The organism is Lactobacillus helsingborgensis (assembly GCF_000970855.1).
Lineage (GTDB): Bacteria > Bacillota > Bacilli > Lactobacillales > Lactobacillaceae > Lactobacillus > Lactobacillus helsingborgensis.
In genome coordinates this window covers 454308-565819 of sequence record NZ_KQ034047.1, presented here as the reverse complement: position 1 = coordinate 565819, position 111512 = coordinate 454308, and the positions used below count along the sequence as shown (strand labels likewise).

Annotated in this window: 101 protein-coding genes, 2 pseudogenes and 2 riboswitches (1 of these 105 only partly in view); of the genes and pseudogenes, 56 read left to right on the top strand and 47 right to left on the bottom strand. The window is 36.9% G+C overall.

Annotated features, from left to right (window positions below; all coding sequences use genetic code 11):
• Positions 1-39 precede the first annotated feature (39 nt).
• Positions 40-276, bottom strand: a complete 237-nt coding sequence (locus tag JF73_RS08440; RefSeq protein ID WP_046327815.1) for a hypothetical protein — start codon at positions 274-276, stop codon at positions 40-42.
• Between the two features lie 150 nt (positions 277-426).
• On the opposite strand from JF73_RS08440, the gene JF73_RS08435 reads away from it, so the two are divergent.
• From JF73_RS08435 to rsgA, 6 genes are all read left to right on the top strand, one after another.
• Positions 427-1722: a PTS sugar transporter subunit IIC gene (locus JF73_RS08435; protein ID WP_046327814.1), complete on the top strand. Its 1296-nt coding sequence runs from the start codon at positions 427-429 to the stop codon at positions 1720-1722.
• Positions 1723-1727: 5 nt separating this feature from the next.
• Positions 1728-2594, top strand: coding sequence for an alpha/beta hydrolase (locus tag JF73_RS08430; RefSeq protein WP_046327813.1), 867 nt, complete (start codon positions 1728-1730; stop codon positions 2592-2594).
• Positions 2594-5119: an AAA family ATPase gene (locus tag JF73_RS08425; protein WP_046327812.1), complete on the top strand. Its 2526-nt coding sequence runs from the start codon at positions 2594-2596 to the stop codon at positions 5117-5119. Before JF73_RS08430 ends, JF73_RS08425 begins: the two co-directional genes overlap by 1 nt.
• Positions 5120-5327: 208 nt before the next feature.
• Positions 5328-7430 (top strand): ATP-dependent Clp protease ATP-binding subunit, encoded by a 2103-nt coding sequence (locus JF73_RS08420; protein WP_046327811.1) that lies wholly within the window; start codon positions 5328-5330, stop codon positions 7428-7430.
• Between the two features lie 232 nt (positions 7431-7662).
• A complete protein-coding gene (locus JF73_RS08415; RefSeq protein ID WP_046327810.1) occupies positions 7663-8685 on the top strand; it encodes a branched-chain amino acid aminotransferase in 1023 nt (340 codons plus the stop codon).
• A 138-nt stretch (positions 8686-8823) separates the two neighbouring features.
• Positions 8824-9852: a ribosome small subunit-dependent GTPase A gene (gene rsgA, locus JF73_RS08410; protein ID WP_052727795.1), complete on the top strand. Its 1029-nt coding sequence runs from the start codon at positions 8824-8826 to the stop codon at positions 9850-9852.
• A 99-nt stretch (positions 9853-9951) separates the two neighbouring features.
• On the opposite strand, the gene tkt is transcribed toward rsgA, so the two are convergent.
• The 4 genes from tkt to JF73_RS08390 are packed head-to-tail and all read right to left on the bottom strand — an operon-like array spanning position 9952 to position 15492.
• Positions 9952-11934, bottom strand: coding sequence for a transketolase (gene tkt, locus JF73_RS08405; RefSeq protein WP_046327809.1), 1983 nt, complete (start codon positions 11932-11934; stop codon positions 9952-9954).
• 23 nt (positions 11935-11957) lie between these two features.
• Positions 11958-13232, bottom strand: a complete 1275-nt coding sequence (ulaA, locus tag JF73_RS08400; protein WP_143435123.1) for a PTS ascorbate transporter subunit IIC — start codon at positions 13230-13232, stop codon at positions 11958-11960.
• 18 nt (positions 13233-13250) lie between these two features.
• The gene (locus tag JF73_RS08395) at positions 13251-13547 is read right to left on the bottom strand and encodes a PTS sugar transporter subunit IIB (RefSeq protein ID WP_046327807.1); all 297 of its coding nucleotides are present in this window, start codon (positions 13545-13547) and stop codon (positions 13251-13253) included.
• Positions 13540-15492 (bottom strand): BglG family transcription antiterminator, encoded by a 1953-nt coding sequence (locus tag JF73_RS08390; RefSeq protein ID WP_046327806.1) that lies wholly within the window; start codon positions 15490-15492, stop codon positions 13540-13542. Before JF73_RS08390 ends, JF73_RS08395 begins: the two co-directional genes overlap by 8 nt.
• 434 nt (positions 15493-15926) lie before the next feature.
• Here JF73_RS08390 and JF73_RS08385 point away from each other — a divergent pair, with 434 nt between their 5' ends.
• The 4 genes and pseudogenes from JF73_RS08385 to JF73_RS08370 form a co-directional block, all read left to right on the top strand.
• Positions 15927-16817 (top strand): DUF3737 family protein, encoded by an 891-nt coding sequence (locus JF73_RS08385; RefSeq protein ID WP_046327805.1) that lies wholly within the window; start codon positions 15927-15929, stop codon positions 16815-16817.
• A gap of 5 nt (positions 16818-16822) precedes the next feature.
• On the top strand, positions 16823-17989 hold the full coding sequence (locus JF73_RS08380) for a MalY/PatB family protein (protein WP_046327804.1): 1167 nt from the start codon (positions 16823-16825) through the stop codon (positions 17987-17989).
• Positions 17990-19170: 1181 nt separating this feature from the next.
• Complete coding sequence (locus tag JF73_RS08375; protein ID WP_052727794.1) at positions 19171-19446, top strand: hypothetical protein; 276 nt, start codon at positions 19171-19173, stop codon at positions 19444-19446.
• A 99-nt stretch (positions 19447-19545) separates the two neighbouring features.
• Positions 19546-19749, top strand: a pseudogene (locus tag JF73_RS08370) (IS3 family transposase); the annotation flags it as partial.
• A gap of 27 nt (positions 19750-19776) precedes the next feature.
• On the opposite strand, the gene JF73_RS08365 reads toward JF73_RS08370, so the two are convergent.
• The 4 genes from JF73_RS08365 to JF73_RS08350 form a co-directional block, all read right to left on the bottom strand.
• Positions 19777-20262, bottom strand: coding sequence for a hypothetical protein (locus JF73_RS08365; RefSeq protein WP_038524699.1), 486 nt, complete (start codon positions 20260-20262; stop codon positions 19777-19779).
• On the bottom strand, positions 20255-21073 hold the full coding sequence (locus tag JF73_RS08360; protein WP_046327802.1) for a DUF3100 domain-containing protein: 819 nt from the start codon (positions 21071-21073) through the stop codon (positions 20255-20257). Before JF73_RS08360 ends, JF73_RS08365 begins: the two co-directional genes overlap by 8 nt.
• 1 nt (position 21074) lies before the next feature.
• Complete coding sequence (locus tag JF73_RS08355; protein WP_046327801.1) at positions 21075-22340, bottom strand: M20/M25/M40 family metallo-hydrolase; 1266 nt, start codon at positions 22338-22340, stop codon at positions 21075-21077.
• A 1497-nt stretch (positions 22341-23837) separates the two neighbouring features.
• A complete protein-coding gene (locus tag JF73_RS08350) occupies positions 23838-24203 on the bottom strand; it encodes a DUF805 domain-containing protein (RefSeq protein ID WP_046327800.1) in 366 nt (121 codons plus the stop codon).
• 159 nt (positions 24204-24362) lie between these two features.
• On the opposite strand from JF73_RS08350, the gene JF73_RS08345 reads away from it, so the two are divergent.
• From JF73_RS08345 to JF73_RS08325, 5 genes are all read left to right on the top strand, one after another.
• The gene (locus tag JF73_RS08345) at positions 24363-25250 is read left to right on the top strand and encodes an SDR family oxidoreductase (RefSeq protein WP_046327799.1); all 888 of its coding nucleotides are present in this window, start codon (positions 24363-24365) and stop codon (positions 25248-25250) included.
• A 147-nt stretch (positions 25251-25397) separates the two neighbouring features.
• Positions 25398-25883, top strand: a complete 486-nt coding sequence (locus JF73_RS08340; protein WP_046327798.1) for a GNAT family N-acetyltransferase — start codon at positions 25398-25400, stop codon at positions 25881-25883.
• Positions 25884-25924: 41 nt separating this feature from the next.
• Positions 25925-26317, top strand: coding sequence for a cytidine deaminase family protein (locus JF73_RS08335; protein ID WP_046327797.1), 393 nt, complete (start codon positions 25925-25927; stop codon positions 26315-26317).
• Positions 26317-26760 (top strand): ASCH domain-containing protein, encoded by a 444-nt coding sequence (locus JF73_RS08330; protein WP_046327796.1) that lies wholly within the window; start codon positions 26317-26319, stop codon positions 26758-26760. Before JF73_RS08335 ends, JF73_RS08330 begins: the two co-directional genes overlap by 1 nt.
• 275 nt (positions 26761-27035) lie before the next feature.
• Positions 27036-28601: an ATP-binding cassette domain-containing protein gene (locus JF73_RS08325; RefSeq protein WP_046327795.1), complete on the top strand. Its 1566-nt coding sequence runs from the start codon at positions 27036-27038 to the stop codon at positions 28599-28601.
• Here JF73_RS08325 and JF73_RS08320 read toward each other — a convergent pair.
• Positions 28588-28923, bottom strand: coding sequence for a hypothetical protein (locus JF73_RS08320; RefSeq protein ID WP_046327794.1), 336 nt, complete (start codon positions 28921-28923; stop codon positions 28588-28590). The genes JF73_RS08325 and JF73_RS08320 overlap by 14 nt on opposite strands.
• Positions 28913-29713: an SLC13 family permease gene (locus tag JF73_RS08315; RefSeq protein ID WP_046327793.1), complete on the bottom strand. Its 801-nt coding sequence runs from the start codon at positions 29711-29713 to the stop codon at positions 28913-28915. The genes JF73_RS08320 and JF73_RS08315 overlap by 11 nt, the downstream gene beginning before the upstream one ends.
• A 231-nt stretch (positions 29714-29944) precedes the next feature.
• Here JF73_RS08315 and JF73_RS08310 point away from each other — a divergent pair, with 231 nt between their 5' ends.
• Positions 29945-30673 (top strand): gamma-glutamyl-gamma-aminobutyrate hydrolase family protein, encoded by a 729-nt coding sequence (locus JF73_RS08310; RefSeq protein WP_046327792.1) that lies wholly within the window; start codon positions 29945-29947, stop codon positions 30671-30673.
• A 9-nt stretch (positions 30674-30682) separates the two neighbouring features.
• The gene (locus tag JF73_RS08305; RefSeq protein WP_046327791.1) at positions 30683-32086 is read left to right on the top strand and encodes an APC family permease; all 1404 of its coding nucleotides are present in this window, start codon (positions 30683-30685) and stop codon (positions 32084-32086) included.
• A 79-nt stretch (positions 32087-32165) separates the two neighbouring features.
• On the opposite strand, the gene JF73_RS08300 is transcribed toward JF73_RS08305, so the two are convergent.
• The 5 genes from JF73_RS08300 to JF73_RS08280 form a co-directional block, all read right to left on the bottom strand.
• Positions 32166-33344 (bottom strand): MFS transporter, encoded by a 1179-nt coding sequence (locus JF73_RS08300; RefSeq protein WP_046327790.1) that lies wholly within the window; start codon positions 33342-33344, stop codon positions 32166-32168.
• A gap of 74 nt (positions 33345-33418) precedes the next feature.
• The gene (locus JF73_RS08295) at positions 33419-34297 is read right to left on the bottom strand and encodes an AraC family transcriptional regulator (protein ID WP_046327789.1); all 879 of its coding nucleotides are present in this window, start codon (positions 34295-34297) and stop codon (positions 33419-33421) included.
• A gap of 72 nt (positions 34298-34369) precedes the next feature.
• On the bottom strand, positions 34370-35266 hold the full coding sequence (locus tag JF73_RS08290) for an alpha/beta hydrolase (RefSeq protein ID WP_046327788.1): 897 nt from the start codon (positions 35264-35266) through the stop codon (positions 34370-34372).
• 149 nt (positions 35267-35415) lie between these two features.
• A complete protein-coding gene (gene dapF / locus JF73_RS08285) occupies positions 35416-36402 on the bottom strand; it encodes a diaminopimelate epimerase (protein ID WP_046327787.1) in 987 nt (328 codons plus the stop codon).
• A gap of 20 nt (positions 36403-36422) precedes the next feature.
• Positions 36423-37775, bottom strand: a complete 1353-nt coding sequence (locus tag JF73_RS08280) for an aspartate kinase (protein ID WP_046327871.1) — start codon at positions 37773-37775, stop codon at positions 36423-36425.
• A gap of 281 nt (positions 37776-38056) precedes the next feature.
• A riboswitch (Lysine riboswitch) is annotated at positions 38057-38235 on the top strand.
• Positions 38236-38321: 86 nt separating this feature from the next.
• Here JF73_RS08280 and lysA point away from each other — a divergent pair.
• Genes lysA through JF73_RS08245 form a run of 7 tightly spaced genes read left to right on the top strand, consistent with a single transcriptional unit; the run spans position 38322 to position 45459 of the window.
• A complete protein-coding gene (lysA, locus tag JF73_RS08275) occupies positions 38322-39635 on the top strand; it encodes a diaminopimelate decarboxylase (RefSeq protein WP_046327786.1) in 1314 nt (437 codons plus the stop codon).
• A gap of 8 nt (positions 39636-39643) precedes the next feature.
• A complete protein-coding gene (gene dapD / locus JF73_RS08270; protein ID WP_046327785.1) occupies positions 39644-40354 on the top strand; it encodes a 2,3,4,5-tetrahydropyridine-2,6-dicarboxylate N-acetyltransferase in 711 nt (236 codons plus the stop codon).
• Between the two features lie 4 nt (positions 40355-40358).
• Entirely contained in the window at positions 40359-41498 is a 1140-nt protein-coding gene (locus JF73_RS08265; protein WP_046327784.1) for an N-acetyldiaminopimelate deacetylase, read from the top strand.
• 18 nt (positions 41499-41516) lie between these two features.
• Positions 41517-42440, top strand: coding sequence for a 4-hydroxy-tetrahydrodipicolinate synthase (gene dapA / locus JF73_RS08260; protein ID WP_046327783.1), 924 nt, complete (start codon positions 41517-41519; stop codon positions 42438-42440).
• Positions 42440-43198 carry a 4-hydroxy-tetrahydrodipicolinate reductase gene (dapB, locus tag JF73_RS08255; RefSeq protein ID WP_046327782.1) on the top strand — a complete coding sequence of 253 codons (759 nt, stop codon included), beginning with the start codon at positions 42440-42442 and terminating at the stop codon, positions 43196-43198. Before dapA ends, dapB begins: the two co-directional genes overlap by 1 nt.
• 12 nt (positions 43199-43210) lie before the next feature.
• Complete coding sequence (locus JF73_RS08250) at positions 43211-44401, top strand: aminotransferase class I/II-fold pyridoxal phosphate-dependent enzyme (protein WP_046327781.1); 1191 nt, start codon at positions 43211-43213, stop codon at positions 44399-44401.
• The gene (locus JF73_RS08245; RefSeq protein WP_046327780.1) at positions 44398-45459 is read left to right on the top strand and encodes an aspartate-semialdehyde dehydrogenase; all 1062 of its coding nucleotides are present in this window, start codon (positions 44398-44400) and stop codon (positions 45457-45459) included. Before JF73_RS08250 ends, JF73_RS08245 begins: the two co-directional genes overlap by 4 nt.
• A 159-nt stretch (positions 45460-45618) precedes the next feature.
• On the opposite strand, the gene JF73_RS08240 is transcribed toward JF73_RS08245, so the two are convergent.
• Positions 45619-46608: a LacI family DNA-binding transcriptional regulator gene (locus JF73_RS08240; protein ID WP_046327779.1), complete on the bottom strand. Its 990-nt coding sequence runs from the start codon at positions 46606-46608 to the stop codon at positions 45619-45621.
• A 132-nt stretch (positions 46609-46740) separates the two neighbouring features.
• Here JF73_RS08240 and JF73_RS08235 point away from each other — a divergent pair, with 132 nt between their 5' ends.
• From JF73_RS08235 to JF73_RS08190, 10 genes and pseudogenes are all read left to right on the top strand, one after another.
• The gene (locus tag JF73_RS08235; protein WP_046327870.1) at positions 46741-47391 is read left to right on the top strand and encodes a bifunctional 4-hydroxy-2-oxoglutarate aldolase/2-dehydro-3-deoxy-phosphogluconate aldolase; all 651 of its coding nucleotides are present in this window, start codon (positions 46741-46743) and stop codon (positions 47389-47391) included.
• A 5-nt stretch (positions 47392-47396) separates the two neighbouring features.
• The gene (locus tag JF73_RS08230; protein WP_046327869.1) at positions 47397-48422 is read left to right on the top strand and encodes a sugar kinase; all 1026 of its coding nucleotides are present in this window, start codon (positions 47397-47399) and stop codon (positions 48420-48422) included.
• A gap of 123 nt (positions 48423-48545) precedes the next feature.
• Positions 48546-49269, top strand: a pseudogene (locus JF73_RS09870) (IS30 family transposase); the annotation flags it as partial.
• 70 nt (positions 49270-49339) lie between these two features.
• Complete coding sequence (locus JF73_RS09770) at positions 49340-49486, top strand: hypothetical protein (protein WP_218838187.1); 147 nt, start codon at positions 49340-49342, stop codon at positions 49484-49486.
• Between the two features lie 269 nt (positions 49487-49755).
• Entirely contained in the window at positions 49756-50574 is an 819-nt protein-coding gene (locus JF73_RS08215; RefSeq protein ID WP_046327777.1) for a PTS mannose/fructose/sorbose/N-acetylgalactosamine transporter subunit IIC, read from the top strand.
• Positions 50571-51407 (top strand): PTS system mannose/fructose/sorbose family transporter subunit IID, encoded by an 837-nt coding sequence (locus tag JF73_RS08210; protein WP_046325673.1) that lies wholly within the window; start codon positions 50571-50573, stop codon positions 51405-51407. Before JF73_RS08215 ends, JF73_RS08210 begins: the two co-directional genes overlap by 4 nt.
• Positions 51408-51425: 18 nt before the next feature.
• Complete coding sequence (locus JF73_RS08205) at positions 51426-51869, top strand: PTS sugar transporter subunit IIA (RefSeq protein ID WP_046327776.1); 444 nt, start codon at positions 51426-51428, stop codon at positions 51867-51869.
• Complete coding sequence (locus JF73_RS08200; protein ID WP_046327775.1) at positions 51844-52335, top strand: PTS sugar transporter subunit IIB; 492 nt, start codon at positions 51844-51846, stop codon at positions 52333-52335. Before JF73_RS08205 ends, JF73_RS08200 begins: the two co-directional genes overlap by 26 nt.
• Entirely contained in the window at positions 52335-53393 is a 1059-nt protein-coding gene (locus tag JF73_RS08195; protein ID WP_046327774.1) for a tyrosine-protein phosphatase, read from the top strand. The genes JF73_RS08200 and JF73_RS08195 overlap by 1 nt, the downstream gene beginning before the upstream one ends.
• A gap of 54 nt (positions 53394-53447) precedes the next feature.
• On the top strand, positions 53448-55349 hold the full coding sequence (locus tag JF73_RS08190) for a helix-turn-helix domain-containing protein (RefSeq protein ID WP_046327773.1): 1902 nt from the start codon (positions 53448-53450) through the stop codon (positions 55347-55349).
• Positions 55350-55611: 262 nt separating this feature from the next.
• Here the strand turns inward: JF73_RS08190 and JF73_RS08185 are convergent, their stop codons facing one another.
• Positions 55612-56604 carry a GMP reductase gene (locus JF73_RS08185; protein ID WP_046327772.1) on the bottom strand — a complete coding sequence of 331 codons (993 nt, stop codon included), beginning with the start codon at positions 56602-56604 and terminating at the stop codon, positions 55612-55614.
• A gap of 195 nt (positions 56605-56799) precedes the next feature.
• Here JF73_RS08185 and JF73_RS08180 point away from each other — a divergent pair, with 195 nt between their 5' ends.
• Both JF73_RS08180 and purB read left to right on the top strand, forming a co-directional pair.
• Positions 56800-58089 (top strand): adenylosuccinate synthase, encoded by a 1290-nt coding sequence (locus JF73_RS08180; protein ID WP_046327771.1) that lies wholly within the window; start codon positions 56800-56802, stop codon positions 58087-58089.
• 3 nt (positions 58090-58092) lie between these two features.
• A complete protein-coding gene (gene purB, locus JF73_RS08175; protein ID WP_046327770.1) occupies positions 58093-59388 on the top strand; it encodes an adenylosuccinate lyase in 1296 nt (431 codons plus the stop codon).
• Between the two features lie 265 nt (positions 59389-59653).
• On the opposite strand, the gene JF73_RS08170 is transcribed toward purB, so the two are convergent.
• Complete coding sequence (locus JF73_RS08170; RefSeq protein WP_038524623.1) at positions 59654-59971, bottom strand: type II toxin-antitoxin system PemK/MazF family toxin; 318 nt, start codon at positions 59969-59971, stop codon at positions 59654-59656.
• A gap of 12 nt (positions 59972-59983) precedes the next feature.
• Positions 59984-60256 carry a type II toxin-antitoxin system RelB/DinJ family antitoxin gene (locus JF73_RS08165; protein ID WP_038524621.1) on the bottom strand — a complete coding sequence of 91 codons (273 nt, stop codon included), beginning with the start codon at positions 60254-60256 and terminating at the stop codon, positions 59984-59986.
• A 268-nt stretch (positions 60257-60524) separates the two neighbouring features.
• Between JF73_RS08165 and JF73_RS08160 the strand changes: the two genes are divergently transcribed.
• From JF73_RS08160 to JF73_RS08145, 4 genes are read left to right on the top strand one after another with little or no spacing between them, the layout of a single operon-like run.
• Entirely contained in the window at positions 60525-60986 is a 462-nt protein-coding gene (locus tag JF73_RS08160) for a LytTR family DNA-binding domain-containing protein (RefSeq protein WP_038524618.1), read from the top strand.
• Positions 60986-61747, top strand: coding sequence for a LiaF transmembrane domain-containing protein (locus JF73_RS08155; RefSeq protein ID WP_046327769.1), 762 nt, complete (start codon positions 60986-60988; stop codon positions 61745-61747). Before JF73_RS08160 ends, JF73_RS08155 begins: the two co-directional genes overlap by 1 nt.
• The gene (locus JF73_RS08150; RefSeq protein ID WP_052727791.1) at positions 61740-62159 is read left to right on the top strand and encodes a hypothetical protein; all 420 of its coding nucleotides are present in this window, start codon (positions 61740-61742) and stop codon (positions 62157-62159) included. Before JF73_RS08155 ends, JF73_RS08150 begins: the two co-directional genes overlap by 8 nt.
• Complete coding sequence (locus JF73_RS08145) at positions 62122-62961, top strand: hypothetical protein (RefSeq protein WP_046327768.1); 840 nt, start codon at positions 62122-62124, stop codon at positions 62959-62961. Before JF73_RS08150 ends, JF73_RS08145 begins: the two co-directional genes overlap by 38 nt.
• Before the next feature lie 46 nt (positions 62962-63007).
• Here JF73_RS08145 and JF73_RS08140 read toward each other — a convergent pair whose 3' ends face one another.
• A complete protein-coding gene (locus tag JF73_RS08140) occupies positions 63008-63739 on the bottom strand; it encodes a LysR family transcriptional regulator (protein ID WP_046327767.1) in 732 nt (243 codons plus the stop codon).
• A gap of 104 nt (positions 63740-63843) precedes the next feature.
• On the opposite strand from JF73_RS08140, the gene gap reads away from it, so the two are divergent.
• Positions 63844-64863, top strand: coding sequence for a type I glyceraldehyde-3-phosphate dehydrogenase (gap, locus tag JF73_RS08135; protein ID WP_046327766.1), 1020 nt, complete (start codon positions 63844-63846; stop codon positions 64861-64863).
• Between the two features lie 102 nt (positions 64864-64965).
• On the opposite strand, the gene thiE is transcribed toward gap, so the two are convergent.
• The 3 genes from thiE to thiM are packed head-to-tail and all read right to left on the bottom strand — an operon-like array spanning position 64966 to position 67245.
• Positions 64966-65631, bottom strand: coding sequence for a thiamine phosphate synthase (thiE, locus tag JF73_RS08130; protein ID WP_371212574.1), 666 nt, complete (start codon positions 65629-65631; stop codon positions 64966-64968).
• A gap of 10 nt (positions 65632-65641) precedes the next feature.
• The gene (gene thiD, locus JF73_RS08125) at positions 65642-66445 is read right to left on the bottom strand and encodes a bifunctional hydroxymethylpyrimidine kinase/phosphomethylpyrimidine kinase (RefSeq protein ID WP_046327764.1); all 804 of its coding nucleotides are present in this window, start codon (positions 66443-66445) and stop codon (positions 65642-65644) included.
• 11 nt (positions 66446-66456) lie between these two features.
• Entirely contained in the window at positions 66457-67245 is a 789-nt protein-coding gene (gene thiM / locus JF73_RS08120) for a hydroxyethylthiazole kinase (RefSeq protein WP_046327763.1), read from the bottom strand.
• A gap of 73 nt (positions 67246-67318) precedes the next feature.
• Positions 67319-67418: riboswitch (TPP riboswitch) on the bottom strand.
• 254 nt (positions 67419-67672) lie between these two features.
• Between thiM and JF73_RS08115 the strand changes: the two genes are divergently transcribed.
• Positions 67673-67930, top strand: a complete 258-nt coding sequence (locus JF73_RS08115) for a hypothetical protein (protein ID WP_046327762.1) — start codon at positions 67673-67675, stop codon at positions 67928-67930.
• Positions 67931-68303: 373 nt separating this feature from the next.
• On the opposite strand, the gene JF73_RS08110 is transcribed toward JF73_RS08115, so the two are convergent.
• From JF73_RS08110 to thiD (JF73_RS08075), 8 genes are all read right to left on the bottom strand, one after another.
• Complete coding sequence (locus tag JF73_RS08110; protein ID WP_046327761.1) at positions 68304-69530, bottom strand: alpha-L-fucosidase; 1227 nt, start codon at positions 69528-69530, stop codon at positions 68304-68306.
• A gap of 45 nt (positions 69531-69575) precedes the next feature.
• Positions 69576-69914, bottom strand: a complete 339-nt coding sequence (locus JF73_RS08105) for a PTS sugar transporter subunit IIA (RefSeq protein WP_046327760.1) — start codon at positions 69912-69914, stop codon at positions 69576-69578.
• Between the two features lie 10 nt (positions 69915-69924).
• A complete protein-coding gene (locus tag JF73_RS08100; protein WP_046327759.1) occupies positions 69925-71019 on the bottom strand; it encodes a DUF871 domain-containing protein in 1095 nt (364 codons plus the stop codon).
• On the bottom strand, positions 70985-72277 hold the full coding sequence (locus JF73_RS08095; protein WP_046327758.1) for a PTS sugar transporter subunit IIC: 1293 nt from the start codon (positions 72275-72277) through the stop codon (positions 70985-70987). Before JF73_RS08095 ends, JF73_RS08100 begins: the two co-directional genes overlap by 35 nt.
• Positions 72274-72585: a PTS sugar transporter subunit IIB gene (locus JF73_RS08090; RefSeq protein WP_046327757.1), complete on the bottom strand. Its 312-nt coding sequence runs from the start codon at positions 72583-72585 to the stop codon at positions 72274-72276. The genes JF73_RS08095 and JF73_RS08090 overlap by 4 nt, the downstream gene beginning before the upstream one ends.
• Positions 72586-72728: 143 nt before the next feature.
• The gene (locus tag JF73_RS08085; RefSeq protein ID WP_046327756.1) at positions 72729-73703 is read right to left on the bottom strand and encodes a LacI family DNA-binding transcriptional regulator; all 975 of its coding nucleotides are present in this window, start codon (positions 73701-73703) and stop codon (positions 72729-72731) included.
• Between the two features lie 186 nt (positions 73704-73889).
• Positions 73890-74561: a type 1 glutamine amidotransferase gene (locus JF73_RS08080; protein ID WP_046327867.1), complete on the bottom strand. Its 672-nt coding sequence runs from the start codon at positions 74559-74561 to the stop codon at positions 73890-73892.
• 65 nt (positions 74562-74626) lie between these two features.
• A complete protein-coding gene (thiD, locus tag JF73_RS08075) occupies positions 74627-75439 on the bottom strand; it encodes a bifunctional hydroxymethylpyrimidine kinase/phosphomethylpyrimidine kinase (protein ID WP_370530323.1) in 813 nt (270 codons plus the stop codon).
• 139 nt (positions 75440-75578) lie between these two features.
• Here thiD (JF73_RS08075) and glpK point away from each other — a divergent pair, with 139 nt between their 5' ends.
• Together glpK and JF73_RS08065 are read left to right on the top strand one after the other, a co-directional pair.
• Positions 75579-77081: a glycerol kinase GlpK gene (gene glpK / locus JF73_RS08070; protein WP_046327754.1), complete on the top strand. Its 1503-nt coding sequence runs from the start codon at positions 75579-75581 to the stop codon at positions 77079-77081.
• Positions 77082-77102: 21 nt separating this feature from the next.
• A complete protein-coding gene (locus JF73_RS08065) occupies positions 77103-77873 on the top strand; it encodes a tyrosine-protein phosphatase (RefSeq protein WP_038524568.1) in 771 nt (256 codons plus the stop codon).
• A gap of 91 nt (positions 77874-77964) precedes the next feature.
• On the opposite strand, the gene JF73_RS08060 is transcribed toward JF73_RS08065, so the two are convergent.
• From JF73_RS08060 to JF73_RS08035, 6 genes are all read right to left on the bottom strand, one after another.
• On the bottom strand, positions 77965-79305 hold the full coding sequence (locus JF73_RS08060; RefSeq protein WP_046327753.1) for an MATE family efflux transporter: 1341 nt from the start codon (positions 79303-79305) through the stop codon (positions 77965-77967).
• A 1-nt stretch (position 79306) separates the two neighbouring features.
• The gene (locus tag JF73_RS08055; RefSeq protein ID WP_052727790.1) at positions 79307-80941 is read right to left on the bottom strand and encodes an amidohydrolase; all 1635 of its coding nucleotides are present in this window, start codon (positions 80939-80941) and stop codon (positions 79307-79309) included.
• Between the two features lie 230 nt (positions 80942-81171).
• On the bottom strand, positions 81172-82167 hold the full coding sequence (locus tag JF73_RS08050; RefSeq protein ID WP_046327751.1) for a response regulator transcription factor: 996 nt from the start codon (positions 82165-82167) through the stop codon (positions 81172-81174).
• Between the two features lie 176 nt (positions 82168-82343).
• Positions 82344-83813: an FGGY-family carbohydrate kinase gene (locus JF73_RS08045; protein WP_046327750.1), complete on the bottom strand. Its 1470-nt coding sequence runs from the start codon at positions 83811-83813 to the stop codon at positions 82344-82346.
• 13 nt (positions 83814-83826) lie between these two features.
• A complete protein-coding gene (locus JF73_RS08040) occupies positions 83827-84771 on the bottom strand; it encodes a transketolase family protein (protein ID WP_046327749.1) in 945 nt (314 codons plus the stop codon).
• Positions 84764-85597 carry a transketolase gene (locus JF73_RS08035; protein ID WP_046327748.1) on the bottom strand — a complete coding sequence of 278 codons (834 nt, stop codon included), beginning with the start codon at positions 85595-85597 and terminating at the stop codon, positions 84764-84766. Before JF73_RS08035 ends, JF73_RS08040 begins: the two co-directional genes overlap by 8 nt.
• Before the next feature lie 136 nt (positions 85598-85733).
• On the opposite strand from JF73_RS08035, the gene JF73_RS08030 reads away from it, so the two are divergent.
• From JF73_RS08030 to JF73_RS08000, 7 genes are all read left to right on the top strand, one after another.
• Positions 85734-86750 carry a LacI family DNA-binding transcriptional regulator gene (locus tag JF73_RS08030; protein ID WP_038524550.1) on the top strand — a complete coding sequence of 339 codons (1017 nt, stop codon included), beginning with the start codon at positions 85734-85736 and terminating at the stop codon, positions 86748-86750.
• A gap of 111 nt (positions 86751-86861) precedes the next feature.
• Positions 86862-88310: an L-fucose/L-arabinose isomerase family protein gene (locus JF73_RS08025; protein WP_046327747.1), complete on the top strand. Its 1449-nt coding sequence runs from the start codon at positions 86862-86864 to the stop codon at positions 88308-88310.
• A 226-nt stretch (positions 88311-88536) separates the two neighbouring features.
• Positions 88537-89463 carry a ribokinase gene (gene rbsK, locus JF73_RS08020; protein ID WP_046327746.1) on the top strand — a complete coding sequence of 309 codons (927 nt, stop codon included), beginning with the start codon at positions 88537-88539 and terminating at the stop codon, positions 89461-89463.
• Between the two features lies 1 nt (position 89464).
• Positions 89465-89860, top strand: coding sequence for a D-ribose pyranase (gene rbsD / locus JF73_RS08015; protein WP_046327745.1), 396 nt, complete (start codon positions 89465-89467; stop codon positions 89858-89860).
• 15 nt (positions 89861-89875) lie between these two features.
• A complete protein-coding gene (locus JF73_RS08010; protein ID WP_046327744.1) occupies positions 89876-91354 on the top strand; it encodes a sugar ABC transporter ATP-binding protein in 1479 nt (492 codons plus the stop codon).
• A 1-nt stretch (position 91355) separates the two neighbouring features.
• Entirely contained in the window at positions 91356-92321 is a 966-nt protein-coding gene (locus JF73_RS08005) for an ABC transporter permease (RefSeq protein ID WP_038524535.1), read from the top strand.
• A 31-nt stretch (positions 92322-92352) separates the two neighbouring features.
• On the top strand, positions 92353-93345 hold the full coding sequence (locus JF73_RS08000) for an ABC transporter substrate binding protein (protein ID WP_370448321.1): 993 nt from the start codon (positions 92353-92355) through the stop codon (positions 93343-93345).
• A gap of 74 nt (positions 93346-93419) precedes the next feature.
• Here JF73_RS08000 and JF73_RS07995 read toward each other — a convergent pair whose 3' ends face one another.
• A complete protein-coding gene (locus tag JF73_RS07995; protein WP_046327743.1) occupies positions 93420-94379 on the bottom strand; it encodes a LacI family DNA-binding transcriptional regulator in 960 nt (319 codons plus the stop codon).
• 174 nt (positions 94380-94553) lie between these two features.
• Here JF73_RS07995 and JF73_RS07990 point away from each other — a divergent pair, with 174 nt between their 5' ends.
• The 3 genes from JF73_RS07990 (at position 94554) to JF73_RS07980 (ending at position 97953) form a co-directional block, all read left to right on the top strand.
• Positions 94554-95783 carry an MFS transporter gene (locus tag JF73_RS07990; RefSeq protein ID WP_046327742.1) on the top strand — a complete coding sequence of 410 codons (1230 nt, stop codon included), beginning with the start codon at positions 94554-94556 and terminating at the stop codon, positions 95781-95783.
• 23 nt (positions 95784-95806) lie between these two features.
• Positions 95807-97342, top strand: coding sequence for a DUF5060 domain-containing protein (locus tag JF73_RS07985; RefSeq protein WP_046327741.1), 1536 nt, complete (start codon positions 95807-95809; stop codon positions 97340-97342).
• A gap of 104 nt (positions 97343-97446) precedes the next feature.
• On the top strand, positions 97447-97953 hold the full coding sequence (locus JF73_RS07980) for an O-acetyl-ADP-ribose deacetylase (RefSeq protein WP_046327740.1): 507 nt from the start codon (positions 97447-97449) through the stop codon (positions 97951-97953).
• Positions 97954-98050: 97 nt separating this feature from the next.
• On the opposite strand, the gene JF73_RS07975 is transcribed toward JF73_RS07980, so the two are convergent.
• The 4 genes from JF73_RS07975 to JF73_RS07960 are packed head-to-tail and all read right to left on the bottom strand — an operon-like array spanning position 98051 to position 101374.
• Positions 98051-98536, bottom strand: coding sequence for a PTS sugar transporter subunit IIB (locus JF73_RS07975; RefSeq protein ID WP_038524517.1), 486 nt, complete (start codon positions 98534-98536; stop codon positions 98051-98053).
• A complete protein-coding gene (locus JF73_RS07970; RefSeq protein ID WP_046327739.1) occupies positions 98514-98933 on the bottom strand; it encodes a PTS sugar transporter subunit IIA in 420 nt (139 codons plus the stop codon). The genes JF73_RS07975 and JF73_RS07970 overlap by 23 nt, the downstream gene beginning before the upstream one ends.
• 12 nt (positions 98934-98945) lie before the next feature.
• The gene (locus JF73_RS07965) at positions 98946-100625 is read right to left on the bottom strand and encodes a PTS system mannose/fructose/sorbose family transporter subunit IID (protein ID WP_046327738.1); all 1680 of its coding nucleotides are present in this window, start codon (positions 100623-100625) and stop codon (positions 98946-98948) included.
• A gap of 32 nt (positions 100626-100657) precedes the next feature.
• Positions 100658-101374 (bottom strand): transaldolase, encoded by a 717-nt coding sequence (locus tag JF73_RS07960; protein ID WP_046327737.1) that lies wholly within the window; start codon positions 101372-101374, stop codon positions 100658-100660.
• 202 nt (positions 101375-101576) lie between these two features.
• Between JF73_RS07960 and JF73_RS07955 the strand changes: the two genes are divergently transcribed.
• Positions 101577-102569, top strand: a complete 993-nt coding sequence (locus tag JF73_RS07955) for a LacI family DNA-binding transcriptional regulator (protein WP_046327736.1) — start codon at positions 101577-101579, stop codon at positions 102567-102569.
• Positions 102570-102952: 383 nt separating this feature from the next.
• The gene (locus tag JF73_RS07950) at positions 102953-104557 is read left to right on the top strand and encodes an ABC transporter ATP-binding protein (protein ID WP_046327735.1); all 1605 of its coding nucleotides are present in this window, start codon (positions 102953-102955) and stop codon (positions 104555-104557) included.
• A 145-nt stretch (positions 104558-104702) separates the two neighbouring features.
• Here JF73_RS07950 and JF73_RS07945 read toward each other — a convergent pair whose 3' ends face one another.
• The 4 genes from JF73_RS07945 to JF73_RS09370 all read right to left on the bottom strand — a co-directional run.
• A complete protein-coding gene (locus JF73_RS07945; protein WP_046327734.1) occupies positions 104703-105776 on the bottom strand; it encodes a P1 family peptidase in 1074 nt (357 codons plus the stop codon).
• A gap of 113 nt (positions 105777-105889) precedes the next feature.
• The gene (locus tag JF73_RS07940; RefSeq protein ID WP_046327733.1) at positions 105890-107854 is read right to left on the bottom strand and encodes a MucBP domain-containing protein; all 1965 of its coding nucleotides are present in this window, start codon (positions 107852-107854) and stop codon (positions 105890-105892) included.
• A gap of 334 nt (positions 107855-108188) precedes the next feature.
• Positions 108189-109835, bottom strand: coding sequence for an SLAP domain-containing protein (locus JF73_RS09375; protein WP_052727789.1), 1647 nt, complete (start codon positions 109833-109835; stop codon positions 108189-108191).
• 643 nt (positions 109836-110478) lie between these two features.
• Positions 110479-111512, bottom strand: partial view of a BspA family leucine-rich repeat surface protein gene (locus tag JF73_RS09370; protein ID WP_052727788.1) — the final stretch only. Its footprint extends 2380 nt past the window's final position; 1034 of the gene's 3414 nt are visible here — the last part of the coding sequence; its start codon lies off the right edge, out of view — the gene reads right to left on this strand; it ends in the stop codon at positions 110479-110481.

The following is a 111512-nucleotide window of genomic DNA, read 5'->3' as shown; positions in this document are numbered from 1 at the left end:
GCCAAAAAAATCCCACTCTTTTTATTTGCATAGTAATATTTATTCAAAGCGATTTAAGTCGTCAATACGCTCTCTAAATAATCTGCCGGTATATTCAGAACTTGTATCATCAGACTTTTTAAGTGCATCTTTAATCTGACTGGAATTCAAGCGATCAAAAAGATACATTTTAAGTGCCTCGTTAATCAGATCATTAAAATCAGTATCGGTGACTTCCATATACTTTGCCGTCAATTTTGCTACTTTTTCATTTAGTTCGATTTTTTTTCTGCTCATTTTATCGCCTTCTAGAACTCAATTTAATTATAACATTTTTACAACATTAAATATTTAAAAACGAAAAAGGACAGTATAAAAATAGCTAGTACTAAAAAATTAGAGTATTATTTTCTTTTAAATAAAATAATCAGGATAAGGTTCTGCAAAATGAAAGAATTTACTTTTAATATCTTAGTGCGCATACAAGAATACTCTTTTTTTCGTGCGGCACGACACACGATGGCGATGCTAATGCCAATTGCTGTGGTTGGTTCATACTTTAAAGTCCTCAATGATCTAGTCTTTACACCTAATGGGTTAATTTATAACATTTTTAGCTTAGATAAAATATTGTCAGACCATATATGGTATGCTGGTTCTTTTGTTTGTCGGGGCATGGTTGAGATTACCTTTGGTGTTTTTGGCGTTTACGCCAGCTATTTTATGGCACGATATACCGCCCGCCTTTATCATAAAGACTCTACAATGGCGGGTTTAACTGCCGTATCAATTATGCTTTTTTGTTCCTATGCATCTAGTAGCGGTCGTGATGCCCGCATGCCGTTTACAGCAAGTTTATTACAAGTTAATGCGCTATTTATTGCATTAATTGTGGGTTACTGTGTGGGGCAAGTTTTTCATTTGTTAGGCAAAAATTATTCTTATGTAAAAGATGAGGGCACAAAAGTTTTACAAAAAAGGGCGGGGGCTGCAGCTCTACCGAGTTTTGTTTCACTTTTGGCGGGCATTTTATTAGGTATTATTATTTATGAATTACAATTGAAATTACTTAATTCTGCCAGCTTTAACGAAATAGTCAGCCGCATACAAACTACTAATAATTTTGCTGAAGTTTTAGTCCTTTCGGTTGTAATCACGTTCTTAGATTGGTTGGGTATAGGCTTCCCGCTGCATTCTTTGTCAGGAACAGTTAATAATGCTTATACTGCTGAAAACCTGACTTACACGTTAAGGCATGGGAATTCTTGGAATGTTCCTTACAAATTTTTGGGCAGTTCTCTTATTAATACATACGGCACTATGGGTGGAGCCAGCGTAGTTTTAGCCATCATAGTACTAATGCTGCTAATAAGGAGTAATAGAGAAAATGAGATCAATGCCAAAATTAATTTGTTGCCTGCAACTTTTGGTTCTACTTTAGGCTTTAATATTGGTTTACCGCTGATTTTAAATCCTGTGTTCCTGATTCCTAGCATAGTGATTCCGCTTATTAACATGACGCTAGCTGCAGCAGCAATTAGCTTACATGTTATTCCAGTATGCGTTTATCAGATTTTAAAGGGAACACCAGGATTATTAGTTTCATTTTTCGGTACAAACGGCAATTGGGCAGCGCTAATTTTTACAATACTATTATTTTTGCTGGATATAGTTTTATTGTTACCTGTGGTTATTTTTAATGAAAAAATGGTAACAAGGATAAATAACCAAAAGAAAGGATAGGCAAAATGAATAAAAAAGCCAATTATAAATGGCTGGTATTGGTAGTAATCATGTTAACTATATTGTCTATTCCCAGTTTCTTTTGGATGAGAAAAGATAATAATGCAAGAGCAGAACGTAGTAAATCCCTTCTTTCGCCAGTAATCATGGTACCGGGTTCCAGTGCTACTACTGAGCGCTTTAACCAGTTAATTGATGAGCTGAATAAAACCACTTTTAAAAGACACAGCGTAATCAAAATTACAGTTTCACGTGAAGCAAAATTGACATACAGCGGTGCTATTGGTAAAAATGACTTGGAACCATTAATTATTATCGGATTTGACAATAATAAGGATGGTTATACTAATATTAAGAAGCAGGCGAAATGGTTAAATGCAGCATTTAAGTCACTAGTGCAAAATTATAAATTTAACAATTTCAAGGCTTTTGGCCATTCTAATGGCGGATTAATTTGGACATATTGGCTGGAACACTATTATGCTGAATATTCCGGCGATATCAAAATAAAAAAATTAATGACGCTCGGTACGCCGTATAATTTTAATGAAAGTAATATTAATAACCGTACCCAAATGTTGGCAGATTTTATTAGAAACCGGTCTAAATTGCCTACGTATTTGAAAGTTTATTCTCTTTCAGGAGGAAAAAATTACGAATCAGATGGCATTGTCCCTGAAACGAGTGTGGCAGCAGGAAAATTTATTTTTCAAAATCAAGTTAAGAATTATACAGCCATAACAGTAACTGGTGAAAAAGCGGATCACTCAGACCTGCCTCAAAACAAACAAGTTATTCAGGCTATTCGCCAGTATCTATTAAAGAAACCAGAAAGACCTTTAAAACCAAATAAAAGAAAGGAAAATCATTGATGAAGTATCACAAACAGCCCACACATATTGAAGTAATTGGTGGCAGAGTTAATAATCTGAAAAATATTAACGTTGATATTCCCTTACATAAATTTGTAGCTATATCGGGCTTAAGTGGTTCTGGTAAATCAAGCTTAGCGATGGGCATTTTGTATTCTGAAGGAGCAAGACGCTACCTTGATTCTTTAGCAGCATACACTAAGAGACGTATCAGTCAAGTTGGACGTGCACAAGTTGATGAAGTAAAACACATTCCCTCGGCTTTGGCTTTGCGCCAACGCCCGGCCATTCCAGGTATACGTTCAACGGTAGGTACTGTTACCGAGGTCTTTAATATTTTACGTCTAATTTTTTCGCGTTTAGGTTCACCGGTTTGTCCCAACGGCCACAGGATTTCACCGACTATTAAAATTGCTGAGGCAATGGATTTAACCGGAGATGCAATGGGCCGGCTGACTTGCCCAACATGTGGCGTGCAATTTTATGCTTATAGTGCAGAAGATTTCGCCTTTAATTCGGATGGTGCCTGTCAAAAGTGTCAGGGACTGGGAACTGTTGAGCAAATTGACGACAGTAAAATTATTGCTGATGAAAATTTGTCTCTTGAAAAAGGGGCAGTTGCTACTTGGCAAATTCCAGGTCGTAATTGGATGTGGCGTATTGCGCGGGAGTTGGGAGTGCGCACAGATATACCGTATAAAAAATTGAACGCCAAAGAAAAAGAAATTGTGCTGCATGGAAAAGAGCGCAAGGTACCGATTGACCTGCCGACTTCAACGGGTAGGGTCTATCACTTAGATGCACTATACGAAAATGCTTATAATGCTGTAGCTAACTCACGCAAAACCACCAAGTCGGAGCGGGGTTTGCAAAGAATAAACTCTTTTTATAAATTTAGCACTTGTCCACGTTGTCATGGCTATCGTATTGATCCTAGCAGGTGGCAGCAACTGGTTGCCGGTAAAAATATTGTAGCAGCTGAACAATTGACTCTGGATCAATTAGGTCATTATATGAAAGAAATTTTAGCAGCGCTGCCGCAAAATATGTATGATCTAGCTAAAAACTTAATTGACGAGTTAATGCACCAAGTGAAGCCGCTATTAAAATTAGGACTGGACTACTTGAGCTTAGATCGTCAAGCCAGCAGCTTGTCCACAGGTGAACTTCAAAGAATCCAGCTGGGGCGAACTTTGCGCACAGAAACAACAGGTGTGCTGTATGTTTTAGATGAACCATCTGTGGGACTACATCCTGACAATGTGGCGGGACTAATAGAAGTTTTTCACGAATTGGTTAATCAAGGAAATTCTCTGGTTGTGGTTGACCATGAAACTGCCATTATCAATGCAGCTGACTGGGTAATTGAAATTGGTCCAGGGTCTGGAAGTCAAGGTGGAGAAATTATTTCCCAGGGAATACCTCAAGACATTAAGCATAATGATAAATCACTAATTGGTCCATATTTATCAGGAAAAGCAGCCCTACTTGTTCGTCAAAGAGCGGATGCAGATCATATTTTTGATCAGGGTAAAGTAGAATTTACTGTAACGGATCGGTTTAATTTACAAAATATTCATGCTCAGATTCCTATTAACCGCTTAACGTCAGTAACCGGTTTTTCTGGTGCTGGTAAAACAACTTTGATACTTGATTCTCTTATCCCTGCCCTTAAGGCACAAAATAATCATGGACAAGAATGGGTAAAAAATTTAGTAAATCCTGGTATTAAAAATATTGTTAGTGTTGATTCTTCACCTGTGGGCAAAAATCAACGATCAACTGTTGCAACTTATACTGACATTATGGATAATTTGCGCAGACTGTTTGCCAAACAACCATTAGCAAAAAAATTAAGATATACTGCTGCTCATTTTTCCTACAATAATAAAGAAGGTGCATGTCCGGCATGTAATGGTACGGGAGTGATTTCACTTGATATACAATATTTGCCAGATATGGTCGAAACTTGTTCAGTATGCGGAGGGCATCGCTTTAACAAAGATGTTTTAAAAGTAAAATGGCATAATCTTAGTATTGCGGATGTATTGGATTATTCAGTTGATGATGCATTAAAAGAAGGACTTTTTGAAGAAGAACCTAAAATTAACAAAACTATTCGTACCTTGCATGACATGGGTTTGGGCTACCTTCATTTAGGAGAATCAACTCCAGCTTTATCGGGTGGAGAGGCGCAGCGCTTGAAATTAACTAGTCATATTCATCAAAGACAAAAGGGCACTCTGTTTGTTTTTGATGAGCCTACAGTTGGGTTACATCCACAGGATGTCAGAACGCTGTTAAAAGTATTTCAGAAATTACTTGATCAAAAAGGAACGATTATTACTATTACCCACGATTTAGATATTATGGCTAACAGTGATTATATGATTGATATGGGACCAAGAGGTGGACTTCAAGGAGGAAAAATTGTAGCAAGCGGTACTCCTGTGGATATCTCTCAAAAATCTGCCAGTTTAACCGGTAAATATCTAAGAAAACAATTTAAATTATATCAAAAATAATCTTAACCAGAGCCTGATAGTACAAATTAAGTGCTGCTATATCAGGCTTTTTTGCTACTGTGGAAAAATAAGCAATAATTGTGGAAAAAACAAGTAAAAAAGTTGCTTTCTGTGGATAACCTGCTATAATATAATATGTAAGCAGTTAGCAGTCGAACTCATCGAGTGCTAATTACAAATTTATAACCTATCAAAGGGGTGTTTACATATGGCATATTTTGATAACGATTTTGACGATTTATTTAATGAATTAAACAATTCTTTCTTTAACAATACTAATGATAACGGCGGGGCTATTCCTATTCACTATTCTAGTAGCATGAACATTTCTCCCCAGGATTTTCAACAAAATGCACAAGGCGGACAAAAGCAAGGTCAAAAACCAATTGGCGTTGACCTGGTTGAACAGGCTAAAAAGAATAAATACGATCCTGTTATTGGTCGTGACGAACAGATTCAGGAAGTAATTGAAATTTTGAGTCGACGTAAGAAGAACAACCCGGTCTTAGTGGGACCGGCTGGTGTTGGTAAAACTGCTATAGTTGAAGGCTTGGCACAAAAAATTGCTACAGGCGATGTTCCAGATAAAATGAAGGATAAGCATATTATTGCAATCAACATTAATGATATGGTTGCCGGATCTAGTCTCCGTGGTAGTTTTGAGGAACGTCTTAAAAAAGTAATTGATGAAGCTAAGAAGAACCCCAATATTATTTTATTCATTGATGAATTGCACAATATAGTTGGGGCAGGTTCTACGGATTCTGAAAACAATAACGGTGATGCCGCTAATATTTTGAAACCGGCTTTAGCTAGTGGTGACTTGAACTTAATAGGTGCAACGACCACGAGTGAATACCGGAGAATTGAAAATGATGCGGCACTGGCACGTAGATTCCAACCAGTGCAAGTTCCTGAGCCATCTGCTGCAGTGACTGTCAAAATTTTGGAGGGTTTAAAAGATAAATATGAAGCTTTCCATCATGTAAAATACAATGACAGTGCTTTAAAACTGGCGGTTGAATTATCACAGCGTTACATTCAGGGACGTTATTTACCTGATAAAGCCATTGATTTAATGGATGAAGCAGGTGCCAAAAAGGGTCTCGACACTATTCCTGATGATGAAGCAACTTTAAAGAAGCGGATTAAAAAGCTGGAAAGTGAAAAAGAAGCTGCTGCCAAAAAAGAAGATTACAGTAGAGCAAGCGAGCTGAAGAAGCAGATTGAAGACTTACGCGACAAAGCTAATCATGTAGATGAGAAAGCAACGCCGCATGTCACCGATGAGGATATCTACGCTTTGATTGAAGCCAAGACCAAAATTCCAATGAGCGAACTGCACGCAAGTGAAGGACAAAAGAACCTTGATTTGGCTCAGAAATTAAAGAAAGTGGTTATTGATCAGGATAATGCGGTTGATGTCATTACTGACGCAATTGCCCGTAAACAAGTTTTCAAAGACAATGATCGTCCTACTGGCACATTCTTATTAACTGGTCCTACCGGTGTAGGTAAGACAGAATTAGCTAAACAATTGGCCATCCAACTATTTGGTGGTGAAAATCATCTTATTAGACTTGATATGTCTGAATATCAAGATCAGATGGCTGTTAATAAACTGATTGGCTCTGCCCCAGGTTACGTTGGCTATGGTGAGGGCGGTCAATTGACTGAAAAAGTTCGTCACCAACCATACAGCTTAATTTTGTTCGATGAAATTGAAAAAGCCAATCCACAAGTATTTAATGCCTTGCTTCAGATTATGGACGATGGTCGTTTGACTGATGCTCAAGGTAGGACTGTTTCCTTTAAGGATACAATTTTAATCATGACTTCTAATGCTGGTTATTCTGACCAATTATTAAAAGACGGCAAGGTTGATCATGATAAGCTGATTAAAGCTCTGGAAGCATACTTCAGACCTGAATTTTTGAATAGGCTTGATGCGATCGTGCCGTTTAATTCATTAACTAAAGATGATATGAATAAGATCATTGATATTTACTTAAAGAAGATGGCACATGTTTTAGCTAAAAAGAATGTGAAAGTTGAAGTATCTGATGAGGCTAAAGCTTATCTGGCTGAAAAAGGTTATGATAAGAAATTTGGTGCAAGACCTTTACGCAGAGTAGTTGAGCAAGACTTGGAGACACCGATTGCTAAATTATTAATGAAGGAGCCTGACACTAAAGAAGTTAAGTTTACAGCTGATGACAAGCATGTTTACTTAAATGATGCTGCTATTTTGGACATTACTGAAAAACCAGAACCAAAAGCTGAAACTAAAGAAAAAGTAAAACAAGACTAATTTTAAAAAGGGATCATCTCGTAAAGGGATGACCCCTTTTTTTGGTTGATATTATTTCACGTGAAACAGCAGTTAATCAATATAAAAATAGAATAATGGTAATATAAAAAAAGAACGGGTAAAGCTATTGACAGCAGTGAAAATTTGGTTTAAATTAGTTAGCAATTAAATTAATATTAAAAAGCTGAAAGATTTTCAGCTTTGTGTTTTTTGTATATAGGGGACAATTCATATGAAACAACGAGTAGAAGACCTGGATTGGAAGAATCTGGGATTTAAATATCGTGATCTGCCTTATCGCTATGAGGCTAAGTATCAAAATGGTGAATGGCAGGAAGGTAAACTGACTGAAGATTCAACCATGACTTTTTCTGAGGGTGCGGAAGTACTGCACTATGGTCAAGAAATTTTTGAAGGATTAAAAGCGTATCGGCGAAAAGACGGTAAGATTAATCTTTTCAGACCTGATGAAAATGCCCATCGTTTTGCTCTTTCAGCAAAGCGTTTAGCCATGCCGCCATTTCCAGAAGATAGGTTTGTTGACGCAGTGAAACAAGTGGTTTTAGCAAATAAAGAATTTGTGCCGCCTTATGATAGCGGCGCAACTCTGTATGTAAGACCACTTATGGTGGGAACTTCTAAAGTTTTGGGCGTTGAAAAAGCCGATGAATATACTTTCCGCATTTTTGCGGTTCCCGTTGGTGCATATATTAAAGGATTGAACCCTGCAGATTACATTGTTAGTGATTATGATCGTGCCGCTTATGCCGGTACGGGTCGAGCAAAGACATCAGGTAACTACGCCAGCAGCCTGCTTCCAGCTGTTGATGCGCATCAAAATGGTTATGCCGATTGCTTGTACCTTGATCCACGTGAACATAAATATGTTGATGAATTTGGTGGTGCCAATTTTTATGGTATTACCCAAGAAGGTCAATTTGTCACACCGAAGTCAAAATCAATTTTGGTTTCGATTACTAAGCGCTCACTTTTGGAAGTCGCTAAGTGGCAAGGACTAGACCCAGTTGAACGGCAAATTACTTTAGAAGAAGCTTTTAACATGAAAGAAGCTGGTGCGATGGGGACAGCTGCGGTAATTTCCCCTGTGGGCTCAATTACTTATAAAGGTAAAAAGCACGTTATTTACAGTGAAACAGAAACAGGTCCGATTACTACTAAGCTTTATAATGAACTAGTTGATATTCAATATGGTAATAAGAAAGGACCAGATGGCTGGGTCCAAACAATAGAATAAGTTGGAAATTCGGGAACAAAAAACGAGGCTGAGGTCTCGTTTTTTTCTGTTAAAAACCTAATTGCGAGTTAGGTTGAATAGTGAGAAAATGATAAAAAGTTGATTAATAATTTTAACCATTGCTATTAGGAGATAACTATGGAATTAGGATTAAACACGTATAAACAACATGAACAAGTTGATGATAATGCAACTTTGGGACGTATATCGCTGAATTCTGCAGGGATGTATAAAGTTATACATTTAAACGGCGCTGAAATAAATGCTATCCCTAAAAATAGAACCGAACAATTTTTAGTAGGCGACTGGGTAGCCTTAGAACCCCAAGCTGATTTTGACTTAATTAATCAGCGTTTGCCACGATATAGTACATTAGGCAGGTTAACGGGTGAAGGGTATCATGTTCAGGAAAAAGATGCTGCCAGCAATATAGACCAATTGTTTATTTGTATCTCCATGAATAAGAATTTTAAAAGTAGACGTATTAAGCGTTATTTGTATGCTTTTCAAAAAGATGATGAGTATCAAACTTCCCTAGTTTTAACAAAATCAGATCTCAACCCGGAAAGCGCAGAGATAGCTGCACAACTTGCAGATGAGTTTGATATTGCTGTCTTTGCTACTTCGAGTGTGACAACAGAGGGAATCGAAGGATTGAGAGCCAGTATTATACCAGGACAAACAGTTTCTTTTTATGGCAATTCTGGAGTAGGCAAATCAACCCTAGTAAATGCTGTTGCTCAAAAAGAGGTAATGGCAACTAGTCATATTAGTGGCAAAACAGATAAGGGACGTCATACCACATCTAGTTCGCGGCTAATTTTGATTGAACAGGGTGATTTTGTTTTGATTGATACCCCGGGAATAAAAAGTGTTGGTGTGGGCGCTAGTGACTTGGCGCAGGTTTTTCCTGAGATTGTACAATTGGCCCAAAATTGTCATTTTCGTAATTGTAAGCACATTGACGAACCGGGTTGTGCAGTTAAAGCTGCCGTGAAGAATGGTACGCTAGAGCGCAAGTCTTATGATCAATTTCTTCAGCTGCAGGAAGAAAGCCAATCTACACAGGGCTATCTTGATGCTAAAACCGCCAAAAAATTGAGCCGCAAAGCAGAAGGCAAGAGAGAAGCAATGAGTAAGCGTAATTACCGCAAGCCGCCAATGTAGTTTTTACAGGGGAAAATATAAATAAAAAACGCGTTTTTAAACTGGTGTTAAAAACGCGTATTTAGTTGTTATTGCTTTAAATTATCTCTAAATCCTAACCTATTTTGGAAAAGAATTTAAGTATAATTGTGCTGCGTGTTGGGGAGTGAAATCAATCATCTTAATAATGTCAGAAGCTGGAGCAGATTCGCCGAAATGATCGTAACCCATGCGAACGCCGTCCAGACCAACATATTGTTGCCAGCCCATTGTAGCTCCCAATTCAATAGACATCCTATTTTTAATATTAACAGGCAGAATTTTAGTTTGATATTCTGGAGTTTGCTCGCTAAATAGTTCCCATGATGGCATTGAAATAACTCTCACATAAACCCCCTGATCTGCCAAAATAGTTTGGGCCGCAATTGCTAAACTTACTTCTGAACCTGTTGCAATGATAATCCCAGTAGGATTGTTATTAGCAGCTTCGGAAATAATATAGGCACCTTTTTCAGCTTTAATACTGTCACTTCCAGCAAGTTGTGGTACAGGCTGACGGTTTAAAATAATTGCAGTTGGGGTTGTGGCAGACTTTAGGGCTAATTGCCAAGCAGTTTTAACCTCATTATTATCTGCAGGTCGAAAAACTGTAATATTAGGCATGGCTCTTAGTGACATTAATTGTTCAACAGGTTGATGAGTAGGTCCATCTTGCCCTACATAAAGGCTATCATGTGTAAAAACAAAAATTGTAGGTGTATTCATAATTGCTGCTTGCCTGATAGCACTTCTCATATAATCTGAAAATACTAGAAATGTTCCGGTATAGCCACGTAGCCCACCATGCAGTGTTATTCCGTTAGCAATTGCTGCCATAGAAAATTCTCTAATGCCAAAGTAAATGTTTGGACCTTGATAACGATGTTTAGACATAAAAAACTTATTGTTAATTGTGGTTTTATTTGATGTGCCTAAATCACCACTCCCACCTACTAGAATAGGGTATAGCTGATAAATGTCATTAAGAACTTTACCAGAAGCAGCTCTTGTAGCTAATTCTCCTGTGATTTTAATATCAGTAAAATCAGGTAGGGCAAGCTCATTAGTCATAATTTGTTCTAATTGTTGGCCCAGTTGCGGAAACTGCTTTAAATAATTTTGTTTTAAACTAAGCCAATTTTGTTCAGCTTTAGCTCCTCTTTCTTTAACAGCGGAAAACCAATGTTTTACTTCTTCGGGCACATAAAAATCTTCTTTATCAGTAAAGCCAAATTGCTCTTTCATATGTTCTGCTTCTTGCTCTGAAACAGGATCACTGTGGATAGCATTGGTACCTTGAAGGGTCGAACCGTAACCGATGATTGTATTAACTTTGATCAAAGTTGGTTTGTCTGAACAGCGCTTAGCTGTGCTAAGAGCATTATAAATTTCACGGCAATTATTGCCGTCAGCAACTTCCAGTGTATTCCAGCCCATAGCAGCAAATTTTTGTAATTCGTTTTCAGTATTCGAAGCTGTTAAATCGGCGTCCGATGTTACTTTATTAGCATCCCATAAGACTATTAGTTTATTTAAACCTAAATTACCGGCAAGAGATGCTGCCTCTTGGCAAACGCCTTCTTCAAAATCACCATCGCCTGAAATTACATACGTATAGTGATTAATAACAGGGAAATTAGGTTTGTTAAATCTGTCTGCCAAATGAGCTTCCGCAATCGCCATTCCCACTCCCATGGCAAATCCTTGCCCTAGTGGACCTGTGCTGGCATCGACTCCTGCTGTTTTGCCATATTCAGGATGGCCTGGGGTCAGGCTGTGTAATTGACGAAACTGCTTAATATCTGCTATAGAAAGCGGGAAGCCTGCTAAATGTAGTAGTGAATATAGAAGCATTGATCCGTGACCAGCACTCAAGACAAAGTGGTCACGATCAAACCACTCTGTGTTTGCCGGATTAACCTTAAGAAAATACCGCCATAAAGTATAGCCTAAAGGAGCTGCTCCTAAAGGCATTCCTAAATGACCATGATGAGCTTTTTGAACCGCATCAAGAGTTAGATTTCTAATTGTATCAACTGATAATTGGTCTAATTCTGAATTCATTTATATTGACTCCTTTAATATTGCTAAAAAATACTGTGTACTATTTGACCAATAAATTTAATAATTAAGGCAACGACGTTGAAATCTGTTTCCGGAAAAGCAGTTCCTTTTAAGCCAATTGATGATAATACTGGATATACTAGGGATGGACCTACTGCGATTAAAATTCCTACGATAAAAGAACCAATAACGTAGCCTTTCCAGCCGCCCGTGGCATTGCCAAAAACGCCGGCTGTAGCACCAATGAAAAAGTAAGGCACTGCAACGGGAATGATTACGGGCATATGTAGAGCCGCAAATACCAGCATCATCAACAATCCCGCTGCATAAGCAGATACGAAGCCAATAACTGTTGCTGTTGGGGCATAAGGGAAAACAACGGGAACATCTAAAGCTGGTTTTGCATTAGGAATCAGTTTTTCCGAGATACCAACGAAGGCATTAACAATTTCGCCTAAAAGTAATCTCACCCCAGTAATAATTACGTATAAGGCCGCAGCAAATTGTAGTCCTTGTAATAAAGGATAAATTAGCCAATTAACTCCTTTTGATAATTGTTCAACTTGTGCCTTGCCGGCGAATAAAGCAGCAATGTAATAGAAAATGACCATCGTAATTGAAACTCCAATGACATAATCTTTGAAAATACTAAGCCATCCTGGTAACTTCAATTTTTCTGTACTCTCTTTCGGACTGCCCACTTTCCCCCCGATCCAGCTGGAAAGGGCATAACCAATTGATACATAGTGAGCTAATGCAATATCATCACCGCCAGTAACTTTACGCATTCCTGGCTGGGCGATTGCAGGCATTGCTGCGGACATAAAGCCGACTATTATTCCTCCAATTACTACTATATAGGGATTACTCAAACCTACTGATTTAAGCATAATGGTAGATAGAGCTGCCAAATATAAATTGTGTTGTCCGGTAAGGAAGATATATTTCATTGGCGTTAATCTGGCAACAATTAAGTTGACTACAAAGCCTAAAGTCATCACCAATGCAACTACAGTGCCAAAACGCTGTTGAGCTAGAGCGGTAACGGCTTCTGCTAATGGTAAAACCCCTTGAAGGTGAAATCCCTTAGCAAATAGTGCCTGAAAATCGTTTAAAGCAACTGTTGCAGCAGAACTACCAATAGTAAAAACTAGAAAACCAACAATAGTTTTTAAAGTACCGTTGATAATTTTAGTGGGACTTTCTTTTTGTAAAACCAGACCAATAAAAGATATCAGTCCAATCATAATTGAAGCTGTACTTAATAAATCTACCAATAGAGATAGAATGGCATTCATTATTATTCACTCTCCTTTTTAAGATGCAGGATTTTGTTGATCGAGAAAATTTTGCAACTTCGTTTTTATTTCATTCTTGTCCATTATGTCTTTTATCCCAATAATACTTCTGACGTCATCTTTAACATCAGGTACTAAATCCTCCATTGTTACCAATAGGTCAGGATCAAGCCCCTTTGCTGCGTCGATTACGTCATGAGAGACTTCGAAGGGAAATTTATTCTCTCGTACAACCTGATTAATTTTGATTTTGAGCATCATTGAGGATCCCATTCCTGTTCGACAAGCTACCAAAATAGAATATTTTTTACTCATTTTCGCTATACCTCGATTCAAACTTCTTTATTAATGTATAGACATTAGCAGGCCTAGTTTCTTTAACTAGGCTTTTTAAAAAGTTTTGATCACTAATAAAATTTACTAACTCAGACATCGCTTTTAAATGTGACTTATTATCAACTGCGCACAGAGCAAAGATGAACTGAACGGGATCATTGCTTTTATTGCCAAAGTTAATTGGCGTCTTTAAAGTAGTAACCGTTATCCCAATTTTTTTAGCACCTAATTCGGGACGGGCATGTGGTAATGCCACACCTTTACTGATAACGATATATGGTCCTGATTCTTCTGTAGTTTTGATCATACCGTTAACGTAATTCTCAGTCGCATAACCATTTTTTACTAATGGATTCGCACTCTTTCTAATTGCATCTTTCCAATTTACAGCTTCAATATTGAGCCTAATTAACGATTCATTAGTAACTTCACTTAACATCTTTTCACTTCCCTGAAAATGATAATTTCGCTTAATACTGTCTTCTATTCTTTTTTTATCTTGATTGGTTAATAATGCCCCTACGACAACTACTGGAATTTCAAACGTATTATTGAGTGGAATCGTTGAAATAATTAATTCAATGGGAGCGTACTTGTGAATTTGCTGTTGAACATTGCTGCTGGCAGCATCAGCAACAACAATGATATTGTTAAAGTAACTTTGAATTTTAACCTTTATCAGTTGTGCAGTAGCTACGCCAGTTGTACAAACAACAAGAGCTCTAATATATTGACGATTTTGTTCTAAATAACGAGCAAAATAAATCGTAATAAATCCACTTTCGTCTGCAGAAATGGGAGGTAGCCCCAATTCTTTAGTTAATTTATCCGAAGTATGTTCAATCACTTTAAACAATTTTAAATACACACGTTTTATTTCGGGCAGCAGTGCATTATTCAAACTTATTTTGTTATATAAGCGATTTATCATTGGTCGAATATGATTTGCTAGGTCAGCTTTAAAATCATTATTAATTGTTCCTAAATTTAACTTGGCAACCACATTAGAGATATAAAAATTAGTCACTTTTTGGACGAGATTAGACTGAAAAGCAGAATTTTCAATTTTATCCATTACATCTAGACGTGAAGAAATTAAATATTGTAATAAAAAATAAATTTCATTAGGTTCTAAAGCCATGTCCAAGTAATTTTCAATATGCTTAATTACTTCTGCCGCTATGGAGTATAGTTGCTTATTCTCTTTAATAATCATTTGATCATAGCTATTTAATTTGGTTAAGACACTTTTGGCCACTGCATGTGTTTGGTATCTGGTAATCAAAATATAAATGTGAGAAATAATGTTTACGTTGTATGGATAAGTAATTTCACTGTCTAGTTTTTCATTAATAAAATTTAGTTGCTTAATGCAGAACTGCAGCGAATAGAAATTTAAACCGCCTTTTTCGGATAAAGAAGTATTGGAGACATTTTGCTTAATCAATATATCCTGTAACGCATGACGAATATTCGTTTCACTTCCAGTTATTTTTAATTGATGATTTTTTCTTACTAAATTTAGAGAATATGATGCTAATTGGGATCTAATTGATTTCAAGTCTTCATTGATATTGGTTTCACTTAAATAATATTGGCTGAATAATGAAGATAATTTTAGTGATCTGGGTGCAATCATCAATAATTTAGTCAAAGTAGCTTGTTGACGATCTTTTGCTGTAAAGGTGTTGGAATCTTGTTGATAGTTCATTTCCTTTAAATAGTTATCGTAGTTAATTTTGAACCCCCTTCCTTTTTTACTGTTAATCAATTCGCCTGAGGGGGTCAGGGAATTAAGATGTTTAATTGTGCGGTAAACGGTTTTAGTTGACATCAAAAACTGGTTTGCAATTTCTTTAGCTGTCACAAAAGAGTTGCTGTTTAATAAAAAATTGATAATGTTGTCTTCATTGTCTGTTAGCATTTGCTTACTACCCCCTAGAACTGATTATAATTTTGAACTTGAGAAAGCCCTTCCAAGAATATGTCCGTTGTACTAGACATTTTTAAGAATAACCCTACTGGCTTTTTCTGCTTAGAGTTAAAAGGATGCCAATCCCATAAAAGGCATATTTAAAAAGCAAATACATTGAAGTGCAAAAAAAGGGTGTCCGTTGACATCCTCATGTGCAAATAGTTTTTGTATATAAATTTTATTAATCACTTTGAAGAAAAGTATTTTAAAATTATTAATGAATACTAAAACTGGTATAACTATTTGTAATTAAAAGACCTAATAAAATAGTATTTTAAGTTGCAGTCAATTCAGTGGATAATTGATAGAAAAAGAAGCTTTAATTTAATAGTTGACCGCTATTAGCAAAAAACAGTGTTTGGTTTAAAAGAAAAGAGATCAGAATGAAAATTATCAAAGATCATTTTTTTGAAGGCGAAAGAATTCTTTTTGGACTAAAAGATTCGCAGCTGGTAGGGATTACTTTTGGCGAAGGTGAATCGCCACTTAAGGAAGCCAGTAAAATCAATATTAAAGACTCTGTTTTTAAATGGAAATATCCATTATGGTATGACAATGACGTTACTGTAGAGAGTACTGTTTTTGAAACTATGGCTCGTAGCGGTATTTGGTACACCAAAAACATTGCTATCAAGAATTCGGCTCTGCAGGCACCGAAGCTATTTAGAAGATCAGAAAAGATAAGCTTGGATCATGTTCACTTTGCTAACGCTGCAGAAACAATGTGGAGCTGTAAAGATATTAGAATTACGAACAGTCAAGTTAATGGTGATTATTTTGGTAAAGATAGCCAGAATATCTACCTTGATCATGTTAGCGTGGTTGGTAATTACGTCTTTGATGGCGCTAAAAATGTTGAAGTCCATCATTCTACTTTTATTTCTAAAGATGCCTTTTGGAACTGTCAAAATGTTACTGTGTATGATTCGCTAATAGATGGTGAATATTTGGCCTGGAACGGGCAAAATATCAAGTTTATCAACTGTAAAATTGAAAGCAATCAGGGACTTAATTATATTGATCATCTGGAACTAAAAAATACCAGTTTAATTCACACCGATTTAGCGTTTGAATATGTTTCTAATATTGATGCTACTGTTTCAATTAAAATTGACAGTGTAAAAAATCCAATTTCCGGTAAGATTTCTGCTCCAGCAATTGGCAAGTTGATTTTAGATCCGCAAAAAATTACCCCCGCTAAAACTGAAATTATCTGTGCTAAAATTGACAAGAAAGTTAATAGTTCAGATCAAAATCAGAAAGCGAAGGATTAAAGATAATGGCTAAATATGATTTTGTTAATGCACCAGATAGAAGCGGCACGGACTCAGTCAAATGGCACGTTAAAAAAGGCGAATTGCCAATGTCAATCGCTGATATGGATTTTAAAACAGCCCCGGAAATAATTACGGCAATGAAGGAAAAGGTTAATTTAGGTGTTTTTGGTTACGAATGGCCTGAAGACGATTATTTTAAAGCCGTGGCTGATTGGTTTGAAAAGGAACATGGTCATCGCCCGCAGCAAGAATGGGAGATTTTCACCACAGGTGTGGTACCAGCAATTTCAGCAATTGTGCGGCGAATTTCGCATATTGGTGACAATGTTTTAGTGCAAGCGCCGGTTTATAATGTCTTTTACAATTCAATTGAAAATAATGGTCGGCATGTTTTGTCCAACGACTTGCAATTTAATGGTTCAAATTATACAGTCGACTGGGAAGATCTTGAACAGAAATTGGCCCTGCCGTTAACAACACTCATGATTTTTTGCAATCCGCATAATCCTATCGGCAAAGTATGGACTCAAGAAGAAGTTCAAAGAATTGCTGATTTGTGTTATCAACATCATGTGGTACTTTTGTCTGATGAAATTCATGGTGACTTGGTGCGACAGGGCCCAAGTTATACTCCAAGCTTTTCGGTTAATGGCTCTGCACGTGACAATGTTATTTCGTTAATTTCACCAAGTAAAACTTTTAACGTTGCTGCTTTACATGCAGCGACTGCGATTGTGCCAAATAGTAATTTGCGTGCTATGGTTAATCGTGGTCTTAATAGTGATGAGGTGGCTGAACCAAATTTGCTCGCCATTCCGGGAACAATTGCTGCTTATGAACATGGTCATGACTGGCTGCAAGCATTGATTAAACAGTTAAATGTTAATTTTGCTTATGCTCAAGAATTTATCAGTAAAAATCTACCGCAAGTTAAAGTGGTTGCAGGAAATGCAACATACTTAATTTGGCTTGATGTGGAAAGGATTAGTACAGATTCACAAAAATTAGCAGAGTTTTTAGAAAAGGAAACAGGTCTGGTTTTATCACCGGGAAGTATTTATCGCGGCAATGGTAATAAGTTCTTGCGGATGAATCTTGCCTGTCCGTTAACAACTGTTAAAGATGGTTTAGAACGGTTAAGAGCAGGACTAACAAAATATTCTGCTTAAGCATAATAAAAAGACGGCTAGGGTAAATTATGATATGACCCCCAAATTTAGGACAAATTTAGGGGTCATTTTTATTGCCTAAAAAACTATATTGTTTCATGTGAAAATGGAATAGTAATGAGGCAAATAGTTAGAGTAGAAGATTATATGGTATTTCTCGGGAAATAATAACGTATAGGCTGATACGTGAATTAAAGCTATTAAAAATATATGCTTTTCTGACAATAAGCCCCTGTTTAATGCATTATAGGCAAATATGTATTAACCAGATTTGATTGGAGTTAAATAGTTGTAGTGCTCGTTTCTTTCAAATTGGAAAATAAGGCTGTTAGAGAAAAAATGCTAGCGGAAAAAGAAAGAGATGCCATAGATTATAGAATAGAAAGCCAACGTGAGGAGATACTATGTACCCAAATGCACCAATATTAAAAAATAATATAAAAATAAATGGACCGGCAATGCACTTTACTTTTACTACCAGCAAAGTAGATTAATCACTTTTACTCATTTATTAATGCTGTAAAAATATAAATAACATATTTCCCCTTTTACAAATTTGGTTTAATCATGACTTGTCTAAACTAGGATCAATATTTCAAGGCTTTTTTATGTCAATGATTTTAAAATTATTATCTTTAGAAAAACTTAATATTTTGGGTAGAATATTGTGTAAGCAGTATTCTGAGATTAATTAAAAAATAATATTATTAATAATATTAATATAATAATATTTGGTAAAATACTGCTTACACAGTATTTTATAATACTTTTTTAAAATGCTTAATTTATGTTGCTATAAAGCCATTAATTGCAATTGTAAACTTCTATGTTATAGTTTACTTATGATCAATTAAGAAGGCTAAAAATCTTTATTGATCGAAAGTAAATATTAATAAAGAAAAAGTAAGTATATTTACCCAAGTTCATTTGAACTTGATGAAATATAACTTACCTCCACAATCACTTTCTAGAAATGATAGGTTCTAGTTGGGTTTCTTTTCCTTTTTTTAGAAAGGGGGTGATTAAATGAAATCGTTTTTGATAATAATTTCTTTAAGTTTTCTTCTTAAGGAATTATCATCTGTTTTCAAACAAATTACAAAGTTGATAATTGCTTTGAAAACTCCAACGACAAAAAAAGTAAGTAGTAGATAAATAGCTGATCAAGCAAGAGAACGAATTTGGAAAAAATTAAGTGTCTTAGTCTTAGTCGACCAGTGGACCAAGAACCGCAAGCTCCGGAAGTAGCCCTGGCAGTTACCCAACTAAGACGCGAGCTTAAAGGAATCGTAACTTTTATTCTTGACACCATTAATGCCAATCCCAATCTGCCGCATCTATCCCGTAGTAATTTCTACTACACTTTAAAGAAGGAGGATCAAGATCGGAAAAACCACGAAATAATGGCAGAAATGAAAGCTATCTACGAAGAACACAAGCACCGCTATGGCTATTAGCGCATTACTGTAGAGCGAGCTTAGGCGTTGCTTCAAACTTGACTAAAAACTATGGAATTAACCAATTAATGTCACGCTAAGAGTTCCCTTCATGACAAGTTAATGGAAGACTCCTTCGGAATACTCAAACGAGAAATGTTTTATGGCTTTGAAAAGCAATATAAAAATCTCATTGAACTGGAAGATGCGATTAGAGACTACATTGAGTATTACAATCAGAAAAGAATCAAGATCAAACTAAAAGGACTAGCTCCGCTTGAATATCGGAAATTAGTCCTTAGTAAAGCTAATAAAGTGTCCTAACTTTAGAGATCACAATTAAAGTAATTATTAATGAAGATTGAGAGCAATTTGTGAGATTAAGGTATCCATAAAGTACATACCAAAGAAAACAAAAATTGCTACTATTAAAATCTTCCAAGATATTTTAGTCAGTTCTTTCAAACGGTGGGTAACTGATATTCCAGCAAATGCTAGAACAGAGGTTGTTAGTGAGAGAAAGTCTACAGCATTAATAACACGAACACAGTAGGGACTAAGCAAACAAAAAATTAGAGAAACAATTGAAACCCAGCCTAGAATAGGGAAGCCCTGAATGATTTTCCAAGGTACTTTTTTCATCAGCATACTAATAACTATGCCTAGTAGTGAAAAAAGCCATAACATACCTAAACCAATGAATGTATCAATAGTAATTGGTGTGCTTTTGGGATTTCTAATTAACTTAACCCATTGAACAAATAATACTAAGCTAATACTGAGTAAAAGAATGACAGCATCTTTAAATAATTCATATAAATTGTTTTCTTTAGTCATGATCTGGATAAACTTCTTTCTTTTTGTCTAGCAGGCTGGTAATGTGTGTGTACATGAATCTTTGCAGAGGCACTGCCAGGAAGTACATGATATAAGTACCAATAAAACTAGTTAGTAACTGACTGGCCGCGGCAAAGGACAAAATAGTGTCACTGTGTTTTGGTACCAAAGCTGCTAAAGACGATGAAGCTGCAGTCATCATTGAACTAGAACCAACACCGGCACTCATTGCAACAGCTTTATAGTTAAAGCCCATCCCTAGAAGAAGTGGAGCAAGGATTGAAAAGATAATTGAACCAAAAATGGTACCAATTAAATAAATTCCGAGTACGCCACGACCCTCAGGGGAATTTAGCGTGTATTTTTCACTAATATATGCTAGTTCACCTTCACGGCCTAAGCCTAACGTTGAACCTATAGCTTCTTCTCTTAAGCCAAGTAATAGTGCCACAGGTAAACCAAAGAGAATCGTGCCTAAATTACCTAATTCGTGGACTAGAAAAACCCAACCAACTGAAATAATTTCATTGATTTTAGGGGCCACATTCGCTCCATAACGTGCCATTAAAGGCAACATGATAAGAATCATATATTTACCGGCAAATTTTACCCGTTTATCATTGTAAAGTTTTTTAATAGGTTTTGCTGGGATTAAATAAACTAAAATAGCAATAATTACCGCAAATACTAGAGGTAAGATAGAGATTTCAATTTTGCCGATTTTAAATACTTGGGTACTAATCATTTCAGAAACTGTATCTATTAACAACACTAAAATGATTAGCGGGCCGTATGCTTTTAAATATTTCATTTTATTTTGCCATCTTTTCTAATTCAGTTAAATATTCTTCTTTTGTTTTCTTATAGGTTTTTACCTGATCCAAGTTATTTGAAATCTTAAGAATACTGTTAAAGACAAATTCAGGAAAAATTGCTAGAACAAACTCAGGATCAACTAGGGTAAAGTCATCACCATGAATAGTTCCGTTCCAACCACCATAACCGATTTGGATGGTTGGTATTAAAAAACTGACATCCCCAATATCACCTGCCGCCATTGTGTAGCCCCGATTTTCGATTAAACCGGTAATTTTTTCATCTGCAGAGAAGACATCTTTCACAATAGCGCTCATACTTTTACTGGAGATCAAAGGTAAGTAGCCAACTTGCCTTTCAGACTCAACTGAGCCACCAAGTGCTGATGCACAGCCTTCTGCTGCCTGTTTAAAACGGTTCATTAATTTTTGAGCATTGTCTATGTCGAAAAATCTTAAATCTGTCCCCATTTTGATGTGATCAGGAATTACGTTAATTGATTCATGATTTTCACCAACAATTACGGGATTAAATCTTATACGATTGGGATCCTTAATTTGCTGACGCTGCAGGGCTAAAGCGGTATTAAATAATGTTGCTATGCTTTGAGCATTAATACCTGCATCTGGGGCGAAAGCCGCATGACTGGCCTTGCCATAAAAATCAAAATATTCAAAATTAAAGCCCGCGAGATCACAATTAATTTCGATAGTTCGTTCATCAAAATCTTCGCCTATCGCATGAACTGAAACACAATAGTCAATATCGTCAAAAATGCCGAGTTTAATAGCCTCTTGTTTGCCACCAAAGTAATCTATTTTTCCTGCTTCTTTTTGCTGTTTTCTCCAAGCAAGATCAACAAATTCTTCGGATGGAGTGAAAATAAATGCTAGATTAGCACCAAAATCTTCAAGCCGGTGATTGGTAATTATTTCGTTCATAATTGCTAGTGCGGTAGTGATCTGTGTATAATGGCCACAAGCTTGAGCAGCACCAGTACTCGTATCTGCTACTTTGTGATTAGGCTGATAGAGTGAATCCATTTCGGCAATAATTCCAATGGTTTTTTGGCTACCATTAGTTAACGTTACTTTTAAACCTGTATTGAGATAATGTTCGACTTTTAACTCGGGACTAATTTTGTTAATTTCAGCTTCAATCTTGCTAGAAGTTTTAAATTCTTTATAACCAAGTTCTGGATTATGAAGTAAAAAATCAGCAATTTCAGATAGTTTAGCGTAATATTTTTGAAAACTTGACATTAGATCCTCACTTTTTGCTTTCTTATTATCGAATGTGACAATAATAAGAATAAAATAAAATTAAAAACTATGCAAGAACAAGAAGATTGGGTTGTATTATTAAAGTTCGTATTTTATATTTTTTCTAGCAAAATATGTTACTAGAAGGCAGGTAGCGATGTTTAAACGAAAAAATGAAGCAACTACAAAATGATGTGATCTCCAAATTTAGGACAAATTAGGCGGTATTTTTATCGTTAAATAAGATAAAATTGAAATCTATCAGCTTTAGCATGATTATTAAATTGGTTCTGGTGAATTAGGTCCGCGTTATCAGGTTGGATTATCTAATACTAATTACATCCTAGCCTTGCTTACACCTCATTATTTGGTTTGGCTTTTAAAAATTTTGGCAGCAGCTAGTTGAGTTTATTGAATACGTGATAAACTACATTTTTTGTAATTTTGAAAAAGTAGATCAATGAAATCACAAAAAAAGCAGATAAATCATGATTTGATGATTTATCTGCACCCGAAATTATTGTTTTTAGAATAGAAATAGTCAAGAGGTTTATCTGCACTCGTAATTATAGTTTAGTTATTATTTTTAGAACAGAAATAGTCAAGGATTTTATCCGTAAAAGTAAAAAATATAAAATATATTGCAAGACTAATTAAAAACATCAGAAGATTTCTGCCACTAGACCAAAATGGCCAACAGTTTGGGAAAAACTTTTCAGTCAAAATGCTGCTTATCATTATGGAGAAAAAGTATGCAAAAAACTGATAAAGTTTAAAGTGTTTGGGCTTACTTCTAGATCTTTTTTGACTTACCGTTAATTTTTGTTTATTTGTTTCCATAATAACACTCTATTTTTTAAAAAATAAAAGTTGCAATTGGACTTAAAGCTAAATTAGTCACTCCTGAAATTGCTAGTTTTGAATTTTAAATTAATCATCCCTTTGCTGCTAAATTTTTAGTACCGGTACATTTTTAAATTATATGAAAATTTTAATCATAAGCAAGTGATTAATTTCATACAAATATCATTAACTCTGTGACAATTATATCAATATTTTATATACATTTAAAAAATTGTATATTATAAGTATTGCTAATGCTGCTACTACATCAAGCTAATATCCAATTTAAAGCAAATAATTCAATTACTTTCATAATGAAAACTGTTACTAAATTAACTAGTATCATTCAACTAATTTTTTCTGATTACTGAGTTTAGTTATATTAAAATCTATGTGGCGATTTAACTATAATTCAGGATTGCGCACGATTTTTAAAATTGCATCTGCATTGCTTTTGCGTGAACCTGATACACCAATATGAGATTCATTTCATTACGATCATTGAGCTAGGGCAAACATAAAGTAGTATAATGCAAGCCGTATCCAATCTTGGTTATGTTGCTAGCGTAAGTATTGGCTATGAAAGAAAAAGTGCAATAATTGCACTAAAAGTACATTATTGCACGTGATTTATATTAGAAAAGGAATTACATTTTAATCGTAATTATTTGCCTTGGATGGTAACAGCATTAAAATGACAAACCAAATGTCGCCAATGATTGGAATTATCATAATCAGAATCCACCAAGCAGAGTGATTGCTATCATGTAAACGGCGAAAACGCAAAGATAGCATTGCAATCCAGACAACGAAGGAAATAATGAGAGAACTAGTCTTAATACTCCAGTCGCCCCAAGTATAAATATCATTGATTGAATGGCCTAAAAGGCTCTCAACTAAATGTATTAAGATAAAAGCCAGAATCCAATTAATAATTACCGGCCACCAGTATTCTGAACGACTAGCAGTACCAGAAAAATTAAAGATATTCTGCCAGAATTTTTTGTATGATTTAAACATTAAGTATTTCCTCCTATTACACCTAATAAATTCATAATATAGCATCGCATTTAATTGGGCAAAGATAATGACTTTTTGTTAATTAATAAGCAATATTTTTGTTTTATTATTATAAAAGCGGTATCTTGAAATTGAATTTATTGAAGGGAGAAAGTAGAAATGGACAATAATTTATCAGACCCGTTAAAACGTTATCATCATGATGATTTTCCTAAGCAATCACAGGAATATCCAGGCGTGCAAAGTAAAATGGATCCTACGCCTAGTGGCGACATGGCTGACTATGAAGGACACGGCTTGTTAAAAGATCGCCATGCACTTATTACTGGTGGTGATTCTGGTATTGGTCGTGCTGTCGCAATTGGCTTTGCCAAAGAAGGAGCCGATGTAGCCATTCAATATCTACCGGCAGAAGAATCCGATGCTAAAGATACAGCTGAACTCATTAAAAAGGCTGGACGTAAGGCAGTTTTGCTGCCAGCTGATTTCCGTAAACGCGGCGAAGCAGAAAAAGTTGTTGAAAAAGCTGTCAAAGAATTTGGCAGCTTAGAATTACTGGTCATGAACGCAGCTATCCAACAAAATGCTGATGGTTTAGAGAATTTGTCAATGGATCAAGTTCACGATACCTTTGAAGTTAACATCATCTCCATGTTTGAAATGGCTAAAGCGGCTGTGCCGCATATGAAACCAGGTAGTGTAATTTTGACCTCGACTTCCTTAGAAGGATTTAGTCCATCACCAATATTGCTTGATTATGCCGCAACTAAAGCGGCAATCGTCAGCTTCTCTATTAATTTGGCTCAAAGTCTTGCTCCAAAGGGTATTAGGGTTAATAGTGTTGCTCCTGGCCCAGTTTGGACACCTTTACAAGTTTGCGGCGGTCAGCCAACTGAGGCTCTTTCCACTTTCGGTCAAGAAGTACTTTTGAAACGTGCAGGACAACCAGATGAAATAGCTCATGTTTATATTTTCTTAGCTTCAAACTTGGCAAGTTATGTCACAGGTCAAGTCTATGGTGCTACAGGTGGACCAGCTATTAATTAAAAGGTAACAAATGAAATTTAGTTTCCGTTTTTACTTAGTGTAATAAGTAAAAACGGATTTTTTGTTGTAAATTTGCTTTTTGAATGGGGTTTCAGTATATTAAATAATTAATTAGTCTTTAATATTTAAAAGAATAGAGGTGAAGAAATGAATAAAAGTATTTTTCAAAAAATAGCAATGCTGTCGCAAAAAAATGCCTTGATTATTGCGGATAAATGGCATTACAACGGACAATACGCTTTTTATGATATGAAAAATGATCAAGAAGATTATGATGAAATAATTTCTCCCCAATTGCGTAAAAATAATTACTTTCAGGTTTTGGATGAAGATGATAATTTAGTCGCCTTCTTTTGTCTTGATCCAGATAAGGAGAAAAAAGAACAAGTTGAAGTTGGCTTGGGATTGGCTCCAAATTTAACTGGTCGTGGTTTAGGCAGCGAATTTATGACGGTTATCGAAAATTATGTTAAAAATAACTATGATTATCAAGTAATTGTTTTAGCGGTAGCTGAATTCAACCTGCGTGCAATTAAAGTCTATCAAAAGGCCGCTTATGTCAACACAGGGACAGAAATGGTTCATTCAAATGGCGGCATCTATAAATTTAATATTATGACTAAAAAACTTTGAACGTAATCTATAGACAATTTATAAAAAATGAGGGGAAAAAGATGGATGAAAAATGGCAAAAAATGTATGAAGCAGCTAAGAAAGTACAAGGATTCACCGCGATTGGTCCCCATATGGAAGCTGGTGGTGTCGCTGCTGCAGTTATGACAGAGTCAGGAAATATTTATACGGGAGTTTGTGTTGACACGGCTTGCGGATTAGGTGTTTGCGCGGAACGAAATGCTCTTTTTAATATGATTACTAACAGTGAAACAAGGATTAGCAGAGTTTTAGCATTAATGGCAGATGGTAAAAATGGTGCGCCGTGTGGAGCTTGTCGTGAATTTATTGTTCAATTAATGGAAAAAGATTATCGCCATATTGAAGTGATGCTGGATTATGAAAGTGGGAAGGTCGCTACGATGGGTGAACTGACTCCAGAATGGTGGTTATAATGGACGAAAAAGTAAAACAATTCTGGTATAACTTTTGTCTTAAACACAATTTGGCTACTGATACTAAAGTTGATGCCTGGGCTTTTGGTTCTAGTAAAGAAGATGCAGATGAATTGGCTGAACTAGTTGACAAGGGAATCAAAACTGCAACAACTTCGGAATATGTACCTGGCTATGAAGATATTTCAAATATTGGCGATTGGAACATAATTCTTGATGGTCAGGGTGAACCTGTCTGTGTTGTTCAAGATAAAGTTGTAGAAATTATCCCTTATAATCAAATTTCTGCAGAACATGCTTATCATGAAGGTGAAGGTGACCGTAGCTACCAGTACTGGCGCAAAATTCATGATCAATTCTTTGAAGAAGAATTTAAAGCCAATGGTCAAAAATTTTATCCGCAGGCACCAATGGTATGTGAGATTTTTGAAAAAGTTGAATAATTTGTCTGTTGAAAAATTAAATAAATATGATATAGTTGAAACAATTTAGGAAAAGAAGGTATTGCAAAAAATGGAGAATTAATTTCTGGTTTTATTAGTAAGCAAAAAAGTTTGATAACCAATGCTTTTATCATGCATTTTTGCCGATAATCAGAAATTAGTATTGTTCTCTATTAAGGTGGCGCTTTAATTTCACCGCTTTTTGTGCACTGCTAATCAAATTATGGGCAATTTGGTTATCAGTGCTTTTTATTTAGCAAAAAGCAGGTGCTAGTATGGAATATATTAGAATAACTAATCTCACCGTTGAAAATCGAGACGGAACTTTGTTTTATGCCCCACATTTGAATATTCAGGACAATCAAATAATTGGTTTAATCGGGGATAATGGTGTAGGTAAAACCACATTGATTAATACTATTGCCCAAATGTCTACAATTTTTAGAGTAACGGGACAAATTCAGCGCCACTGCCGCATTGTTTTGGTGCCACAACTTTTAAATAATGATGAGCAAAGTGGTGGGGAAAAAGAAAAAGAAGCCATTACTCAGGCAATAATCAGATTGGGTCAAGCCAGAGATTCTTTGTTGATTCTGGATGAACCAACTTCTAATTTAGATATTGAGCAACAAAGATGGCTAATTAAAGCCTTAAGTAGTTTAAAACAACCAATTTTGATAATTAGTCATGATCAGTCTTTTTTACAGAAACTTGTTAATTTTATTTGGCACATTAAAGATCATCAAGTTCATGAATTTAAGGGTTCATATAGTGAATATTGTCAATTTCTCATAGCTGAAGAAAAAAGAAAAAACATAGAATACCATGAAAAACTAACTAAAATTAAAAAACTAAAGAAAGATCAAAGAGACGCTGAAATAAAGTCTCAAAAGGCTACCAAGAAAAAGAAAGATATGTCTTGGTCGGATTGGAAAATAAAAGACAGCAGCAAGATAGAGAAAAGGCTTAGCCGAATTAGTACTCAATTAAAAAAACGTATAACTAGCGAAGAAGCTGCGCTGGAAAAACCACAAGTCCATCATACAATTACATTAAGTAACGTTAAAACAACAAACTTAGATCTATCACAAAAAAGTAGTTTGGTCAGATTAGGCATTCAAGATGTTGTCTTACACGGAAACAAATTGTTTAGTATAACAAAAGATTTGCAAATAAAAGGAAGAGAAAAAATTGCATTAACTGGCAAAAATGGTGTCGGAAAATCAGTTTTTTTAGCAAAATTATTTCATCAAAAACTTAACGCTTGGTTTAATCCGCAATTAAAAATCGGTTATGTTAAACAGAATATTGCTCAAGAAGCTGCGGAAAGGGAGACAGTGATAGAAACAATTTCTAAAATCAGTGTTTTTGATAAAACAACTACTATGCAACTTTTAGGTGATTTACATTTAAGAAGATTTCTGAATAACCAAGTCTGTGATTTAAGTGGAGGCCAGCTAGTTTGTTATAAATTGGCAAAGGTGCTATTAGGTGAACATAACTTACTGATACTTGATGAACCAGATAATTTTTTAGATATTTCAGCTATTAATGCTCTTGAGACATTTCTAAAAAATTATCCGTTTGCTATTATCCTGGTATCTCATGATCAGAACTTGCTGAAAAATTTGAATTTTGCAATCTGGGAAATAAAAAATCATAAATTAATTACGGCTAGTGATTTTTCCAGTCATAAGAATACCAATATTGATAATCGGATTAATTTACTTCAATTTAAATTAGATAAACTAATTACCGCCCCCAATGCTTCATTTAAAGAGATAGAAAATATTTCCCGGGAAATAAATAATCTCAAACATAAAATCTCTAAAGAGAACTAAGTTTTATTAATTGTGGTAACAGTAGCATAACTATCTCGCCCAGCAGGATTAATAAAATAAAATTGATTGCCAAAAAGCCTAATAATACTCGCCCGCTGTGAACATGCGCTTGCTTTAAAGCTAATAAATTGGCAAATGAAGCTAACGGGGTCCCTAGTCCACCGACATTTACGCCCAGAAATATTGCGACTATATCTGTACTGAAACGAGTCATGAGAAAAGTAGCTGAAACATTACTGATTATTTGGCTCAGTAAAATACCTGTCAGATAAGTAATTAGAGAACTTTGTTGCAACAAGTGCGTAACTAAATTAATGACCAATTTTTGTCTTCCTAAAATTCCCACTATCTATTAAGAAAAACCCTATGAAAGTCACTAAAATACCATAATCAACTTTTGTAAATAAAAGGTGGTTGATAAGCAATACGGCTAGAGCGATTGTTATTGTAGTATAAATTAACTGTATAAAATGGAGCACGCCGGCAAGTACCACTATGAGTAGGGCAAAAGCAGTGATTAAAGATAGCGGCTTAATATTATAGTTTGTTTGCTTTAAGGCAGGTAGTGGAGTTGCAGGGATGGTAAAAGTGGTTAACAAAAGTAAAGCAAAGCTGATTAGAAATAAAGGGACTGAAATTTTTAAAAAATTAGGAGTGGAAAGTTGATAATGATTATAAATATAAAGATTTTGCGGGTTACCAAAAGGTGTTAACGCACTTCCAAGATTTGCTGCAATTGTGATTAACGCTAAAGGAAAAACGAAGGGGCCATGAACTTGCTTGTGAATAACTAGAAAGAGCGGAATAAGACTCAGGATGGCGACATCATTAGTTAAAAACATCGCTAAAAATCCCGCTAATAAAACTAACAATTGGACAACCTGTCGATGAGTATATGCCAAATTAATGATTTTTTGACTCAAATAGTCTAAAGCCTTAATGTGAATAAAATACTGTGTAACAAGCATTAAACTGAATAATGATAAGATGGTTTGCCAATTAACATCGGAGATTTTAGGCAAAGAATGGCAAAGTAAGCTTGCTAAAAGCAAAATTAGCAAAGTAACCCACATTATTTTCTGTTGTTTAATAGTTCTGCTTAAGTTTTTCATGAAATTTACTCTTTGTAAGATGACCAATAATAATTTTTAACTCAAATATTTTACTACACCAATAGTTTGGTAGCTAATCCTTAAGCCTAATGCAAGCTAAACATTTAAAGTGTTAATGCCTAACTGCACTAAATTGCACTAAAGCTGATATTAAGCAAAAGGCACACATAAATCGCTCATAACTATTATAATATTAATAAATAATAATATAAGCTTAAATGAGGAGGAAAAATGACTAAACCAATTATTGGTATTGCGGGATCGGAAATGATTGATTCTGGTGGAATGTTTCCTGGTTATCGCCGTAGTTATGTGAATGAAGACTATGTGGATTCTGTTGTTAAAAACGGCGGCGTTCCCTTTATTATCCCTTTTACTGCTGATGATGAAGTTATAAAAAGCCAAATGGCTCATGTTCAAGGACTGATTTTATCTGGCGGTCATGATGTTGATCCCCATTTATATGGTGAGGAACTAATGCCTAAAATTGGGCTAATTTGGCCCGAACGGGATCATTTTGACATGCTTTTATTAAAAATTGCAGAAGAAACTAATAAACCAGTTTTGGGAGTTTGCCGAGGAGCGCAAATTATTAATGTGGCGCACGGTGGCAGTCTTTACCAGGATATTAGTTATCGCTCAGAGCAAACTCTAAAACACGAACAAGGTCATACACCTGATTTGCCTACTCACAAAGTAACAATTAAGGAAAACAGCTTATTAGCTAAAACATTGGGTAAGACTGAATGCATGGTTAATTCTTTTCACCATCAGTTAATTAAGAAGGTTGCTCCTGATTTACTTGAAGTTGCGGATGCAAGCGATGGCGTCCCGGAAGGACTTGAAAATAAACAGGGTACTGTTTTGGCGATTCAATGGCACCCAGAAATGCTACATAACAATCCTAATACTAAGTATATGAATAATTTATTTAAATTTGTGGTTGAAAATGCCAAGTAGGGAGTAAATATGACTCAAAACAAAAACGCAGGAGACAAACTTGGCTTTTGGTCGATTGTTCTTTTAGCTATTAACTCAATTATTGGTTCCGGTATCTTTTTAACACCTGGTAGTGTAGTTAGTCAGGCAGGGAGTAAAGCTTTAATTGTCTACTTCATTGCTGCAATTTTTGCCTCAGTCTTAGCCATTTCATTTTCAGCAGCCGCTAAATATGTCACTAAATCTGGGGCTTCTTATGCTTATTCTAAGGCTGCCTTTGGCAATAATATGGGTTTTTACGTCGGCATTTTGCGTTACTTTTCCGCCAGTGTTGCTTGGGGTGTGATGGCTGTCGGTGTTATCAAATCAACTATTTCTATTTTCGGCGGCAATCCCGATAAATTTTTAAATGTTACTATTGGCTTTATGATATTAATGGTAGTAGTTACTGTAATTAACTTATTTGGACAAAAGTTTGTGAAATTTGTTATGAACATGGCTACAGCAGGTAAATTAGCTGCATTAATTTTAATTATTGTGGCGGGTGTTGTTTTACTTCTTAAAACTGGAGCCACACATAGTTTGTCATCTGTTGACCAAATAACGCAGAATGGGCATAAAATAGTACCAACTTTAACCACAACGGGATTTGTGATGGCTGTTGTTTCTGCCTTTTATGCGTTTACGGGCTTTGAATCAGTTGCTTCCGGTTCTGAAGACATGCAGGAACCAGAAAAGAATTTACCTAAGGCCATCCCGTTAGCCATTCTAGTTATTGCCGCAATTTATATTGGAGTAGTAGCCGTGGCAATGGTTTTAGATCCCAAGTCCCTCATGACAACTAAACAAGTAGTAGCCATTAGTGCAATTTTTAAAAATGAAGTCTTGCGGGATGTAATTTTAGTTGGTGCACTTATTTCTATGTTGGGAATAAATGTCGCTTCTAGCTTTAATGCACCGCGCATTCTGGAAGCAATGGCGCGTGAGCACCAGCTACCGGCAACTTTAACAAAAAGAACTAAAAATAATTTTCCCATTAAGACATTTTTTATCTCTGAAGCACTGGCAGTCTTAGTACCTTTATCATTTCAATTTAATATGACAAACCTGATTACTTTGAGTGCAATGGTCAGATTTTTAGGGTTCATTATTGTTCCTTTAGCAGTAATTTGCTTTTATTATGGTAAAAATAAGCAGCCAATTTTACCAGCCCCTAAAAATGTTGTAACTGACATCTTTGTACCAATATTGTCGATTGTCTTAGTAATCTTTTTGCTGGTTAAATATAATTGGCAGGCGCAATTCGGCATTATTGAGAATGGTCAAGTCGTTGGTGTAAACTGGTATGCAATCATTATGATGATTTTCGGCTTCGTCATTTTGCCGTTATTCATGTTTTGGTTCTCCAGAAAAGAAAGAAATGAGCAACAATAATTTGCAACAATAAATTATGCAATTAAAAAAGAGTTGAACGTGCAAGAGCGCGTCAACTCTTTTTTAATCTAACTATTTCTTAGTGATTTTTGACTTTAAAGTAGTGGATTAAGCTATAGCAAAATAGAATAGCCATACCGGCACCCGCCATTGTCATATCGGCACGAGGTGAACCATTGCCTAAACTGCTGCCCAGCCAATCAATAATTGTTGGTGAAGCGGCGCAGCCAACATTTACAAGAACTAAAGTAATAGTAGTAGCAAAGTTGACTGAATTTTGCGGTGCTGCTTCATCTAGCCAATTAAAAATATACGGTACGGATAGACCAAACCCAGTGCCTAAAACAATAACAGCAATCACCAATACTGGCAGGTTAGAAGCATAAGCAAGAGCCAATAGACCAACAACTTGTAGTAATAAGCCAATTGGTAAGATCAAATCTTGCAGTTTCTTTTTTAAATAGCCATAGCACATACCAACAGGAATACCAACAAGAGTTGCCACACTCGAAACAAAAGCAATTTGGCTCACATTAGCAATTTTTTGTGTAGTAGCCAATTGCGGCAACTTAAAAGTCATTGGCATAAAGAAGACGTACATAAAGAACATGATTAAAGAGATCTCCACTACGCTGCCGTTAATCTTATTTTCTTCTTTAGCTGCCGGGGCTCCAGTATTTGTTTCACTACTTTTTTCGTCAGGCAATGATACTACTAAACCAAACAATAGTATGATTGGTAATGATACTAGGTAGATTGCAAAAGTTGCATGCCAGCCCAATACGGCTAACAGACCAACACAAAAGGAAAATACTGCAGCACCCACACTACCCATCGAGTTTTGAAAGCCAAGCATAGTTGATAATTCATCGCCTTGATAGAATTTGGACAAAAGGCTAACTGCTAAAGAATTAAATAGCCCAATCCCAGCTCCTAAAAGAAAACGGGAAATTAAAATTGGTGTATAGCTTGTGCCATATATTGGGTAAGTACCTGCCAGCAGGGCAACTGCTAGCCCAGCCATAACTGTTGGCTTAGTACCGATTAGTTTAATTAAAAATGGACTTATAATAAGACCAACGACAATGCCAATATTAGGAATCGTACTTAATGTTTCGACAGCTGCTCTTGAAACTTGTGGAAATGATGAGTACATCAATGGCAATACTGAAGAAATTTGTGGCGCTATCATTAGCAATAGCGAAATTGATAATAAAGCGCATTTGAATAACCCAGATTTAGGATTAATTTTTTTCATATTAACTTGCCTCTTTTTTACTGAATATTAGTTTAGTAATATATTACTCTTTTTTTGCATACAAAATAGCGCTTTCAGTAGCTTGAATATGGCGCTGAGGAACTTTTTCTGATTTGCATACTAGTTTGTCCGTAATAATCAACCATTGCCCTGTTTAATGAGCGAATGCCACTAAAACCATTATTCATTGCAATTGCTGTAAGAGTATTGGCAGTGTGACGCAAGTCCTGATAGGCTTTTTGCGCCCGAAAATTTTTGAGGTATTTTCCGATAGTAGTTCCCATATTTTGGTGAAAAATTCTTTGCAGATATTGTCGTGATAAATGACAACTGTTTGCAATATCTTGTGGCGTGATCGGTTCTTGATAGTGGTCTTGAATATAATCTAACGCATTACGCAAATGTCCTGTAATAATTAAGTTACGTGATATTTGGCACTTGTTATCACGTGGCTTTAAAAAGTATTTGAGCAATATCTTTAAAACCTTATAGCTAAGAATAGTTAAATCAAGATTTTTAAAAGTTGCAGCAGGTGCTAATTTTGTTGCAATAATTTTACTTAGTAAAGTTTGCAGATGATGATATTGCGTTGCTTGTTCTACGCTTAATTCTTCAACCGGCTTCACTTCGAACTGATAATGATCCATTTCAGGAAACATTTGTAATACTAAAGAATAAGGGAAAAGCAGGGTTAAAGCCAAATCATTTTTAGTGCTGTTAAGATTGCGCACGCTGTGAACAACTTGGGTATTAATAATTAAAATTTCGCCCGGTTGGGTTTGGTAATCTACACCGCCGATGATAAAATGGTCAATTTTTCCCTTTAATGTAAAGCTCAGTTCAATACTTTGATGCCAGTGGGGAGGTACTTCTGAGGAGCCCGGGTATTGATGAACCTTAATAAAAACAGGCAGTTCATCTAGTTGCACCAACTCATGCTTGTCACTTGCCATGATGTTTTCTCCTTTACTAAAAATGGTCGAACTAAAAAAGCTACTAGTTCAACCAGTTTTGGTAATTATTATTTAATTGAGGTATTTACGGAAGAAGTCCAGCTCATCTTCGTTACATTGCTTTGCCAACTCATCTTTTTGGTTAATGTGGAAAACATGTCCGCGAGGATTATTACTGTCACCATAAAAATGTAGTTCGTGATAAATATTTTTGGCATGTAAGTATCCGGAAAGCATGTAGGCATTATCACGCAAAAAGTCATCGGTAGAGGTCATGATAAATAAAGGCGGCAATGCAGAAGTTAGAAATTGTTCTACATTTAGTTCTTCGTGTTTATTCATGCGAATTTCGGGTCTGAAATAAGCCTCGGGTGCGCCGGCAAAGGAATTAATTTCCGTTAAGAAGTAAGCGCCACAGTTTAAAGCTGCTGCTTTAATGGTCAGGTTAGGAACAGAATAGCCAAAATATTTACGGTATTCATTGTTAGTGTAAACTGCTAAAATTTGTTCACCCATTTGACCGCCTGCACTGTCACCAACTATAAAGACATTGTTTAAGTCAAACTGATATTTAGCCGCATTTTCTTTTTTGGCTACCCAATGAAATACACGGTTAACATCATCTAATTCGCCCGGATAAACAACGGCGGGTGCCAAACGATAATTGGCGTTGACGACTGCAAAGCCTGCTTTAGCTAGAGCTAAGCAATAAAACTGGTAAGTTTCCTTAGTGCCATATACCCAGCCACCACCATGGATATTGATAATAACTGGCAGTTTAGCATCTGTTCTTTTTTGGGGTAAATACACATCAAGAAGCTGATATTGTTGATCTTGACCGTAAGGCACATTATCAAATCTTTCTACTTCAGGTATTTGTGTTGGCAAATCAGCGTCGCGCTGGTCATCACCTTTTTTAAATTCTTTTCGCATTTCCTGCACTAATTTTAAATAATCTGGTTCTGCCATTTTACAGCACTCCTTTTTGTGAAATCGCTTTAACAAATATATTTTACTTCACTATTATGAAAAAGAAAGGCTATAAAGTCACTTCAAAATGGCTATTAAGCAGCTCAAATTTTTATTTTAGTACAATACTTTACTACCAAAATTTTCCTTTACTTGTGATGTGTTGCCATAAATTTCTGGTAAGCTTCATTTTCTGTAGTTGATGTAATCTTAAAGTTACTAAAGCCCAGCTGTTTTTCGTGTAATTCACTTTCTGTGACATCAATATAGTGCGTAATTGTCGCATTACCTATTAATTCTATCCAATAGCTATGTGCAGTCCGATGTACTTTAGTTTGAACAAATCCTCCGGGATTGGAGATAGTTAGTAACTGCCCAAAAAGGTGTTCCTGCGGATAAGTTAATGCGTAAACCAGACTTGCGGCTGACATGCCAGTGCCGCAAGCATTGGTAAAACCTACACCCCGTTCGAAAGTGCGCACAAATAGATGATGTGCATTCAAAACTTGAGCAAAACTAACGTTTACGCCGTCTGGAAAATAAGGGTTTTTCTGATTTAACCTTGTTCCTAGTTTTTCCAATAAGTTACTTTGTAAAATGTTATTTGGCACTAAACTAATCAAATGTGGGTTGGGAACAGCAACTGCTGAAAATTTTAAATTAGGTGCAAATTCGGGAACATTTTGATTAATTAACTGAGTAGCGCCTAAATTGGTAAAGGGAAGATCATTTGCCTGAAAACTGACAGGGCTGATTTCAACACTGACTGCTTTAACATCTTGAGCCCAATCCGGCTTGCAGCTGACACGCAAATCACTCTGCATAGTCTCAACTTTAAATGTTTCTTTATGATATTTTTGTGCTAAATAGCGGCCGACAGTCCTTAGGCCGTTACCGCACATTGAAGCAAAAGAGCCGTCAGCATTGATGACCTGCATTTTACCTAAAACTTGGGGATGGTGTGACTTGCTGACTACAAGCAAACCGTCCGCGCCATTTAATAAACCTGTGTCGCGTTTGGTTATTTGCTGTGCCAAGTTGACTAGTTCTTCTTTAGTTAATGGTGCTTTTAATTGGGTTTGATCAAGCAGAAAAAATTGGTTTTGCGAGCCATGAACTTTTTGTAGTTGTACCATAAAGTTTCTCCTTTAAATATTTACTTAAAAAATTGCTGATAAATTTCTTTAACTGCCGCTGCTGCGTCAGCTCTTTTAGTGCCCAGCATGATAGAAATACGTGAGGCACCCTGATTAATCATGTGGATTGCGACGTGTTTCTGTGCCAACGGCATTGTAATATTCTTCATTACGCCAATCTTGTTGCGCATTCCTTCTCCTACTACCATGATGATGGCATAATCATCAAACCATTCTAGTTGGTCAGGTTGCAATGCTTGTTGAATTTCAAAACACATTTGCTGGCGGATTTGCTCATTAAATTGTCTTTTGTCAAAAATAACAGTCAGATCATCAATTCCTGATGGCATGTGTTCGTATGAAATATTAAATTTATAGAAAATTTGTAATAATTTAAGTGTAAACCCAACCTCTTTATTTAGTAAATATTTATGTAAATATAATGCAGCAAAATGACTAGAACTTGCGACCCCAGTAATTATGCTTTGGGGATGAAAATCATGCTCGGGCACAATCATTGTTCCTGGTAAATCAGGGTGGTTAGTATTTTTGACATTTATGGGTACTTGACCTTCAATTGCAGGAATGATCGCTTCATCATGGAAAACCGAAAAGCCAGCGTATGACAGCTCCCGCAATTCGCGATATGTCATAACTTTAATTGCGTGGGGGTGAGTAATAATTCTGGGATCAGCGGCGTATATAGCGTCGACGTCGGTAAAGTTCTCATATAAATCTGCTTTAATCCCCCGTGCCCAAATTGCGCCAGTGATATCTGATCCGCCACGGGAAAAAGTAGCAATTAAGCCGTCTTTGGTAATACCGTAAAAGCCGGGAACAACCAACACGTTATCTCTGCTAGACCACTTTTCTAAATTTTTGTAAGTTTCTGGCATCACTTGGGTGTCATTAGCGTTGTCAGTAACCATAAAGCCCGCTTCTTGGGGGTCAAGGAAGTAAGCTGGTAAATGATAATTTTGTAAAACTAAAGTCAAAAGTTGTGCGTTAAGTTTTTCACCGTGAGCTTTAAAGCTAGCCATTAAATAGTCTTGATTAGGGTAATCAGCTTTTGGCAAAGCAATTAGTTCTTGCAGTAAAGGTTGTAATAATTGTTCAGATATTTGAAAGTAAGCAGCAATATCATGATACCTAGACCAAATTGTTTTTACAGTTGAACTGCAATCCTCTTTATTAATTGTTTTATGTGCAAACTCAATTAATAAATCTGTTACTTTAATGTCATTTGCAAATCTTTTTCCTGGAGCAGAAGCTACAATTACTTTACGAGTCTGATCAGCTTTAATAATATTTACTACTTTTTCAAATTGCTCCCCGTCTGCAAGGGAACTACCACCAAATTTAACGACTTTCATGTTAATACCTTTCACAATTAAATTTAATTTTAAGTAATTAGTATTGCATTTTATCATTAAAATTTTAATCTTCAATCAAAAATAAAAAGAGAACTTTTGAAAATGAGCCATTTTGATTAACTGTTTTTAAACTGTAAAAAGCCAAAAAACATTGCTACTAGAAGTTTTTTGACTTGTAGTTAAAATGACATTTTTTTAAAATCATTGTCTTTATTTTAAAAACAAAAAATAATTCTGACTGAAAATGGTTGACAATGATATTAATTAATAATAATATTTTAATAAATCGAAGAGGTTGCAACCAACAAAAGTAGCTGGTGGAGTTTCTGCAAAGGCTGAGAAACTAGTGAAAGGGGCGGTTGCCGAAGCATTAATTATTGCGGTAATTAATTAGCTGGGACGTAATCTAACAGGTTACGGACTGTCGCAATTTTATATTCGCGGAGCGCTATCGACAAAATTGATACCAGATAATAACTTGAAGGACTCTTTTGTTAGGCACGACAAAAGAGCCCTTTTTATTTTAAGAAAAAGGGAGAGACTTAAATGGCTGCTAATGATTATTATCAAACTAATGCTCAAGGTCACTTGGTAATTGGTGGGGTTAATGCACTAAAATTAGCAAAAGAGTTTGGTTCTCCATTAGTTGTTTATGACGTACAAAAAATCAAACGGCAATTTCGGGCTTTCCAAAACGCTTTTGCAAAAGAAAATGTGAATTATGCGATTAGTTATGCCAGTAAAGCATTTGCTACGATAGCAATTTACCAGGTAATTAATGAGCTGGGCGGACATGTGGATGTTGTTTCTGGGGGTGAATTATATACCGCGCTGCAAGCAGGTTTTCCTGCAGCAAGAATTAGCTTTCACGGTAATAATAAAACTGCAGCTGAGTTATTAATGGCTGTGAAAAATCATGTTGGCGTCATTATTTTAGATAATTTTACTGAAATTAAGTTGTTAGGCCAGATTTTACAAGAAACAAATAGTCAGATGCAGGTAATGTTGCGGCTAACACCAGGAGTTTCGGCACATACTCACGAATATGATCAAACTGGTCAAGAAGATAGTAAATTTGGTTTTGATATTCGTTCGGGTCAAGCCGAGCAGGCCTTTTTACAGGTTAAAGCTAACGCGCAAATGGAACTAATTGGTCTGCACGCACATATTGGCTCACAAATTCTAGAGACAGCCGGGTTTAAGCTGGAAGTTGAAAGACTTATGCAATTAGTCAAGGACTGGGAGCAAAAATATGATTACCAACCGCATGTTTTAAACTTAGGGGGCGGTTTTGGTATTAGATATACCGAACAGGATGATACTTTAACTGCTCAAACCTTCATCAGTCAAATAGTGCAGACAGTTAAAAAGTGTGCGCAAATAAGCCACTTAAAAATTCCGGCTATCTGGATTGAACCAGGACGTTCAATTGTCGGTGAAGCCGGTTATAGCTTATATACAATCGGTGCTCGCAAAGAAGTACCTGGACTGCTTCCTTATGTAGCAGTTGATGGGGGCATGGGTGATAATATTAGACCGGCACTTTATCAAGCACAATATGAGGCAGTATTAGCAGAAAAGCCACATGCAGAACCAGTAGAAACGGTTAGACTGGCGGGACGTTATTGTGAATCAGGCGATATTATTATTAACAAACTGAAAATCCCTAAAAGTAAACCGGGCGATGTAATAGCAGTTCTGGCTACTGGCGCTTATGTTTATAGCATGGCATCGAATTACAATCGTGTTCCAAGGCCAGCAGTCGTATTTGCAGAAAATGGTCAAGCACAGGTAGTAGTTACACGTGAAACTTATGCGGATTTAATTAGTCATGATCGCTTTTATCAACCGAAAGGATAATTAAAAATATGAAAAAAATGTCGGCAACTGAAATTATTGATTTCATTGCTAATTCAACCAAAAAAACACCTGTGAAAGTATATATCAAGGCTGAGATGTCTAAGTTAAAGTGGCCTGAAAATTGCAAGATTTTTAGTGAAACTCATACCGGGGTCATTTTTGGAGATTGGCAAGACTTAGGTCCTTTTTTAGAAAAAAACGCCGAGAAGATAACATATTATCAAGTGGAAAATGTCAGTCGGAATTCTGCTATTCCCCTGCTAGACATGAAGAACATCTCTGCCAGAATTGAACCGGGTGCCCTTATTCGTGAAAATGTTGAAATAGGCAAAAATGCGGTAATTATGATGGGGGCTGTCATTAATATTGGAGCAGAAATTGGTGAAAATGCCATGATTGATATGAATGCCGTTTTGGGCGGCCGAGCAATCGTTGGTGCGAACAGCCACATAGGAGCAGGAGCGGTAATTGCCGGAGTCGTGGAACCAGCCTCAGCACAACCTGTAAAAATAGGCAAAAATGTTTTGATAGGTGCTAATGCAGTAGTTTTAGAAGGAGTCCAAGTTGGTGACCATGCGGTAGTAGCGGCAGGAGCGGTAGTAACAAAAGATGTACCTGCAAACAGCGTCGTTGCCGGAGTACCAGCAAAAATTGTTAAAATGCGTGATCAAAAAACTGCCTCTAAGACAGGAATTGAACAGGGACTAAGAAAGCTGTGAATTAATGTTAACTTCTGCGCAACTTATTAAAATTCGCCGTGACTTGCACCAAATACCGGAACTAGCATTGCATGAATATCAAACACAGAAATATCTCTTGCAAGTCATTGGTAATTTTAACCAGAAAAATATTGAAATACGTACATGCCCTGAACTACCTACAGCTATATTAGTTCTGGTTCGGGGAAGTAAACCACAAAAAACAATTGGTTATCGAGCAGATATAGATGGTCTGCCAATTCAAGAAAATACTGGCTTGTCGTTTGCTTCTCACAATCATGGTCAAATGCATGCCTGTGGTCATGACATCCACATGACAGTAGCGCTTGGAATTTTAGCTTATTTTTGTGATCAGCAACCGCAGGATAATTTACTTTTCTTTTTCCAGCCAGCTGAAGAAAGTGAAAGTGGTGGTAAAAAAGCTTATGAAGCTGGGGTTTTTACTGGTAAATGGCATCCAGATGAATTCTTCGCCTTGCACGTTACTCCCGACTTACCCACCGGCACAATTGGCTGCCGTTTAGGAACATTATTTGCGGGCACAACTGAAATCAATATTGACTTATATGGTAAAGATGGTCACGCCGCATATCCACAGCAAGCTAATGATATGGTAGTGGCCGCTGCTGCTTTAATAGAACAAATTCAAACAATTATATCTCGCAGTATTGATCCAATTGCAAGTGGTGTTATTACAATAGGAAAAGTTAGGGCTGGAACAGTTAGAAATGCGATTGCCGGTCATGCTCATTTAGAAGGAACTATTCGCGGGCTAACTCAAAAAATGATCGAAAGAATCGATCAGCGTCTGCGGGAGGTAACTCAAGGAATAGCACAAAGCTATAATGCTAAGGTTGATTTGCAGCTTAATCAAGGCGGCTATTGGCCAGTTGAAAATAATCCTCAAATCACAAGCGAGTTCATTAATTATATGAAGGAAAATACTCAAATTAATTACCAAGAGATGCAGCCGGCTATGACAGGAGAGGACTTTGGCTATTTACTGGCACAAATACCTGGTACCATGTTTTGGCTGGGCGTAAATGATAGTTCCCAGCTTCATTCTGCAACATTTAATCCGCACGAAGAAGCAATAATATTAGGAATTAAAGCAATGGTAGGTTTTTTACTGAGTCACATGTAGCTCAAAAGGAGAAAAAACATGACTAATTTTGATAAGGCAGATTTAATGACCGCGATAATTACCCCTTTTAATAAGGAGGGAGAAGTTGACTATCCTGGTCTGAAACGATTAACCGAGCATTTACTCAATACAGGTAGCAATGGCTTCGTCATTGGCGGTACGACTGGTGAAACAGCAACCATGACCCATGATGAAAAAATTGCGTTATATACTAAATTCGCTCAAATAGTTGATCACCGTGTACCTGTGATAGCCGGCACAGGCAGCAATAATACTGCCCAAACCGTTGCGTTTACGCAAGAAGTAGGACAAATTCCCGGTATTGATATGGCATTAGTAGTTGCGCCATACTATAACAAGCCGAATCAAAGAGGAATTACAGCTCATTTTCAAAAAGTAGCTGAAAATTCACCTGTACCAATCATTATTTATAATATTCCGGGACGAACAGGAATTAAGATTAGCAAGGAAACTCTGGTTGATTTATCGCGTAATCCAAAAATTGCTGGTGTTAAGCAGTGCTCAGATTTAGAGGACTTGGAATATATTGTTGAACATGCAGCCAATGACTTTTTGGTATATACAGGCGAAGACTTACAATCTTTAACGGCTAAAGTCTTGGGAGCAAAAGGAGTAATTTCGGTAGCTTCTCATATTTATGGCAAAGCTATGCGGAAAATGTATGATGACTTAGATCAGGGCAAAATTGCTGCAGCGGGTAAATTGCAAAGACAACTAATGCCGAAAATGCAAGCATTATTTATGTACCCCTCCCCTTCACCGGTTAAGGCAGTTTTAAACGCTCAGGGTTTACCTGCTGGTGGCTGCCGGTTACCGATTGTAGATTTAAATGAGACAGAAAAACGGCAATTAGCTATTCATTTAGGTTTAGATGAAGCGGCTTTATTGCATGAACTGCCACTAGAATTAGGAGTAGATTAATGAAAAAAATTTTAATAGCTGGTGCCACAGGATCTATGGGCAGACAAGCAGTTCAATTAGTTGAAAAATTACCGGATTGCCAATTGGTAGCAGTTTTAGCACCCACAGCCTCTAGCAGTTCGGATTTCAAGCCTGACGTTAAGCGATTTGATAATTTAGCAATGGTTGATGTTGCTGCTGATGTTTGGATTGATTTTACTACTCCACAAGCTGTTTATGAAAATACCGAATTTGCACTCAAGCACCATATACGTCCTATTATTGGCACTAGTGGTTTAACTACTGAACAAACTGAGAAATTACAAGCAATTGCACAAAAAGAAAAGTTAGGCGGTATTATTGCTCCTAATTTTGGCTTGTCGGCCGTGTTATTAATGAAATTTGCGCAAGAAGCAGCCCGTTACTTTCCTGATGCTGAAGTCATTGAAATCCATCATGCTGACAAAAAGGATGCTCCGAGTGCTACGGCTATTACCACTGCCAAATTAATTGCTGCTAATCGTAATTCAGAAAACTGCTCTCAAACAGCAAATGATTCTCAAGCTCGCGGTGCCGATTATGATGGCGTTCCCGTTCACTCTGTGCGGTTACCCGGCTATATAGCTCACGAGCAGGTGCTTTTTGGTGGTCCTGGCGAAGCTTTAACTATTAGACAAGACTCGTTTTCACGTTCTTCATTTATGCAAGGCGTGAAAGTTGCTTTAGATCAAATAATGAATTTATCGGAATTAGTGGTCGGTTTGGACCAAATTTTATAAGGAGAATAATGAATGCCACAATTAGCTGCTGATTTAACTTCAATTACCCACATACCTTTGGCACAAATTCCTGCTTCTGGTATCCGGGCTTTTGCTCAAAAAATTGAAAATGTACCTGATTTAATCAAATTGACTCTGGGAGAACCAGATTTGAATACACCTGAACATGTTAAGCAAGCGGCTGCTCAAAGCATTTTAGATAATGATTCACACTATTCAGCTCAAAAGGGAACTTTAAGACTGCGGAAGGCAATCAGCAATTATTTAAAACGTAAACAAAATCTTTCGTATGATCCTGAAAGTGAAATTATTGCTACTGTCGGTGCAACTGAAGCCATAGCTGCAACTATGTTGGCATTGTTTCAACCGGGAGATCAAATTATTGTACCAACGCCATCGTATGCTCTTTATTTTCCGTTAATTGAGTATACTAAAGCCGAATTGATTGCCATTAATACTGCAGACACAAATTTTGTTTTAACTCCGCAAGTTCTGGAAAAAACTCTAACTAAGTATCCTAAAGCAAAAGCCATTTTACTGAATTACCCGACTAACCCTACCGGTAGGGAGTGCCCAGCCTCAGTTTTAGGTCAACTGGCTCCAATTATTAGGCAGCACCAGCTGTATGTGATTTCTGATGAAATTTATAGTGAATTGACGTATGATTTTGCCCATATTTCAATAGCTCAATATTTACCTGAACGCACTTTAGTAATTAACGGTCTTTCAAAATCTCATGCTATGACGGGTTATAGAATAGGTTATGTGACAGGTCCAGCTGCTTTAATTAGTTTAGTTGCCAAGATGCACGCCTTTTTGGTAACCGCACCTTCTAATCCTGCTCAAGCCGCGGCTGCAGAAGCCCTTGAAAATGGCGATCAGGATCCTGTCGAAGCAAGCATAATTTATCAAAAAAGGCGTGACTATATTGTTGCTGCTTTGAATAAAATGGGTTTAAAAACGCATAAGAGTGAGGGCGCATTTTATGTTTTTGCCCAAATACCAGCAAGTTACGGTCAAAATGACGAAGCTTTTGCCTTAGATTTAGCACATGAAGCTAAAGTTGGTGGTACTCCCGGAAGTGCTTTTGGTGCTGGTGGAGAAGGATATATTCGCTTTTCATATGCTGCTGGCGATGAAGATCTGCATACAGCTATGAAGCGTATTCAAAAATTTTTAGCAGAAAAGGGCGATATTAAATGAAAGAATATGTAGTTGCAATTTTAGGTGCTACAGGCGCAGTGGGTCAACGCTTAATTAGTGAATTGGAACATGCACAAATTCCTGTTAAAGAAGTTAAATTGCTGGCTTCTAAGAATTCAGCAGGTAAAAAACTAAAATTTAAAAATCAAGAAATTAAAGTAGAAGAAGCACGGCCGGACTCGTTTAATGGCGTAGACTTGGTTTTATCATCTGCCGGCGGTGCGGTGTCTCAAAAATTGTTGCCTGAAGCGGTTAAAAGAGGAGCAGTGTGTGTAGATAATACCAGTGCTTTTCGTATGGCTGATGATGTTCCGCTAATTGTGCCAGGAGTTAACGATGACCAATTAGTTAACCATCACGGAATTATTGCTAACCCCAATTGTTCAACAATACAAATGGTGGCTGCGCTTTATCCACTGCACGTTAAATGGGGAATTAAACAAATTATTGTTTCAACTTATCAAGCCGTTTCTGGTGCCGGTAAGGCAGCTCGGGATGAGCTGCTTCAACAAGCACAAGATAGGCTGAATAATCAAGAGACTGAAGCCAAAATATTGCCAACTGCATCTGCTAAAAAGCATTATCCGATAGCATTTAACCTCTTACCGCAAATTGATGTATTTGAAGATGATGGTTATACACACGAAGAATGGAAAATGATTCATGAAACAAAAAAGATTTTGTATAATGATCAAGATTCACAGCAGATAAAAGTTACTGCTACTTGCGTACGGGTGCCAGTTGAAATTGGTCATGGCGAAACGGTTTATTTCGTTCTTAAAGACAAATCAGTCACTGCTGCTGCTATCCAGCAGGAAATTAAGAAGACTCCAGGACTGGTTCTACAAGATGATCCCCAAAACCAGATTTATCCACAACCCCTGTTAGCAGCGGGCAAAAAAGAGACTTTTGTTGGGCGTATTCGTCCAGATCAAGAAAACCCCGGCGCATTCAATATGTGGGTCGTAGCTGATAACTTGTTAAGAGGCGCCGCCAGCAATACTGTTGAGATTGCGGAATGCCTGGTACGTGATAACTTAGTTCATGTTCCTAAGTAGCTATTTATATTAGCAGGCTAAAAAATGTTTTGTACTGTGCTTTTATAGTGTAAATTAGTCAGAATAAATTAACGAAAACCAATATTATATTCAATCTGAAAAAGCGTTGAGAAGATAAGTTCTCAACGCTTTATTTTTTGAGTTAGATTTTGCCCCTTTTTAGTCTTTTTTAATAAAACTGGTTTTAACCATTGAAGTATGAGGTATGTTTTGTTTGTTTGCCAATAAATTAAGCATGATTGCACCAGCTTTTTGCCCCATTTTGTAAGGGTCTTGCAATATCATCTTAGCAGAGGGCCAAATAGACGAAATTAAGCTGGAATCCGCAAAACCAGAAATTTCTATATTTTTGTTGGGTAAAAGGTTGGCATGAATTAAATCTGGTAAAAATAACAAAAGCCAACGTTCTTCTAGAAAGAAAAGCACGGTTTTTTCTGCTTTTTCAGCCAAAATTTTTTCTAATTTAGCAAATATTTCCTTATGTTGGAGCATTTTTTCGTCAAGTTCAAAGATAGTAACTTGCGGATAAACAGCTTTAATACCTTTAAGACGCTTTTGCCTAGTCGAGGCAATTGCGATTGCGGATGAAAAAACAATTGCTTGTGTAAATCCATGTTGATAAAAATACTGAGCAGCTTTTTTACTAGCTGCAAAATTTTCGCTTATTACTTGGGGCCACGGGGAGTCCTTTAATTGACGGTCAAGAATTACAATTGGCAAATCTCTCCGGACTTCAGATTTGATTTTAGCAACATCGCTACTTAAAGGCTGTAATATTAACCCGTCATAAGTATTTAATCCCACCATATTAATTAGCTGTTTTTCTTTAGCTTGTTGAGAATCAGTATCAAGCATTACGGTGGCGTAGCCAGCGCGTTCTAAGACGGAATTCGCTCCCTTATATAATTCGGTAGAAAACGAATCAGCTATATTAACAACAATGATCGCAATCATTTTACTTTTGTGAGTTATTAGCTGTCTGGCTGCAGCATTCGGAACATAATTCAGTTTAACAATTGCGTTTTTTACCTGATCAGCTGTTTCAGCTGACATTCGATTAAGTTGACCATGTAAATAACGTGAAACTGTTGCAATAGAGACATTTGCCAAGCTGGCAACATCTTTAATACTTGCTGTTTTTTTCTTCATAATACCCTCGAATAATTGTACTAAGTTCATTATAGCAAATAACCAAAAACTGACGGGTCCGCGAAAAACGTCATTGAATTATTTTGGGTAAAGGTTTACCATAAGACAAAAAGAGTAATGAAAGGACTTACAATGCAAGAATCAGAAACACTTTTAGCTATCAAAAATGCAGGAATAGTTGCAGTAGTTAGAGGAAACTCTCCTGAAGAAGCTGAGAAAACTGCCAATGCCTGTATTAACGGTGGAATTAAAGCGATTGAATTAACTTTTACTGTGCCTAATGCTTCAGAAATTATACAAAAACTAAGTACAAAATATGCTAAAGACACAGATGTTGTGATTGGTGCCGGCACAGTTTTGGATGCAGTAACTGCAAGAATTGCACTTTTGGCAGGAGCCAAATTTATTGTAGCTCCTACTTTCGACCAGAATACCGCATTTTTGTGTAATGAGTATCAGGTACCTTATATACCAGGTTGTATGACTGTGAGTGAAATTCAAACGGCTATGCGCTATGGTGCAGAGATTGTTAAAGTTTTCCCGGGAAGTACCATGGGACCTGGCTTTGTTAAGGCTGTTAAAGCACCTTTACCCCAAGCTAATATTATGCCGACTGGTGGTGTTAACTTAAGCAATATGCACGAGTGGTTCGAAGCTGGCGTCACTGTAGTAGGTGCGGGCAGCAATTTGACTGCAGCTGCTGCCAAAGGAAATTATGCGGCAGTAACTGAGCAAGCTAAGTTATATCGCAAAGAATATCTGCGAATTAAAGAAAATAGGTGATGGGTATGCAAAAGGTTGTCACTTTTGGTGAAATTATGTTGCGTCTGAAGCCGCGTGAAAACGAGCGTATCATTCAAACAGATAGCTTTTCTGGTCTATATGGAGGAGCAGAAGCAAATGTAGCCGTATCACTGGCTCTATTAGGTGATAATGCTCAATTTGTTTCTAAAGTACCAGCTCATGCTATTGGTCAGGCAGCATTAGGAGCGCTAAGTTGTTATGGGGTAGATACCAGTGAAATTCATCGGGGCGGACCACGCTTAGGCATTTATTTTTTCGAAAAGGGAGCCAGCATCCGCAATACCAGTGTAGTTTATGATCGGGCAGGAAGTTCTTTTGCTGTGGCGCCGGCTGAAGAATATGACTGGGACCAAATTTTGCAAGATGCGGGTTATTTTTACTTTTCAGGAATTACGCCCGCGATTTCTTCTGCATTGCAAAAAGCACTTTTGGCGGCTTGTCAATATTGCGCAAAGCATGATATTAAGGTTATCTGTGACCTTAATTATAGGGGAAAAATGTGGTCACCTAAGGATGCTCAGATAGCAATGGCAAAATTAATGCCTTATGTAGATATTTGTCTTGCACATGATGAAGACTTTGAGGCGACTTTAGGGATCAAAGCTTTTGATAACGATATGAGTCATGGTATTGAGCAAAGAGAAACATTTATTCAAGGGATGAAAGAAATTTCGCGTAAATATCCTAAATGTCAGACAGTAGCCAGCATTTTAAGAGATATTCATTCGGTTGAGGATTCAAAGTGGACTGCTTTGATGGTTGATCATGGTGAGGTTTTTCAGGCACCAGTCTATCAAATGCATGTCTGGGAAGGTGTAGCTTCTGGTGATGCTTTTGGTGCCGGTTTAGTTCATGGCTTGGTGCATCATTTTTCTAAGGAAAAGATGCTTAATTATGCCTTAGCAGCCAGCGTCTTAAAATTAACTATTAGCGGTGATTTTAACTTAGTTAGTGATGCAGAAATTCAAGCGGTAATGGCTAAACAAGGTAATATGCGTGTATTAAGATAAAAAGTGGTAAATTGTAAAATGAAGTTGAACACTTGCCCTGATTAGAAAATGAAAAAAGTCCATTGGACTTCTTTGATAGAATGTAATTACCAACCTAATTCTAGAAAGAAGTCTCCAATGAACTCGCTTGATGCCTGTGCCGGTCGCGCCTTAGCCAGCGGCGTCTTTGTCCGGAATGAAACAGTCTGCACCAAGACGCTTTATCATTATGTGGAACTTGATTTATTACAGATTAAGGCAACTGACTTGCCTGAGTGCTTAAGCCGTAAGACGAAAGCCAAACGGGTACGCCAGCATAAACGCCAGCTGGGCCGCAGTATTAGTGAACGGCCTGCTGCTATTAACCAGCGCCGCGAGTTTGGTCACTGGGAGTGCGACTTAGTTTTAAGGACATAATACCAAAGATGACCAGGCCCTTTTAACCCTGTATGAACGCATGACCCGCAAATTCATGATTATCCCGATTAAGGATAAGACGGCTGCCAGCGTCATGGCGGCCTTTAAAACATTGCGCAGCCAATACCAGGAACACTGGCACGAAGTCTTTAAGACCATTACCACGGATAATGGTTCTGAGTTTGCGGATTTAGCCCAGTTAGAACAAGCAGCGCAGACGCTGGTCTACTACGCGCACCCTGATACTTCTTGTAAGAAGAGCGGGGTTGAGCGGCACAACCGGCTAATCCGGCGCTTCATTCCTAAAGGTCAGTCCATCAAGGATTATGACTTAAGGCAAATCTATGGCATTGAGGACTGGTGCAATAACCTGCCCCGCAAGATCTTAGCCTACCACACACCCGATGAATTATATGAAAGAAGATTAGATTGCAACTATCAGATCAAGTAGGGTGTTCAACTTAAAATTACAATTTTCGAAAGTTATTATTACTTTGCACCAGTTGGATAAATTAAATTCCATGCAGGCGCATATTGTATTCGTTGGCAACAAAAAGTGTGTTTTTCAAGGTAATCTTAGCCAAATGCTGCAGGCGACAGATACAGATGATATTGATATTGCATTTAAGAAAATGCGATCAGGCAATATCTTGTTAAATCAAGAGTGACTATACTTTTGATTTATAAGAGATGATAAAAATAATTAAAAAAATGTAAAAATAATAAAACCGAAAATTGCAATTTTCAAAATATAATAAACCAAGTTTGTATAAATAATATAAGCTTGGTTTATTTGATTACTTTTAAGCTGACTTCCTACTATTTTTTTGCAATATTAAGCGATAAAAAATCCATGGAGGTTATGAAAGCGCTATTTTATACTGACAATGTATTAATTGAATAACTAAAAAGTTATTTAGATGAAAGGAGTACGTTAATGAGTCTTGTAAAAGCTTTGCTGATCGCAATTTGGGCAGGATATTGTTCATTTGACGATCAAGGACCACAAATGTTTCGGAGACCCTTGCTAGTTGGACCGGTTGTAGGATTAATCCTGGGAGATTTGCCAACGGCACTCGTGATTTCCGCTACATTGGAATTAATGTGGATGGGACTAGGCAACATGGCGGGTTATCAAACACCAGATATGATTGTCGGGACAATTATCGGAGTTACTGTTTCAATTACTTCAGGAACAGGTGCTACACCAAAAGGAATTGCTGCTGGAGTCGCTGCCGCCACTACTGTAGCCGTTTTAATTCAACAGTTAATAGTAGTTACGCGGGTATTAAAACAGTTTTTCGAACCATGGGCTCAAAGATTGGCTGATAAAGGAGATTTAAGTGGGATAATGCAAATAAATATTGTTGCTTTTCTCATACAGTTTTCAATTCGAGCAGTACCAACATTTCTGTTTGTTTATTTCCAAAAGGGCATAATTGATAAAATACTGGCTGTTGTACCAAGCAACATCTTAAATGGTTTGGGAACAGCGTCATCTTTATTGCCTGCTGTGGGATTATCCATCTTAATGACAATGATGATGAAGGGCACATTGTGGCCATTCTTAATTTTTGGCTTTGTTTTATCAGCCTATTTAAACTTAGGCATTTTGCCAGTTACCTTAATTTCTTTAATTTTTGCCGTGATCTATTCCTACATTATGGAAATTATAGATAAGCAAAACGAAATGGGTTCAGAAAATAGTAGTTCTAATAATCAGCAAGTTGATGAAGATACGGGGTACGACCTATGAGTAATGAAGTAGAAACTAAAAATAGTAAAAAAATTACCCGTAAGGATTTAAATAAAGTCTTTTGGCGATTGCAAATTTGGGGACTAAACGTTACTTCGACGCTGGTCTTGACCCAAGCTATTGGCTTTTTAAATGCGATGGTACCAATTATTCGCCGTCTTTATGGTGATAATAAGGAACTTAGAATAGAAGCTATGAAGCGCCATCTGACCTACTTTTTATCACAAATTACGGCAACAGGTATGATTCTGGGAATTACCGCAGCTGTTGAAGAGACAACCAGCGAGGATGAAAAAGAAGCAGTTGTTGCTATCAAAGCCGGAATGATGGGACCATTAGCTGGTATTGGTGACAGTGTCTTTAAAATAACCATTCAGGCTATTGCCGGTAGTATCGGTGCAGCTTATGCATTACAAGGAAATGTATTAGGACCTATATTGATGTTCGTCATTTATAACGGAATTAATATTGTTGTTAAATATTATGGAATTATTTTTGGTTACGAAAAGGGCACAGAATTTATTAAAAGTGGTAACCAAAAGAAGGTTATGCAAAAGATAATTAATATTTCAACAGCGATCGGTGTCATGGTTATAGGTGCGCTCATTGCCCAATACGTCAAGATAAATGTTGGTACAGTAATTTATACCAAGGGTACAAAAATTGTCATCCAAAAATTATTAGACGGCGTGATGCCAAAGCTGTTACCTTTGCTGTTTACCTTAGGTCTTTATAAATTACACTCATATTTACCACGTAAATATTTAACTTGGCTAATATTTGCTATTTTGATTTTGGGTACAGTTTTAGCAGTAATGGGAATTATTAAATAATTTGTAAGGAGGTTACTGATGGCTATAAATATTATCTTGGCCAGTCACGGCTTGTTTGCTCAGGAAGCATTAAAGTCGGCTGAAATGATTATTGGACTGCCGCAAAAAAATGTTGCAGTTTTATCTGTTACTAAAGGTAAAACTTATGAAGAAAGTCTTGATGAGATTCAGACTAAATTAAAAGCTCTCAACGAAAAAAATGCGGAAACTCTTATCTTAGTTGATATTTTTGGTGGCACCCCTGCTAATGTGTCTACGTATTTAACTTTGACAAATGAAAATGTCTTAGTTTATTCGGGGCTAAATATGCCAGTTTTACTGGAACTATGCTTAAGCAATCCTGAAAATTTAGTAGAAGCTAAGAAGATTATTGAAAGAACATATCCGCAAGCGTTAGTGAATATTACTGAAAAAGCAAAAGAAGGAGAGAAGCAAAATGCCAATCAAGTGGACTCGTATTGATGACAGATTAATTCACGGTCAGGTTGCCAGTTCCTGGCTGCGTCATGTTGGTGCTGAGCAAATTATATGCATCAGTGATAGGGCAGCTAGTAACCCAGTACAAGAGCAAGTGTTGAAAATGGCTGCTCCTGGCTATATCGTGCATGTTTTTGGAGTTGATAAATTTATTCGAGTTTACAAGAAAAATCCTATAAAGAAGACCACGTTTTTAATATTGACCAGTACCCTTGATTTATTGCACTTAATTGAAGGCGGGGTTGACATTAAGTCAATTAATTTTGGTGGTATGAGAGAGCGTAAAGAACGCACAATTCGCTACAACAATGACTTGTGCTTTACTCCAGAAGAAAAGGATGCTCTAGACAAATTGGTTGACTCAGGACTGGAAATAAACTTTCAAATGGCGGCTTATGATACGCCTACACCAATCAAAGAATATATTGAACAAGTGCAAGGAAAAAACTAATGAAAATCGACTACGCAGAAGCATATGTTTTAGATGATGGACAAACGGAAGTAGATATTAAGACTGATGAGCAGAATTTACCTGATTATGAATTATATTGGACTCTGAATAATGATAAATATACTAAAGAAAAAAAGTATTTGTTAACCAGTAATAAAACTCAGGTCAGCTTTCAATTTACTTACTCAACTGTTAGGCCAACTTATTTCATTCTAAATTTTAAGAATTACGAGCCTTTGTTATTTGGTTATCGTATACTGCCTGTCCCAGGGATGTATAATCTGCGCGATATTGGTGGCTATCGCACAAGTGATGGCATGAGAATCAAATGGGGGCAAGTTTATCGCTCCGATTATTTGCACAATTTAGAGCCTTCTGGCTATACTTTTGTTAAAAATTTGGGGTTAAATTCAATAATTGATTTTCGTGGTGCAATTGAAGTTAAAGATACGCCTGACCCTGTTATTGATCCTGCAATTCATACTTTTAATTTTGATCCTAATGCAGAAACAGCTGCCATAGCCGGCAGAGCCCAAAACTTAGATACCGGAAAGGATATGAAGGAAAGGGCTAAAGAAGCGTTGGCTAAAGGAGAAACTGGTAATGATCAAATGATCAGACAGCAAGAGTCCTTTGTCGGTAGTCCTGCAAGCTTAGAGGCTTTTAGTAATACTATCAAAGTTACGGCCCAAAGTAAGTATTTACCCAGCTTGCAACATTGCCGTGGCGGTAAAGACAGAACTGGCTTTGGTTTCATGGTTTTGGAAGGAATTCTCAGTGTACCGTCAGAATTATTGGTTTATGATTACATGCTAACTAAACGAGCACGCGTTAAGAAAAATGCTCGTTACTATCAAAAATTTTTGCAACAAACTGGTAATAAAGCAATTGCGGATTATATGTATGCCCTTTTTGACACTAGAGCAGAATTTATTACTGCTTCAATTACCAAAATAACGCGCGAATACGGCACAATTTATCAGTATGCAACTAACAAGTTGGGTTTGACTGAATCAGAATATTTGAGTTTACGAAAGTCATTATTAGAAAAAGCATAAGTTTTAAGTTAAAGTAAGTATTAATATTGTCTTAAAAAGGAAGACCGCAAAACAATGTTGAATTTAACTTACCGTGAAATTGATTTGTTAAATCTTTTTTTAAACAATGATTTACTTACTATTTCTGAATTAAAAAATAAAAGCGGAATTTCAGCGCGGACGCTGAATACAGAATTTGAGCAGATTAATAAGGCTTTACGTAATAACGGTCATGATGTCAAAATTATCAATCAAAGAGCTAAAGGATATTTGCTTGATTATTCTTTGGCAGAAAGTGACTGGTTGAAATTATTAAAGGAGAATTGCTCTGAATATTTAAATCTCAAGTTTAATTACTTGTTTCGTAATAAGTTACGTATTGCTAAAATTTGCAGATTTCTGTGTGCGAGTCCAAACTACATCAAAATCGACCAGTTGGCGAGAAAACTAAATTTTAGTACCGCGACTATCAAAAAAGATATGCGCGATGTAAAAAAATTTTTTAGTATTTATAATTTAAAAGTAAAATCTGTTCCATACTATGGCATGAAAGTAGTAGGCAAAACGGGTGCTGTTCGTTCATGTTTGATAGATTTATTTGATATATATAGTTTTGAACAAAAAGACGCTTTGCTACCAGAATATGCTTTTACTGAATATGGTGTTACTAAAACTGAATTACTAAATAAAAGTCAGACTTTACTCCAATTAGTTCATGAATATGATTTCCCTTTAACGGATAATGGCTTCAAGCAAGTAACAAAATATCTGCTGATTTATAAATTACGGCCAGATATTAGTTTAAAAATTGATTATAATTTTAAAGTTGAATTGATGCATAACAAGGCATTTATAATTGCAGCGAAATTAATTAAAAATAGTATCAAAGAAGAACTATGCTTAGCTATTTTTTTACTAATTAATTCCGAAATTGATCAGATTCCTGATCTGAATAAATTAAAAACCTGGTCTCAGCAAGTACAAGTACAGGTTGAACAAGTTTGTGCTGTTTTAAAAGAGCAATTGTCACTATGCATTAATAAAGGTTCTGATATTGCTTCATACATTTATCGCAGTTTTTTTATCAGATACCTTAAGAAAAAATATGACTTTGTTTGCTTCAATTTAGAACTAGCAACTGAAAAGGTTGCTCGCCAAATTTTTGCTTCAAGTTCTTTAACAGTTGCTTTATATAATTCTTGTGCTGATTATAATAAAAAAGAGTTAAATGACAGCCTGTTTAACGATATAGTTCTGGGCTTATATAGTAAAATTCATCAAAAGCAAAACAGTTACTTTCCCACTAACTTCTTGGTTGTAAACGATTATGGTAAATCAGCCAGTGAACACTTAATAGGCAAACTTAATTTAAATAAGTATAATGCAAAATATACTTTTGTTTATTCTTATGAATTGGAAAATATTGATTATTCGAAATATGATTATTTATTAGTTTCCTCAAAAACTAAACCAGGTTATAAAAATATAAATATTCCCAAAATAACTTTTTCCTTTTTTTCGGATGATGGGCTAAGAATGGCTCTGTGGCAAAGAATACTGTCCACTAAACGAACAATTGGCTCAATTGCCAATTATTTTAAGCGGCCAGTAATAATTAAAATAGATGCTTTAAAAGGAAAAATTCAGGACATAGTAGCTAATCATTTGATTAAACAACTAGGCATCCCCCAAACGCATAAAAACAATTTTGTTAGTTATGTTGAAGCTTTAATATTAAATGAAGGCTACCATGCATACCCTTATAATATGTACCTCACGCTTCTGGGCCCCCACAAAATTAAGAAACGTTATTTTGTTCTTAAGTTTAAGCGGCCTGTATATATAAATTGTCATAAGATTTTTAGTTTACAGATTATAATTCTTGACCCTAGCAAAGGATTACTGGAAATTAAAAATGGTGATTCTGAACTACAACAATACTTTAATATTGTGAGGAATGATCAAACTATGATATGAATATATTAGAGAAAGATAATTTGCTTTAAATATAGCAATCAGCTCTCTCAAACTGAATTTTATCCAGTTTGAGAGTTTTTCTGTTGGCGTTAATTGTGATAGTACACATATATTTAATTTCAGCCACTAATATTTACTATTGGAGAAAATAAAAAATCTCAGCACCGACTACCTACCAGAGCTGAGATAAATTTTATTTTAACGGAAAAAAGAAATAATTACCATATTTATTAATAATTTGGGAATAAAATCATGAAATTAGCTATTTGTCGCCATCCATAATCGTGTTTTTGACAATTACATAATCAACCAACTTAATTGAACTAAGGTCTTTACCACCAGCATACGAAATTGAAGATTGCAAATCTTCCTGCATTTCTCTAAGCGTGTCGGCAATATGCCCCCTATAAGGAACAAGCATTTGCTTGCCCTCAACGTTACGATACGCCCCTTTTTGCACTTCAGAAGCTGACCCCCAATATTGCTTGTAAGTTTTGCCATTAATTTTAATAACGTTACCAGATGACTCCTCATGCCCTGCAAGCATTGAACCGATCATAATCATGGTGGCACCAAAACGAATGGACTTCGCTATATCGCCGTTATAACGGATACCGCCATCAGCAATTAATGGTTTGCTGGCTACTTTACTGCACATTCTTAAAGCAGCTAGTTGCCAGCCACCAGTACCAAAACCGGTTTTAAGTTTGGTGATACATGCACGGCCAGGGCCAACACCAACTTTTGTGGCATCTGCTCCTGCACCTTCTAATTCACGAACTGCTTCCGGGGTCGCAATATTACCTGCTGTTAAGAAAGTATCTGGCAATTTTTCTTTAATGTATTTAATCATATCAATAACATAGATAGAATGACCGTGAGCTACATCAATCGTGATATATTCAGGTTTGATGTTCTCACTGACTAATTGGTCGATAAAATCATATTCGCCTTTTTTGATACCGACGGATATTGAGGCAAATAAGCCTTTTTCGTGCATCATTTTGATAAAAGCGAGTCGCTTTTCCGGTTGGAAGCGGTGCATGACATAGTAGTAGCCGTTTTGTGCCAGCCAAACAGCTAAATCATCATTAATGACGCTTTCCATGTTTGCTGGAACAACCGGTATTTTAAATGTTCGGTTTCCAAACTTAACACTTGTATCCGCGTCATGACGGCTTTTAATTATTCCCTTGTTGGGCACAAGCTGAATATCATCATAATCAAAGGCTTCCATACTGAAATAATTGCTCATAAATAAATCGGCTCCTAAATAAAATCTCTTTGCAAACGAAGTAACTATAATCAATAAAAGTTTTTTTGTCAACATAAAAATCGAACTATCAAAAATGTACCAGCTATAATAATTCGCATTTAAATTTGACTAAAAATTGGTAAATTGCTAGACTATTTACGTGATATTTGTAGAATTTTAATGAGGTGAATAAAAATGACAGCAGTTGCAGTTGTTGGTAGTCAATGGGGCGACGAAGGAAAGGGTAAAATTACCGATTTTTTAAGTAACGAAGCAGAGTACACTGTACGCTCAAATGGCGGTAATAATGCTGGTCATACTATTGAGATAAATGGTCAAGACTTTAAGATGCGTTTAATTCCATCAGGTATTTTTGCGTCAGATAAAGGTGCTGTAATTGGTAATGGCGTAGTTATCAATCCCGAGGTTTTATTTGGCGAATTAAAAAATCTGGAAGAAAAGGGAATTGATACTAGTAAATTGAAGATTTCCAATCGTGCTCATATCATCATGCCATATCATATTAAGCAAGATGAGTACCAAGAAGAAGCAAAAGGCGATCAGAAAATCGGTACTACTAAAAATGGTATTGGACCTGCATATATGGATAAGGCTTCCAGAATAGGCATTCGAGTTTGTGATCTTCTTGAAAAAGATACTTTTGCAGCAAAATTACGTGCTAACTTGGCTCAGAAAAACGACATTTTCACTAAAATTTATGGCAAACCGGCACTTGAATTTGATGACATTTTCACTAAGTATTATGAATATGGTCAAAAAATGAAGAAATATGTTACTGACACATCAGTGTTAGTTAACGATGCCCTAGATAATGATGAAAAAGTTTTATTTGAAGGTGCACAGGGAATTATGCTTGATATAGATGAAGGAACCTATCCATTTGTTACCTCATCAAATACCATTTCCGGTGGCATTGCCAGTGGCATGGGAGTAGGTGCTAATCGGTTAAAAACTGTTATTGGTGTCTGCAAAGCCTATACGACCCGTGTTGGTGCCGGACCTTTCCCAACTGAGTTATTAGATGAAACTGGTAACCGTATTCGTGAAACTGCTCATGAATATGGGACAGTTACCGGTCGTCCGCGCCGCGTAGGTTGGTTTGATTCAGTCGCTTTACGTCATGCCAAGCGCGTTTCTGGCATTAACGGGTTAAGTCTTAACCTACTTGATATTTTCAGCGGCTTTGACACTATTAAAATTGCAACTGCTTATGAACTTGATGGTCAAAAAATTGATTACTACCCAGCTAGTTTAAAAGAATTAGACCGCTGTCAACCTGTTTACGAAGAATTACCGGCTTGGAAAGAAGATATTACGAATGCCAAGACCTGGTCTGATTTGCCAGAGAATGCACAGAAGTTTTTGAATCGTGTGTCAGAACTTGTGGGGATACCTCTAGTTACTGTTTCAGTGGGTCCTGACCGTGAACAAACAATAGTTTTACAAGATCCGTGGGAAATGTAATTTATGTTAGAACGTTATACTCGCCCAGAAATGGGTAAAATATGGTCTGATGAAAATAAATATGAAGCTTGGCTTAAAGTAGAAATAGCTGCTACCAACGCTTGGAGCGAATTAGGGGAAGTGCCTCAAGAAGATGCTGCTAAAATTGCCCAAAATGCCAGCTTCACGCCTAAAAGAGTGGCTGAATTAGAGCAGATAACGCACCATGATGTAGTAGCTTTTACCAGAACAGTTTCTGAAAGTCTGGGCCCGGAGAAAAAATGGGTGCACTTTGGTTTGACTTCAACAGATGTGGTTGATACGGCGCAGGGTTATATTTTAAAACAGGCTGATGCAATTATTCGCCAAGATTTGCAAGATTTAAAACAGACGATTGCGAATAAAGCACGTAAATATAAAAATACGGTGGAAATGGGACGCACGCATGGTGTGCAAGCTGAGCCCACTACTTTCGGTCTGAAGCTCGCTCGCTGGTATGCAGAAATTACTCGGGATATTGAACGCTTTGAACATGCAGCAAAAGGTGTAGAATCAGGGAAAATTTCTGGAGCAGTGGGAACTTTTGCTAACGTCCCACCAGCTGTTGAAACTAGTGTCTTAAGACAATTGGGCCTGACCCAGCAGCCTATTACCAGTCAGGTCTTGCCACGTGATTTACATGCTGAATATATTGCGACTTTGGCGCTGATAGCTACCAGTATTGAGAACTGGGCTACCGAAATTAGAAGTTTGCAACGCTCTGAAATCCACGAAGTGGAGGAACACTTCCGTGCGGGACAAAAGGGCTCGTCGGCAATGCCTCATAAACGCAATCCTATTGGCTCAGAAAATCTTTGCGGAATGGCGCGGGTTCTACGGGGTCATATTATTACTGCTTATGAAGATGTATCACTTTGGCATGAGCGCGATATTTCCCATTCCAGTGCCGAAAGAATAATCTTACCGGATACGACAATTGGTATTGATTATATGCTTGATCGTTTTAACCGCATTTTAACCAACCTCGATGTTTTCCCAGAAACCATGCTTAAGAATATGGATAAAACTTATGGCCTGATTTACTCACAACGCTTGCTGTTAAAGCTTATTGATGAGGCTGGTCTTTCTCGTGAAGATGCTTATGATATGGTCCAAAAATTAACCGCTAAATCGTGGAATGAAGGCATTTCTTTTAGAAAATTAGTTGAAGATAGTCCAATCATGGATTATCTTACAGAAGATGATGTAGCCGATGCCTTTGACTATCATTACCATTTGCGTCATGTTGACGAAATCTTTAAAAAAGTTGGTTTAGAATAAATAATTAGTAAAGCAGTCAGGAAAAAATTATTGCTATTAGACTAACCAAAAATGCATTGAGCTTCATTACTCAATGCATTTTTGATTCTTGATACTGTTTAATAATTTTAATAGATTAGAGATCAATCATCACTAATCAGTGGCATACCAGTGATGAGGCAGCCATTACTTAATTTGTAATTGGCTTTCTTTTTCAGATTAATGGCCACTTTTTGGTTATATCAAAAAGCAACTTTGCAGGCATAAATACCTGTAAAATTGCTGGTTACCACATAAATTTCTTAAGATTATTCAAATCAGTTACCGTTAAGTTACCTATATCTTTTAGTCGAGTTTTATCAATTCTGAGCTGATAACGTTTATTACAGTCTATCCATGATTCCTTGTTAAGGCCAGACTTTTGCCAATCGGTAATTTTAGCATACTTTGCGCGAATGCGTTTTGACTTATTTTGATATTTACTGGTAATTTTAAATACATAATAAAATTCATCATCCTGCTCAATGTATAAAACTGGCCGACTTTTTCCATTTGGTACATCTTCATATTCAAGGTATGTTATAAAAATATCGCCCAAATTCATTAACTGGTCTCCTTAATCTGCGAAAAAGTCAGCTATTTCTTCGGAGGTTTCAACCTTTTGTGCAGGAATTTTACGACTAGCTGCAATAATTTCATCTTTTAGATGGTCATAGTCATCAACTGAAAATGCTACGGGTAGTTTACCTTTGTCCGCAATCTGTGTCAGCATCATTGAAATTACATCATTAGGTTTAAGACCAATTTTTCTAATAACTAGCTCTGCTGTATCCGCTATTTGTTTGTCTATATTAACAGAATATCTTTTAGTAACAATCTTAGTTGCCATAATTTGCCTCCCAAAATTATTTTATTACATAAATAATATCATAAAATTACCTAAAATAGCATATTTTAGGTAATTTTTGTATATTTTAGTCTAAAATTGTCTTAAATAAAATACTATAGTAAAACTGACTTTAAATTTTTGGCTTCTTCTAAATCAAAAAAATATGCCACTTGGTTTCTTATAATTGCCACTTAGTTAAAAGTGCTAGATTTTAAATTAAAATAAGCGTTTAATTAAATCATCAAGTGATGAAGGGCAGGTGAGAAGCGTGAAAATAAAAATAGAACTAAATCCAGATCTGGACGATGATGATACCAGTATCACAATTCATGCTAAAGCCGTGACACCAGAAGTTGAACAAATTTACCGTCAACTTCAAGGTATTAATAAACATCCAGATCAAATTGAAGGCAAAAAAGAAAATGTGTCCTATTACTTGAGTATGAATGAAATTTTATTTTTTGAAACAGAAGATAAACAGGTAATTGCACATACTGCCAGGGATGCGTTTACGGTAGATTATAAGCTCTATGAATTGGAAAACTTGTTAAGTAACCAGTTCATGCGGGTATCTAAGTCAACAATTTTAAATTTAAATCAAATCTATGCGTTAACACGCTCGATTTCTAACTGTAAGATTAATTTTCGCGATTCTTATAAAACTGTCTATGTTTCACGTCACTACTATCACAATTTGAATGATAGGTTAAACGAGAGAAGGTCATCATAATGAAAAGATTTAAACTCAGAGAAATATTTTGGGGCATTGCTCTAGTTGCTGCTGCCGTGTTCTTAGTCCTTAATCAGCTGCATCTGCTTTCATTTCATCTAAAAGTCAGCATGATTATTTGGACTATCATCTTCGGAGCGGCACTGATCGAAAGCGTGGCGGATAAGAGTTTGTTTGGTACAACTTTTTCCATTGCCTTTTTGTTAATTGTTTACGCTGAACCGTTGCATATTACTCAAATTGTACCGTGGACGGTCTTAGTGGCGGCGTTATTAATTTATTTAGGTTTAACGCTGATTTTTAAGAGAAGCTGGTTTCCCAGAATAGTTTATTTTAATCAAAAAAAAGACGGGAAATGGAAGAACTTTAGCAATAATCGTTCAAGAATTGATAATAACGTATTTAGTGGCGGTACTGGAAATGTTGATGGCGAAGATATAGTAATTAATCAGCGCTTGTCATCAGTTTCGCGTTACGTTCATTCACAAAATTTACGCAGTATAACAATTAATTCTTCTTTGGGTGAAGTTGAGGTCTACCTTGATCAAGCTAAAGCTGCAGGCGATGTAGTGACTGTTGACATTAGTGGCACTATGGGTGAGATTGAAATTTACGTTCCAACTTCATGGAGAGTCAATAGTGATAACTTAGACTTAGCTCTGGGAGAATTAGATATTGATGACGGATCTACCGGTGGCGGTCCTACATTAATGTTAACAGGTCATTTCAGCATGGGTGATGTGGAAGTTAATTATGTTTAACTTTGAGAAAAATAAAATGGTTAATTTAAAACAATTACATGATTATGTCAAAGAAAATTATGAAGCCGGAAACTATAAAGAAGCTGAAAAAGCCTATAAAAAATGGCGTGATACCACTGATTATACCTATAATGCAGCAAAAACTGCTGTGAAAAAGAGTTCTCTCAGTGATTATCAAATGGGTTATGAACAAGCCAAAAAGGACTATGCAGAGAGTCATTCTTTCAAGGCTTTTCCTAAAAAAGGTGTTAACTTAGTTAATCGTGTTACCCAGAATAAAGCAATTGAAATAGAACGCTACATTGACGGCTACAATGATGCCAAGACCAAAATTTTACAGGCGAAAAAAAAGTCCATAAAGGAGATTATTAATTATGTATGGCTCATTATTAGCCAATGTAAGTTCAGATAGAAAAATTAAGGAAACTATAGAACAGTTTCCTCAAAATACACAAGCCTATTATCTGGAAAATAAGCCAGTCGGATTAATGACCTGTTGGCAAAATGCTTTTCACCCTTATTCCTTAAATTTTGCAGGCTATCTTGCACCTAGATTAACCAGCGGTGAACAAATGCAGGTTTATGAGCAAATACTGACGGATTTAACGGCAAAAGCCCAAAAAAATCACCAAAACGCATTAATTACCTATGATTATGCACCGCAATTACTCTTTAATGCTATTGGTCAAAAAAATGGTTTTAAATTAATCAGAACTACTGTAGAACCCCAGATGCCTTTGAAAAGGGCACTGAAAAATATTCTAATTGATACTGATTTGCAGATGGTCACTCTACATGAAATAAAAAAAGATTCTGTAATAATGAATAGGCTGGCACAAGTGAGCTTCTCAGATTATCAAAAAAATCATTTAGCAAATCCGGTTGCAAAGATACCTCTTAGTGAGTGGAGCAAAACCATTTTCACTGATCAACTTGAACACGCTCCCTTAGCGCTAATTGCTGCTGGACAAATTAAGGCTTATTGCTTTTCTTTTGAGGATACCCCTCAAGAATTGACTTTAGGATGGATGGGTGCTGTTAAGCCTAATTTATTAGACCAATTGCAACAGCAATTGCTAAATTGGGCACAAGCAAAATATCAAACTTTAAGTGGTGAATTTGACTCTACAGACCCATTAGCAACGCGGACTTACAGAAAGTATGCGTTTAATATGTGTCCAGTTTATGAAACGTATTTAAAAAAATTAAATTAGAAATTTAAAAAGGCACCTTTATTCAAATAATGGTGTCTTTTATCATTTATAATTGATAGCGGTAAAAATAATAGGGGATATTCCAGCTTTGCGAATCAGCTGCAACTAAATCATCATTCATTAAGTATTTAGGCAATAATGCAGTTGCCTGACCTTTTTTGACTAGCTCTAAAATCATTTCCAGTGAATCAATTTCAGTGACACTGTTTTTATTCTGCGTTAACTTGAGAGTCAAGTTACGAAACGGACAATTTATGTCTGCGTTTATGGCAACCGGTACATTTTTACTTTCCTGCTTTTTGCCTTTTAAAAAACAGGCTTGTAAATGACTTTTCTTGATTAACGAATATTGGGGTAAAGTGATCGGAGTAAAGGCCCAGACCATGTCATAGGTATGTTTAGTCAATAATTCTTGAATTTCATTGGTACTTTTAATGATGACTTCATATTGATCAAGTGCAAACTGTTTCTTTTGGGTAATAACATAGCCAAAAAGCAACTCGGAAATTAAAACTTTGGGTTTGTTACTGGTTAAATCGTCTTTTAAATTTTGATAATTTTGTAGTACCTTAGTCGCAAAATGATACATTTTTTGCCCATTTTTAGTTGGTCTAACCCCTAAATTAGAACGCACAAAAAGTGGCGTTTTCAATTCTCGCTCTATTGTTTTGAGCCTGGCCGTAATATTGGATTGAGTGTAGCCCAATTTTAGTGCCGCTTTATTAAGCGATCTAGTTTCATAAATTGTTTGGTAAATATATAAATCGTTAAAATTCATAATACTCCATATCATTAAAAGTGATAACCCTATTACAATCTCGTATTATGCAGAGTGAATTTGTTTTAATATACTAATTTTGTAATCTAAAGGGGGAACTTATTATGACTACAAAAATTGGTATTAATGGCTTTGGTCGCATTGGTCGGCTTGCTTTACGGCGAATTTATGAAGTGGCCAGTGACGACATCGAAATTGTCGCAATCAACGACTTAACTTCACCAGCTATGTTAGCACATTTATTAAAATATGATACTGCACACGGCAAATTTAATCATGAAGTAACTGCTACAACTAATAGTATTGTAATTGATGGTAAAAATATTCCGGTTTATGCGGAAAAAGATGCCAGTCAAATTCCGTGGGTTAAAAACGATGGAGTTAAAATAGTACTTGAATGCACTGGATTTTATACTTCAACTGCAAAATCCCAAGCTCACCTTGATGCCGGTGTTAAAAGAGTATTAATTTCTGCTCCTGCAGGCAATATGAAAACTATTGTTTATAGCGTAAATGATGATCAATTAACTGACTCTGATCAAATTATTTCCGCAGGCTCATGTACCACTAATTGTTTAGCACCATTAGCACAGGCAATGAACGATGAATTTGGCATTCAGGTGGGAATTATGTCTACAACGCATGCCTATACTGCTTCACAAATGTTACAGGATGGACCTGATCGTGGTGGCAATGTCCGTAATGCCCGTGCCGCTGTGGCTAACGTTATTCCGCATTCAACTGGAGCAGCTAAAGCGATTGGACTAGTTATACCTGAACTGGATGGCAAACTTACGGGTATTGCTCAACGAGTCCCTGTTATCTCTGGTTCTATTACTGAACTAGCCGCTATTTTGGGAGAGAAAGTTACAGCTGCAGAATTTAACGCTAGAATTAAAAAGCATACCGAAGGCAATGCTTCTTTTGGCTATAATGACGATCAAATTGTCTCATCAGATATTATTGGCACTGAATTTGGTTCGGTATTTGATCCAACTCTCACCCAAGTTGAAACTGGAGATAATGGGGTACAACTAGTCAAGGGTTACGCCTGGTATGATAATGAGTCTGGCTTTGTAGCCCAAATGATCAGAACACTGCAAAAGATTGCCCAGCTAGGTTAATTCCGTAATTTAACTCGTATCTTTTATCAATTTATAACTGTACATCATCAATAAAAAATGGTTCTGCCAAGTGCAGAATCATTTTTGTTTCTTTAAAATATGCTAGTCATTTTTTATCCATGGCGCTGTGAGCATTTGACTAACGGTTTGCTTAATATCATTGCTTTGGGCAATCAAAGAAATTACTGCAGCCCCAGCTGCCTTAGTTTTAGCGATTGCGCTTAAGTCGCTAGCGGTAATCCCACCAATAGCAACTATTGGCCTGGTTGTGCTTTTGACCAGTTGGCTTAAGCCAGCAATACCAATTTCGGGGTCGGCATCACTTTTAGATTGGGTGGCATAAATTGGACCGCTGCCATAATAATCAATTCCGCTAATTTTATTGGCTTGCTCAACTTGCGTTAAATTCGAGCAGGAATAGCCGATAATCATTTGAGCGCCAACTTCTTTAATGACCTGTCTGATTTCTTCATCGCTTTGACCAACATGAACGCCTTCGGCATGAACTTGTTGTGCAAGCTGAACATCATCGTCAATGAAGAAGGGCACGTGATACGCATAACACAATTGGTGCAACTTTTGCGCCATAGGGAGTCTCTCGGCTTCACTTAAAGTTGAATTAGAACCCTTGTCCCGAAATTGAAAAGCAGTAATACCTGCAGCAAGTGCTTCTGCGACTAAGCCAGGTAATGTTTTACCTTCTGGCACGTCTTGACTACCACAAATAAAGTAAGCATGTAAAAAATCAGTGTTAAAGTCTTTCATTATTTCTCCTAAATTACTGAGCCCAATGATTTAAAGGGCCATGACCATGACCAACTTGAATAGTTTCTTTAATAGCTTTAGTAACGTACTTTTTAGCAATTTTAATTGCCGCAGGCAAACTTTGACCTAAAGCCAGTTGAGCTGTAATTGCTGCAGCTAAGGTGTCACCTGTACCGTGAGTGCGTTCGGTATGTATTCTGGAACTGCTGACCCAAAGATCGGAACCATCAGCAAATAAAGCATAATCTTTTACTTGATCGGTACTTGCATGACCGCCTTTAATTAGCACATTTTTAACTCCCATATCTTGTAATTTATGAGCTAATTCTGGATATTGATCTTGCATTTGTACCTTAATGCCAGTTAAAGTTTCTGCTTCTGGTAAGTTAGGTGTGATTAAATCGGCTAAAGGCAGCAGCTCGTTTTTAACGGTGGCGACAGCATCTTGACTCAATAATGGAGCACCACCCTTAGCAACCATTACTGGATCTATGGTAATGGGGCCAAAGTCATACTTTTGCAAATTAAGTGCAACTTGGTGAACGTGAGCCGCATCGCCCAACATTCCTGTTTTACAAGCACGGATGTGGAAATCTTCTGCCAGAGAGGCGAATTGGGCATCGACCATTTCTAAGGGCAGTAAAAAAGACTTTTGCACACCTAAAGTGTTTTGTGCTGTCACAGCTACGACCACTGCTGTCCCAAATACTTTTTGCATTTGAAAAGTTTTAAGGTCAGCCATGATTCCGGCACCTCCACCTGAATCTGTGCCGGCAATAGTTAAAACTTGGGGAAAAGAATTAATTTTTTCAGTCATCATAAAGTTCCTTAATCAAAATCTGCAATTTGTTCAATATCTGCGGCTTTTACTTTATATAAATAATCCATGAGATACATGCCAAAAGTACCTAGTCCGACATTGGGGTGCTCTTGAACTACTAATTGACCGGCGCAACTGAAAACTAAAGCACCTATTTGAGCCGCTTCAAACGGATCATCAGTGACTGCTGTAAAAGCTGTAACAATACTGGTTAACATATCTCCTGAGCCGACATGAGTTTTAAAAAGGGGTGAGCCGTTATGGATATGGGCTATTCTTTTACCGTCGCTGATTGTATCTGTTGGGCCACTGGCAATAACTGTACAGTGGTATTTCTGCGCTGTTTTTGCAGTAATTTCATCAATATCACCAGAACCGGAACCTGCATCGATGCCCTTTGAATTCCAGTTGAAGTCACCTAAGGCAGCTATCTCACCAATATTGCCCCGAATAATACTAGTATGAAAATCCCATAAAAGCTTATCTGCAATTTTATAGCGATATTCAACTGCACCAACAGCTACGGGATCAAACACTATCGGTTTATTATATTGGCGCGCTAAATCTTCCACTTTTTTAATGTGGATAATTTGCTGCTTGGTTAAACAGCCAATGTTAACTGTAACAGCAGAAGCCAGCCGCACTATTTCTTCGGCTTCAGCGATTTCATTGCTCATAATTGGTGAAGCACCAATAGCATTAACAGCATTTGCCACATCCTGAACTGTTACAAAATTGGCAATGTTGAAAATAACCGGATTTTGCGCTCGTAATTTGTCTAATAATTCTAACTGCATTATATTCTCCTAATTAACTGTCTTTAAAATTTTGATTAATAAAAAAAGCTTTAGCATGTGAAAATGCCAAAGCTTAACAGGTTCGACACGTTCCTACGCAAGTGTTAACTTACAGGTTCAAAGGGTCTGAAATAGTTTTCATCTCAGCCAAAAAGGCACCCCTCGTGTTATCGCTTTCAATTATAACGAAATTAATGCTAGATTACAATGTCATGTTTTGCTGCTTAATATGATTCTGCTTATAATTTCAAGCTTTCTTTACATAATCTAACCAAGTATTTTGTCAAATAAAGCAAATAATTATAGCAGCCGCTTTTTTTAGATCAAAAAAATTAGCCAATTACTCGCTGCCTAAATTTTTATGCTATATTATACTAAATAAAATTAATTAATTAATTTTTAATATTAGGCGAAAGGAGCGGTCATGATGAAAAAGAAAATTACAAATACAGATCGAAATAATGCGCTTCATACACTTTTTATAGAACATAAAATTGATAAAATATTTTTACCTATTGCAGCAGTGTTTGTGGCCTTTTTATGGTTATCAATTTTGTTTAATTTTGCAGTTTTCGTTAAAGTGATTACCGTGGTTTTTGTTGTTGTGCTGCTTTATTTCGCAATATGTACATTTTTTGAAATACATGATTGGTACAAGAGAAAACATGATAAGGACAAATTTTAAAAGTAATTTTGCAAGACAGTTTTAACTTAATTTTCTGAAATTTAAATACAAAAAAGTCCAGTAAATCAACACTTGTTTGAATGGTGAAACAAGTTCTTTAAAGAACCGGTGACTATTAACTACAAGAGGTTCTTTTCAGGGGTCATTCTTGTACTAATCGTGACTAACATTGGTAAAAAGGGGAAAGTTAAAGCGTTAAAGACTGCTAAATCAGAATATGACACAAACAGTAGTAAGTCGAATCCGATAAACTGTGCCACCATTTTAATGATACTAATATCGCCACAGGTGAAAAAAGCCCCAAAAGTTGTCTAACTTTTGGGGCTCACCACCTTATTATGGTAATTTATTAGTCTTTTTATTTAAATGAAGTTCAATAAATCTTGGCTACACGCTCTACCAAGTTGGTTCCGTACTCGAATCCGTCTGCTTTAACTATCAGTTGGCTTTTTTCTGGCAATTGTTTAAACGCCACATTGGTGCCATTATCCAGCCAAACAATGCGCTCGATCTTTTGGGGCGGAAAATTATTAAATACTATTTCTCGCATTTTTTCTCCTCCCAGTACTACGTTTTGATTGCCAACATTACCCAAATTATCCACAAATAAATAATTACCCTTAATAAAATCATTATCATTTCCAGCAGCGGTATAAGTTTTATGCTCAAAATTATTGGTGTCATAGACTGCTTCTTTATTAATTGCCATCCATTGTTTAATAATTTCTAGTAACGACAGGCAATGAATATTTAAAGAGCCATCAAATTCTGGGCCCACGTTAATTAATAAATTTGCCCCCACTTTGCGAGTGTGACAAATTTGTTCAATTAAGTGCCGCGCCGAAACATAATTAAGGTCATTTTGGGCATTGCCCCAATGTCTGTTTAGAGTCAATGAGGTTTCAGCAGCAAAATAACGATTATTTTGAAAATGGTTGATTACTTGAGGGTTGCCTCTTTCAAAAGTCAGGACGTCCACTTTTCGCCCGTCACTTATTCCTTGCTTTCCTAATCCGGTGTTGTTGGTAATAATAGCTTGTGGCTGCAGTTTTCTAATTTCCTGATAAAGCTGCTCATCCTGCCAATCAGCGTTGGGTTTGTTCCAGTTACCATCAAACCAGAAACCGCCAATTTTGCCATAATTAGTGCAGAGGATTCCGATTAGCTGGCGTAATTCCTTTAAATACCCGTTAAAATCTGCCTGATATTTTTTATTATGCCAATCATAAGTAGCGTAGTAAATAAAAGGTGCAATTCCTTGTTCATGGCACTCATGTGTAAATATTTTAATTACATCTTTGCCAAAGGGTGTGTGAACACTATCAAAATTGTGGATGCCCTTGGTATCAAATAAATAGAAGCCATCATGGTGCTTAGCAGTCAATACAATATACTTAAAACCGCATTCTTTAGCCAGTTTTACTAAGTTATGAATATTATCTTCAATGGGATTAAATTCGCTAAAAGCGTTTTGATAATTGGTAATATTTAAAATATTTTGTGACCATTCTCCCTTAGCAAATCTTGAGTATAGTCCCCAATGAACAAAGAGACCGATACCCATTTTTTCAAAATTTATCAGTTTAGGTGCTATTTCCATTATTTTTCTTTCGGACCAATTGGTGGACTAACTAATAGTAAATTATTAATCCTTATTATTTCGTTTCTCTTGTTTCAACTTATTGATTTCTGAATTAGTTTTAATTAATTCAGTAGCTAAATCAAGAAAAGTTTCCGCTGTAATCATTTGGTCTTCAGCGTGCATATATAAGGGATCAATATTACTTTTACCAGTTTTGGCAAAGTCTGATATCACTTTTAAGTGCACATTTTGTGCTTTTTTCAGTTCTTCTTTTGCATCCTTAAGCAATGGCTGAGGATCCTTTACTGTATCTCTGGAATTAGCTATTGCCGTCATTATTTCTGTCTTTGCCTGTCCGGAATGGCTGATTATTTCGAAACTGCTTTCTTCTAAACCTTTCATAGTTTTTCCTTTAATAACTAGCAAGCTCAATAAATTTAAATTTGTCCCAGGGCTTGATAAAGTCGATATATTGCAAATCACTAGGGACTATCTGAGCAACAACATTTTTTAAATGATCATGATTATCCATGTTCTGTTTAACGATATTCAATTCACCCTTATATTGCTTGAAATCATTATTACCGATTGTAATCATTCCCCTTTTTAGGGTAGCTACAGGGTTATTCACAGGAATGTTTTGCTTATTGTATTTTAATTTAACAAAAGTAGAACGAATAGCATAGCTGTTAATGTCCCCACGATTAAAGTGTAGATTTTTAAGCACTATTTCTCTTTCAAGTTCAGTGGCTGTAGGAACGAAGTCGATAAAAAATTGAGGAATATTCGAGCTTAACTTTGCTACCTTTTGTAATTCTTCATCGCTGGCAAATGCGTTACCAATTAAAATATCGTCGATCAGTTGAGTATTAATCAAATATTGCGCCTGCTTTTCAATTGGAATTCCGCGGTGAATTTCTAAAGTAGGGAGACCGGCATTGTATGGATGTGGCCCAATTTTACCAGAATTAGAAGAAATAAAAGCTGCTGTCCTTAACCCGAGGTCATGATATTTTTTGGTTGTGTTCAAAAAGTATTCTGTGTCTAAGCCAGTGTAGCGCTGGGGATAAAAGTTGTGGCAACCAATAATTTTGTCTTTTATGGGACTATAACTAAGGATGTTTTCCAAGTTCTTGGTGTCATTACTGATGTTGACTTCAATGGTTAGTCCTTCGGGATTGTAGGTCATGACTGATTCAGGCAGTCCGTCAAAGCTGGAATCTAGGCGTACAATATCAGCTCCTAATTCTTTAAAAAAAGAAAGGTCATTATAACTGACATGCAAACTGGCAAATAAAGCAGGATTAACGTCTAAGCTAACCCACATTTTTCTTGCTCGGGCGTGGGTTAATACCGTTTTAAATTTATTAAGAGTTTTTGACTGATCTTCTGTCAGCTCTAACAGACTGGTAAAAAGTCTGCTAAAGCCTAAATCAGCCGCTTTATCAATATAGTTAATGCAATCAGCGACACTACTTTTGTTCGGATAGACTGATATCCCCTTCATTATTGCCTTCCTTTTCTAATTTTAATTGATTGTTGTCAAACATTTTGAAGAATGGATAGTATATGGCAAGCGAAATCAAGATATTGATTATGCACAAAACTATTGCGCGCCAGTCAAAGCCGGTAGACATCCAGGCACCAATAGGTCCAGGAAGCGTCCAAGCAACTACAGCTCTAGTGTATGCCACTAGGTGCAATTTCATTGCGCCATAGGTTACGGCCGCCATTGCAGTAGGGGCTAAGACAAATGGGATTGCAAAATACGGGTTCATGATGATTGGAATACCAAAAATTAACGGTTCATTAATGTTAAAAATAGCAGGAAGAATTGTTACTGTACCCATTGCTTTACTGAATTTTGATTTACTAAAGAAAAGTAGGAGTATAGATAATGACAGGGTAGCGCCTGCACCACCAATCCAGACAAACCATTGGAAGAATTGCTCGGTCATAAAGTGTACAGGAGCTTGACCATGGGCAATTGCTGTTACATTAGCATTAAGGTTGGCATACCAGTATGGGTAAAGAATAGGGGTTGCGATAACCATACCGTGAACGCCGAACAGCCAAACAATTGTAATCAGTAAGACTGGGATAATAGCTGATAGGAAAGTGTCACGACCAAAGTATCCAATTGGGGAGAAGACCCAAGTCAAAATCTTATTGATATCTAATTTGAATATTTCTTTCAGAATAAACGAAACGACAATGATTAAAACACCTGGTATCAAGGCACTGAAAGATTTTCCGACAGCTGCCGGAACACCATTAGGCATCTTAATAACTAAGTTGTGCTGGTTAAAGAACCGCACTATTTCAGTAGCAAAAATAGCACAAAGTATAGCAGTAAACAAACCTTGAGCGCCCATGTTGCCGATAGAAACATAGGTACCTGCTGCCAAACCAGCTTTAGGCTTGTTTAAAACCATAGGTTCAATAGCTAAAATGAAAAAAGACATTTCAGCTAAAACGCTGGTTGATATTGGATCAACTTTGTAATATTTTGACAAATGAGATGTGATTGAAAAAACACAGTAAATAGCCATTAGGTTAATGGAATAATACATTGGCACCGATAGCATGGCTGCATAAGGCTTAATAAAATTATTCCATGAAGCAATTGGCAAGTTTAACAGGATAGTAAAGAAGGAGCCGATAATTGAAACTGGGATAATTACCGACATTCCGTCTCTAATAGCAGTTAGATAGCGGTTGTTGGCAATTTGCCCCATCTTTGCGGAAATGGTATCATAACTCATTTTTCAGCCTCCTGGTTAACTAATTCGTACAACTGGTTGATTTTTGCTGGCGTGTACATGGTCATTGGAATAAGAATAAATTTGGTATTTTTCTTAGCAGCTTCTTCTTCGAAATCTTTTTTCTTAAAGGAAACTTGAGGGGCTAGAAGAATAAATTGATAATCTTCTTCATTCAAGTCGTCAGGCACCTTATCAATGCTGGTTTCATGAACTGTCCAATTTTGCCCATGTTTAGCTGCTTCATTTTGTAATGCGGTTGCTAACAGGGATGAACTCATACCACCACCACATGCTAGTAATATCTTCATAATTTTCCTCCTTATAATGAATCGTTTCAAATTTGTTAAAAACTAATAAATGATGAACTAATAAATTAATATTTAGATCAAAATGAAACATTTCAAATTATAGATAAATTATATTACCATATTCAGCTTGCCGCAAGCGCTTCCTACATTTTGTGAAAAATATTATTGCAATAGATTGTTTGATAATTAGTTTGGTTTGACTTAGTCAATCTGTTAATTAATAGCCTGCCAGCAGTATTGCCAATTTGATCTAGAGGTTGTTCAATTGAGCTGATACCGGGATAAAAAATATCATTAATAAAAAAGTGATCATAAATCAAAAATTTGATTTTTTTATTACATCCTTTTTGGTAATAAGCTTTGATCGCACCTAAAGACATATAATAATTAATAACAAATACTGCATCTAAATCTTTATTTTGATTGCTGAGATAATTAAATCCGTCATAACCAGATTTGATGGTATAATCGCCAGACCAAATGTACTTTTTACGCAGGGGTATATTATTTTGCAATAAGGCGTCTTCATAGCCTTGCTGCCTTTTTTGGGTAATATAATTATCCACCGAACCTGTAATGATGCCGATATTGCGGTAACCCTTTTTAATTAGATAATTAATACCGGTTTTAGAAGATTCATAATTATTAACTACTACCGCATCTGATTTAAGCCCTTTAATCGGGGCGTCAATTGCGACAATGGGGATGTTCGTTTTGCTAATCTTATTGAGCATCGGCGTCACTTTATCTTGGTGGAAAACGACTAGGGCATCTATTGACCTGTTAATTAAAAAATCAATTTTTTGCTCAAGGCGTTTTTTATCATCGTGATAATCACAGACAATGATGCTGTAGCCAAATTGTTCTACATAAGTTTCAATCGCAGAAACGATTGACATGGAAAAATAATCGGTTAATTGATTAATGACAATTCCGATTGACATGGTTTTATTTTTCTTTAAACCGCTGGCTATAATATTTTGATGGTAATCTAATTCTTTCATAGCCTGTTTTATGCGTTGAGCTGTGACTTTCTTTTGCTGTTTACCGTTGAGATAATTTGAAACCGAGCCAATTGATACACCAGCTAATGTTGCCACATCTTTAACTGTTGCCACTTTTATGACCTCTTTTAAAACTGTTAGAATAATAAAATTGTTATTACATTCATGATTTAAATATAAAAATTAAGTTAGTTAAAAAATAATCCGCATTCTAAATACATAATAAAAGTATTGGCCTATACAAGTCCAATACTCACACATTAAATATTTGATTTTAAATAGTTTGCGGATAGCTATTTGTTATTGGGCATTTACCCGCTCATTATGCCATTCTAAAATCATTTTGACTATGGCATTCGCAACATTTAAGTTTTTTAATATTGGGCCATGAGAATATGTTCCAATAAAATTGCGGTAACGCAAACCTTCAACGTGGTCTTGGGGATTGTTGCCATAGCCTTCAATCATTTCGCCAAGAGGATGCAGCTTGTCTTTGTCATCAAAATAAGTTTGCCCGGAATGATTTTCAAAGGCCTTGACTTCGCCCCATTCACTCATGTAGCGGGTATCGCCAATCATGCGCTTATCTGCTTTAAAGACAGTATGAAATGGTAGAATATCTAACCCTTTAATTGTGACGCCAGCATTAGTTTTGTAATAAGTGCCTACGAGCTGATAGCCGCCACAGACACCTAACATAGGTTTGCCTTCATTAATATACTTGGTTAATGTTTCCTTATGACGCGGTAAATCTTTGGCAACAACTGTCTGTTCAAAATCTTGTCCGCCGCCAAAAAAGATAAAGTCATAGTCAAAAGCATTAAACTTGGCGCCAAGAGAAATGTTATCAACTTGCGTTTGATAGTTTTGCTTTTTAAGTAAAAAACTAATAATTTTAACATCGCCTGAATCACCATAAGTATTCATCAGGTCTTCGTATAAGTATGCAACTTTGATTGTTTTATTCGTCATCATGCACCAACCTCTATTATCTTGTTTAAAGTATATCTTAATAGCTAGAAGTGGGCAAAGAATAGTTATTTAAGATTTTGCTGCGCTGCAAAATGATTGATTGGTCCATATTTTGAGCCAACTTCAATGGGATGAGCAATAGCTTCGTACGTGAAGTCCTTAGCAGTTTGAACACTGTCAATAATGGTCTGCCCCTTGGCTAGTTCAGCAGCAATCACGGCAGAGAGGGTATCACCGGTGCCGTTAATTCTGTCTGTGTTGATAAAAGGCTTGGAAAATTCATGGAATTTGCCGTCTGCCGTAAGTAGTATGTCAGTTACTTGCGACTGGCTGGAGTTGTCGTGGCGGCCTTTCATCAATACATTTTTGGCACCCATATTGTGCAGCTTTTTAGCGCCTGCATAAATTTCATCCTTGCTATCCAAATTTAAACCAGTCAGTTTTTGCTGCTCGTAAAAGTTAGGTGTGATAATGTCGGCAAGCGGCATTAACTCCTCAAGAAAGGCATTATAGGCATCGTCATCAAGCAGGGTGTCACCATGTTTGGTCATTATCACCGGATCAAGCACGATTTTACCCATATCGTATTTGCGCAGATTAGCAGCAACACAGGCAATGACTTCCTTGTTAGCCAGCATACCGGTTTTAAGCGCACTAATTTTAAAATCATCATTTAAAACGTCAAATTGCTTTTGAATAAAAGAAATAGGCATGACTTCTTGAGCATAAATTCCAGTAGTGTTTCCAGCTACAGCAGCTGTTAAAAGGCCCATACCATATACTTGGCGGGCATAAAATGAATGTAGGTCAGCAGTCATACCAGCGCTGCCATCGCTATCGTTGCCGGCAATTGTTAAAGCAATAATTTCTTTTCTCATTATTATGTATCCTCATTTTAATAAAAGCTCTATGTAACCAGTATAACTTAAAATAACTATAATGTTATAATTATTTCTTGTAAAAGCACTGCTGGGTAGTAAAATTAACTTAAATCGCTTTCTTTTGGAGAGGATACGTATGGTAAAAAAATATATTATGGCAATTGATGAAGGGACTACTTCAACCAGAGCAATGATCATTGATCATCAAGGTCAAAAAATAGCGTCTTCACAAAAAGAATTCCCCCAGTATTTTCCCCAGCCTGGTTGGGTAGAGCACAACGCCGAAGAAATTTGGCATGCAGTACAAAGTACTATTGCTAATGCCATGATTAATTCTGGTGTGCGACCAGAGCAGATAGCGGCTATTGGTATTACTAATCAGCGTGAAACCACAGTTATTTGGGATAAGAAAACCGGCAAGCCTATTTATAACGCAATTGTTTGGCAGTCGCGTCAAACTACCGCGTTGGCTGAAAAATTAAAAAATGACGGTTTTAGTGACCTGATCCATCAGAAAACAGGGCTGATTATTGATCCGTACTTTAGTGCAACCAAAATTCGCTGGCTTTTAGATCATGTTGCAGGAGCACAAGAAAGGGCCGAAAAAGGTGAATTGCTTTTTGGCACCATTGATAGTTGGCTCTTATGGAATTTGACCAATGGCGAAGTCCATGTGACCGATTATACTAATGCTTCCAGAACCATGCTTTTTAATATTCATGATCTAAAATGGGATGATGACATCTTAAAGCTGCTCAATATCCCTCAAGCAATGCTACCGGAAGTAAAGTCTAATTCTGAAATATACGGTTATACTAAGTCCTATACTTTTTTCGGGGGCAAAGTGCCAATAGCCGGCATTGCTGGGGATCAGCAGGCAGCCTTATTTGGTCAGCTGGCCTTGAAGAAGGGTATGGTAAAGAATACTTATGGCACTGGTTCATTTATTGTGATGAACACGGGAAATGAACCGACAGAATCGGATAATAATCTGTTGACAACTATTGCTTATGGTCTAAATGGTGAAATTTCTTATGCTTTAGAGGGCTCTATTTTTGTTTCCGGCAGTGCGATCCAGTGGCTGCGCGACTCCATGAAAATGATCAAGACAGCTGCAGATTCAGAAAAAGCGGCCAAGCAGTCAAAGTCTGAAAATGAGGTTTATGTTGTTCCGGCATTTACCGGCTTGGGCGCGCCATACTGGGATTCGGAAGCACGTGGCGCCGTTTTTGGCATCACACGGGGAACAAACAACTACGATTTTATCAAGGCAACGTTGCAATCGCTGGCTTATCAAACACGTGATGTAGTTGACACGATGCAAGAAGATTCGGGCATTACAATTCCTGCTTTACGCGTTGACGGTGGTGCATCAAATAACGATTATTTGTTGCAATTTCAATCTGATATTTTAGGAATCAAAATAGAACGTGCTCAAGTATTGGAAACAACCTCAATGGGTGCAGCTTTCTTAGCTGGACTAGCTGTTGGTTATTGGCAAAACGTTGAGGAATTAAAGGATATTTTTGTTGTAGGTAAAACCTTTGCTCCGCAAATGTCACAGAGTGAAAGAGAAAATCTCTATCATGGCTGGAAGAAAGCAGTTAAAGCTACTCAACTATTTGCGCATGACAAATAAAAACATAGGGAGGTAAGAAGATTGGCACACGATCGCATAGTTGCATTAGACGGCCCAATGAATTTTCGGGATGTTGGCGGCTATCAAAATGCGGCTGGCAAAACAGTTAAATGGAATAAAATTTATCGTTCGGATTCGCTTAGTTCGCTAACGGCAAAAGATCAGGTTAAACTAGCTAAGTTGCGGGTCACTGTCGATTGTGATTTGCGCTCTGAATATGAAAAATCTTCCTCGCCTGATAATCCTTGGCCTGAGGTGGAATACGTTGATTTACCAATATATTCTGACGGCATCAGTGACAGGCAGGATAATCGGGTCTACCGCTTTTTGCATCATATTCCCAATATGCAAAATAACTTTATTGGGCGTATATACCAGCAAACTTTATTAAGTTCACATAGTCAGGAAATGTTTGCACGCGTTTTTGCGGAACTACTGGAATTGCCGGCAGATGAAGCTTTAGTTTATCACTGTAGTGCTGGAAAAGATAGAACCGGTATGGTTTCGGCATTGATTTTAATGGCTCTGGGTATTGATGATGATACGATTGCCCGCGATTATTTATTAACTAACGAACTTTATGATTTTGCTGTTTCAAGACAACTGCCAAGTAATGATGAAATTACCCAAATGGTTTCTAAAATGAATGTCACTAAAGGAGAAGGTATTGCCATTCGCGGTATTACAGAAACTGTTCGCGGCGGTTGGGGCGGGTTCCCCACCTTTTTTACCAAAGTTCTGGGTTTTAGTGCTGAAGACCTAGCCCAACTGCAGCGCATGTATTTGGAATAGCAAAAATAGCCAGTAAAGTTTTAGACCAAGCAAAAAAGCCGCACATTATGTGCGACTTTTTTATTTGAAGCTTAAATTGGACAAATAATTTTTACATGTAATGATATTTCGTACGTGCCTTAAATAAGAAGAAGACGGATATAATTGCAGTAAATGCTTCAGCAACTGTTAAAGCGATCCAAATACCATTACCGCCAAAGATCATTGGTAAGACAATTAAACAAAGAATTGGCATTACTAATGACCGGCTAATTGAGATAACTAAAGGCATCATTGTATCATTGAATGCTGTTAACATGTCCTGAATACAAATATTTATACCAACAAAAACAAAGCATGTCGCAAAGAGCAGCCATTTTTGCTTACCCAAGATAAATTCTGGTGAGTTAGGTGATACATAAATGCGCAGCACCGGATAAGCCATAAACCATGAGCCAACTCCGAATACGATTAATAAAACGAGGCAGGCTTTGACGTACTTCTTGAAAATATCTTTAATTTTGACGTAATTCTTTTCACCAATCAGATAACTGAAAATAGGACCAACGCCTTTGCCATAACCTAAGAATGGTGCTAAGAATAAAAACTGTGCGTAGAGGTAAATGGCGGCAACAGCTACGCCTTTTTCGCCGTAAAATTTCATTGCCTGAATATTGTAGACGGCAGTCATAACAGCGGTAGCGGCACTATAGACAAAGTCAGCCAAACCTAACTTAAAACATTCCCAAATTTCTCCAGGAGTTGCCTTTGGCGCTGCGTAGTGCAATGAATTTTTGTGAGAAATAACGGCAACCAGTGACAAGATGGCTGAGAAAGCTACACCAGTGTTAAAGCCAAGTGCTGCACCGGCTGTGCCCATGTGCCAAACAGCCTGGTAAAGAAAGTCGGCTGCTAAAGTGACCAAACCACCGGCAATTGTGATAATCATACAATAAGTCGGTTTACCAGCTACCAATAGCCACATCTGGAAGTCGAGCTGAATACAATAAACAATCATAAAGTACTTATGTACTGACCAATAAGTTGCGCATACAGGAGCCAGTTTGGCATCAGCTCCAAGCATGAGCCAGACATTATTGCCCATTAAAGTAACGATAATTACCCAAACCAAAGTAATTAAAACTGAGCTAATAAGCATAAAAGTAAACAGCTGGTTGGCTTCTTTATCACGTTTTTCACCCATCATTTTGCCTAATACGGCAGTAGAACCGCCGGAAATCAAAAATGATATGGCTTCAATTACCGCCTGCACCGGGTAAATAATATTGATAGCAGATAGAGTAGCCGTACTATTGAAATTTGTCGCGATGGCCGTATCAAAGATTTGATAAATACCTGTCCATAATTGCAACAAAATGGAGGGTACACCAAACATGAAAAGGGCGAAAAAGGTAAAATCGCGTGCTAATCGGTTAGTTTTTTCTTCTGCCATGTTACTTCTTTCCTCTCGAGTAAACCATTTTACCGTCAATCATCGTGAAGATTGGCTTAGTATTGTGGATGTCATGTGGATTAATTGTAAATAAGTCTTGATCAAGTAGAACCATATCAGCGGCTTTACCAACTTCGATTGAACCCGTTTCTTTTTCACGGAAGTTTTGGAAAGCACCATTAATCGTGTAACTGGTGAGCATTTGTTCGACACTGACTCTTTCAGTTGGGTCCAAGACAGTCTTTTCACTCTTATCGCCGGGGGCACATCTGGTAACGCCAACTTCGATGGTTTCCATTGGATCAGGATTAGTCACTGGAAAATCAGTTGCGGCAGATACCAGAACGCCTTGATCCCAAAATGACTTTAACTTGTATTCACGTGAGGCTCTTTCTAAGCCCAAATACTTAACTTCCAAAGCGTCAAAGTAAATTGGGTCCTTGAAGAACCAAGCTGGATCACAGGCAGCAATGACTTTGTCTTTAGCCATTCTGGCAATGTCACTTTCACGAATGACCTGCAGGTGAGTTAAAGTTGGGCGCCAATCTTTTTTAGGCTTTTTGGCTTGTGCATACTCAATTCCGGTCAAAGCTGCATCAATTGCGGCATCTCCAATAACGTGGCAGTGAACTTGGAAGCCCTTCTCTTTGGCCCGCCGCATCATGTTGTTTAATTGCTCTTGTGTGCAGTTGAAGTTACCCCGGTATCCCGGTTTATGAACATAGTCGTCAAAGAAGTAAGCCGTGGCTGATTCAACCACGCCATCAACGACAAACTTCAGGTTGTTGCACTTATAATGTTTGCCATGGTAAGCATCGCGAATAGCAGCAAAATCGTCTAATTTGTCGGGACTATCGTGCTCAGGTCTAATGTGAAAGCCTGATACGACCTTTAACTTTAATTTTCCTTCGATATCCAATTCTTCCAGAGCCTGTTGTGCCCGAGTTTCATCACGCAAAATTGGTTCGTAGATTGAAGTCAACCCCATGGATAATAAGCGATCTTGCAGCCATAAAACGGCTTTTTTAATTTCTTCAACCGTATAATCCGGAACTGTCTTTAAAATATCGCCCATTGCCCATTCGCGAACTAAGCCAGTGGGCTCTTTGGTCTTAGGATCAAGAACGAATTCACCTTTTTCTTTGGAAACATAGCCTTTGCCGATACCGGCATTTTCAAGGGCTTTACTATTAACAATGTAAGAGTGTCCGTCAACTGATTGCAATAATACCGGCTTATCGCTGCATGCAGCATCAATCCATGATTTGTCGGGTCTTTCGGCAATAATAGCATTTTCCCAGCCGGTACCCATGTAATAATCACGATCTGGATGTTCAGCAACGTATTTTTTGATAATCTTCGTGTAATCATCGACACTTTTACCACCAGCTAGCTGAATCTTATACATTCCTTCAGTTGCACCAGATGAAAAGTGCATATGGCTATCTGTCATTCCCGGGATAAATAGTCCGTTGTTATTAACAATATATTCGGTCTTAGGACCAATATAAGATTTCGCTCCGTCTTTAGAGCCTACATAAACAAATTTACCGTCTTTAACAGCAACTGCCTCAACATATTTATGCTTTTGAGCAGCAGTAAAAATTTTTCCTGTTAAAACATAATCTGCTTCCATAATTCCCATCTCTTTCACTAAATTTACCCATGTGACTAATAACACATGCGCTACAATTCATTATCCGCAAAAACACCATTTTCACATTAACCTAAAGATATATTTCTCTATATCTTTGGGCTACAAGGACTATGAGCTTAAGCTTAACGGGCATTAAAAAATCCAGGCTCATATTTCAAAATGAACCTGGATTTAGCCGCTATAGCGGCGTTACAAAGCAAAATGATTATCTAATGGTAATTCAAAAATTTATTAATCAGTTGGCTTCTGCGGGAAACTTCCATTTTATTTAAGATATTATGGACGTGAGCCTTAACAGTTCCAACGGTAATATAAAGTTTATCTGCGATTGCTTGGTTGCTTTCACCTTGCAAAACTAACAGTAAGACATCAACTTCTCTTTTGGTCAAGCCATAATGATCACAGAATTCGTGAACTTCTGCTTTTTGAAAAGATAAATCTTTGTTTTCATATTTTTGCACAGTATATTCACTAAGCCGTTGTTGCACCAAATTTTCCACTTGCCTGTGGGTGTATTCTTCATGTTCGTGTTTTGTAATAAATAAAATAACAATAGCTAAAATAAAGTAATAACCGTCTTCAATTAAGTTGACGTGATTTTCGTAAAACGGAAATTTAACATCGATAAGTCTTTGCCATTTTGAAAAGGCACCAATTTCAATTAAAGACAATCCCAGCGCGATAAACGAACAAATATAAAATATTTGCTGGTTCTGGGGCAGTTTTTTCCGAGGCAGACAAAAAAGCAGCAAAATAATGAACTGGCAGATTTGATTAGTGCTTTTACCTGCGATATACCAATCGGCTGGATTGAGGGTAGTAAGAAAAATCACTTCTAGGATTAAAGAAGTTAGCGCCAAAATATTGGCTATTGGGATCACAGGTAACTTTTTATTCATATTAGTTAGTTCGTTAAGGCAGAAGATAGTAATAATATTTTCACCAAAAGTAATGGTAAATTCCACCAGCAAATACCAGTAGTTTAAGATTATTTTTCGACTGCTAACAGCAATAATGCTGCGAGTTACAAACTCATAGCCTGTTTCAAAAGTACTTTCAAAAATAAAAGAGATAAATAGCCATTTCAACAGTAAAAAGAGCTTCTTTTTTGATAAGTTATAAACAACGGCGCAGTTACAAACTACGCTCATAAAAAGAAGTATGAAAATAACGTCATAGACATAAATAAAGATATCATTGCGCATCGTTAAAATAACTCCGAGTAAGAATATTGATTCAGAATTACTAATTAAACTAATGATTTACTGAACCTATCTCTTTTTAGTATACGACAATTGCATTGCATGTGTGCCAACTATCTTAACGTTTTCATAATAAGATTTGTAATTGTCTTAATTAAATTAGCAAAAATGCACTCTTTTTATAATACGCTTTGCTTTGTTGAAAGAATATTAAGCCAATTTTCCCAGTCCTTGCGGTATAGTAGTGCTTGTGAAAACTTCATTTTAGGTGAATAAACCTTAACTGCGGCTATTTTATTATTATGGCTCATAGCATTCATAGCTGTTCCTATGGCACTCAATTCTGAAACAGCAGCAAGTTTAACTTGCATTTGGGTAATATCGCTTAAATATTGCATTAAATATTGATTTTGAATCATCCCGCCATCAACGTTAAGTTCCCGGTTAATTTGCGGAAATAATTTTTTCAGTTCACTAATGGTGTCGCTAATTTGGTAAACTAATGAATCTAAGGTCGCTTTTACCAGTTCGTTTTTACCAGTGATAGTCGTCATTCCGACAAAAGCCGCTTTCATATCCGGCTGCCAGTAGGGTGCGCCTAGTCCAGCAAAGGCCGGGATTAAACAGGTGTGATCGTTGCGATTAGCTGCCAATGCTAAATTACTGGTTTCTTTAGGTGAACTAATCAGCTTTAAGTTATCCTTTAGCCAAGTAATGCAGGCGCCAGCGTAATTAATATTACCTTCAAGAACATAGGAAATTTGCCCATTTAAAGACCAGGCAATCGAAGTATTAAGCTTATTTTGAATACTTCGCGGCAGATTGCTGCCAATATTGAGCATCACGGAAGAGCCTGTCCCAAAGGTAACTTTAAAATCTCCTGCGTTAAAACAGCCATGAGCATATAACGCAGCTTGTGAGTCACCCAGAACACTCATGATCGGGATAGAGTGGTTAAGCAATCCGAATAAATTCGTATTACCAAAGTGGGAATTAGAGTCAACGATTTCAGGCAGGCTTTCAATTGCGATACCAAAAATAGCTCCTAACTCTTGATCCCATTTTCCCGTGTGGATATTCATTAACTGGGTCCGGCAGGCATTTGAAGGTTCAGTTTTAAAACTCTTTTTATTAGTCAACTGGTAAATTAACCAACTGTCCATAGTCCCTAAGCAGAGATCGTCTTTTTCCTGGGCTTGAATTACTTTGGGCTCATGAAGCAGCATCCAGTCCCATTTAGCTCCGGTAAAGTAGGGCGAGAGCGCCAAGCCAGTTTTTGTTTTGACTGTTTCTGCTAATTTTGGATAAGAGATAGATTTGATCAATTTTTCAGCACGATTGTCCTGCCAAACTATTGTGTTACAAAGGGGCGCACCTGTTTTTTTCGACCAGGCAGCTGCAGATTCACGTTGATTTGTGATTGCTAAGGCTGTCAGTTGGTCTGGTTTGACCTGCATAAGGGCAGCTTCAAAGAGCTTTTTCAAATTGGCCTTGATTTCACTTAAATCGTGACTAATCCATCCTTTCTTGCTGACTATTTGTTTATGAGGCAAGCTGGTTTTCCAAAAAATCTGGTTATTTTGATCAATAAGAAGAACTTTTGTACTCTGCGTACTCTGATCAATTGTTAAAATATATTCTTCAGGCATAAATTACCGGCTTCTATTTAGACAAAAAACTTTTGACAGACTTCTTGATGCCGGCGGTGTCAAGTCCATAATAATGAAAGACTTCGTCTTGTGTTCCTTGAATTGCCGGTTCGTCTGGAAAGCCTAAAATTTTAAGTTTGGCATGACCGTACTGTGCCACTTCACATGCTACGGCGGCACCGATGCCGTTAATAACGTCATGTTCTTCTATAGTTACTAAATAATTAAATTTTTGTGCTAAGGCGGCAATCATTTTGGTATCAAGCGGCTTGATTGAAGCAAGATCAACCACTGCAGCTTGTATGCCGTCCTTAGCCAGTTCTTTAGCGGCTTGAAGGGCAAAGTATAATGTCTCGCCAGTAGAGATTAAGCAAACGTCTTTACCGGGGAGAATTACTTTGGCCTTGCTGGGAGTGAAATGGAAATCTTCGTGGTAAACATTGTCCAGTTTACGTTTACCAATGCGCACATAAGCAGGTTTATCTGACTTAAGCAGATAATTGAATAGTGCTTTGATTTGGTATTTATCGCATGGCTGGTAGACTTCGAGGTCGGGAATTGCCCGCGTAATTGCCACATCATTAAGTGAATGGTGGGTATTGCCCAGCCAAGTGTATGAATTACCGCCAGAAATACCAATGAGTTTAACGTTATTGTGGTTAAATGCTACATCAACTTTGACCTGTTCAATTGCTCGCATTGCCAGAAATGAAGCTGGAGAAAAGACATAGGGATGCTTACCTTCATGAGCCATACCTGCGGCTACAGTTACGGCATTTTGTTCAGCTATGCCCATTTCTATGGTTCTGTCGGGATGTGCGTTTGTGAAGGGAACTAGTCCTGCCGATCCCCGAGAATCGCATGTGACCACTATTAAATCTGGATCGCTAGTAGTTGCCTCGTCTAGCGTTTTTGCAATGACTGCATTTGCAGTTAATTTTTCATCCAACTTATTCATTATTTAACGCCTCCATTTGTGCATCTAATTCCTGTAGTCCTGCTTGGTATTCAGTTGCAGTAGGAATTTTATGGTGCCAATCCGCTCTGTTTTCGGCTGCTGAAATACCTTTGCCCTTGACCGTATTAGCAATAATCAGGCGTGGCTTATTAGTGTCATTTGGTTTGGTTAAAACATTAACCACATCGCCCATATTATTGCCATTAACTTCCAAAACTTCCCAGTTGAATGCACGGTATTTGGTGCTTAGCGGGTTTGAGCGCATCACTGAATCGGTAGTGCCGGAAATTTGCAGGTCATTGTGGTCAATAATGGCCGTGAGATTGTCTAAGTTATAATTGCCAGCTGCCATTGCGGCTTCCCAAATTGATCCTTCAGCTTGTTCACCGTCACCCATTAAAACGTAAATGTGTTTGCGTGACTGCTTCATCTTAGCTGCAAGAGCGACACCAACGCCTAAACCTAGCCCATGACCCAGTGAGCCCGTATGAAATTCCATGCCTTTGACTTCAGTAGTTGGATGGCCAATATAGGGGCTGTTAAAAGTAGAGTACCTTTTTTCAAGGTCAACACGATCTATATAACCTTTATCAGCTAAAATTTCGTACCAGATTTCAACAGCATGACCCTTACTTTGAATATACGTGTCAACATCTTTTTGACCAATATTTTCTGCGTTTTGGTTCATAACCGCATAGTATAAAGCAACTAAGATATCAGCACAGGATAAGTCAGAACCGGTGTGACCGTTTTGGTGATTATAGATTAGCTGCCACGTTCTTTTTCTTAGTGCAACAGCCTTCTTTTTTAATTCAAGAATATTCATGAAAACACCTCATTATCAAAAATAATTACTTGTAATTGCTTACACTGATAGAGTATCATGCTTATAACTAGTTTAGTTATATTGATTAGTTAGTTTAGCTTATATTAGTAAACAATAATATTAAAGAGATGATTTTTTGAACCTAAAAATGAGTGATATTGCAAAGATAGCGGGCGTTTCTAAAGCCGCTGTTTCTTTTGCTCTAAATGGCAAGCCGGGCGTAAGTGAAAAAACCAGAAAAAAGATTTTTAAGGTTATTAAAGATCAAGGTTATGAGCCGCTACGCAAACATAAAAAAGGCGGGGTTCGCAAATTGGCCAGTATCAGTCTAATTATTATTCGCGATCGAGCTGGAATGATGAATCGGAGCTATGCCAGCCTGCCCTTTTTTGACACCTTAATATCTAACTTAACGCAAAATATTGGCGGTTTTGGCGGACAAGTCCAAATTGTGCAACTGGATATCAATCACTTGCAAGATAATCTGAATGAAAATACAGCATTGCTGCAGTCTAAGGCTTCAATTGTACTGGCAACTGATCTGAATAAAAAGCAAGTTAAGTTAATAAATCAAAAACTAAAAAATGTGATCTTTATTGATACGTATTTTAAAGATGTAAATGCCGATTTTATCTCAATTGATAATTTTCAGGGGGCATATTTAGCAGGTAAATATATTTTGGCTAAAGGCTATCGGAAAATAGGCTATGTTGCTTCTAACCATAGTATTCCCAATTTTGCGCAAAGACGGGCAGGCTTTACCCAGGCCCTAAAAGAGAAAAACATTGAAATTCCGCCGGAATTTATTTTTAGCTTAAATCCTACTGAACTTAGAGGAGCCTTGCCGCAATTTATCCATTTGAGCAAAGTTTTTCCTGAAGTACTTTTTTGTGAAAATGATTATATGGCCCTGCGATTGGTCAAAGAATTTACCAAAGAAAAAATTAGAGTGCCCCAAGATATAGCAATCATGGGCTTTGATGATATTTTTGAAGACACGATGGTTACGCCGGAATTAACAACGATTCACGTCCCGATAACGCAGATTGTCAGCCAAGCAATTAATCAATTACAAAACAAAGCTGCTGACCACAATTGGCTGCCCCAAAAGTGCTTTATCTCAACCAAATTGGTTAAGAGGGAATCATTATAAAAATAGTTTAGTCTAATTAAGTAAAAACAGTATTGAATGGTCTTCTAGTTTAGTTTATATTTTGCTTTGGAAGCGAATACAAATATAAAAAATTAGGAGGCTCTTTTTTTAATGGTTAATAATAAAAGTTTACAAAAAATAAAAATTGGCTTTGTACCAACTAGAAGAAATATTTTCTCAGCAACAGCAGCGATTGAATTTGCAGATAAAACCCGTAAAAAATTAGATGAATTGGGAATTAACTACGTTGATATTAAAGAAGTTAATGATGATGGACTTTTTTATGATGATGACGGACTCGAAAAAATAACCCAAAAATTTAAAGCGGCGGCTATTGATGGTTTGTTTATTGCAAACGAAAATTTTGGTACCGAGTATGAAGTTGCACGTCTGGCAGCTAAATTCAACGTACCTGTTCTTTTGTGGGGGCCAAAAGACGAGGCACCGGCTCCCGACGGTTCAAGGAGGCGCGATACGCAATGTGGTCTATTTGCTATTGGTAAAGTTCTGCGTCACTTTAATGTTCCTTTTACCTATATTAGAAACAGCGATATTGCTGATCCGTCATTCAGCCGCGGAGTAATTGATTTTGTGAAGGTATGTAATGTTGTGAAAACCTTTAGGAATACCCGCGTTTTGCAGATAGGTCCTCGTCCCTTTGATTTCTGGTCAGTTATTGTCAATGAAGGCGAATTATTGGAAAAATTTGGTATTCAACTATCACCAATCCCTTTAGGTGAGCTTACTTCATATATGAATGATTTAATTAAGAAAAACGATCCGCGCATTTCAGAGACTAAAGATACTTTTAGAAAATGGGCAGATATTAAAATTAAGGAAGATGATTTTACTAAAGTCGCTGCCTTGAAATTGGCTATGCAAGATAAAATGAAACAATATGGCTGCAATTGTGGCACTATTCAATGCTGGACGGAGCTGCAGCGTGAAATCGGAATTTTGCCGTATGCTTCTGAGGCTTTGCTCCAAACAGAAGGACTGCCGGTAACTTGCGAGACTGATATTAACGGGGCAATTTCAGAAGTCTTGGCAGAATCTGCTACGCTTGGGGATGAAAAAGCGTTATTTGCTGATGTCAACTGCCGCCACCCTGAAAACGAAAACGGCGAATTGTTGCAACATCTGGGTACATTTGCTTTCCAAACGGCTAAAAACCGTCCGGTTTTGCCACCATCGCACTTTGTATTTGATTATCCCGGTTCTGCTGCTTTTCAGGCTAAAGACGGCACTTATACTTTAGTTCGTTTTGACGGTGACCACGGCAAGTATTCTATGCTGCTGGGCAATGCTAAAACTTGTGCGGGTCCGTATGAACAAGGAACTTATGCTTGGTTTGAATTTAAGGATCTAAACCGTTTTGAAGCAAAATATGTCTATGGGCCTTATATTCACCACATGGCTGGCGTCCGTGCCGACGTTGTGCCAATTCTTGCTGAAGCAGGAAAGTACATTAACGTTGAACCAGATTATTTTGACCCGATTAAAGATAAAGTTGCAGCATATTGGTACGGCGACTATGAATCAATTTTAACTGATAAATAAAAATTACTTTTTAAAGTTAGTAATTGTTAAGGCAAGAATATTCCCATATTCTTGCTTTTTTTGTGCTCTAACGGCAACTAAACCAAAACTAAAATAAAATTTTATTATCAACTGCTATTGAAAGCGATTGCATTAACTGGGATAATGAAATTTGTGTAAGGCTCTGTATATTAAAGCCTTAAGTCAGATAAAGCTTAATACTTGTTTTTAGTGAGAGGGGGAAAACATGAGTATTAATATCTCGGTTCTTGGCAGTATCAATTTAGATACTACTTATCACATTACTCATATCCCGTTACCTGGTGAAACGCTCCAAGTAAATAAGAAAACGTATGCTGGTGGCGGAAAAGGAGCTAATCAAGCAGTGGCTGCACAGCGTAGCGGTGCTACTGTTCATTTTATCGGCGCAGTAGGCAACGATACTGCAGGAAAATTTATGCTGGAAACAATGGGCAAAGAAAACATTGATTTAGCTAACGTCGAAGTTAAAGAAAACGAGCAAACAGGTGCGGCTACAATTTTGCTTGATAAGAATGGGCAAAACAGTATTTTGGTTTATGCCGGAGCTAACAGTTTAATTAGTCATAAGCAGATAGTTAAAGCAGAAAATGTGATTGCAAAGTCTCAGTACATTATTGCGCAGTTTGAAACGCCAATTAAAGCAACTCTTGAGGCTTTTAAGATTGCTAAAAAACATGACGTGATAACTATCTTAAATCCTGCTCCAGCCGCAAAAATTAGTGATGAACTACTGGAATTAACGGACATTATTACTCCTAACGAAACAGAAAGTGCCTTTATTACAGGCATCAAAGTCAAAGACCAAAATGCAATGCACGAAACAGATATGTATTTTAAGAAAAAGGGAGTAAAAGTAACATTAATTACTTTAGGTTCGCGCGGAGTACACTGTTCAATTGGTTCCATCAGCCAATTAGTTCCTGCACACAAAGTCCATGTAGTAGATACTACGGGAGCCGGAGATACTTTCGTTGGTGCAATGGCATCCATATTAAAACCAGATTTTTCAAATATTTTTGAAGCGATTGATTATGGTCAAAAAGCTTCATCAATCACCATTGAAGTTATGGGTGCGCAACCTTCAATTCCTACCAGAGAAAAGGTTGAGCAGGTGTACGGAAAGGAAGATTAATATGAAGAAAACAGGTATTTTAAATTCTAATATCTCTCGTGTCGTGGCTGATATGGGGCATATGGATTGGCTAGGAATTGGTGATGCGGGTACGCCCGTACCGCCAGAAACAGAAAAAATTGATTTGGCAGTTTCTACCAACCTTCCCTCATTTACGCAAGTTTTAAAAGAAGTTCTTAAAGAATTGGCTGTGCAAAAAGTTTATGTTGCTGAGGAAATTAAGAAACAGAACCCACAGCAGTTAGAAAACATTAAAGTAATTTTGCCGAACGTTGAAATTGAGTTTATTCCTCACAGTGAATTAAAGCAGGATTTACGCAGGGCAAAAGCTTTTATTCGAACAGGAGAAGAGACGCCTTTCTCAAACGTAATTCTCGAAAGTGGTGTGATTTTTTAGGAGGTGAGCCTTTTCATGCAAATTGAAATGAAAGGGATTGAAAAATCTTTTGGAACCAATAAAGTTTTACGGGGCGTGGATTTTGACGTTCATTCTGGCGAAGTCCATGCGTTAATGGGAGAAAACGGCGCCGGCAAGTCTACTTTAATGAATATTTTAACTGGCTTACTAAAAAAAGACGCAGGCACAATTAAAGTTGACAACCACGACACTACCTACGCCAGCGCATTAGACGCGGAACATCATGGCATCAGTTTTATTCACCAAGAAATGAACAACTTTGCCGAAATGAGCGTTGTCGATAATATGTTTTTGAATAAAGAAATTAAAACTAAGCTGGGCCTAGTTGATCAAAAGAAAATGAGAAAAGAAGCCCGGCAGTATTTGGTGAATTTAGGTTCAGACATTGATGTTGACAGTAAAATGGGCGACTTGACTGTAGGTCAGCAGCAAATGGTGGAAATAGCTAAGTCTCTGATGATTAACGCCAAAATAATTATTATGGACGAGCCTACTGCCGCACTGACTGAGAATGAAACTGCTATTTTATTCAAAACTATTAGAGAATTAAGGTCTAATAGCGTCGGCTTTATTTACATCTCGCACAGAATGGAAGAACTCTGGCAAATATGTGACCGGGTAACAGTTATGCGTGATGGCTTATCAGTTAACACTTATCAGACCAAAGACGTTGCCGAAAATCAAATCGTTCACGACATGGTAGGGCGTGACATTGGCGACTATTATCCTGGCCGCCACCCGCATTTGGGAGAAGTGGCATTAAAAGCTGAACATTTATCAGGCAAAAAGTTTCACGATATCAGTTTTGAAGTCCACGAAGGAGAAATTTTAGGATTTTCCGGCTTGATGGGAGCTGGCAGAACGGAAACCATGAGAGCCTTATTTGGAATTGACAAATTAAGCTCCGGTAAAATCTATGTCGCAGGCAAGGAAACAAAACTAACCAGTCCCAGCGTCTCCATTAAAAAGGGCATTGGCTTTTTAACTGAAGATAGAAAAAATGAGGGTCTGATTACTGAACAATCTTTAGAAGATAATATTGCCCTGCCAAGTATTGATACTTTCCGTAAGCATGGCATTATTGACAAAAAAGCAGAAGATAAATTTGCTGACATGCTGATTAAGCGACTAACAGTAAAGGCTAATAATGCGCAAGTAACGGCCGGCAGCTTGTCAGGCGGTAACCAGCAAAAGGTTGTTTTAGCTAAATGGGTTGGCAGCGGCTCCAAGATTTTAATTTTGGATGAACCAACTCGTGGAGTTGACGTAGGTGCCAAGAAAGAAATTTATGAACTGATGAATCAGTTAACCGACAGACACGTAGCCATCATAATGATTTCTAGTGACCTGCCTGAAGTTCTTAGTATGAGTGATCGTATTGAAGTGCTATATGAAGGTAAACAAATGGGCGTCATTAATGCCCAAGGTGCAACTCAAGAACAAGTGATGAAATTAGCTACAGGAGGAAAGTAGAATGGACAAGGCAAAAACAACAAAAAAGAAATTTGATTTTACGAAATACATGGCGCTCGTGGCCTTAATAATTTTAGTAATTATTATTACAGTTTTAAACCCTCAATTTATTGCGCCAAATAACTTATTAAATTTGCTTCGTCAAGCATCGGTCAACGCTCTAATCGCCTTTGGGATGACATTTGTTATTCTTACTTCCGGTATTGATTTATCTGTCGGTTCTATTTTGGCTTTCACAGGAGCTATCAGTGCCAGCTTGATTTTAGGTGGCACACCTGCTTGGCTTGCCGCATTAATTGGCCTTGCAATCGGAGCTTTATTGGGGGCTCTCAATGGTGTATTCATCACCTGGGGCAAAGTTACCCCCTTTATTGCCACCTTGGCTACTATGACTATTTGGCGCGGTGCCACATATGTCTTCACAGGTGGCAATCCTATTACTGGCGGTAAAATGAATACCAGCTTTTTCTTCCAATTTGTAGGGCAAGGCTATTTATTTGGTATTCCATTCCCAGTAATTATTACTCTGATTGCATTTATTATTTGCTACGTTCTACTTCATAAAACTGCTTTTGGTCGTAAGACCTTCGCATTAGGCGGCAACGAAAAAGCTGCGTTTGTGGCTGGTGTTAAAACTAAGAAATTATTGATTATTATCTACACGATTTCTGGTTTATTTGCGGCTTTGGCTGGCTTTATACTAACTTCAAGATTAGGGTCAGCCCAGCCCGATGCAGGTATGTCTTATGAAATGGACGCTATTGCTTCCACTGTTATTGGTGGTGCCAGCCTGATGGGCGGTAAAGGAAGAATGGCAGGGACTCTCGTGGGTGCTTTGTTAATTGCTTCTTTAAGCAATGGTATGAATTTACTCGGGATTAATAGTTTCTATCAACAAATTGTTAAAGGTGTCGTAATTTTAATTGCGGTTATGATTGATTCCCAAACACAAAAGAACAGGGAATAAAATTATTTTTAGAGGAGAAATAATGATGAATATTAAAAATTTTTCCAAACGATTGATGAAAATTGCTACTGCAGCTTCTGTCTTGCTTTTAGCAGGGGGAATACTTGCGGGCTGTGGTTCCACAGGCTTAAGCAACAGTTCGGGTTCGTCTTCTAAAGTAGAAAAGAAGGCACCAAAAGATTTGAAAATTGGTGTGTCTATCTCAACATTGACTAACCCCGCATTTGTTAATTTAAAGAATGTTATTAGTGACTATGCTAAAAAGCATGGTTCAAAAGTCATCATCGATGACGCAAATAATGATACTTCAAAGCAAAATAACGACGTTGAAGATTTAATCACACAAAAGGTAGATGCCTTAATTATCAACCCTTGTGATTCTTCAGCTATTTCTACAGTAGTTAAAAAAGCTAATGATGCTAAAATTCCTGTAATCTGTGTTGACCGTAGTGCTGACTCCGGTAAAGTAGTTTCAACAGTTGCTTCTGACAATATTGCCGGAGGTAAAAAAGCTGCTAATTGGTTAATTGAAAAATTAGGCGAAAATGCTAAAATTGCTGAAATTCAAGGAATTCCTGGAGCTTCTGCCACACGTGAACGTGGTAAAGGTTTTGATAGTATTGGTGATAAGAAATTAAATATTGTGACTAAGCAGACCGCTCAGTTTGACCGTGCCAAGGCCCTGACCGTTACCGAAAACATTTTACAAGCTCATAGCGATATTAAAGGTATTTTTGCCCAAAACGACGAAGAAGCAGTTGGTGCAGCTCGAGCTGTTAAAGCAGCTAACAAGAAAATAACTATCATTGGTTTTGATGGTACTCTTGCCAGCTTGAATTTAATTCAAAAGGGTCAAATTACGGCTACTGTTGGTCAGCAATGGAATAAGATAGGTCAAGAATCTGTCCAAAAGGTTTACGATCACTACCAGAATAAGAAGGTTCCTAAGAACGACAAAGTAGCAGTCAAGATTATTACTAAGAATAATGTAGCTTCATTTAAGAAGCAAGTTTACAATAAATAATAAAATCAATTGTTGATAGATTATTAATAAAAACGAATAGGAACTTAAAGTTAGACTTTAAGCTCCTATTTTATTTAATATGTTGAATTTCTCTTAATAGGAATGACGTTAATAATACTATTTTGGCTAGATTTTTTTCCATTGATTAAATCTAATAATCGCCTTGCTGCAGTTTGACCAATCAATTTTGGCTGTTGATCAATTGTAGAAATTGTAGGCGTAGTATATTCGCATAGCACGTTATTATCATAGCCTATAAGTTGAAAATCAGCTGGGATTTTAAGATTACGCCGTTGAGCTTCCTTAATAATTTCCGCAGCATAGATATCATTAACTGCAATTACAGCGTCAAAACGATTGCTTTTCTTTAAGACTTCTTGCGCAGCTTTCTCAGGATCGTTTTCGGAAACCTTTTTAAGTATGTAGGGAATATTAAGCTTGTTTAGCTCGTTAACTAGTGACTCTACTCTTTCCCTTACTGTTGGCAATCTCAGCGGCCAATGCTGAATCATTACCCTAGTTGCCTGATTTTGCAATAGAGAAATACAGTCTTTGCCACCTTTGATGTTGTCTGAAACTATGCGGGCAACATTATCATCAATATTAGCGCTATCATACATTACAAGAGGTGTTGCCAAGTTTAAAGTAGCTGGCAGATCAAAAGCGGCAGTGATAATGCCGTCAATATTATTTTTTTGGAACTCGTTAATAAAATTCAAATAGTTTTTTTTATTTGAATTGGCGCTAAAAGAAATTAGCGCAGAATAGCCTTTTTTTTGGAGAATAGATTGAATGCCGTCAATAATTTGGGCATAAAAGCGGTTGTTTAGGTCGGGGATGATGATGCCAATCATCCGCGATTTTTTTTGGTATAAAGTTCGTGCTACTTGATTAGGCTGATAATTTATTTCTTTGATAACTCGTTCGACTTTTTTTCTAGTAGCAGGGCTGACGTTAGGCGAATCATTAATAATTCGAGAAACAGTAGCTACAGAAACTCCGGCTAATTTAGCCACATCTTTAATAGTAGACATGATTGATCCTTTTTTAATTACTGTAATGGGTTACATTTTTATTATAACTCATAAATTAATTTATACTATTTTAGTCATAGTTAAGTAAATTGCTATTGCCTTGTAACCGGTTACAAGATAATATAAAAATGTAAATCAACGTCAAACCTAATACTTTAGAAAGGAGTTTTAATTATGAACGTTGAAAATTTGCGGGAGAAAAATAAGGGTAACTGGAAACTCAAAGTAGGAATTTTGGGGATCTCACTTTTTTTGCAGGTTGCTGGTTCTAACCTGGCGGCGATACCTCTAATTGCCAAATCTTTTCCCCATGAATCTGTGACTTCGGTGCAGGCATTATTTACTATTCCATCATTCACAATCATGTTGTTCATCTTGTTCAGCAATGCTGTCATTAAGTGGTTTGGTAAAAGAAATACCGTAATCATAGGCATGATTGTAGCTGTAATTGGTGGTATTATTCCGTTTTTTGTTAATAATTTTACTATTATTGTGATTAGCCGTTTGCTGGTTGGAGCAGGTATAGGGCTGTTTACATCTCTTGCCGTTTCTTTAATTGGCGACTGCTTTAGCGGTGAAGAACAGAAGACTTTAATTGGTATTCAAGGAGCTATGGGGACTCTGGGTAACAGCTCGATGACCTTTGTTTCAGGCTTGCTTTTGGGAATCAAATGGCAAGCAACCTTCTTGTACTTTTTAATTGTAATTCCGTTCTTAGTTCTCTTTATGATGGGTTACACACCAAAAATAGAGCAGGAAACGACTGTTGAAGGGCAAAGTGTTGCAGCGAATAATACGCAAACAAAAAAGCACGTTAAAATACCCGGTTTAATATATATTGCCTTTTTGATGCTGTTTCTATTCTTTTCAGCTTTTATGGTTGAAGCTACAGCTTCGGCTTTAGTTATTGAACAGAATCATCTTGCCAATCAGGGTGCACTTTCTACAGAAATCGCAATCGCGGGCCTAATTGGCGCAGTGATTTCTATGGCATATTCGAAAATCTTTAAGATGTTAAAGCACTTTACCCCGGCAGTAGCAGTTGCCTGCGGTGCGGTTGGCTTTATTGTTTGCTCAAAAGCAGGCAATATGGCTATTTTCTTTATCGGTTTACTATTAATGATGATTGCCAACTTAATTATCCCTTATGTTTATGACACAATCTTGGGAGAAGTTGACGGCTCAATCAGTAATATGATTATTTCAATTGCGCAAGTCTGCAATAATTTAGGTGCATTTGCTTCTCCTTATGTTATTTCGATCTTATGCAAAATAACAGGCTTAAGTACGGCAGTTGATCAAATGAAGATTAGTGCAGGTATATTAGGCATAATAGCAGTTGTCTTTGTAATAATGGCAATTCTTAGAAGTAAAGGCAGTAATAAAGCTAGAAATGTGGCGTAGCTTAAAGAGGGGAGTTATTTAAAATGACGACAATTGAAAAATGGCACAGATATGAATTAGCCCTAGATGGACCAAAAAATGGTAATCCGTTTAGAGATGTCAACTTGACTGGAACGATCAACCATAACAATCATTTTGTCACCGTTGACGGTTTTTATGATGGCAATGGTATTTACAAGATTAGGTATATGCCGGAACAAGTGGGCGAATATACCTTGACTACAGCTTCTAATATACCTGCTCTTGATAAAAAAGAGGTTCATTTTACAGTTACAAACGCTGAAGCCAATAATCATGGACCGGTTCGGGTTGCCGGTAAAACTCATTTCGCCTATGCGGACGGCACAGGTTTTATTCCGTTTGGCACTACAGCTTATGCTTGGACTGTTCAACCAGCAAATATCCAAAAGCAGACTATTCAAACTTTGAAAGAGAATAGTTTCAATAAAATTAGAATGCTGGTTTTTCCGAAAAGCTATGACTATAACAATAATGAACCTGAAATCTATCCTTTCGCAGGTCAGCCTAATGTTAAGCGCGGAGGAACTGATTGGGTCTTTGATGGTGCCAATACTGGCTTTGATTTTACCCGTCCAGTGCCCCAGTACTTCCAAAACCTGGAGAATAATATTGACAAGCTGGATGAGCTGGGAATAGAAGCTGATCTGATTTTATTCAGCCCCTATGACCGCTGGGGCTTTGCCCGTATGGGGCTGAAGAATAACTTAGAATATGTAAAATATATAGTTGCCCGTTTGGCATCGTATAAGAATGTTTGGTGGTCGTTAGCCAATGAGTACGATTTAATGGATATGTGTGGACAAATTCCGCTAAAAGATTGGGATGTAATCGGACAGTATGTTTGTGAAAAAGATCCGTCTAACCACTTGGAATCAATCCATAACTTTTATGATCCCCCTCAGCATAAAGACACAATTAAAAATTGGTATGATCATACTAAGCCGTGGATCACGCACTTAAGTATCCAAACTGATAATTTATTCATGGTGCCTAAATGGATTGCTGAATACCAAAAGCCGGTAGTGGTTGATGAATGCCGCTATGAAGGCAATATTGAATTTGGCTGGGGTGATAATACGGCTCAAGGAATGATGGACAGCTTCTGGCGGGTCATCTTGCGTGGTGGTGGTTGTACACACGGCGAAACTTACATTGACAAGCCTAATACTGACCGACCGATCTGGTGGGCACATGGAGGTAAATTATACGGAGAAAGTCAAAAGAAAATTAATTTCTTAAATGATTTGCTCCAAGATAACGGTTTTAGCTGGGTAAAGCCTCAAGCTACATCCGGTCCCCACTGGGACTACGCGGTTGGTTCAAACCCTGAAGAAGATAAATGGTTGGTTTATTTTGGCGACAATGGGTCTGAATTTGTTATCTTGGACTTTTTACCTGAAAACAAGAAATATACTGCCAAACTAATTAACGCTTGGACAGAAACAACACAAGATTTTGCGGCTGAAATTACTAACAAAGACAAATTTCATCTTCCAAGAAAACCATACCAAGTCTTACTTTTAACTGAAAAACATTAAAGAAAATGAAGTTGAATGCATAAAATGCGACCACAATGTGATCGCATTTTTGTTTTGGCAAAAATAGCTTTAGGTTTAGAATAGAATAAAAAGAGGCTAAAATCATGGAAAATCTCAAAATCGTTCAGGGTGACATTACCAAATTAACAATCGGTGCAATTGTCAATGCCGCAAATAAGTCGCTTCTTGGCGGCTTAGGCGTTGATGGTGCAATTCACCGTGCGGCAGGACCCAAATTATTAGCTGAATGTCGTCAATTGCACGGTTGCGAGACCGGACAAGCTAAAATTACTAATGGTTATCAGTTACCGGCAAAGTATGTCATTCATACTGTGGGTCCCATTTATTCAGGTTCTAACCAAGACGATAAGTTACTAAGAAACTGCTATTTAAATTCTTTAAATTTGGCTAAAAGTCGCGGATTACACAGTATTGCTTTTCCCGCCATTTCTACGGGAGCTTATGGTTTTCCTGCATCACGGGCAGCTCACATTGCTTTTGCTGCTGTCAAAAATTGGCTGGAACAGAACGCCGACTATCAAATGAAGATTATTATGTGTGCGTTCGATTCTAAAACTGCTCAGCTTTATCGTCAAGAGCTTGCAGAATAGTCAATTTAATGTTGCTGTAAATATACTAAGAGGACCAGTTTTACTCAAAATGATGAAAACTGGTCCTCTTAATTATTAGCAAAAGTAATAAAATAATTTATTTATCCTTTTTAGTGAGCAATGGCTTTATTGGCTGTTTTTCGTTTTGCGGTACTATTTGCACGTAAACATTTACGCCTTTATTTAGTAAACGCTCGAAGCATTCGTCTTCTGCTGGGCTGGTAGAGATGTATTGGTATAGGGTGCTGCGACCATCTTTTGCTCCCATACCTCCCAAGTCAACTTCTGTAATGTCAATACCATGATCAACCATATATTCGATAGTTTCAGGAACCTTAACCAAGATAATGGTCGGGGCTTCCAGTGGTTGTGAAAAGAATGTGACGCCGTCTTCTTTATTAAATATACCAATACCAATATCTTCGGGTACTGCCTGCTCAAAAACGTTGATCATAAAGTCATTATTTGATGTTGCGTCATCCACAATAACAACGTTTTGTGCTCCGGTTTCTTTGAGCCACTTGGTCATGACTTGACCATGAATTAAACGGTCATCAATTCTAGTTAAGACTAAGTTTTGCATGATGTGTTCCTCCTAATTTACTATTTTGAATACCCCAGTTTTCATTATTTAAACAGATATTGAGCAAATCACTAATCGAACTTTTTGCTGTTCTACTAGTAACAATGCTTAAAAGCATAGGCACATTAACCCCAGTAACTAGTTCTAAATTATATTTTTGTTTTAAATACATTGCTGTATTAAAAGGCGTACCACCCTTTAAATCTACCAGTACTAATGTAGGTTGGTCATTTTGCGATTTTAGTACTTGTTCAAAATTATCCCTATAATTATCAGGATCTTGACCGGGTTTAAAAGAAATTGTTTCCAAGTAGTCTGTTTTTCCGGCAATCATTTCCACGGTTTGTTTCAACCCTAAACAAAATTGACCGTGACTAGCTAAAATAATTTGTATCAAATTAATTCTCCTTTAAATAGTTGCCAAGATGCCCAAGTAAGAACATAAAATACCTATTACAAAAATGCCGACAACAATAATACTTGCGTTAACTTTCTTTCTTAAAAGCCACCATACTAACAGAGTAATTAATAGTGGAATTAAACTGGGTGCTAACTGATTAAATAAAGACTGCACCTTAATTACGCTTTGACCTACATGCCAAATTAATGGTGTTTTAATAGTTACCCTCGTGGCTGCCATAGTGCCGACAACCATTAAGCCTACAATTGAGAACGCATTTGTGACTTTATCAAGCAAGCCACTCTTTAGAATGGATACAACTGAAGCCTTACCTTTTTTATAACCATACATAAACATCAAATAACCAATAGAATAGATAATCAATTCGAATACGACAGTGAACATAATTGGACCAAAGTAATTACGCTCTAATGCCATAGTGGCTCCAATACTTGCCAAAATTGGGAAGATTATACCCTGCTGTACTGTGTCACCAATACCTGCTGCGGGTCCCATTAATCCTGTACGAACACCGTTAATATCCTCAGCGCTCACATTCGCACCGTTTGCACGTGCTTCTTCCATCGAAAGTGCAATACCGTGAATAACAGGTCCAACCATGTGTGGTTCAGTGTTAAAGAATACCATGTACTTTTTAAGTTCGTCTGCCTGTTTGTTTTGTGGATATAATTTTCGGATAGGGTAGATCATCATGTTGGTTAAGCCCAAAGCCTGCAGCCTTTCATAGTTATAGCAGGCCTCGTCTGATTGCTCCCATAGCCAAGTTTTAACTAAGTCGCTATGGGTCAATTTAATTTTATAGTTTAATGGGGAAATGTCTTGAGCAATACTAGTACTATCAGCTGTAGCAGGAGTTACAGTTTGTGGTGCTCCTGTTCTATTTTGCAAAGTTAGTCTATTAACCTTTTTCTTTGCTGGTGCGGCATTAGCAGCGGTAGTTCTGAACTTTTCATTGATGTAAAGTAGGTAGGCTAATAAACCTGCGAAAATAGCAACAGCCATAATTTGCAGTTTAAGATAAGCGGTCAGGAAGAAACCAATAAAGAAGTATGGTACTAGTGATTTCTTACCTAAGTAATTAAGTAACATTGCGATACCTAGAGCAGGCATGATGGCACCAACGACTTCAAGTGCAGTGGTTAAGCTCTTAGGAATCATGCGTAACATGCTTTGTGCCCAACCTTTGCCAAAATATACTAGACAAAAGGCAGGAATACCGTAGACAATCAGTGACACAATGAATGAAGGTACATAATTTAAGAACCTGATAGCTTTAACATTGCCCTTAGCCAATTCGGCATCAGCTCTGTGAACCCAAAATGAGTTAACGCTTTGGTAAATTTCTACCATTAAAAGTCCGATTAATGAGAAAGGTACAGCAAAGGTAACTGCTAATTTAGGATTTGCTCCGGAAAGGATGGTTAATGCGGTACCGAAAATACCGGCAACCATAGTGTTACTCGGCATTACACCACCAGTATTGATCCAGCCCAGATAAACCAGCTGGATAGTGGCACCAGATAGCATTCCCAGCATTGGATTACCCATAAAAATACCTACTAAAAGGCCGGTGGTTAATGGATAAGTTAAACATCTTGTTATCGGAGCAAAAAACCACCATTGGGAAATAATAGCGAGTAAAGCTACTAACAACGCAGATAAAAACATTTTAACGCCTCAACTTTCTTATTTTCAGTAGCTTATAAAATGGAGAATCCCAGCGCTTTAACATCCTTGTTAAAGTCTTGGACTGTCTGTAAGGAACGCTCTTTAGGAGAGGTTCCAATTAGTGGGAATTTGGCAATAACGGGTGCGGTGCAGGTAATAATGTCACAGCCGCATTCTTCAGCTTGAAAAATATTAAACACTTCGCGGCAGCTTGCCCACAACAGCCAGCCATTACCATTTTCATGACAAAGTTTTGCCGCTTCTTTCATTAACGGCATTGGGTCAATGCCAGTATCTGCCAAACGACCGGCAAAAATTGAGAGAATATTCTGCGAACCAGGTTTTAATGCCGCTAATACATCCTTGGTTTGCTCTAATGTAAACATTGCAGTAACGTTTAACTTGATTCCTTCCGCGGATAATTTTTTAATTAAAGGTACAGAAGATTCACCTTTGGTATTGGTAATTGGTATTTTTACAAAAACGTTCTCGCCTAAAGCTGAAATTTTTCGAGCTTCCTTGGCCATTGTGTCAAAATCATCGCTGAAAACCTCAAATGAAATTGGCAGACCAGTTACTTTTGCTAATACTTCTTTAGCAAAACTAAGATAGTCGGTGACGCCTGCTTTTTTCATTAATGAGGGGTTGGTAGTAAAACCTTTAACTACACCACTTTCTTTGGCCTTGACCATATCACTGATTACAGCGCCGTCAGCATAAATTTGCACATTTAAATCATTAATTTTCATGCTTTTTCTCCTCCTGCTGTTATAGCAAAAATGCGGTAACGTTTGCGCAAACAGTAAAAATTATAGGCCTAAGTTAAAGGCCTTAAAGTTAATTAATGCAAGCGTTTCCGCTAACTACATTTTTATTGTATAATGTTGTTGACAAGATGTAAAGTAAAATTAGAAAAATAAAAATAGAATTTAAATTAGGATAAATTGCAGAATGGCAGTAAAATCAATTAAAGATATTGCTCGTTTAAGTGGCTTTTCAGTTTCAACAGTTTCGCGAGTGTTAAATAATACGGGTAGGTTTTCCGATCAAACCAGGGATAAAATTTTAAAAATAGCTAAGGAAAATCACTATTCACAGAATATAATTGCTAAAGGGATGCGTAAGGGCAGCCTTGCAATAATTGGTATTCTGGTACCCGATATTACTAACGCTTATTATGCTGCTATAGTTAAAAAATGTGAGCAATATTTTTTTGAAAAAGATTATTTAACTATTGTGTGCAATACAGAAAGAAATGCGGAAATAGAAGAAAAATATATCGCGAAGTTAAGTAATCATATAGTTGATGGTTTGGTGGTTATTTCTACTCAAAGAGCAATAAGCAAAAACCGGGCAGATTTACCTACGGTATTTATAGATCGGTCACCAAAACTAAGTAACAACACAATTACAGCTTCTTCTGACAATTACGCGGGTGCAGTGATAGCCGCTAACCATTTGGTTGATAGAGGTTGTTATCCTATTATGCTTACAAACAAAAATAATGAATTTTCCAGCAATAAGAGCCGTATTCTGGGTTTCACGCAAACGGTCAAAAGTCGCGGCATAAATAAACCAATAATTATTAATTCTAAAACTAATTCAGACGAGATTTATCTAGTCAAAGATAAAATATTTAAGCAGATAAAAAAGCTACTTAAAGAACATCAAAAACTGGGTATTTTTGCCATCAATGATAATGTGGCAAGTTATATTTATCAGGCCGCAATAGGTGAGGGGATTAGAGTACCGGAACAATTGAGTATAGTTGGTTTTGACGATACCCCAGTGGCCAGCAAGCTGCAATTAACCACAATTAGACAGAATACTTCAGAGATTGCCCGGGTTTCATCTACCAATTTATTAAAAATACTGAAAAGAGAAGATATTTTAGAACATAAATTTACTATTCCGGTTTCATTAGTGAAAAGAAAAACGACCTAGTATAAATGTAACTAAAAGGTTCCCAGAAAATATTTTCTGAGAACCTTTTGCTAATTATTGAAAACAATTTTTAAGGCGTTGTTTATGATACATAATGATATTAATACTTTTTTTGAGTATTAATTTTATTTTGATACTTGAGAAAATTGTCGTAATGTTCTTGGGTGATTTTACCATTTTTAAGTGCTTCTTTGACAGCTCACTTACAATATTTATTAATCTAATATTAATTTATACGTCCAATTGTTTAATACATGTTTTAATAATAGCACTGCAGTAAACATTTGCAATTAAACTATTTATGCTAAATAAAATTGAATAAAAATGAAAAATATCATATTATTAATTGAAAACATTAATAAAAAATAAGTTTTAGGAGGAATATGCCCTTATTCAAATATTTTAAAAGAGCTAAGTGGCAATTTAGTATAGTAATTGCCCTAACTGTTATTAATTCAGGGTTTTCAACACTTGCAGGAATTGCCAGTGCAAATGCCCTAACTCAGGTCACCAAACTGCATGCCCAACTGTTTTTTATTTGGGTCACAATTATGGCTGCTGCCTATGTCATGTACGCGATCTTTACCTATTTAATTTCGGTCAATCAAACAAAATTGAAGCAGCAAATTGATCTGCTGATTCGACAGGATGTGGCACAAAAGTTGTCACAGTCGGATTATCAGTCTTTTCATCAGCAAACCACTGCTACCTACGCCTCATGGCTAACCAATGATATTAATACGATCAATGAATTTGGTGTCAACGATTTGATGATGATTGTACAACAAATTAGCGAAATCTTGTTGGGAGCAGTCACTTTAGCGTATTTTCAGGTCAGTTTACTTGCTACTGTTGTTATCTTAACCACAATTATGGCGGTAGTGCCTAATTTGTTTTCAAAATGGTTATCTAAACGTTCGCTTGAACTCTCCCATGCGCAAGAACGGTTGGTTAATAAAATTAATGATGTCCTGAATGGCTTCAATACCTTATTTTTGGTAAATTTACCCCAAGTAATTGTTAAAAGAATTAATCAAGGATCTGCAGATGTCCAAAAAAATGCTGTTGATTACGTTAAGGCGGCGGGCTTTACTCAAGCCTTTACCAATTGCATTGCCTATTTAAGTCAAGTGATTGTTTTAGCTCAAAGCGGTTATTTAATTTTGCGGCATCTTACTCCAGTGGGAACTATAAGCGGCGCGCAATATTTTGCCGGTACAATTTTTGCTGAACTGAGTGGCATCAGCTTTAATTGGCAGGAATTTAAATCACTTAAACCAATTATGGATAAGCTGGCAAATATTAAAACGACCACGCAGCCTGATCAGAAACAAGAAATTTCTGCTAAACAAATTCAAATTGAGAACCTTTCGTATACTTATAAGGAAAAGAGGCAACCAATTTTAGATAACCTGAATTTGACTATTGCAGAAGGGAAAAAATACCTCTTGCTCGGTGATTCAGCTGCAGGTAAATCAACGCTGCTTAATATTATTAGAGGCCTGTTAAAAAATTATACCGGTACGATCAAATTGGGTGGCATAGACTATGCTAAAATTTCTGATACTCAGCTGCATCAAATAATTTCTTATGTCGAACAAACACCATATATTTTTACGGCTAGTTTAAAGTGGAATTTAACTTTGGGGCAAAAGGTTGCTCCTGCAAAGCTAAAACAGGTCATTACGGCGTGTGGCATTGAGCAAATAATTGCTCATTTACCCGCTGGTATCAACACGATACTGGCAAACCAAGGGACTAATCTATCTGGTGGGCAGAAGCAGAGGATTGCGCTTGCACGAGCGCTTTTGCGTGATACGCCCGTATATCTTTTTGATGAGGCGACCTCGTCATTAGACAAGGTGGCCAGCATTTCGTTGGAAAAACTGATTTTAACGCAGAAGAATAAAACCATTGTTTTAGTAACACACCATTTACAAAAAGAGACAGCCGACTTATTCGACGAAAATATTGTATTGAATAAATAAAAAAAGTCGTATTTGAGTTTAAATTCAAATACGGCTTTTATTTGTTTGTGTCATGAACTACATCATTAGCAAATAATTTTAATACCTAATAGCTGGTATTATTTTACAAGGTGTAGAACTTTGCGGTGTAATTTTTTTGGCTTAATTAAAAACCTAAGTCTGCAATTAATTGCATTGCCTCTTTATCATCACCAAGCTGCATGAGGGCGTCTTTTAGGCATAACATTGGCTTACCGTCACGGTCGGGCGTTGTTTGTGCATGAGCCAAAGAACTGAGAATGGCTTCGTGAACAATATCTACCGTAATTCTGAAGTAGCGGTCAATTTTGTCATCAGTAATTGCCTGGATTGTACTCAACTCGTGTTCAGGGAAATGACTTACCCGGTTAGCAGTAGAGAAAGCTAGAGTAATCTCGCCACTACCGTTGCCGCTAAATGAGCCACTGCGAGTGATGCCGATACCGGAGCGTTTGGCAATGCGTTTTAATTGTCTCGAGTTAAACGGGATATCGGTAGCAATTATTGTGATGATACTGCCTTTTTCCTTAGTGTCCTTGTTATCCACAAATTTTTTACCAATAGCATGACCATAAATGTTCAAATCAGCACTAAGACCAAAATTAGACATGACTAGTGCGCCCATTGTAAAGGTCTTACCGTCAATTTCTACTTGTCTTGAAGCAGAACCAATGCCGCCCTTAAGTTCGTAGCAGCGCATGCCCGTTCCACCGCCAACTCCGCCTTCAGCAAAATCTGTACTAGCAGCTGCAAAAGCATCATTCACATCGTCTTCAGTGACACCTAAATCGCGAATGTGGTTAATCGAACTGTCATTGCACTCCATGATGATCGGATTGACACTACCAGTGGAAAGACCAATTTCTGGATTTTCAGCCAGCATTCTTTTGACTAAAGCCATTGATGCGGTACCCACGCTGAGAGTATTGGTTAAAACCAGTGGTGTTTCAATTGTGCCCAGTTCGTTAACCTGAACAAGTCCTGTGCTTTTGCCAAAGCCGTTGATAACGTGTGCAGCGGCTGGCATTTTTTCCCGGAAGATATTATCTGGACAGGGGTTGACCACAGTAACACCGGTTCTGAGTCTATCAGTAACAACTGTTTTATGCCCGACAGTAACGCCGGCAACATCTGTAATTAAATTTTTTGGTCCTGGCTTAGTATCGCTAAGCGCAAATAAAAGTGGCTTATTAAGTCCCATTTTTACTCCTTTTGCTTAAAAAATATTCTTCTTTAATTAAAACGGTTCAGTTATTTTTATGCAAGACAAAAAATTCCAGCGTAAATTGACGGAACTTTTTCATACTATTGTAATTAATCTTTTTTCTTTTTGCTAAAACAGTTGCTAAATAGACTGCCAATTACTGCCATGAAGCCCAATAAAAGCATTGTTATCTGGGAATGCTTATTAGTACCGGTTTGTGGCAATTTTTCATGGCGACCATTGTCAGTGAACAGCACTGACTTGGTGGAGTCAGGTTCACTTTCAGCTGGTTTAAAAATGGTATAGTTCTCAGTAATACCGTTTGAAGTAGAGTTATTTTTATTTTGATGAGGATTTTTAGCCTTGCTTTGAGTTTGACTAGCCGAGTTGGTCGAACTATTTTGACCGCTATGCTCAGGGCTGGTATTAGCTTGAGGTTCATCTTTAACATAGATATAGGTTACGCTTTGCGGTGCAGTGCCAAAAAAGCTGGTGGCATTTTTAGGCCTAACTTTTAAGGTATAACCCGGTATCGCCTTAGCACCAGTGGTGTAACCATCACCCACATTACCCTGTATTATCGTTTCAGGTGCAATTTGATTGCCGTTTTCATCTTGATAAGAGACGGTAACATCTGCAGCTTTAATTGGTGTGGTGGTAGAGGTAGATTCGGGGTCAACAGAATAAATAAACTTGACATTTTTCTGTTGATCAGTGAAAACCCCAGTGGCATTATCTGGGACTTCCTTTACGATATATCCCGGAATTGTCTTCGCCGTCACCTTATAATCATCGCCAATTTTGCCCTTCAAACTAATATCAGGTGTAAGTGATCTTTTATTAGTATCCAAGTAAGAAACAGTAATAGGACTACCTGGTCGAATATAAGTGTCGCCAAGAATGTCGTCAGCATGGGCAATTAAGTCTTCAGACAGATATTTATTGTTTGCCTGTGGTGCATCTTCTTTTCCATTGCCGATATTGACCCAAGTTCCTGAAGTGTTAAGATGTGTATCATTAATATATGTATTTTTACCTAGTTTAAGGGTGTTTAATTTAGCAAGTCCGTCTAACATATAACCTTTATCAATATTAGGATCTATGACAAAACTCCTGAGATTAAGTTCTTTTAAGCTACTACAATTATTAAACATTCCATTCATATCAATTACGTTAGAAGTGTCAAATGAAGATAAATCCAACTTGGTTAAGCTGGAGCAATCTTTAAAAGTCCAAATCATTTTTTTAACTTGGCTAGTATTAAACTTACTGAGATCTAAAGCAGTTAAACTTGAACACCCACTGAACATGCGACTTATATCGTCCACCTTGGCTATTGTGAAATTAGGTGGAAATTTAATGCTCTGCAAATTTTCACAATCCTGAAACATGCTCTCTGCGTGGCTAGTATTAGCAGTATCAAAATTTGATAAGTCTAGACTAGTTAATTTACTACAGCCCGCAAACATAAAAGACATGTTAGTAACTTTGGTGGTCTGCAAATCACCAATGCCTTCTATGCTGGTTAAATTTTCACAATTTGCAAACATGTACCTCATGTCTATGGTGGCAGAAGTATCAAGGTTTTCTAAACCAGTGATTTTAGTTAGATTAGTTAGCCCTCTGAACATTTCAGAAGCCGAGTTAACTTTTAATGAACCGGCAAATCGAACTTCTTGCACATCGTCACTATTAATGCCGTTAATGTGAGCTAAAGACCCCGGTTGATCCATACTGCCACTTGGGATGGTAATTACATGATTATTGTAGCTAACATCAAGATTGCCCCACTTGAAATTAGTAGCACTTTGAGTATGCAGTTCTGAATCTTTAGGTGGCAAGTTTTTTGGAGAAATAACTTCCTGCTTGGTATCGGTTTTAGCGTTAACATGATTAACTTTGTTATTGTTTTGACCTGTTGTGGTTGGAGATTTTGTTACAAAAGTCGATGAAGGCACTATTTCGTCTGCTTTAGTTGTTTGGGGGGATATAGCTAATAAACTTAAGGCTGCAGCAGCAACACTAAAGTATATTATTGAAGCTTCTGTTTGATTAGAATCTTTTTTCTTACTCATATTACTATTCTTTCTTAAATGATAAAATAAACATATACATGATTAACATTTAGCTTATACCTTGTTTAACTTATTATACAATTCATTTTACTTAATAGCACCATCTATACATTTCAACTTGTTTTAAAAGAATAAATAATTAACCTTAGCTAAGAGGTAATTTTTGATTTTTAAATTCAATTTGGTTATTTGCTGGAAGATATGGCACTAGATAGTAATATAGACACACTATTTTAAAGTAATTTATTAATTTTTGAGCATAGAAAAAGAACTCAATTAGCATTTTTAACTGCTAGTTGAGTTCTTTTCATTTATAGAGTAAATCTCTTAATCTTTAAAAGTTAGCTTTCTTGACAAATTGATTCTTGCCTACGATGTAATATAACTTATTGTGCATCTTAACAGCACCACCGTAAGTTCTAACTGACTTGTTCTTCTTCAGAACATCACGACCATAACGTTTAACTTTGTTATTGGCTTTCTTAGTGTAAATAAAGGCATTGTGCTTTAATTTACGGTTGATACCAGTAACATTATTAGCCTTAACGAAACGGTTCTTGCCTAAATCATAAAACTTCTTGCCGTTAATGGTCTTAGTGCCATAAGTAGTAATAGTTTTACCAACGAAGTATTCAGCTTTTACACGCTTGCCTTTTTGGTTAAAGATATAAGCGTTGTGGGTAACTACTCTCTTGACACCTTTCTTGGCCTTTTTAGCTGGCTTCTTGTTGTCAGTAGCAGGCTTGTTAGTTTCTGGCTTGTTAGTATCCGTCTTATTAGTGTCTTGCTTATCAGTCGTAGTATTTGTGTTGGTATTACCTGTGTTAGTAGTATTACTTGGAGTAGTCGGTGTGCTTGGTGTAGTTGGAGTACTTGGAGTTGAAGGTGTGCTTGCAGGAGTTGAAGTGAAGTCACCAGCATCTTTCTTACCATCAAATTGACTTGCAAATTCATCAGAAGTTAAGTTCTTACCGTTCAGGTTCCATGTACCCTTTGTGTTAAGACCAGAACTTTTAATAATATTGTCTTTACCAAGTTTTAGAGAGGTTAAGCTATCCAGTCCCTTTAACATATCAGTTTCAGCGGGCTCATTATAAAGTGTTTTTCCGTTTTCATCTTTTACTGGTACTGATTCCTTTGGAGTTTTGAAACTACTGATGTCCAAAGATGTTAAAGCGCTCTGGTTAGTAAACATATTGCCCATCCGTTCTACCTTGGCAGTATCAAACTTATTCAAACCTTTAATTTCAGTCAATTTCGGAGCAGCGTCTTTACTTGGTTTATCGTCCTCATTAGATGCATCAACCTGAGCAAACATGTATGACATATCAGTCACTTTTTCAGTATTAAAGTGTGATACATCTAATGAAGTTAAACTAGAGTCATCCATGAACATGCCCATCATATCAGTTACGTTAGAAGTGTCAAAGTTTGACAGGTCCAATGAAGTTAATTTAGGATCATTGGCAAACATTTGTTTCATGTTAGTGACATTTTCTGTCTTAAGTTTGTTTAATCCCACAATTTCCTTCAAGTTTGGTAAATTAGCAAATAAGGAACTAGCATCGCCCTTAAAAGTAACGGAATTTTCAATTACAATGGTTTCAATTTCATCTGTATCAACACCATCAATATTCCAAGCTATTTGAGCAGGATTGATAGGGTTTGTGTCACTTGTATAATTACTATTGTCAATTGTATCAGCTTCAATAGTTAAAGTCTTAGTCTTTTCGTCGTAACTGCAATTGTCTCTAGTCCATTTTGAATCATCTTTGGCAGTATGATCCTCTATATCTTTTTTATTGCCCTTATCATTATTTGTTGTTGACTTAGTTTCAGCTGGCTTAACAGGTTGCTCTTTCTGTGCTTCGGCAGCCTTAGCTGCAACAGGATTAACTGCAATTACGCTTAACGCAGCAACTGCCATACTAGAGAATAGTACCTTTTTACCTTTATGATAAAAATTGTTATGCTTACTCATATTTTTCCTCCATTTATACCATCTAAATTTCATTATACCATTATTAAGTATATACATATATCCTGTCTAATTCAATACTGTGATTGGTATTTTCATATAGATTTAATACTTTTGCATATTACTAGTAAACAAAATTTTGCCAATTATTCATAAAATAAGCTTATTCAAATAAAAAATGGACTTAATTAAGAATAGGCTAATTTTATTTATGCCAAAATCAAGCATTAACTGAAATAATAAATAAGGCCAAAAAACAAGTTAAAAATACTAGAATAATGCTGTTTAACTCGGCTAATTCCATTATTAATAGCCCTTAATATTTTACTTATGGTTAGCGTTTCCAGGTTTAACGTTGTTTTAATTGTGAAAAAATTTTACTTTGGCAGTTGAATAATAGGGAGACTATTCGAATAAAAAATACTCCGCAAAAGCTAATCGCATCTTACGGAGTACTTTTTAATTGGTATTAAATTTAGTTAGATTAAACCAGCACCTACTGTACTGATGATATTTGCTACAAAGCAGTAAATTTAGCTTGTTCATTTAGAGCCGGTTAGGGAATAGTTTAATTTTTGAGTGGAGAAAAAGAACACAACTAGTACTGGCTAGGTTCTTTTATTGATGGGAAAAGTGTTTTTAATTGTTAAAAATTAGCTTTCTTAACAAATTGGTTCTTACCTACAATGTAATACAACTTATTGTGTATTTTAATAGTACCACCATAAGTTTTAACTTTTTTGTTCTTCTTTAGAACAATACGACCATAACGTTTGACTTTCTTATTAGCTTTCTTAGTGTAAATAAAGGCATTATGTCTTAATCTACGATTGATGCCAGTAATATTGTTAGCCTTAACAAATTGGTTCTTGCCTAAGTCATAGAACTTCTTACCTTTAATGAACTTAGTACCATAGGTAGTAATGGTATTGCCAATAAAGTATTCGCCTTCTAGACGTTGACCCTTTTCATTAAAGATGTAAGCATTGTGGGCAACTATTCTCTTAACACCATTCTTCGTTGGAGTTTTTTCGGTATTATTGTCAGTTGAAGTGTTAGATGAATTACTATTTTGTCCAGTGCTGGTTACGCCAGAATTATTTGAACTTCCATTATTGACACTACCAGGATTGTTCGTATTGTTACCAGCATTGGAACCAGATGAACTGTTACTGCCAGGATTAGAACCAGAAGAACTGCCGCTGGAACTGTTACTGCTTGGGGTAGAACCAGAGGAATTGCCGCTGGAACTGCTGCTGCCAGGATTAGAACCAGAGGAATTGCCGCTGGAACTGTTACTGCCAGGATTAGAACCAGAGGAACTGCCGTTGGAATTATTACTGCCAGGATTAGAACCAGAGGAACTGCCGCTGGAGCTGTTACTGCCAGAGTTAGAACCAGAAGAACTGCCGCTAGAACTATTACTATCTGAACCTGTTCCATTAGAACTATTACCCTTACCAGCATTACTCTTTTCATATCCAAAGGTAATAGTTTGAGGATCATTAGTAAACTTTAGTTTACTCAACGCATCTTCATATTTATCTGTGGCGTATTTGTTGCCATTAATTTCAACGTAAGCAAGTTTGTAGGTAGGCAACTTTCTGGCTGTGATTGGGATAACCACGTCTTTACCAGCGGTACCGAATTGATAATCGTTTGGCGAAAGTTTGGCGGTTT

Coding starts and splice junctions, on each gene's coding strand:
- JF73_RS08440 (WP_046327815.1), bottom strand. CDS start 276: ATGAGCAGAAAAAAAATCGAACTAAATGAAAAAGTAGCAAAATTGACG.
- JF73_RS08435 (WP_046327814.1), top strand. CDS start 427: ATGAAAGAATTTACTTTTAATATCTTAGTGCGCATACAAGAATACTCT.
- JF73_RS08430 (WP_046327813.1), top strand. CDS start 1,728: ATGAATAAAAAAGCCAATTATAAATGGCTGGTATTGGTAGTAATCATG.
- JF73_RS08425 (WP_046327812.1), top strand. CDS start 2,594: ATGAAGTATCACAAACAGCCCACACATATTGAAGTAATTGGTGGCAGA.
- JF73_RS08420 (WP_046327811.1), top strand. CDS start 5,328: ATGGCATATTTTGATAACGATTTTGACGATTTATTTAATGAATTAAAC.
- JF73_RS08415 (WP_046327810.1), top strand. CDS start 7,663: ATGAAACAACGAGTAGAAGACCTGGATTGGAAGAATCTGGGATTTAAA.
- rsgA (WP_052727795.1), top strand. CDS start 8,824: ATGGAATTAGGATTAAACACGTATAAACAACATGAACAAGTTGATGAT.
- tkt (WP_046327809.1), bottom strand. CDS start 11,934: ATGAATTCAGAATTAGACCAATTATCAGTTGATACAATTAGAAATCTA.
- ulaA (WP_143435123.1), bottom strand. CDS start 13,232: ATGAATGCCATTCTATCTCTATTGGTAGATTTATTAAGTACAGCTTCA.
- JF73_RS08395 (WP_046327807.1), bottom strand. CDS start 13,547: ATGAGTAAAAAATATTCTATTTTGGTAGCTTGTCGAACAGGAATGGGA.
- JF73_RS08390 (WP_046327806.1), bottom strand. CDS start 15,492: ATGCTAACAGACAATGAAGACAACATTATCAATTTTTTATTAAACAGC.
- JF73_RS08385 (WP_046327805.1), top strand. CDS start 15,927: ATGAAAATTATCAAAGATCATTTTTTTGAAGGCGAAAGAATTCTTTTT.
- JF73_RS08380 (WP_046327804.1), top strand. CDS start 16,823: ATGGCTAAATATGATTTTGTTAATGCACCAGATAGAAGCGGCACGGAC.
- JF73_RS08365 (WP_038524699.1), bottom strand. CDS start 20,262: ATGACTAAAGAAAACAATTTATATGAATTATTTAAAGATGCTGTCATT.
- JF73_RS08360 (WP_046327802.1), bottom strand. CDS start 21,073: ATGAAATATTTAAAAGCATACGGCCCGCTAATCATTTTAGTGTTGTTA.
- JF73_RS08355 (WP_046327801.1), bottom strand. CDS start 22,340: ATGTCAAGTTTTCAAAAATATTACGCTAAACTATCTGAAATTGCTGAT.
- JF73_RS08350 (WP_046327800.1), bottom strand. CDS start 24,203: ATGTTTAAATCATACAAAAAATTCTGGCAGAATATCTTTAATTTTTCT.
- JF73_RS08345 (WP_046327799.1), top strand. CDS start 24,363: ATGGACAATAATTTATCAGACCCGTTAAAACGTTATCATCATGATGAT.
- JF73_RS08340 (WP_046327798.1), top strand. CDS start 25,398: ATGAATAAAAGTATTTTTCAAAAAATAGCAATGCTGTCGCAAAAAAAT.
- JF73_RS08335 (WP_046327797.1), top strand. CDS start 25,925: ATGGATGAAAAATGGCAAAAAATGTATGAAGCAGCTAAGAAAGTACAA.
- JF73_RS08330 (WP_046327796.1), top strand. CDS start 26,317: ATGGACGAAAAAGTAAAACAATTCTGGTATAACTTTTGTCTTAAACAC.
- JF73_RS08325 (WP_046327795.1), top strand. CDS start 27,036: ATGGAATATATTAGAATAACTAATCTCACCGTTGAAAATCGAGACGGA.
- JF73_RS08315 (WP_046327793.1), bottom strand. CDS start 29,713: ATGAAAAACTTAAGCAGAACTATTAAACAACAGAAAATAATGTGGGTT.
- JF73_RS08310 (WP_046327792.1), top strand. CDS start 29,945: ATGACTAAACCAATTATTGGTATTGCGGGATCGGAAATGATTGATTCT.
- JF73_RS08305 (WP_046327791.1), top strand. CDS start 30,683: ATGACTCAAAACAAAAACGCAGGAGACAAACTTGGCTTTTGGTCGATT.
- JF73_RS08300 (WP_046327790.1), bottom strand. CDS start 33,344: ATGAAAAAAATTAATCCTAAATCTGGGTTATTCAAATGCGCTTTATTA.
- JF73_RS08295 (WP_046327789.1), bottom strand. CDS start 34,297: ATGGCAAGTGACAAGCATGAGTTGGTGCAACTAGATGAACTGCCTGTT.
- JF73_RS08290 (WP_046327788.1), bottom strand. CDS start 35,266: ATGGCAGAACCAGATTATTTAAAATTAGTGCAGGAAATGCGAAAAGAA.
- dapF (WP_046327787.1), bottom strand. CDS start 36,402: ATGGTACAACTACAAAAAGTTCATGGCTCGCAAAACCAATTTTTTCTG.
- JF73_RS08280 (WP_046327871.1), bottom strand. CDS start 37,775: ATGAAAGTCGTTAAATTTGGTGGTAGTTCCCTTGCAGACGGGGAGCAA.
- lysA (WP_046327786.1), top strand. CDS start 38,322: ATGGCTGCTAATGATTATTATCAAACTAATGCTCAAGGTCACTTGGTA.
- dapD (WP_046327785.1), top strand. CDS start 39,644: ATGAAAAAAATGTCGGCAACTGAAATTATTGATTTCATTGCTAATTCA.
- JF73_RS08265 (WP_046327784.1), top strand. CDS start 40,359: ATGTTAACTTCTGCGCAACTTATTAAAATTCGCCGTGACTTGCACCAA.
- dapA (WP_046327783.1), top strand. CDS start 41,517: ATGACTAATTTTGATAAGGCAGATTTAATGACCGCGATAATTACCCCT.
- dapB (WP_046327782.1), top strand. CDS start 42,440: ATGAAAAAAATTTTAATAGCTGGTGCCACAGGATCTATGGGCAGACAA.
- JF73_RS08250 (WP_046327781.1), top strand. CDS start 43,211: ATGCCACAATTAGCTGCTGATTTAACTTCAATTACCCACATACCTTTG.
- JF73_RS08245 (WP_046327780.1), top strand. CDS start 44,398: ATGAAAGAATATGTAGTTGCAATTTTAGGTGCTACAGGCGCAGTGGGT.
- JF73_RS08240 (WP_046327779.1), bottom strand. CDS start 46,608: ATGAAGAAAAAAACAGCAAGTATTAAAGATGTTGCCAGCTTGGCAAAT.
- JF73_RS08235 (WP_046327870.1), top strand. CDS start 46,741: ATGCAAGAATCAGAAACACTTTTAGCTATCAAAAATGCAGGAATAGTT.
- JF73_RS08230 (WP_046327869.1), top strand. CDS start 47,397: ATGCAAAAGGTTGTCACTTTTGGTGAAATTATGTTGCGTCTGAAGCCG.
- JF73_RS09770 (WP_218838187.1), top strand. CDS start 49,340: ATGCAGGCGCATATTGTATTCGTTGGCAACAAAAAGTGTGTTTTTCAA.
- JF73_RS08215 (WP_046327777.1), top strand. CDS start 49,756: ATGAGTCTTGTAAAAGCTTTGCTGATCGCAATTTGGGCAGGATATTGT.
- JF73_RS08210 (WP_046325673.1), top strand. CDS start 50,571: ATGAGTAATGAAGTAGAAACTAAAAATAGTAAAAAAATTACCCGTAAG.
- JF73_RS08205 (WP_046327776.1), top strand. CDS start 51,426: ATGGCTATAAATATTATCTTGGCCAGTCACGGCTTGTTTGCTCAGGAA.
- JF73_RS08200 (WP_046327775.1), top strand. CDS start 51,844: ATGCCAATCAAGTGGACTCGTATTGATGACAGATTAATTCACGGTCAG.
- JF73_RS08195 (WP_046327774.1), top strand. CDS start 52,335: ATGAAAATCGACTACGCAGAAGCATATGTTTTAGATGATGGACAAACG.
- JF73_RS08190 (WP_046327773.1), top strand. CDS start 53,448: ATGTTGAATTTAACTTACCGTGAAATTGATTTGTTAAATCTTTTTTTA.
- JF73_RS08185 (WP_046327772.1), bottom strand. CDS start 56,604: ATGAGCAATTATTTCAGTATGGAAGCCTTTGATTATGATGATATTCAG.
- JF73_RS08180 (WP_046327771.1), top strand. CDS start 56,800: ATGACAGCAGTTGCAGTTGTTGGTAGTCAATGGGGCGACGAAGGAAAG.
- purB (WP_046327770.1), top strand. CDS start 58,093: ATGTTAGAACGTTATACTCGCCCAGAAATGGGTAAAATATGGTCTGAT.
- JF73_RS08170 (WP_038524623.1), bottom strand. CDS start 59,971: ATGAATTTGGGCGATATTTTTATAACATACCTTGAATATGAAGATGTA.
- JF73_RS08165 (WP_038524621.1), bottom strand. CDS start 60,256: ATGGCAACTAAGATTGTTACTAAAAGATATTCTGTTAATATAGACAAA.
- JF73_RS08155 (WP_046327769.1), top strand. CDS start 60,986: ATGAAAAGATTTAAACTCAGAGAAATATTTTGGGGCATTGCTCTAGTT.
- JF73_RS08150 (WP_052727791.1), top strand. CDS start 61,740: ATGTTTAACTTTGAGAAAAATAAAATGGTTAATTTAAAACAATTACAT.
- JF73_RS08145 (WP_046327768.1), top strand. CDS start 62,122: ATGTATGGCTCATTATTAGCCAATGTAAGTTCAGATAGAAAAATTAAG.
- JF73_RS08140 (WP_046327767.1), bottom strand. CDS start 63,739: ATGAATTTTAACGATTTATATATTTACCAAACAATTTATGAAACTAGA.
- gap (WP_046327766.1), top strand. CDS start 63,844: ATGACTACAAAAATTGGTATTAATGGCTTTGGTCGCATTGGTCGGCTT.
- thiD (WP_046327764.1), bottom strand. CDS start 66,445: ATGACTGAAAAAATTAATTCTTTTCCCCAAGTTTTAACTATTGCCGGC.
- thiM (WP_046327763.1), bottom strand. CDS start 67,245: ATGCAGTTAGAATTATTAGACAAATTACGAGCGCAAAATCCGGTTATT.
- JF73_RS08115 (WP_046327762.1), top strand. CDS start 67,673: ATGAAAAAGAAAATTACAAATACAGATCGAAATAATGCGCTTCATACA.
- JF73_RS08110 (WP_046327761.1), bottom strand. CDS start 69,530: ATGGAAATAGCACCTAAACTGATAAATTTTGAAAAAATGGGTATCGGT.
- JF73_RS08105 (WP_046327760.1), bottom strand. CDS start 69,914: ATGAAAGGTTTAGAAGAAAGCAGTTTCGAAATAATCAGCCATTCCGGA.
- JF73_RS08100 (WP_046327759.1), bottom strand. CDS start 71,019: ATGAAGGGGATATCAGTCTATCCGAACAAAAGTAGTGTCGCTGATTGC.
- JF73_RS08095 (WP_046327758.1), bottom strand. CDS start 72,277: ATGAGTTATGATACCATTTCCGCAAAGATGGGGCAAATTGCCAACAAC.
- JF73_RS08090 (WP_046327757.1), bottom strand. CDS start 72,585: ATGAAGATATTACTAGCATGTGGTGGTGGTATGAGTTCATCCCTGTTA.
- JF73_RS08080 (WP_046327867.1), bottom strand. CDS start 74,561: ATGACGAATAAAACAATCAAAGTTGCATACTTATACGAAGACCTGATG.
- thiD (WP_370530323.1), bottom strand. CDS start 75,439: ATGAGAAAAGAAATTATTGCTTTAACAATTGCCGGCAACGATAGCGAT.
- glpK (WP_046327754.1), top strand. CDS start 75,579: ATGGTAAAAAAATATATTATGGCAATTGATGAAGGGACTACTTCAACC.
- JF73_RS08060 (WP_046327753.1), bottom strand. CDS start 79,305: ATGGCAGAAGAAAAAACTAACCGATTAGCACGCGATTTTACCTTTTTC.
- JF73_RS08055 (WP_052727790.1), bottom strand. CDS start 80,941: ATGGAAGCAGATTATGTTTTAACAGGAAAAATTTTTACTGCTGCTCAA.
- JF73_RS08050 (WP_046327751.1), bottom strand. CDS start 82,167: ATGCGCAATGATATCTTTATTTATGTCTATGACGTTATTTTCATACTT.
- JF73_RS08045 (WP_046327750.1), bottom strand. CDS start 83,813: ATGCCTGAAGAATATATTTTAACAATTGATCAGAGTACGCAGAGTACA.
- JF73_RS08040 (WP_046327749.1), bottom strand. CDS start 84,771: ATGAATAAGTTGGATGAAAAATTAACTGCAAATGCAGTCATTGCAAAA.
- JF73_RS08035 (WP_046327748.1), bottom strand. CDS start 85,597: ATGAATATTCTTGAATTAAAAAAGAAGGCTGTTGCACTAAGAAAAAGA.
- JF73_RS08025 (WP_046327747.1), top strand. CDS start 86,862: ATGGTTAATAATAAAAGTTTACAAAAAATAAAAATTGGCTTTGTACCA.
- rbsK (WP_046327746.1), top strand. CDS start 88,537: ATGAGTATTAATATCTCGGTTCTTGGCAGTATCAATTTAGATACTACT.
- rbsD (WP_046327745.1), top strand. CDS start 89,465: ATGAAGAAAACAGGTATTTTAAATTCTAATATCTCTCGTGTCGTGGCT.
- JF73_RS08010 (WP_046327744.1), top strand. CDS start 89,876: ATGCAAATTGAAATGAAAGGGATTGAAAAATCTTTTGGAACCAATAAA.
- JF73_RS08005 (WP_038524535.1), top strand. CDS start 91,356: ATGGACAAGGCAAAAACAACAAAAAAGAAATTTGATTTTACGAAATAC.
- JF73_RS07995 (WP_046327743.1), bottom strand. CDS start 94,379: ATGTCTACTATTAAAGATGTGGCTAAATTAGCCGGAGTTTCTGTAGCT.
- JF73_RS07990 (WP_046327742.1), top strand. CDS start 94,554: ATGAACGTTGAAAATTTGCGGGAGAAAAATAAGGGTAACTGGAAACTC.
- JF73_RS07985 (WP_046327741.1), top strand. CDS start 95,807: ATGACGACAATTGAAAAATGGCACAGATATGAATTAGCCCTAGATGGA.
- JF73_RS07980 (WP_046327740.1), top strand. CDS start 97,447: ATGGAAAATCTCAAAATCGTTCAGGGTGACATTACCAAATTAACAATC.
- JF73_RS07975 (WP_038524517.1), bottom strand. CDS start 98,536: ATGCAAAACTTAGTCTTAACTAGAATTGATGACCGTTTAATTCATGGT.
- JF73_RS07965 (WP_046327738.1), bottom strand. CDS start 100,625: ATGTTTTTATCTGCGTTGTTAGTAGCTTTACTCGCTATTATTTCCCAA.
- JF73_RS07960 (WP_046327737.1), bottom strand. CDS start 101,374: ATGAAAATTAATGATTTAAATGTGCAAATTTATGCTGACGGCGCTGTA.
- JF73_RS07955 (WP_046327736.1), top strand. CDS start 101,577: ATGGCAGTAAAATCAATTAAAGATATTGCTCGTTTAAGTGGCTTTTCA.
- JF73_RS07950 (WP_046327735.1), top strand. CDS start 102,953: ATGCCCTTATTCAAATATTTTAAAAGAGCTAAGTGGCAATTTAGTATA.
- JF73_RS07945 (WP_046327734.1), bottom strand. CDS start 105,776: ATGGGACTTAATAAGCCACTTTTATTTGCGCTTAGCGATACTAAGCCA.
- JF73_RS07940 (WP_046327733.1), bottom strand. CDS start 107,854: ATGAGTAAGAAAAAAGATTCTAATCAAACAGAAGCTTCAATAATATAC.
- JF73_RS09375 (WP_052727789.1), bottom strand. CDS start 109,835: ATGAGTAAGCATAACAATTTTTATCATAAAGGTAAAAAGGTACTATTC.